Here is a 114,259-nt window from a genome sequence, read left to right on the forward strand (position 1 = left end):
AGTAAACACGGCGGGCCTCCACCACCGTATTCGTTCCACGTCAGTGTCCGTGCTGATGCACTACGGCGAGTAGGTCTACATCCACACCAGCGCAACGGATTTGCCATCGCCGAGCTCCACGGTAGTCGGCCATGGCATTGCGGCCACCGGGAATGGGACCGAATCGAGATGAGTACGGCCAGGTGGCTGTGGCGGGGTATCGAGCAGATGTCTTGGGGGATCGCTACCGATGGGAGATCGCCGACCCGCCCCGATCGGGTTGGTGCCCAACAGTTCTTGATGGCGAATCGATGAAATGGGCCATCGACGCCACTGTCCTGTAATGCCGCGAGTCGCGCTGACCGAACCGGCCAGCGCGGCGCAGCGGAAGATCAACGGGCAGGGGTCATCTGAGCCCGCCGGCCGAACGTCGCCAGTGCACAGTAGCCGAACGAAGATGAGGGGGCGGGCCGACTGCTACCGAAGCCGAAGGGGCACACTGACCCCGACATAGTTGCCATTTTCCTCGTACTCGGGCTGATGTACGGGAATACGATCGTAGCAAAGGTGGTACGCCGTGACCGTCATGGTCGCTCATCATGGGCATCCAGGAAATACGGATGAAGTGCGAGCTCAGGAAGCCCGGTCCGACCTTGCCATGCGCGTAAGTTCCCTCGAAGATATGCCGGATTCTATCGGCCTGACGTTCGAGGCAGCCCTCCGGGCGATGTATTTGAGCTTCTGGACGGATCGGGATGCCGAATATTTTGCGACGTGCGCGTCGGCTGCAATAGCTTTGCAGGTGGGCTCGGCGATTTTTGAAGTAACCGGCGATAATGGCGATGCGATTGAGTTATTCATTCTGGATCAGACTAGAACGCTGCCAATGATCAGCGCACGGACATTCGCTGGTGCTTCGAATTGGCTAAGCGCTTTCTATCTCGCTGTTATCTGCAGAGATCAAGCTAGAATGACCATGCTATGCAAAATCCCGGTCGACAGGCTTCGAGCGGCTAGTCGGGAAGATGAGTTCGTCTATCTTTGGGTAGATGTTCTGCAAACGTTTTGGCTTCGAGGTGACGGCTTGGCGTCTCGTCTCCAGAGAGCAATGGAGGCGTCATATCCTGAGGCAGTTCGTTTCGTTTCGGAAGGTTACCTTCAAACGATTCTTTATCCGCCTGTGCATCTCTTCTATTCTTTGATCTTCAAAGGCGAAAGTCCCTTCAATGAAGCACTGAAAGATGCATTAGAATTTCACAATGTCTACTGGACATCGGATATTGAGCGCTTTGACGACGCCACGGGAGCAATTGCCCTGGCCCCACTTGCTATAGCCTGCATTGGATACGACATGGAAGTTGCAATCGAGGTCGAATCAGACTACATCCCCAGGCATATGCTAAAAGGCGACTGGCTCGAAGGATTTCGATACTAGTCTCTTGAAGTGTAGATGTTCGACTATTCTATGAGCTTCTGATGCACGCAAGAAGATCTCGATAAAGTATCCAGGAAAGAATATCGAAGCCATCTCAATGCAGCTGCGCGATGGAGCATTCGACACCCGACCTAACCTGCAGATCAACCGCGGCGGAGGAATGTATAGACTTTCCTTTTATGGTGACATAAAGGCCGATAGCAGCAATCTCGTCCTTACCACTGTCAAGGAATGGTTCATGCAGGCGCGATAGATGCAAGGGATCGAATGTTCGGGTTTGAATTGACTTACCATGACGATATCACCGATATCTACTGTCACGCCGGGTGGCCCGAGTCCCGCTGTGGGGCTCGGCCGAGCCCCCTCTACCAGTAGCTATACACGCGCTGCCCCACTTCTTCCCAGGCGCCCTACACGTTGAAGCGGAACTCGACTACATCCCCGTCGTGCATGACGTAGTCCTTACCTTCCATCCGCACCTTGCCGGCGGCCTTGGCGGCGGCCATGGAGCCGGCTTCGACCAGGTCGTCGTAGGCGACGATTTCGGCCTTGATGAAGCCGCGTTCGAAGTCGGTGTGGATGACGCCGGCTGCCTTGGGGGCGGTGTCGCCCTGATGGATCGTCCAGGCGCGGGCTTCTTTCGGGCCGGCGGTGAGGTAGGTCTGGAGACCGAGGGTGTGGAAGCCGGCCCGGGCCAGGGCGTGGAGGCCGGGTTCGGTTTGGCCGATGGATTCCAGCAGCTCGAGGGCGGACTCCGCGTCCAGCTCCAGGAGTTCGGCTTCCACCTTGGCGTCGAGGAAGACCGAATCCGCCGGGGCGACTGCGGCTTTCAGCTCGGCGACGCGCGCTTCGTCGGTCAGGACCGACTCGTCGGCGTTGAAGACGTAGAGGAACGGCTTGGTGGTCAGCAGCGAGAGTTCGCGCAGGAGGTCGGCGTCGAGCTTGTCGCGGACCGCGTACAGGGTCTTGCCCTCGTTGAGGAATTCCTGCGCCTGCTTGGCGGCGTCGGCGACCGGCTTGCGGTCCTTCTTGACCTTGGCTTCCTTGTCGAGGCGGACGACCGCCTTCTCCAGGGTCTGCAGGTCGGCGAGGATGAGCTCGGTCTCGATGACCTCGATATCGCTGAGCGGGTCGACCTTGCCGTCAACGTGGACCACATCGTCGTCGGCGAAGACGCGCACGACCTGGCAGATGGCGTCGGCTTCGCGGATGTTGGCGAGGAACTTGTTGCCCAGGCCCGCGCCCTCGGAGGCGCCCTTGACGATGCCGGCGATGTCGACGAACGACACCGTCGCTGGGACGATGCGCTCGGAGCCGAAGATCTCTGCGAGCTTGTCCAGCCTCGGGTCGGGCAGCGGCACCACGCCGACGTTCGGCTCGATGGTGGCGAAGGGGTAGTTCGCCGCGAGCACGTCGTTGCGGGTCAGCGCGTTGAACAGCGTCGACTTTCCGACGTTGGGCAGGCCGACGATACCGAGGGTGAGACTCACGAGTGCAAGAGTCTACGCGGCGCACGTTCGGCGACCGAATCTGCCCAGGTCGCGACCACTGGACGGAGTACCGCGGCCCGCCCGCCCGAGCGAATGCCTCGCGGGACGGCGAAGCCGCGGCCACCACGCCCGCGCGCGCCTCGTGGTCCGCCCCGGACGATCTGCCACCTGTGCGCGACCACCGCTCACAGAATGGCGGGCAGCGCGAGCGCACTGTCTATCGCCGCATCCAGAAACGCGAGAGTGTCACGGCGGCGTGCGAGCGGATTGCGGTAGGAGCGGCACCCCTCGGCACCGTCGGTGCGGAGGTGGAGGCTCTCGGCGATGATCGGCTGCCAATGCGGGTCGAACGTCTGCAGCGCGTGACGCCCGGCACCGCACTTGGAGGCCATCGTTCCGGTTGCGAGCACATGGTGAAGGCGGCTCACCCCGAGCACTGCCCATACCGGGAACCACGGGGTCAGCCCCACGGCGAGCGAGCGCGGATGCGCTCTCCGCGAGCGTTCCCACCACGACCGCCAGTAGCTGTGCAGATTGTCCACGGTGAAGTCACGCAAAGCCGTTCGGTCGGCCCACACCTCGGTATCGCCCGGTTGCGGGCCGCGAACCGTGATCCCATGCCAGGCCAGCTCGCAGAACGTCACCGGGTTGATGCCTGAGCGACCGCAGGCGGTGAACCGGCTTTCCTGGGCGCAGGGAACATCGGGGCACTCGAGCGGCCCTGCTGCGAGATCCATCCAGTTCAGAACGGCGCCATCGAAATTCGGCCGCGGTGCGGCGCGAACCGTGCGGCCGTGAGCCTCGGCCAAGGCTGCCATCTCCGGTGAGTCCGGCTCGACGCGCTGATCGGTCACCGCGACGAAGTCGATATCGCTCGCTGTGGTGAGCCGCCCTCGCCCGGCACCGCGGGCATGGAAATCGTCCAACGCGACGGAACCGACCAGATAGAAGCCGGTGATCAAACCCGGCGACAATTCGTCGACGGCCGTGAGGAACAGCCCCACACTGCGCGCGACCTCGGCCGGAAGATCGTCGATGGGCATGCCGTCAACCTACCTGTCGACAGCCATCGACCGCAGGAACCGAGCCGGCCTACTCACAGTGCCCGATGAATTGCCCCCTACAAGCCTCGCACAGATATGCTCTGCCGCAAGCGATTCGACGATCCACACCGTAGTGCGCACGCGGTGGCGGCACCCGGCTAAGGTCGTCCCATGGCGCAGATCCCTCGACTTCCCGGATTGGGCTTGGCGGATGCCGATTGGCTGGTGACCGCCGCGCTGGCGGTGGCCTCCGAACGTCGATTTCCGCCGCTGGCGGTGGCGGTTACCGATGTGAGCGGTGAGGCCATCGCGCTGCGCCGGGCGGACGGGGGGATGCCGATGACCAGTCGCCTCGCGGTGGCCAAGGCGCGCACCGCACTGTCGACACTGCATCCGTCGGGACAGCTGCCCTTGCCGGGTGAGATCGTCGACAGCATTCAGCATCTCTACGACGGTGATTACATTCCGTTCGCAGGAGGCGTGCTCGTCACCGAGAACGGTGTGATTCTCGGAGCGGCCGGCGCTTCGGGCGCTCATGCGACACAGGACGAAGAGGCCGTGCAGGTCGCCGTGCAGCGTTGGCACGAATTCCGTTCGCACACAGCCTGATCGAGACACCTGCACATGTTCTGGTAGTCGTCGGCGTTCCGCTACACCGCGTCCGGGGTCGGCCGGGCAAGAGCCAGCCCGAACTCGGCGCATTCGTCGTCCTGCTCGGGCCGACCGCCACTCACCGCGACCGCACCCACCACGACACCGTCGCGACGGATCAGCCGAGAGCCCGCGCCCACCACGATCGGCGTCGGCGACAGCTGATCGACTCGGTCGAACAGTGCGGGCCACGCCGCCTGGAGTCGCTGCAGTTCAGCGCCGTCGCGATGGAACAGGGCGACCCCGGCCGCCTTCGCGGGAGCGATCCGGGCCGACAGCGGTGGCGCACCGTCCATCCGGTCCAGCACTCGCACGTGTCCACCCTCGTCCACGACGGCCACCGTCACCCGCGCACCCAATTCCCCAGCGCGAGAGCGTATCCGAGTGCTGAGGGCGTGCGCTTCATCCAGCGTGAGCAACATCTTCTCCACCTTCGATAATCGTTGGACCTACCAACGGTTTACCCAGACGACGCTACCCCACATTCGTTGGCTCGTCCAACGAATCCGCTAGACTTCACGCATGGACGACACGCCCGCACGCCTGCGCGGCAAACCGAGCTGGCTGGTCAGCAAGACCGCCGCACTCGCCCAGCGGCATATCGGAGAAGCCATGTCGGCGGTCGGCGCCCGCGGCTACCATTTCGCGATTCTGGCCGCACTCGACGAGTTCGGGCCCGCCAGCCAAGTGGCGATCGGCCGGCGGTGCCGGATCGACCGCAGCGATACGCACGCCATGCTGACCGAGCTGGAGGCGCGGAAATACGTTGCGCGGGAGCCGGATCCGGACGACCGCCGGCGCAATCTCATCACCCTCACCGCGGCAGGCGAGCGACGACTACACGAACTGGACGCCATGTTGACCACCGCCCAGGACGAGATATTCGGCGAGCTGACGACGCCGGAGCGCGAACGCCTGGTCAAGCTGCTGACCCGCGTGCTGGACCAGCAGGGGAACGAATAGCAGCCTTCCGCAACCCTTCCGGCGACTATGAACGGGTTTCGCGCCGACCAGCATGCGGCGGCACGAAACCCGTTCTCACGCAGAACAACCGGCAGAATCAGGCGCGCGGGTCGCGGCCGAGGTAGCGCAGCAGGGTGTCGACGGCGGTGTCGCCGGGCTCGGCATCGAGCACGGCAGCGTAGGCGCCCCACTGGCGCAGCGGTTCGATCAGATCGGTTGCGGCAGTGAGGAGATGGGTGGCCAGAGTGTCGGTCAGCGGGGACGGCCGGCCGGTGGCGATCGCGATGTCCCAGGCGTGGACGGCGGCATCCAGCGCGGCCATGACGGCGGCGACGGGGGTCGGGAGGGCGCCGTGCGGGAGCGGGGTGGGAACGGTTTCGGTGTCGTCGCTGACGGTGGCCCAAGCGGTGGCGGTCTGGTCGAGGGCGGCGGAGATCAGCTCCGCGCCGCTGCCGTCGAGCGAGCCGGAGGGGGCGAAGGGGTCGTAGCCGGGACCGGCGCCCACCCCGAGAGCGGCGGCGAAGGCGAGCTGATCACCGGCGGCGTGCTGGACCACCTGGGTGACGGTCCACTGCGAGCACGGGGTGGGCAGGTCCCACTGGGCGGCGCCGATTCCGGCGACCGCGTCGGCGAGAGCACTGTAGGAGTCGGCGACGACGTCCCGCCAGACCGGGGCGAGAGCGGCGGCGGGAGCAACGGAGGTGGCGTTCATCGGGGAGCCTTTCGTTCTTGGTTTTCGGCGTTGACCTCAGACTATGCGGCTATTAGGCTCGTTTTCTTCCTAATAATTCGCCGCCCGAAAAGGCTTCGATGTGACCTCCACCACAACCCGGGTGCTGCGCCTGCTGTCGCTGTTGCAGGACCGCACCTATACCGGTCGAGAGCTGGCGCAACGGCTCGGTGTGAGCGATCGGACCCTGCGGCAGGACATCGCACGGCTGCGGGAACTGGGCTATCCGGTCCATGCCGAACGCGGCGCGGTCGGCGGCTATCGGATCGGTCAGGGCAAGACGATGCCGCCGCTGCTGCTCGACGACGACGAGGCGGTCGCGGTGGCGGTGGCGATCGGCCTCGCGGAGGACGGGTCCACCGGGATCGCGGATATCGACGAGAACGTGGCGCGGGCGCTGGCCAAGTTGGAGCGGATCCTGCCGGTTCGGTTGCAGCGCAAGGTGACAGCGCTGCGTACGGCCACCGAGATCGGACCCGCGACGACCGGCTCGCGCGAACCCGATGCGCCCGTGCCGGCGCAGACTCTCGCCACTATCGCGTCGGCGATTCGCGGTACCCGAGTCCTGGACACCGACGGCGGGCGCCTGGAGCCGTATCGGCTGATCAATTGGCAACGCCGGTGGTATCTCGTCGCATACGATCTCGAAACCCATTGCTGGCGAGCGCTTCCCGTAGCGGCCGTCCGCAACGTCGCGACCGGATCCCACCACTTCGCGGCCCGCGCGCTGCCCGATGACGATCTGGTGGCCTTCGTCATGCGGGAAATCGCCACGGCCGGTTGGCGAGTCCACGCCCGGGTCACGGTCCTGGCTCCGGCCGATACCGTGATCGCGCGCATCAATCCGGCCGTCGGTGTGGTGGAACCCGTCGACGCGCGATCGTGTGTGTTGTACACCGGCGCGGACACTTTGGAGACGATCGCGATCTACCTGAGCATGCTCATGATGGACTTCCGCGTCGACGAACCGCCGGAACTCGTGGACCACATCCGAACCCTGGGCCGTCGTTATTCATCGGCCGTCCCGCCCGACTAGCACTGTCGGTGCCCCCGAGGAAGGCCCGAGGGCAGCCATGTGAGGTGCCGATGCGGCGCTGACAGCGTTCGAACAGACGAACGAAGGCGCCCTCCTCGGCCGAAACTTCTCGGCCGCGATCCAGGCAACCGCCTACCAGCACCTCGAAGCCGAAGCCTTGGTGCCCGCGGAGGGTGTACTCGACCACGGCACCGGATCGAGCGAGGCGGGGAAGGTGCTGACCGGCCAACTGTGCAGCCTGCTCCGCACTGAACACCTCGCCTGCCGGCGGAAGAATCGCGACACCCAGAGTGCGGCCACCTGCGGTTCAGTCCCGGACGCCGGGGATCCGGTCCGGTGAACAGTTCCTGAACGGGGTGCGGATACCAGGGAGGGCTCGCCCGATTCGGCGGGATTCCGCTACCTTGAGTCAGTTCCACCTGATGTCCGGCCGGGAGTTCGTTGCCGATCGGACCTAGACCAGCACGGGAGAGTAGCTCGCATGGCGACCATCGAATACCTCCGAACCGAGCCGGAGCTGCCTCCCGTAGGGATCATCGACCGCCGGCCGATCACGCCCGCCAAGAAGGCGATCTTCGCGGCCGTCGCCGTCTTCGGTGCGGTCGCCTGGGCGATTCTCGCCGTCGCCCGCGGCGAGAACGTCAACGCGGTATGGATCGTCGTCGCGGCGGTATGCACCTACATCATCGCCTACCAGTTCTACGCCCGGCTGATCGAATGGAAGATCACCAAGCCGCGCGACGACACCGCCACTCCGGCAGAGGAACTGGAGAACGGCACCGACTACCTGCCGATGGACCGGCGGGTCCTGTTCGGCCACCACTTCGCCGCCATCGCCGGCGCCGGGCCGCTGGTCGGGCCGGTTCTCGCGGCGCAGATGGGGTATCTGCCGGGCACGCTGTGGATCGTGATCGGCGTCGTGCTCGCCGGGGCCGTCCAGGACTATCTGGTGCTGTGGGCGTCGGTGAAGCGCCGCGGCCGCAGTCTCGGGCAGATGGCCCGCGACGAACTCGGCGTGGTGGGCGGTGTCGCGGCGCTGATCGCGGTGCTGGTGATCATGGTGATTCTGCTGGCCGTCCTGGGCATCGTGGTGGTCAACGCGCTCGCGGCGACGAAGGGGGCCGACGGGCAGCTGCACGGCGGCAGCCCGTGGGGTGTGTTCTCGATTTCGATGACGATTCCGATCGCGCTGCTGATGGGCCTGTACCTGCGCTATGTGCGGCCGGGCAAGGTCGGTGAGATCTCGATCGTCGGCTTCGTGCTGTTGCTGCTGGCCATCGTCTCCGGGCGCTGGGTGTCGGAATCCGGTTGGGGCCGTGACCTGTTCACCCTTTCGGGCACCACCATCGCGTGGATGCTGATCATCTACGGCTTCATCGCGTCGGTGTTGCCGGTGTGGCTGCTGCTGGCGCCGCGCGACTATCTGTCGACGTTCATGAAGGTCGGCACCATCGTGCTGCTGGCGCTGGGCGTGGTGATCACCATGCCGGTGCTGCACGCGCCCGCGGTCTCCCAGTTCGCCGGGAACTCCAAGGGTCCCGCGTTCGCCGGCAGCCTGTTCCCCTTCCTGTTCATCACCATCGCCTGCGGTGCGCTCTCCGGATTCCACGCGCTGGTCTCCTCGGGCACCACGCCGAAACTGCTCGAAAAGCAGTCGCAGGCACGGATGATCGGCTACGGCGGCATGCTGATGGAGTCGTTCGTCGCGGTGATGGCGATCATCGCCGCCAGCATCCTCGACCAGCATCTGTACTTCGCCATGAACACCGGCGGCCTCACCAGCGCACAGGCCGCCGCCGACAAGGTGAACGCCCTCGGGCTCGGCGGGACACCGATCACACCGAACGAGCTGAACCAGGCCGCTCACGACGTGGGCGAACAGGCGATCTACTCCCGCACCGGCGGCGCGCCCACCCTGGCCGTCGGGATGGCCGAGGTGATGCACAACTTCATCGGCGGCGCCGCGATGAAGTCGTTCTGGTACCACTTCGCGATCATGTTCGAGGCGCTGTTCATCCTGACCACCATCGATGCCGGCACCCGCGTCGCGCGCTTCATGCTGTCGGACACACTCGGCAACCTCGGCGGTCCGGCGCGCAAATTCAAGGATCCCTCCTGGCGCCCCGGGGCCTGGCTGTGCACGTTCGTCGTGGTCGCGGCCTGGGGTTCGGTGCTGCTGATGGGCGTGACCGATCCGCTCGGCGGTATCTACACGTTGTATCCGCTGTTCGGTATCGCCAATCAGCTGCTGGCCGCGGTCGCGCTGACGGTGGTTCTGGTGATCGTGATGAAGAAGAGGCTGTGGAAGTGGGCCTGGATTCCGGCGCTGCCGCTGATCTGGGATCTCATCGTCACCATGACGGCCTCGTGGCAGAAGATCTTCTCCGGCGACAAGAACATCGGCTACTGGACCCAGCACCGCATCTACAGCGACGCTCGTGACGCCGGGAAGGTGCTCGCGCCGGCCAAGAGCATGGCCGATATGGACAAGGTCGTGCGGAACACGTTCATCCAGGGCTCACTGTCGATCATTTTCGCGGTGCTGGTGTTGATCGTGGCGGCGGTCGGAGTGATCGTGTGCCTTCGAGCGGTGCGCCGCGGTGGTGGAGCCACCACCGAGACTCCGGAGGTGCCGTCGAAGATCTTCGGGCCGTCGGGTTTCCTGACGACGAAGGCCGAGAAGGAGGTGCAGCGCGAATGGGCGGAACACGAGCGCGCGGGCGCGGCGAAGGTCCCCGGCACGACGACCGCATCGACGCCGGAACCGGCTTCTTAGCAAGCGAATTCGAGGATTTCGGCGTGGCAGCGGCGGCCGCGCCGAGTCCGTCCGCCGCCACGGCGAAGACGCACCGCCGGACCGGCGCTGTACTGCGGGCGCCGCTGCGTGCGGTCCGGGCGGGAGCCCGCTATATGAACGCGGTGCTCGGCGGGCAGGACTACCCGCGATATGTGGAACATCTGCGGCGCCGGCATCCCGATCGGCCGATTCCGACCGAGAGTGAATACTGGCGCGAGCGGCACGCGGCGGCCGATCGCAACCCCGGAACCCGGTGCTGCTGAGCTCGCCCAGCAGTCCACCCCTCACCTCCCCGCTCCAGCCGGCCCGAATTCCTTGCGACGCTGCGGAATAGGCCGTTTGCGGCGGTTATATCCGGTTGCTCTCACCGAGCGGATAACCGATAGCAGATAGCTATGTCGCTGAAACGTTGGCTATCCGGGGTAGTTGTCTGATTCCCGCTAGCGCGGGCGGCCTCGGGCTGACAAGGTGGACTGCGTGAGTGTGAACGGTCTGGACTTCGAGCGCTGTTATCGACCGGTGGCCACCCGCGATGCCCGTTTCGACGGGCAATTCGTCACGGCGGTGCGCACCACCGGAATCTACTGTCGGCCATCGTGTCCTGCTATCACTCCGAAGCGTACGAATGTCACGTTCCTCCCCACCGCGGCCGCCGCGCAGCAGAACGGCTTTCGCGCCTGCCGCCGGTGCCTGCCCGATGCCGCGCCCGGCTCACCACTGTGGAACACCCGCGCCGATCTGGCCGCGCGGGCGATGCGACTGATCGCCGACGGAGTGATCGAACGCAGCGGCGTCCCCGGCCTGGCCGACAAGCTCGGCTATTCGCAGCGGCAGCTGACCCGGGTACTCACCGCCGAACTCGGCGCCGGTCCGCTCGCCCTGGCTCGCGCCCATCGCGCTCACACCGCCCGGCTGCTCATTCAGACCACGCGAATGCCCATGTCCGACATCGCCTTCGCGGCCGGCTTCGCCAGCATCCGGCAGTTCAACGACACCGTGCGCGAGGTGTTCGTGGTGAGTCCGACCGTGTTGCGCGAGGAGGCGCGGCGGTTGCGCGGCGACACCCTGCCCGCCACCAACGGCGCCCTCACCCTGCGCCTGCCCTATCGCGAACCGCTCGATGCGAGCTGGCTCGAATGGTTCCTCTCCGCGCATGCGGTCCCCGGGCTGGAGAGCTGGGAGGACGGCGTGTACACGCGCAGCCTGCGTACCCCGCACGGACATGCCACGGTGCGCGCGAGTATTCACCCCGGCCATGTGCGGGCGAGCCTGGCGCTGCACGATATGCGCGATCTGGCGCCGACCGTCGCGCGGATCCGGCACCTGCTCGACCTGGACGCCGATCCGGTCGGGATCGATGCCGCACTCACCGAGGGCTTCGGGCCCGGTGCGCCGGCGATCGGCGCGGGCATCCGGGTACCGGGCTGCCTGGACGGCTCGGAGTTGTTGCTGCGCACCATGATCGGACAGCAGATCTCGGTGTCGGCGGCGACCACGCACACCGCCCGCCTGGTCGACGCGCTGGGCGAGAACGTCAACGGCCCGATGCCGCGACTCTTCCCCACCGCCGAAGCCATCGCCGAACGGGGCGCCGACGTCCTGACCGGACCGGCCCGGCGGACCGCCTCGATCGTGGGCGCCGCCCGTGCCCTCGCCTCCGGTGACCTGCGACTGCACGCAGGGCGGACCGCCGCCGACGTACGCCGTGATCTGCTCGCCCTCGACGGGGTCGGCCCGTGGACGGCCGACTACGTGACGATGCGGCTGCTCGCCGACCCGGACATCCTGCTGCATACCGATCTCGTGGTCCGGCAGGGCGCGGCCCAGTACGGCATCGATCTCACCGACACGTCGCGATGGGCGCCGTGGCGGTCGTATCTGTCGATGCATCTGTGGAAGCGCGCGCTCTCCGAACGCACCGCGGTGGCCGGCGCCGCGACCACGCGGGCGGCATTGGGACGCACCGGCGGATACCCCGCCGGCCGCGACGACACCACCCGGCCCGCCCCCGCACGGGCCACGCTCGACCGCCGTGGCGACGCCGCGCGCACCGGGCTCGCCGCCGAGGCCGGCCGGCGCACCGCGTATCTGGGCGCGCGGCGATGAGCACCGCCGACTACGCGACCGTCCCCACCCCGATCGGACCGTTCACGGTCATCTCCGATCCGGACGGCGCGGTGCTGGCCTCCGGCTGGACCGCCGACGCGGAGGGGCTGCGCGGTCTCATCCATCCGCGGTTGCGGCCGGACGCGCTGCGCCGCTACGACGCCCTCGACGAGCTCACCGACACCGTCGAGCGGTATCACCAGGGCGAGCTGGATGCCATCGACGGGGTGGTGGTCCGGCAGGTGTCCGGGCCGTTCCTCGAACACGCCTGGTCGGTCCTGCGAGCGGTACCGGCCGGCGCGCCGATCACCTATACCGCCTTCGCTCTTCGGTCCGGCCGCCCGGAGGCCATTCGCGCCGCCGCCAACGCCTGCGCGCGCAATGCCGCCGCCCTCTTCGTGCCGTGCCATCGGATTCTGCGGACGGACGGCTCGCTCGGCGGCTTCCGCTGGGGGCTGGGCTGTAAACGCTGGCTGCTCGCCCACGAGCGGGCGGCGGAGGACAGCGCCCGTCTCGCCCGCTGAGCGCCCACCTCTCCGGATCCGGCGCCCGAACTGGTGTCGAACCACCGGTTCGACGGGCAGAATGCGGAACGACGAAGGAGTTCTGCATGGATACGATCGTGTCGGTCACCGGTGGCAAGGTCCGGGGCACCACCGAGAACGCGGTGAGCACATTCCTCGGCATTCCCTACGCGGCGGCGCCCGTCGGCCCGGCCCGGTTCGACCTGCCCCGGCCGGTTCCCGAATGGGACGGCGTGCGCGATGCGCTGACCTACGGGGCGACCTGTGCGCAGTCGCAGTATCCCGCGCCGATCCACGCCCTGATCGGCAGCGACGGATTGCCCGGGGACGAGTATCTGAACCTCAACGTGTGGACGCCCGAGGTCGGCGGCTCCGGTCTGCCGGTGATGGTCTGGATTCACGGCGGGGCCTTCACCCGCGGCTCGAACGCCCGGACCATGTACGACGGAAGTACCTTCGCCCGCGACGGGGTCGTGGTGGTGTCGATCAACTATCGGCTCGGGATCTCCGGCTTCGCCGCCGTGCCCGGCGCCCCGCTCAACCGCGGGCTGCACGACCAGATCTTCGCGTTGCGCTGGGTGCGAGACAATATCGCGGCGTTCGGCGGTGACCCCGACAATGTGACCGTCTTCGGCGAATCGGCGGGCGGAATGAGTGTGGTCGATCTGCTGACCACCGCGCCGGCGCGCGGCCTGTTCCGCCGCGCGATCGTGCAGAGCGGCAACGGATCCGCCGTCGCCGCGGCCGACGACGCGGTCAAGGTCGCCGAAAACCTCGCTCGCACACTGGGAATCGAGCCGACTGCGGCGGCCTTCGGCGAGCTCGGACCGGACCGGCTGCGGACCGCGCAGGACGCGGTGGCGCTGGAGTTGATCACGAATCCCGATCCGAATCGGTGGGGCCGCACGATCATCGACAACGGTCTCGGGCTTCTGAGCTTCTTCCCGGTGATCGACGGTGACCTCATCGAGGACCGGCCGATCGATGTGCTGGACGGCTCCACCGCCCATGCGATGCCGTTGCTCATCGGCTGGACGGCCGAGGAATTCCGGTTCTTCACCTTTCCGACCGGCATCGCGGCCACGCTCACCGATCAGACGCTGGGTCCGGTGCTGTCCCGCTACGGTGTCGATCCCGCCGTGGTGCAGGTGTACGCCGAGCATCGACCGCAGGCCACACCCGCCGACCTGTTCGCGGCGGTGATCACCGACGTGGTCTTCCGCGACGATTCGATGCGCATCGCGGCGGCCAACGCCGCCGCCGGCGCGCCGACGTATGTGTACGAATTCGGCTGGCGCAGTGGGGTTCCCGATCTCGGCGCCTGTCACGTGCTGGAGATCCCGTTCGTCTTCGACAAACTCTCCGAGGCGCATCCGCTGACCGGGCCGAATCCGCCGCAACCACTGGCCGACGAAATCCACCGGGCCTGGGTCGGTTTCGCGACCGACGGCGATCCGGGGTGGGCGCCCTTCGGAACGAACCGGCAGGTGCGGATGTTCGACTTCCCGAGCTCGGCCACCGTGCCCGACCCGCACGCCGCGGAACTACTGGCGCTGCGCGAATCGGGGAGCCGCTTGCGCCGCGGGTGATCAGGCGACGATCGTCCGCAGCCGGGAGCCGGTCGGTTCCCGGATCACATGGAGCCGGCTGGGGATGCGCTGTCGCATCTCGTCGACGTGGCTGACCACGCCGACAACCCGTCCACCCGAACGCAATTCGTCCAGCACACCCATCACGGCGTCGAGGGTGTCGGCGTCGAGGCTGCCGAACCCCTCGTCGATGAACAGGGTGTCCAGGACCAGGCCGCCGGATTCCGCCGCGACCACATCGGCGAGGCCGAGCGCCAGAGACAGCGAGGCCATGAAGGTTTCCCCACCGGACAGGGTTTTCGCCGGACGGACCGCGCCGGTGTAGTCGTCGCGGATATCCAGGCCCAGACCGCCGCGGCGGCCGCGCGGACCGGCCGCGTCGGAATGGACGAATTCGTACCGGCCACCGGACATCCGCCGCAGTCGTGCCGAGCCGGCGATCGCGACTTCCTCCAGCCGCGCGGCGAGCACATAGGAACGCAGCGACATGCGGCGGTTGTTGGCGCCGCGGCCCGCCACCACGTCGGCGAGACCCTCGAGTTCGGTGTGCGCCTCCTGCAGGGGGGCGATGCGGTCGGCCGCGGCCCACAGCTGGCTGCCGAGTTCCTCGAGTTGGGCGACGCGGCGGGTGCTTTCGGCGTGCGCGGCGACCGCGGCGTCCAGTGCGCGGCGGGCCTCGGCCACGGCCGCCTCGACCTCGGTGAGGTCCACCGCCTCGGCGTCGGCCGCGGCCCGAACCTCTGGTTCGGCCAGAACCGCTTCGGCGTGGGCGCGACAGCGGTCGGCGGCGACGAGCTCGGCCTCCATCTCGGCCTGCTGCTGCGGTGTCCGGGTCGCGTCCGCGACGACTTTCGCGTAGGCCGCGAGCACGGCGTGGTCGGGCGCGTCGGACGCGGCGCGGGCAGGGTACAGCTCGGCGGAGACCTGCAGGTCGGCGGTGCGGGCGGTCTGTTCGACGCGGCGGGCGAGGTCGGCGAACTGATCACCGGCGACGGAGGCGTCGGTGCGGGCGGTCAGCAGATCCGTCGCGTCGGCGATGAGCGCTTCCAGGCGGGCGCGGCGGCGCTCCACCGTGCCGTCGGCCCCGGCGGCGACCCGGACTCGCTCGGCGAGTTCGGCCAGCCGTCGATCGGCGGCCAGGATGCGTTCCTGTACGGCGCTGCCCCGGCTTTCGAGTTCCCGCAGGCGCGTGTGCAGGTCGGTTTCGGCGGTGCGCAGCCGCTCCACCTCGGCGGTGTGATCGGCGGCGGCGCTCGCCTTCTGCTGAGCCGACCGGAACCGCTCGGTCGCCGCGTTCACGGCGGCGGCCAATTCCGCGTGGTCGCCGTCGCCGCCGCGTTCGGCGAGCAGTTCGATCCGGCGTTCCAGTTCCGTGCGGCGGGTGAGTGCGCGGTCGCGCCGCTGTTCGGCGTCACGTTCGGCCTGCACCGCCGCGTCCTCGTCGGACTTCGCGACGGTGACGGCGGTGGGGCGGGCGGGGGCGGGATGCTCGCCGGAACCGCATACGCTGCACGGTTGCCCCGGGACGAGTGCGCCCGCCAGCTCGGCCGCCATCCCGGCGAGACGACGTTCGCGAATATCGAGCGTGCGCTCACGCGCATCCGCATGAGCGGCGCGGGCACGCTCGAATTCCTCGGTGGCCGTGGACAATTCCTTCCGCGCACTCATCAGTTCGACCGCCGCCTCCGCCGCGGCGCGCGTGCGCTCACAGTCGCGTTCCAGGCCCGGCAGCGCGGCCCGTGCCTCCGCCGCCTCCCGCAACGCCACCTCGGCCGAGCGAATGGCCTGCGGCAACTGCTCCCTGCGCTGCGCCAGCTGTTCCAGCTCGCGCGCGGCGGCGGCGTATTCCGTTCGTAGCCCGGCCAATTCGGTGGTCAGGCGCACGGCGTTCTCCGCGTCGGCGCGGACCTCTTCCAGAGAGCCGATATGTGCCGACCACCGTTGTACGGCGGCGTCGAGACCGCGCGGAGTTGTGGTGTGCACAGTGTCATCCGCTGGACGCGGGTTGTCGCCCGCCGAGCGCGGACCGTCGTCGGCCGAGCTCAGGCCGTCGCCCGCCGAGCTCAGACCGACGCCCGCCGAGCTCGGGTTGTTGTTTACCGAGCTCGGGTTCGAGCGGGCGGCCGTCGCACCGGTCGAAGCATCAGGCGTCCCGGCCTCGGCTGCGACAGCAGGTCCGGCCGGCGCGGTGTGCGAGTCGTCGGCCGGGGCATCATCGACCGCCTCGGGAATCTTCTGCTCGCCCGACGGGCCGGGCTCGGTCTGCGGGCGGGCGCCGGAGCGAGTCCTGGTACCGCGCGACGCCGCCGTTGCGGGCCGGACGAGGTCGATGGAGAACAACTCCAATTCGACCGGCTCGTCCACCGCATCGTGCTGCTCCGGTGGAGGTACAGAGAGTGCGAACAGCGTTGCGTCGTGGGTTGTTTCGGGTGCTTCGGCGTCGCCGTGGTCGGTCGCCACCGTGCCCGGCGGTACCCGAAGCCTGTCTTCTGCCCCCTCGGGCTCGCAGGCACGCGCTCCACCGGAGCAGCTCGGTTCGACACCCTGTGCGTCATCGGCCGACGCCGCGGCGCCGTCTCCCGCGACGTGTCCGTGGTCGGCGGCCGTGCCGGTCGGAACCGATTCCGCAGCGGATTTGTTGCCCTCGCTCGAATCCACCGAGTCCAGACCGTGGCGGCCCTCGCCTGCGGCACCCTCTTCGTCGGCGTCGGCGCGGACGATCTCCGGAATGGCCGACAGTTCCTCGGCCAACTCGCTGTCCGTCAATTCGGCTGCCGCGAGATCGCTTGCGGCCCAGACTGTTCCGGGAAGCTCAGCGGATTCGGGTTCGAGCAGGCGGACGGCGAGGCGTTCGGCCAGGTCGCGAGCGTCGTCGGTGCGGCGGCGCAGGGTTACCGCGGCGGTGCGGGCGTCGGCGAGTGCGGCTGCCACCGGTTCGACGCGGCGGGCGCGCTCCAGATCGGCCTGGACGCGATCGCGGTGAGGCGCGCCGACAGTGTACTCGTCGAGTTGGCGGCGGGCGATGGCGGCGCGTTCGCGACGCTCCTGGACCCGGCGGTGTTCCTCGGCAGCGGCGTGCCTTTGCGTCGAATCCTCCTGGCGGCGAGCCAATTCCGTGGCGGAACGCTCGGCCTCGGTGCGAGCCTGCGCGAGGAGCTGCTGTGACCATTCCACGGCCTCGAGCGGCCCGACGGCTTCGGTGGCACCCAGGCCGGCGGTGATCGCGACCTGGGCGATCAGGCGATCGACACTCTGACGGTGATTGTCCAGTTGCGCGGCGCTTTCGCGCCGCCGCTGGGCCAGCCACTGTTCGGCCGTGCCGAAGCGTTCGGTGTCGAACAGCCGCTCGAGCAGTTTCTCGCGATCTTCGTTGTCCGAGCGCAGGAACCGCGCGAAATCGCCCTGCGGAAGCAGCACCACCTGGAAGAACTGATCGGCACTCATCCCCAGCAGCCGGCTCACCTCGTCGCCGATATCGGGGATGCGGGACAGATGCTGTCCGCGCCCGTCGAGCCACTCCAATGTCGCCGCGGCCTGTTCGGTCCGCATACCGGTGCCGCGCTTCTTCGGCCGCTCGAACTCCGGCGACCTGGTCAGGCGCAATCGGCGGCCGCCGAGCGTCGCCTCCAGCACCACCCGCGGCGCGGTCTGCGGATCGGCGTGGTCGGAATGCAGGCGTTTGCTCTCGCCGCGGGCCCCCGGCACTCGGCCGTACAGCGCGAAGGCGATCGCGTCGAGCACCGTCGTCTTCCCGGCGCCGGTATGACCGTGCAGCAGGAACAGCCCGTCGGCGCCCAGCTCGTCGAAGTCGACCCGCGCCGTCTCGGCGAACGGCCCGAAGGCCGTGAGCTCCAGCCGATGCAGTCTCATGCGCCACCCGCCCGGGCGCCGGTCATGCCGACAACTCCGCCGAGGCCGCCGCCACTTCGGCGACGGGTTCGCGCCGAGCCGCGGACAGTGCCTGCTCGATCAGTGCCATCTCCCCCGCCGTCGGTTCACCGCGCACATCGCTGAGGAAGCTGTGCGCGATCTCGCTGTCGCGGCGGCCGTGCACCCGCTCGCGATACCGCAACTGCGAATTGGCCTCCGGGCGGGTCCATTCCACATGCACCGCGTGCGGGAACCGCTCGCGTAGCCGGCGCAGCGCATCGACCGGGCGCGCGTGATCGGTGAGCACCGCCGAGACGTAATCGCCCTCGGCATCGGCATATTCGGCGGCGGACAGCAGCTCGTCCAGCACGCCGGTCAGCTGACGCAGCCCCCGCACCACCGGAAGATCGTGCCGCTGCACCGATACCAGCCCGGCAGCGTCGAGGTCGACGATCCATACCGCCTTGCGATGCGAACGCTCCGCGAACGAATAGGGCAGCGGCGAGCCGGAATAGCGCACCGACTCCGACAACGTCTGCGGCGAATGCAGATGACCCAGCGCCACGTAGTCGATGCCCTCGAACGCGCTCAGTGGCACGGTCTCCACCCCGCCCACCGCGATCGAACGTTCCGAACCGGTCGCCTCGGCACCGACCACGAAAGCGTGTGCCAGCACCACGGTTCGCGGATCACCGCGGCGTTGCCGGTCCGCGCGGATACGGGCCAGCGCGGCGTCCAGGATCTCGGCGTGCGAACGCGCCTGTGGCACATCCAGTTCCGTGCGGGTGATTTCGGGTTCCAGATATGGAATGCCGTAGCAGGCGATCGGTCCGTGCTCGTCGGCGAGCATCACCGGCCGGTCCACGTCCGCCACCGACGTCCGCAGATGCAGTCCGCCGGCCGCGGCGAAGCTGCCCAGGGCGCCCAGCCGCGTCGGCGAATCGTGATTACCCGAGGTCGCGACGATCGTCGCCCCCGCGGCGCGGATGGCCTCGAAGCCTTTGTTGCACACCGCGATCGCGTCCGCGCTCGGAATCGACCGGTCGTAGACGTCCCCCGGCACCACGACCACGTCGACCTGCTGCGCGGCCACCAGCTCCGCCACCGCCTCCAGCGCACGCGCCTGATCGGCCAGCAGGTCGACACCGTGAAAGGTGCGCCCGATGTGCCAGTCCGAGGTATGCAGCATCCGCATGTGGCAAGAGGCTAAGCCATCGCACCGACAAGGTTGAATCGCTTCCGCGTGTCGAGGAGGTGATGCTGGAGAATTGCCGGGATTCGCGAACTTGTCGGTGGGATAGGGCACTATCGGGCTCATGACCGCATCGATGCTGTTCGCGTTGTTGTTGGTGTTCTGTGCGGGGGCCGGCCTCGGGTGGCTCGGGCATGCCGCCCGGTCGGGGCAGCGGGCTGCCGCGGCCGAAGCTCAGCTCGCGGCGCTGCGGGAGAACGAACAGCTGCTGCGGCACTCGCTCGGCGCCGCGAGTGCCGATGCGGCACGGCACAATTCGCAGGCGATCGGCACCCTGGTCGAACCACTGCGCGAGGCGCTGGGCAATCTGAACCAGCACATCCAGCAGGTCGAGCACAATCGCATCAACGCCTACTCCGGGCTGCGCGAACAGGTCGCGGGGATGCAGCGGATCTCGCAGCAGCTGTCCACGCAGACCGGTGAGCTGGTGTCGGCACTGCGGGCGCCGCAGGTGCGCGGGCGCTGGGGTGAGATCCAGCTCGAGCGGGTCGTGGAACTGGCGGGGATGGCCAAACACTGCGACTTCGACACGCAGGTCACCGCGAGCGGCCGCGACGGCCTGATCCGTCCCGATCTGGTGGTGCGGCTGGCCGGTGACCGCCAACTGGTGGTCGACGCCAAGGTGCCGCTGACGGCCTATCTGGACGCCACCGGGGAGACCGATCCGCGCCGGCGCGCCGACCATCTGGCCCGGCACGCCAAACACCTGCGCGCACATGTCGACCAGCTGGCCGGCAAGGCGTATTGGGAGGCCTTCGACCCCAGCCCGGAATTCGTGGTCCTGTTCATCCCCGGCGACCCGTTCCTCGACGCCGCGCTGACCGCCGATTCCGGCCTTCTCGAATACGCCTTCGGCCGCAACGTGATTCTTGCTACACCGACGACCTTGATCGCATTACTGCGCACGGTCGCGTTCGGCTGGCGGCAGGAAGCACTGTCCCGAGACATGGCAACCGTTCAGCAACTGGGCCGGGAGCTGTATACCCGGCTGGCCACCACGGGCACCCATCTCGACAAGCTGGGCAGCCAACTCGGTAAGGCCGTAGACGCTTTCAACCACACAGTGGCCTCGATCGAGTCCCGCGTGATGGTCACCGCGCGCCGGCTGCACGAACTCGATATCGGCGATCGCGCCGTACCGGCAATTGCTCCCGTCCAGTCGTGGCCGCGCGCGGTAGGCTTCTCGGACACCAACGAGTAACTCCGGCAGCAGCCCGGCCTCGACACACGTTCCGGCCGCGGCAGATAGTGTGCTTTACGTGGCAGCTACCCAACGCGAGCGATCCGATGTACCCGCCTCGCACCTCTCGATCGTCCCGTCGGTGCCCGGCATCCCCGCCGGCGCCGCGGTGTTGATCGCGGTGGCGTGCACTTTCATCGGATTCTTCATCGACTCCGGAAACAGCGGCAAGGAGCTGACCCATGTGTTCGCCGCGTTCTACATCATCGGATGTGTGATCGCGGCATGCGTGGTGCGCTATCGCGGTCTGTTCACCACCATGGTGACGCCGCCGCTACTGCTGTTCATCGCCGTCCCCCTGGCCTATCAGCAGCTGACCGGGCACAGCTCGACCTCGGTGAAGGACATTCTGCTGAATCTGGCTATTCCGTTGGTGAACAGATTCCCGACCATGGCACTGGCGACGGTCCTGGTGCTGGGCGTGGGCGCCCTGCGGGTATGGCTGTACCGCAATGCCGACACCACCGCGCGGCCCGGCCGGGAACGCGTGCGCGGCAGCGACAGCTGGAATCCGCGCTCGGCCGCCGGACGTGCGCGTCGCACGCGGAGCGAAGCCGGCGCCGGGGACAGCCTGCGGCGTAGCTCGCGCGGCCAGAAACGTGGTGCGGAGGCCACCAAGGCCGCCAAGACTTCCAAACGTGGCGATTCGGCCGCTCGCGGGTCCGGGACGGCCAAGCGGTCCGCGGAGCCGGAACCTGCCCGCGCGGCACGCCGCACGGGCGGCAAGGTGGCCGAACGCCCGCCTCGCGTGTCCGCCGCCGCGGCCTACCCCCGCACGGGTGAGCGCACTCGGACCGCGGAACGCACGCGCGTCGCCGAGCCGCCGCCCCGCCGCGGCCGGCCGCAGCCGACGAGTGATGTGCCCCCGCATCCGCGGCCGAACGTGCGCTACCGCGACCGCTGAGCCGAACGTCGCGGGCGCCGAACCGTTAGGGCCGCGCCCGCGAAGGTCATCCCCGAAATCCCCACGCCCACTCATCGTCTCGCGTCGGCGAGCCGTTACCGTTGTCCCCCAAGCGTTCCCGCTACCGCGCGGAAACGCGGACTCTCAGCGGCGGCCGGTGGTGCGCAGTTCGCGCGGGAGGGCGAAGACCAGGGTCTCGTTCGCGGTGGTGACGGGCTGGACCTCGCCGTAGCCGTGTTCGGCGAGAAGGTCGAGTACGCCGCGCACCAGGATCTCGGGGACCGAGGCACCGGAGGTGACGCCGACGGTGGTCACGCCCTCGAACCAGGCCGGGTCGACCTCCCGGGCGAAGTCGACCAGGTAGGACGCGCGGGCGCCCGCGTTCAGGGCGACCTCCACCAGCCGCTTGGAGTTGGAGGAGTTACGGGAACCCACGACGATCACCAGATCGCATTCGGGCGCCATCGCCTTCACCGCGACCTGACGGTTCTGGGTGGCGTAGCAGATGTCGTCGCTGGGCGGGTCCTGCAGATTCGGGAAGCGCTTCCGCAGCCGCTGCACCGTCTCCATGGTCTCGTCCACCGAGAGCGTGGTCTGCGACAGCCAGATCACCTTGTTCTCGTCGCGCACCTCGACGCCGTCGACCGCGTCGGGGCCGTCGACCAGCTGAACGTGGTCGGGCGCCTCACCGGCGGTGCCCTCGACCTCCTCGTGGCCCTCGTGGCCGATGAGCAGGATGTCGAAGTCGTCGCGGGCGAAGCGCTTGGCCTCCTGGTGCACCTTCGTCACCAGCGGGCAGGTGGCGTCGATGGTGTGCAGATTGCGGGCGGCCGCGGACTCGTGCACCGCCGGCGACACGCCGTGCGCCGAGAAAACCACCACCGAGCCCTCGGGCACCTCGTCGGTCTCGTCGACGAAGACCACGCCGCGCTCGCGCAGGGTCTCCACCACGTGGCGGTTGTGCACGATCTCCTTGCGCACGTAGATCGGCGCACCGTGCTTCTCGAGGGTGCGCTCCACGGTTTCCACCGCCCGGTCCACACCCGCGCAGTAGCCGCGTGGTTCGGCGAGCAGCACCCGCTTGCCCGCGCCGGCGCCGGCCGCATCGGCCGACCGGGCGATTCCGACATTCAGGGGGATAGCCGAGGACATGTCCACAGCTTACGTGCGCCGGCCGACGGGGACAGTCCCGCCCGCGGACAGCGGGTGCGTCGGTGTGACGGGACGCGCGACAATGGAACACGTGAACTCTGTTCTTTGCATCATCGGCCGTTTCGGGCAGGCTAGGGACATGTTCCGACCTCCCTACCTGGCCCGGGTCGCCGCTGGGGCCGCCGTCTACGCCCTCGAGGAAACTCGCCGGTTACCCTCTGTGGCAATCCATCTGCCGATCACCGCGATCAGCCAGTTGCTGCAGACCTCGATGCATCTGCAGCAGTTCGTGACCAGTCTCGCACTCAAGGGTGACGAGGTCTTCGACCGGCTGGCCAATCGCCCGGTGGAGCAGCCGGAATGGGCCACCTTCGATGAGGATCTCGACGACGAGCAACCGTTCGGCAGCGGCGATTTCGGGGCGCGGAGCGACAGCGATTTCGCCGCGCGGCTCAGCCGCTTCGATCTGTTCGCCGAATCCGACCCGGCCGCGGGCGTCCCGGAACCGACGACGTCGATCACCCCCTCGACGACAAACGGGTATGCCGCATCTCACACTGCGGAATCGGACACTACGGAAGCGACCACCGCCGAAACGGACACGGCGGAGACCACCGCCGCCGATGCCGTCGAACCGGGGACGAACTCCACCGAAACGACCGGCGAGGACACGGACAACCCCGGTACGAGCAATCCCGGTACCGCGGCGCCCGCGCCGGCGGAACCGCGCGGGGTGGTCGAGCCCGAGGTGGTCGGCCGGTACGACTACCCGAACATGACGCTGGCTCAGCTGCGGGCCCGGCTGCGCATGCTCAGCGTCGAGGAGCTGGCCGAACTGCTGGCCTACGAGCAGCAGACCCTCGACCGGGCGCCGTTCGTGACCATGCTGACGAATCGGATCGCCACCGTGCAGGCCAAGTGACCGACTCACACGCCGACGCGCCGGCCGCCGGGGCCCGAGCCTCCGGGGAACCGGCGCGTTCTGCTGCCCGCCCCGCCAACTCGGCCGAACAGCCGTGGCCGGTGCGCACCATCGCGATGAAGGTCGCGCAGTGGATCGACCGGCTCGGCAGCGTCTGGGTGGAGGGACAGATCACGCAGATCAATCTGCGTCCCGGCACCCGCACCGCATTCCTGGTGCTGCGCGATACCGCCGCCGACATGTCGCTGTCGATCACCTGCGATCCGCAACTGCTGCGCGCCTCGGCCGTCCCGCTGCAGGAGGGCAGCCGGGTGGTGGTCTACGGCAAACTGTCCTACTTCACCGGCCGGGGCACGATCTCCTTGCGCGTGACCGAGATTCGCCCCGTCGGCATCGGCGAACTGCTGGCTCGCATCGAGCGGCTGAAGGCGCTGCTGGCGGCCGAGGGTTTGTTCGATCCGCGGCTGAAGCGGCCGATGCCGTTCCTGCCCAGGGTGATCGGCCTGATCACCGGTCGCGCCAGTGCCGCCGAACACGATGTGGTGACCGTGGCCCAGCAGCGCTGGCCCGCCGTGCGTTTCGAGATCCGCAACACCGCCGTACAGGGCCCCACCGCGGTGCCGCAGATACTCGACGCGCTGGCCGAGCTGAACGATCACCCGGAGGTCGAAGTGATCGTCTTGGCGCGCGGCGGTGGCAGTGTCGAGGATCTGCTGCCGTTCTCCGACGAAACCCTGTGCCGTGCCATCGTTTCCGCGACCACCCCGATCGTCAGTGCGATCGGGCACGAGCCGGACAATCCGCTCTCCGACTACGTCGCCGATCTGCGCGCGGCCACCCCGACCGATGCGGCCAAACGCCTGGTCCCCGACGCCGCGGCCGAACTCGCGGGCGTCCGGGACCTGCGCGCCCGCTCGGCCGCTGCCTTGCGCGGCTGGGTCGATCGCGAGGCGCGCGCGCTGCAGCAGCTGCGGTCGCGCCCGGTGCTGGCCGATCCGCTGCGGATCCTCGACCAGCGCCACGACGAGGTCGAGCGGCTGCGCACCGCGGCCCACCGCGCGGTCGAGCACTGCCTCACCACCCAGGCCACCACCACGCGGCATCTGCGCGACAAGCTCACCGCGGTGGGACCGGCCGCCACAATGGCGCGCGGTTACGCTGTCGTCCAACGGGTTACCGGTGCCGAACGCCATGTCGTGCGAACCGTCGCCGACTCCCCGCCGGGCACGCAGTTGCGGATCCGGGTCGCCGACGGCGCGATCAGCGCCGCGGCCCTGGGCAGTCAGGCCCTCGCCAATCCCCTACCGGCCCAGCGGGTTACGGACCGGCCGGCACCGACATCCGATCAGGAGGAGTCGTCATGACCGAGAGCGAAGTCGACGAAATCGCGACCTTCGGCTACGAACGCGCCCGCGACGAGCTGGTCAACGTCGTGAAGATGCTCGAACAGGGCGGAATGGACCTCGACGATTCGCTGGCGTTGTGGGAACGCGGCGAGGCGCTGGCCAACCGCTGCGAGGAGCATCTCGCCGGAGCCCGCCGCCGGGTGGAGGACGCCCTGTCGCGGCGCGGCACGGACCAGGACTGAGCACGGACCAGGACTGAGCATGAACATCCGTCGTGTCGTCCCGGATCTGCGGGTCGCCGATATGGAGCGGGCCCGCGCCTTCTACCGGGCGCTGGGGCTCGACGAGGTGATGGATCTCGGCTGGGCGGTCGGGCTGGCCTCACCGACCAATCCGACCGCGCAGATCCTGCTGATCGGCGCGAATGCCGTTGAGCCGCAGCCGGATATCAGCGTCGAGGTCGCCGACGTGGACGCCGCGCACGAGACGATGGTCGCCGCCGGAGCCGAAGTGGTCTACGCGCTGCGAGACGAGCCGTGGGGAGTGCGCCGCTTCTTCGTCCGTGATCCGGACGGCACGGTGGTCAACGTCGTGAGCCACCGCTGAACCGCGGCGGCACTCAGGGCTGCAGCGGGGCCGCCGCGTCGACGGCCTGCGCGAGCGTCAGATAGGCCGCCTCGTTCGCGGCGCCCTTGAGCAGCACCCGGCTCTGTCCGAAGTCGGAGATCCAGGCCGCCTCGCTGCCCTGCACGTGATACACGGTCCACTTCTGATTGCCCACCATCCGGGACCCCGAGGGGCTGCGGGTGTCGGCGACGTGGGCGGCCAGCGCGGTCTCGCTCGCATTGCTCTGGCTCAGCTGCAGGTAGGTGCCGTTGGAGGTGATGAAGCCGACCGTGCTGACGGTGCCGCCGCCGGCCCCGGTGACGGTGTCGCGGCTGCCGGAATTGGCCTTCCAGTCCGCCGGGACCGCGGGGTCGCGAATCGGGAAGGGCAGCGCCTTGGCGTCGTCGTGCAATGCCGACTGGACGTCGAAGTTGGGCACCTGACCGGGCGTGGGCCCGTGCGCGGAGAAGCTGCACTGACTGGCCACCGCGGCCAGCACCACGCAGATCAGTACCAGCGGGATCAGCGACCAGATCAGATCCCGGTAGTCGTTGAGGATGCGTGGTTTCTGCGACACGCCCCAAGTATCCACGCGCCGCCGAAGCCGCCGAGCCTCGCCCTCCGGCCACGAGGCCGACATCACAGCCGCCCTCACCGGGGCGGACGCTCCTCCCCCGAAGTGGAACAGCAGTACCTGAATGGCGGATCCGACCGTTCTGCGACAATTCAACCAGCAATACACAACTCGAGGAGGCACCGTCATGACGGCACCCACACCCGCAACCAGTCGCCGCCGCGAGGCCCCGGACCGCAACCTCGCATTGGAGTTGGTCCGGGTGACCGAGGCCGGTGCGATGGCCGCGGGCCGCTGGGTCGGTCGCGGTGACAAGGAGGGCGGCGACGGCGCGGCCGTCGACGCCATGCGGCAACTGGTGGCCACCGTCTCCATGCGGGGCACCGTGGTGATCGGCGAGGGCGAGAAGGACGAGGCCCCGATGCTCTACAACGGCGAGGCCGTGGGCGACGGGACCGGCCCCGAGGTCGACTTCGCGGTCGACCCGATCGACGGCACCACGCTGATGTCCAAGGGTTCGCCGGGCGCCATCTCGGTGCTGGCCGTTGCCGAACGCGGCGCCATGTTCGATCCGTCGGCGGTGTTCTACATGGAGAAGATCGCGGTCGGCCCGGAAGCGGCCGACGTCATCGATCTCTCCGCCCCGATCGCGGAGAACCTGCGCCGGGTGGCCAAGGCCAAGAATTCGGCGGTCTCCGACCTCACCGTCTGTGTGCTGGACCGGCCCCGCCACGCCCGCCACATCCAGGAGGTTCGCGACGCGGGTGCGCGCATCCGCCTGATCTCCGACGGCGACGTCGCCGGCGCCATCGCCTGCGCCCGTCCCGAATCGGGCACCGACATGCTGGTCGGCATCGGCGGCACCCCCGAGGGCATCATCGCCGCGGCCGCACTGCGCTGTATGGGCGGTGCGCTGCAGGGCAAGCTCGCCCCCACCGACGACGCCGAGAAGCAGAAGGCGCTCGACGCCGGCCACGACCTCGACCGCATCCTGACCACCGAGGACCTGGTCTCGGGCGAGAACGTCTTCTTCTCCGCCACCGGCGTCACCGACGGCGACCTGCTGCGCGGTGTGCGCTACTACAGCGGCGGCGCCTCCACCCAGTCGATCGTGATGCGCTCCAAGTCCGGCACCGTACGCATCATCGACGCCTACCACCGCCTCACCAAGCTGCACGAGTACGCCTCGGTCGACTTCGTCGGCGACGAGGACGCGATCCCGCCGCTGCCGTAATTTCTGCCTCCGCTTCGCTCCGGCGGGGTTTCGGCCCGCCTCGATTTTTCACTCCTCCGGTCAGTCGCTGCGCTCCCTCCCTCCGTCGCTCCACAATCGAGGCGGGCCGAAACCCGTTGACAAGTAACGACCTCGATGAGGCGCTCCGGGGAGGGAGCGCCGGGCAGCACACCGTTTTGCCCGAATGCCACTGATACAGCACGGACGGACGGCCGCCGGTATTCCGCCGATTCCTGTGCGAAAAGCCTCAGGCGTGGCAGCCCACTCCCTCCGCCAACCGGCTTAGTGTCGAGTTATGACCGACGACCAGACGCAGTACCGCATCGAACACGACACCATGGGCGAGGTCCGCGTTCCGGTGAACGCGCTGTGGCGGGCGCAGACGCAGCGGGCGGTGGAGAACTTCCCGATCAGCGGCCGCGGCCTCGAACGCGCTCAGATCCGCGCCCTCGGCCTGCTCAAGGCCGCGTGTGCGGCGGTGAACCGGGATCTGGGGCTGCTCGACGGCGTGAAGGCCGAGGCGATCATCGCCGCCGCGAACGAGATCGCCGAGGGTCGCCACGACGACCAGTTCCCCATCGACGTCTTCCAGACCGGCTCCGGCACCAGCTCGAATATGAACGCCAACGAGGTGATCGCGAGCCTGGCCGCCGCCCGCGGCGTCACCGTGCACCCGAACGACGACGTGAACATGTCCCAGTCGTCCAACGACACCTTTCCCACCGCGACGCATCTGGCCGCCACCGAGGGCGTGGTGAAGGAACTGCTGCCGGCGCTGGATCATCTGCGACTGCGGCTGCTGGACAAGGCCACCGAATGGCGGACGGTCGTGAAGTCCGGCCGCACCCACCTGATGGATGCCGTCCCGGTGACGCTCGGCCAGGAGTTCAGCGGCTACACCCGCCAGGTCGAAGCCGGTACCGAACGCCTGGTCGCCGCGCTGCCGCGTCTCGGTGAGCTGCCCATCGGCGGCACCGCCGTCGGCACCGGACTCAACGCGCCCGCCGGCTTCGGCGCGAAAGTCGTTGCGGAACTGCGCAAGACGACCGGACTGGACGAACTGTCCGAGGCCCGCAACCACTTCGAGGCCCAGGCCGCCCGCGACGGTCTGGTCGAGATCTCCGGTTCGCTGCGGACCATCGCCATCAGTCTCACCAAGATCGCCAACGACATTCGCTGGATGGGATCCGGACCGCTCACCGGGCTCGCGGAGATCCAGCTGCCGGATCTGCAGCCGGGCTCCTCGATCATGCCCGGCAAGGTGAATCCCGTTCTGCCGGAGGCCGTGACGCAGGTCGCCGCCCAGGTGATCGGCAACGATGCCGCGGTGGCGTGGGGCGGCGGCAACGGCGCCTTCGAACTGAACGTCTACATCCCGATGATGGCCCGCAACGTGCTGGAGTCGATTCGGTTGCTGGGCAATGTGTCTCGTCTCTTCGCCGACAAGTGCGTCGCCGGCCTCACCGCCGATACCGAACGGCTGCGCCGGCTCGCGGAGTCCTCGCCGTCCATCGTCACCCCGCTGAACTCGGCCATCGGCTACGAGGAAGCGGCCGCCGTGGCGAAACAGGCGCTGCGCGAGAACAAGACGATCCGGGAGACGGTCGTCGACCGCGGTTTGATCGGCGAGAAGCTGTCGGAGGAGGAGCTCGATCGCCGGCTGGACGTGCTCTCGATGGCGAAGGTCGAGGAACAGGACTGATCGCACGGTCTCCGGATCCGGCCGCCGCGACGCGCTCGCGCCGAGAGGTCGGATCCGGACTTGCGGCTCAGGCCGCCACCAACGCCGGATAGTCGCGCAGTTCGATGTCGTTGGCGGCATTGTCGCTGTATTTCAGCATCAGGTCGAACATCCGCGAGCCGAGGAACCAGTTGCGCATCCGGATACCGCGGGCGGTGCGCGGCGCGAGGAAGCGGCCGGCGTTGCTGTTGCCCGCGATCTTGGCGTAACGCTTCATCAGTTCGTCGTAGCGGGCGAAGGCTGCCGTGTGGTCGCCGTCGGCCAGCGCCAGCTCCCCCGCCAGCACGTAGGCGCCGACCACGGCCAGCCCGGTTCCGAAGCCGCCCAAGGTATTTCCGTAGGCGGAGTCACCGACCAGCGCGACCCTGCCCTTGGTGTAGCCCTTCTTCATTCCCACCTGGCCCAGCGAATCCAGGTAGAAGGAGTCGAGTCCGGAGAGCTCGGCCATCATGGCGGGAACCGGCCCACGGGCGCCGGCGAAGGCCTCGGCCAGCACGCGACGCTGTGCCGCCTCGTCGTGCCGGTCGTAGGCGAGCGGTTCGGCGGCGAACATGTACATGTGCGCGGCCTTGTTGCCGCCGCGGACCGCGAGCCGTCCGGGTTCGTTGTAGGCGAGGGATCGGTTGCGCTGCCGCGGCCCGTTCGGGTCGTGTCCCCATCCGGCCGCACCCGCCGTGCAGTAGTAGTAGCCCAGGTGTTTGACGTAGTCGGCCTCGGGGCCGAAGGCCAGCGCGCGCACCCGGGAGTGGATACCGTCGCAACCGACCACCAGATCGAAGGTCCGTGCCGGAGCATTCTCGAACTCCACCTCGACGCCGGCAGCGGTCTCCCGCAGCGCGGTGACGGAGTCGCCGAACACGTATTCACAGCTGCGCGCGGTGCGCTCGTAGAAGATCTCGGCCAGGTCGCCGCGCAGGATCTCCACATCGCCGCCGGTGAAATCGCCTGACATGACGGCCAATTCGCGACCCTCGGCGTCGGTGAGGACCATATCGGTCTTGCCCGTCTGCCGACGGTGGATCTCCTCCCACACGCCCATCCGCTCGAGCACGGTGCGGTGGGTCGCGCCCTTGAAGTCGACGGCCTGACCACCGGCCCGCAATTCGGGCGCCCGCTCGACCACGGTGACGGCGAAGCCGTAGCGCTGCAGCCAGTAGGCCAGCGCCGGGCCGGCGATGCTCGCGCCGGAGATGAGAACTGTCGTGTTCCGCATGATGACCCCTCGATCAGTAACTGTGTCTGTCGGACGCTAATTAGCGTATGTTGGACGCAGTTTCCCGTCAAGCCGGAATTCGGAGAGGATGGCGTCATGACCGGACCGACTGCCCATGAACTGCTGTGGGGTACTTCGCAGCGCCCCCGGCGCGGCCCCAAGCCGTCGCTGTCGCTGGAACGCATCGTGACCGAGGCCGTGGCGCTGGCCGATGCCGAGGGGATGGCCGCGGTATCGATGCAGCGGCTGGCCGAGCGACTGGGCTGCGCCAAGATGGCGCTCTACCGCTACGTGCCGGGAAAAGCCGAGCTCACCGCCCTGATGCTGGACTACGGGATGGGGCAGCCGCCGCAGGTCACGGTCGCCGAATCGGATCCCGAACCGTGGCGTGAGGCACTACGGCAGTGGGCAGGCACGATGTACGAGCGCTACCGGGCGCATCCGTGGACCATCGAACTCACCGCCGGCGCGCGACCGCTCGGCCCGAACGAACTCGGCTGGATGGAAGCAGCGCTCGCCCCGCTGGCCGGCACCGGATTACGCGGTTCCGAACGCCTCGACACCGTGGTATTGCTGAACGGCCATGTCCGCAGCCTCGTCCAACAGACCGCCTCGACCGGCCCCGAGCAGGCCGAAAGCGAGATGGCCAAGCAGGTCGGCGAGGTCCTTGCGGCCCACGCCGACCGCTATCCCGAGGTGGTGGCCGCCTTCGCCGACACGTCCGCGGACGGTCGCAACGCGGCGCTGAACTACGGCATCGAACGCATCCTCGACGGTGTGGCCGCGCTGATCGCCCGGCGACGCGGCTGAACCGCGCCGAACGCCCGGCGACGAGCCGAAACGACCGCGATCATCCCCCGTCCGCGCCTCCGCGCGCCTACAGTCGGACTATGGCCGAATTACCGGAGCTACAACAGAACGCCGTGACCACGGTGCGCGAGTTCTTCGCCGCGATGGAAATGAGCGCGGTGAACGAGGCGCTGGATCTGCTGGATCCCGACATCGTCTGGAAGAACACGTCGCTGCCCGACATCCGGGGCATCCATCGAGTCGGCGCGGTCCTGCGCGGGCTCAGTCGCGATGCGTTCGGTTTCCGCGCCGATATGCACCACATCGCGGCGGAAACCGACGGCGCGCCCGCGGTCGAGGGCGAGACGGTTCTGACCGAACGCACCGACTACCTGCGCATGGGCCCGCTGGAAATCGGTTTCTGGGTCTGCGGCACATTCGAACTCGTCGACGGCCGCATCACCCTGTGGCACGACCACTTCAGCTGGGAGAACTTCCTGCGCGGCACCGCGGCGGGGATCTGGAACCTGATCCGCCGCCGCTGAGCACGCGCAGCGGGGCAGCACCCGGCGCGGATCACCGTGGACCGGCCGGTGCTCCCGGTCGTGGTGCGCACACCGGCACACCACGACCGTCGCGACATCAGCCGCGCAGGTGGGCGATCTCCGCCCGTGCCGCCTCGCCGCCGGTGCCGAAGTCGGTGCGCGAGAAGATGTTCCAGCGCTCCAGCAGGGGCGCGAAAACCAGCTTCCCGGCGCGCTCGGGTTCGTAGATGCCGGCGTCGGCCAGCACGTCGGTACTGTTGCGGCCGTCGGGCAGGGTGAGTTCGGGAACCCGGAAGTCGGCGATCCGATCGGCGATCGCCCGCATGGTTTGATCCGGCACCAGCTCCAGGGCCGCGGCGACCAGATTGCCGAAGAACGCCGACTGCAACTCGTCGTCGAGCGCGATCCGGTCCGCGATGGCGGTCGCCATCGAATTCTCCTGCAACGCGGCGATATTGCGATGCCGCACCGCCGAGGCGGACTCCTCGAAGGCACACAGCGCCAGCACATCGAGCAGATGCAGCGGCGGCCGGCGGAAGCCGGTGGTCATGTGCTCCATCCGCGCGCGCTCGAGTTCGACCGGATCCACCGCCCGCGTCACCATCAGATAGTTGCGGATGAGGATCTCGTGGCGGTTCTCCTCGGCCGTCCACCGGCCGACCCAGCGCCACCACGGCCCGGTGCGCAAGTACTTGCCGAGCTCGCGATGGTACGACGGCAAATTGTCGGCGATCAGCACGCTCACGGTGAGCGCAACCGTGGCAACCTCACCCAGGGTGGCCTGTTGCGGATCCCAGTCGACACCACCGAGGAAGCCGAAATTGCGTCCGTCACTGAAGGGCACGTACTCGTGTGGCTGCCAGATCTGCGCCAGCTCGGTGTGGCGCCGGAGATTGTCTTCCACCGCGTGCGCGAGCGATTCCAGCAGCTCGCGATCGGTCAACTGAGTTTGCACCCCGACAAGGTACCGGCTGTTCGGGCCGAGCGGGTGAATTACGCGCTGACCCCGTGGGATACACAGCGGCGCGGCAGCGAGACCGTGAGGATGTCTCGCTGCCGCGCCACGCGCGTCGTCTACTTGGTGGTTACCGTGGTCTGGCGGTCGGCGGAGTTCCAGGTGATCGTGCCGCCGGTGAAGTCGCTCTCCTTACCGGTCGGATTGTCCTTCTCGTCGCTGGTCGGATAGCCGAGCTTGCCGTTCACGCCGCCGTTGTCCTCCCAGGCCGTGCGGATGTCGCCCCACACCACGTGGGCGTCGGTCTGCTCGCTCCAGCAGATCGCACCGCCGGTGAACTCCTGACAGGAACCACCGTTGGGGCCCTGGACCGAGGCGCCGGTGGGCTCGCCGAGGGGGCTCTGCACACCGCCCATGCCGGTGTACTTGGTGAGGATGTGACCGGAGACCGCGATCTCCTGGCCGTTCTGGGTCGCGATCTTGGTTTCCGTGGCCGCGGCACCCGGAGCCGTGGTGCCCGAAGCCATGGTGCCCGGAGTCGTCGTGCCCGGAGTGGTGGTGCCCGTAGCCATCGCGCCGGTGGTTTCGGTCATGCCGGCATGGGTGGTGGTCCCCGAGCTGCTGTTGCCGCTGTTGTCGTTGCTGCAGGCGGCGGTGAACAGCAGCGCCGTCCCGGCGAAGGCCATAACGACAGCGGCGGAACGTCGAGCGAAGTGGTGCATGTTCATCCTCTCGGAAGGTGAAGGCAGGCGGTGCCGCGCGGGCGATACCACCGACCCACAGGCCAGCGCTCGGCAATGGTCCGGCGAACCTGTCTGAAACACCGACAACCACGTCGAGCAGGGTTCTTGCGGAAATATACCCGGGACCGTGTGAGCTGAACCATATTCCGAATGTTTGCTGGGACACACCTTTTGCCGCCGAGGCGGTAGCGGACCATGTCCGCTACCGCCTCGGATTTCGCTCGACCGGCCGCCGTCAGGCGTTGGGCCCGTATTCCTCCAGCATCTCGGTGACCAGCGCGGCGATCGGCGAGCGCTCGCTGCGAGTCAGCGTGACGTGGGCGAAAAGCGGGTGGCCCTTGAGCTTTTCGATCACCGCCGCGACACCGTCGTGGCGGCCCACCCGCAGGTTGTCGCGCTGGGCGACGTCGTGAGTGAGCACGACCCGCGAGCCGCTGCCCAGCCGGCTGAGCACCGTGAGCAGCACATTGCGTTCCAGCGACTGCGCCTCGTCCACGATCACGAACGAATCGTGCAGCGACCGGCCCCGAATGTGGGTGAGCGGCAGAACCTCCAGCATGCCGCGCGAGAGCACCTCCTCCATCACCTCCGGGCTCGCCAGTCCGTCGAGGGTGTCGAAGACCGCCTGGGCCCACGGGCCCATCTTCTCGCTCTCGCTGCCCGGCAGATAGCCCAGCTCCTGGCCGCCCACCGCGTACAGCGGACGGAAGACCACCACCTTGCGCTGAGAACGCCGCTCCAGCACCGCTTCCAGGCCCGCGGTGAGCGCCAGGGCCGATTTGCCGGTGCCGGCCTTACCGCCCAGCGAGACGATGCCCACACTCTCGTCCAGCAGCAGATCGAGCGCGATGCGCTGTTCGGCCGAGCGGCCGTGCAGCCCGAAGGCCTCCCGGTCGCCACGCACCAGCTGCACCCGCTTGTCCGCGGTCACCCGCGCCAGGGCGCTGCCGTTGGTGCCGAGCAGCCGAATCCCGGTGTGGCAGGGCAGGTCCCGGGCCTCGTCGAGATCGATGACCGAATCGGCGTAGAGCCGGTCGACGCACTCCGCGCCGACCTCGAGCTCGGTCATCCCGGTCCAGCCGGAGATCACCACGTCCTGGGCGTGGTATTCCTCGGCGGGCAGGCCCACCGCGCCCGCCTTCACCCGCAGCGGAATGTCCTTGGACACCAGCACTACTCGCTGCCCTTCGGCGGCGAGATTGAGCGCACAGGCGAGGATGCGGGAATCGTTGGTGTCGGTGCGGAACCCGACCGGAAGCACCTCCGGGTCGGTGTGATTCAACTCCACCTGCAGCGTGCCGCCCTCGATGCCGATCGGGACCCGCAGGTCCAACCGGCCGAATTCCAAACGCAGATCGTCGAGATTGCGCAGGGCTTCGCGAGCGAACCAGCCGAGTTCGTGATGGTGCCGTTTGGCCTCCAGTTCGCTGATGACCACCAGCGGTAACACCACGTGATGTTCACCGAAACGCGTCATGGCCCAGGGGTCGGACAACAACACGGAGGTGTCGATCACGAAGGATTTGCGGGGCGAGGTGCCGGCTCCCTTTCCGGAGCCTCCGCTCTTGCCGGAGCGGGCTTTCGAGGGAGCGATGACGGAGCGTGCATCAGTCACGGTGGGCTCCTTTGTTGTCCGTGCCATACCCGCACGGACGTTCTCGCTGGGCCGGTCCGCCCTGGGGTCAAACGACCCGAGGGCCGGGTACCGGCCCCCTCGTACTGAGTTGCTCAGCCACGATCAGGACCTCCCGGACGAGCCACACCGACGCGGCTCGCACTTCGACGGTACTGCGATTTCGCGATTCCGGCTCCCGAGATGACAGGCGTGTCGATGAATAGGTAGTGAACGCCGACCGGTAGCTATCGGACAGCTACGGAGTTGCCCGGCCACCCGGCCGAACCCGCTAGAGTCGCTACATGAGCGATGTGGCAGAGCTGGAGAAGCTGTCGTCGAAGGAACTGCACGACCGCGCGGTCAAGCACGCCGTCCGGCACGGCGACGTCAAGTTCCTGTGGCGGCTGCTGGAGCAGATTCCGGCGGCGGAGGCCGCGACCGGGAACATCGGCGAGAGCGAGGCGGACATCAAGTACGTGCTGCCGATGCTCGACGACTATGTGCACGCCGGTGAGGGCGAGATCGCCGAGGCTCTGCGGCCCTTGTACATCGAATACCTGAGCACTCGCGACTGAGCGCCACGGGGCCGACCGGCGCCCGCCGCGACGGCTCGCCGTGCGCCGCCGGGATGCGAGAAGCCCTGGCGGACAAGGGGACTCACAGATCGACCCCGGCTGCCCGTCCGGCTGCCGGGGTCGATCGCGCTGCGGTACGGCTCAGCCGAGCAGCTTCCAGTCCTCCAGGCCGTCGTAGAGCGGGAAGTCCTGGGCCAGCTTGGACACTCGCGCGCGCAGAGCGGCGAGGTCGGCGTTGCCCGCCAGCGCGGTGGCGATGATGTCGGACACCTCGGCGAATTCGCTGTCGCCGAAGCCACGGGTGGCCAGTGCGGCAGTGCCGATGCGCAGGCCGGAGGTGACCATCGGCGGACGGGGGTCGAACGGAACGGCGTTGCGGTTCACCGTGATTCCGACCTCGTGCAGCAGATCCTCGCCCTGCTGGCCGTCCATCTGCGAGTTGCGCAGATCCACCAGCACCAGGTGCACATCGGTGCCGCCGGTCAGCACGGTGACGCCGTTACCGGCGACATCGGCGGCGGTCAGACGCTCGGCCAGGATCTTGGCGCCCGACAGGGTGCGCTCCTGACGCTGCTTGAACTCCTCGGTGCCGGCGATCTTGAAGGCGGCGGCCTTCGCGGCGATCACGTGCATGAGCGGACCGCCCTGCTGGCCCGGGAACACGGCGCTGTTGAGCTTCTTCGCGTACTCCTGCTTGGCCAGGATCAGACCCGAACGCGGACCACCCAGGGTCTTGTGCACGGTCGAGGACACCACATCGGCGTGCGGCACCGGGGAGGGGTGCAGACCGGCGGCGACCAGACCGGCGAAATGCGCCATATCGACCCAGAGGTAGGCGCCCACCTCGTCGGCGATCTCGCGGAACGCCGCGAAGTCGAGATGACGCGGGTAGGCAGACCAGCCGGCCACGATCACCTTCGGACGGACCTCACGCGCCTGTTTGCGCAGCTCGTCCATGTCGACGCGGTGATCTTCCTTGCTCACCCCGTAGGCGTGCACCTCGTAGAGCTTGCCGGAGAAGTTGAGCCGCATGCCGTGGGTGAGGTGACCACCGTGCGCCAGATCCAGGCCGAGCAGCTTCTCGCCCGGATTCATCAGCGACATCAGCACCGCGGCGTTGGCCTGTGCGCCCGAATGCGGCTGCACGTTGGCGAATTCGGCGCCGAACAACTCCTTGACCCGCTCGCGCGCGAGGTTCTCCACCACGTCGACGTGCTCACAACCGCCGTAGTAGCGGCGACCGGGGTAACCCTCGGCGTATTTGTTGGTCAGCACGCTGCCCTGCGCCTGCAGCACCGCGCGCGGCACGAAGTTCTCGGAGGCGATCATCTCGAGGGTGTCGCGCTCACGGGCGAGTTCGCCCGCCATCGCGGCGGCGAGCTCGGGATCGAGATCGGCGAGCGACTGGGTGTTGACAGAGGGGGCGGTCGTCTGGGTCACGCGCACAGTCTATGTGGTGGCCCCCGGCCGCTCCGTCGTGGCCCGCAACGGCACCGGACGCGGCGACTCCGATACCCGCCGAGACGTAATAGCCGCTGCACACCAGCGGTTGCACCCCCATAATCCGGGGCTGTCCGTTTCGTAAAAAAGGCGTAACATTCGCCGCGCTGTCGACGACTGTGACAGCGTCATCGACTCATTCGATTACATCAGGGGTTCACATGCTGTTTTTCACCGCGGGTACCGGTAACTCGATTCAGGACATGCTTTTCGCGATCCTGAAGTCGGCCTGCACCATCTCCTCCGGCGGCAACGCCGGTTGCGCGGGCTGGGGCGCGTAGTAGCGCCGATACCGTCGGCCGGATTCGCGAGTCGGGGCGCGGATCCGGCCGGTGCTCGAAAACCGAAATTCCGGCGAATTGAGCGATAGCCCCGAACCGAATAGTGCGATGGCAATCACTGTCGGTCCGGCGCGTGCTCACATCCTGCGCAGAGCCGCCGGCGTCAGCGGCTCGTCGAGCAGACGGCCGAAGCGCGCCACCCGGTCGTCGGCGTCGACCGCGCGATCCAGCCACCCGCCCAGCAGGCGATACCCCTCCACGTAGGTGCTGATGTAGGCCCGCCACAGCGGCGAGGACAGAAAGCGCAGGGACTGCCGCGCCCGCTCGGGCGTGGTCAGACTCCAGCGCTGCAGGAATTCCGCGACGTCGTCGGCACCGCGGCCACGATCGTGCAGCAACAGCGCCGCATCCTGGCGGACCGCCAGGAGTTTCGCCGACGCGGTCGAGAGTCGTTGTGCGCGTTCGCCGTCGAATCGCAGGCCGAGGTCGGCGTAGATCTCCTGCGCCCAGATTCCCCAGTCCGGCCCGATGATCGATTTCAGCGCCAGATCCGCCAGCCCCTCGGCCATCAGGCATTGCGGCGTGTTCACCACGAACAGCGTCTGTTCGTCCTGTCCGGCGGCGACCAGCCCGGCCTCCTTGCGGCAGTGTTCGGTGTGGTGCCCCGGATAGGCCTCGTGCGCGATCAGGGCCGGCAGCTGCGCCATATGTTGTTTGAGATCGGAATTGATCGCGACCCGGGACCGGAAATTGCCGAGGTAGTAATTGAATCCCGACCACGGTTTGTCACCGACGATCTCGTATTCCACCTGCTCGTGATCCGGCAGCGGATAGCGTTCGCGCACCAGCTCACGCAGTGCGCCGGAGAATGCCCGCACACATTCGGTGAGGCGGTGCGGCGGAATCTCGTCGGCGCGCCGATGCGCAGTCATCCGGTCCAGCAGCGGGCCGTCACCGGCCAGCACCTCGTCGAGTTGCCGGTGCGCGTCCCGATAGTCCTCGACGTCACCGAGGGCGATATCGACGTCGAAATAGGACCGTACCTCCTCGATGAAGGAGATGTCGTCGCCGGCGAACTTGCGTCCCGAGCATTCCAGCGCGCGCAGATGCGCCTCGAGGAATTCGGTGCGCTGCTCGCTCAGCCCGGCCTCGGGCAGTTCCTTGCGCAGGGCCGCCGCCCGGTCGGCCAGTTCGCGCGGCTGCGGCGCGGGCGCCGACTCCACGGCCCGGCGCAGCGCGGGATCGCCGGTGTAGGCGTCGACGAAGCCGGGTTCCAGTCGATCGAATGCCAGTCCCAGGCGCAGATATTCGGTGACGAGCGGATGCGCAGCCATGCCATCCGACGATAGCCGCTCCCCCGCTCCCGGCCCTGTCGGCGACCGAAACCCGGCGGTGGAGAGAGAAATGTCACCCAGGGTTACCGGCGAGTAATAACACCCCGCGTTCGGCGCGGTGCCCGCCCCGAGGAGAATTCGCCTATGCGAGGACTGTCGAGCGCATTTCACCGCGCCGGGCACGGCACGGGTTCATCGGTGACGTCGTTACGGGTGGTGGCGCGTCCGCCCGGCGGGAGGACTCCGGACCGGGAGTGTGCGTAGGTGGCCCGGATGAGCGAGCCGAGTCCGTATGTCGAATTCGATCGCAAACAATGGCGCACCCTGCGTAAATCGACTCCGCTGATTCTCACCGAGGAAGAACTGATCGGCCTGCGCGGTCTCGGCGAGCAGATCGATCTCGAAGAAGTCGCCGAGGTCTATCTGCCGCTGGCGCGATTGATCCATCTCCAGGTCGCCGCCCGGCAACGGCTGTTCGCCGCCACCGCGACCTTCCTCGGTGAAACCCATCCCGACCATCAGGTGCCGTTCGTCATCGGCATCGCCGGCAGCGTGGCGGTCGGTAAATCGACCACTGCCCGCGTCTTGCAGGCCCTGCTGGCGCGCTGGGATCACCATCCGCGCGTCGATCTGGTGACCACCGACGGATTCCTCTATCCCACCGCGGAGCTCACCCGGCGGGGCATCATGCATCGCAAGGGTTTTCCGGAAAGCTACGACCGGCGCAAGCTGCTGCGCTTCGTCACCGAGGTCAAATCCGGTGCGCCCGAGGTGTGCGCACCGATGTATTCGCATATCGCCTACGACATCCTGCCGGACCAATTCCACTGCGTGCGCCAGCCCGACATCCTCATCATGGAAGGACTCAACGTCCTGCAGACCGGGCCGCGGCTGATGGTTTCGGACCTGTTCGACTTCTCGATCTACGTCGATGCGCGCATCGAGAATATCGAGCGGTGGTACGTCGATCGCTTTCTCTCCCTTCGGAAAACGGCGTTCGCCGACCCGCAGTCGCATTTCCACCACTACGCGAAGTTCAGCGATTCCGAGGCGACCATCGCCGCCCAGGAGATCTGGAACGCCACGAACCGGCCGAACCTGGTGGAGAACATTCTGCCGACGCGGCCGCGCGCAACGCTGGTGCTGCGCAAGGATTCCGACCACAGCATCAACCGGATCCGGCTGCGCAAGCTCTGAATCAGGCCGGCCAGGCCGCGTCCAGCCGTGCGGCGACATCGATATCGCGGACGGCCGCGATATACGGTTTGCGAATCTCGTCGGCCACATAGCGGGCGACGAACCGGCGGATCTCGTGATCCACGCTGGCCAGCAGCCGCAGCAGTTGGCCGCGCCGGGTCGCGGTGGCCACATTGATCCGCACATCGCCGGCGCGCGGCTCGGCGATATCGACGACGATCCGCAGCGGTGCCGCGGTGCGCACGGTCAGGTGGACGTGCACGAAGCCCGTGACCTCGAAGCGATGGCGATCGACGGCCAGATCCAGCAGCAGATCGATATCGAGCGGGATGACGAGCTCGAAGGCGACCACCTCGCCGACGAAGCGCTCCAGCACCGGCTCACCGAGCCGCGCCCGCGCCGAGGCCTTCGCCAGATGCGCCGGGCCGACCCCGATCGGGCCGAAATCGAATGCGCTGCCCGCCAATTGGGCGAAGACAGCGGCGATCCGCTGTTCGGAGGCCGCGTAGGCCACGAATCGCCGGCCGAATTCGGCATAGGTGACGTAGGGCACCGGCGCTCCGGCCACCTGTGTCGCACCATCCGGCCCGCCGCGCATCTCGCTCATGTTCGCGACGCTACGCGTGCACTCGGTGCGGATCCGGGGATGATCATGCAATGCAACACATCCTGCGCCGGGCCGTTATCTGCGGCCCGCCCGCTCACACTCCGTAACGACGATGCCGCGCAGCGTAGTCGCGCAGTGCGCGCAGGAAGTCGACGCGGCGGAACTCCGGCCAGTAGGCCTCGGTGAACCAGATCTCGGAGTAGGCGCTCTGCCACAGCAGGAAGCCCGAGAGCCGCTGCTCGCCCGAGGTGCGGATGACCAGGTCCGGATCGGGCTGACCGGAGGTGTAGAGGTGCTGGCCGATGGCGTTGACCGTGATCGACTGCACCAGATCCTCACCGGTCTCCCCGGCCGCGATCTCCTGCCGGACCAGCGAGCGCACCGCGTCGGCGATCTCCTGCCGGCCGCCGTAGCCGATGGCCACGTTCACGTGCACACCGCCGCGACCGTGCGTTTCGTCGGCTGCCTTCTGCATGCGGCGCGCGACGTCCTCGGGCAGGCCCTTCAGCGACCCGACGATGCGCACACCCCAGTTGTTCTCCGGCGCGGACAGTTCCTCGACCACATCGGTGATCACCTCGAACAGCGTTTCCAGTTCGTCGGCGGAGCGGCTGAGGTTCTCGGTCGAGAGCAGATACACCGTCACCATCTCGATGCCCTCGGCCTGGCACCAGCCGACCAGTTCGGCGATCTTCAGCGCACCGACCCGGTGGCCGTGGGTGACGTCGGTGAAGCCGTTCTCCCGCGCCCAGCGGCGATTTCCGTCACAGACCACCGCGACGTGACGCGGATGCTGTTTGCCTGCCAGCTGTTTCGACAGCTGCGCCTCGTAGATGCGATAGGGCAGGTTGCGCACCTTACCGCTGAGCACCCGACTAGCAAGCTTCACGGCTGCCAACCTTATCCACCTCTCGCGTGCCGCCCGAGTTCTCCGCCAATTTCTGCTGCGCAGGAATGGCAGCGGACACCACGAATCAGTTCCCCGGTTCCGATCGACCCTATCGCGGCGGCATCCGGCACGCGGAGCCTACTGCCGGTACAGTGACTGGAGAACTAACCTACGCAACCGTAGGTTACTCAGGAGGTAACCAGTGACCGAACGGGTGAGCTCGGCAAATCCGGTCCCCGGGGAAGTGTCCTCGCTCGAGCATCTGGCCAAGGAGGGTCTGCGCACCCTGGCCGTCAAGCCGCGATTGCGCGGCTGGATCCATACCTACGCGGTCGCCGTCGCGGCCGTCGCCGTGACGGTGCTGGTCGCGGTGTCGGCTACGGTGTCCGCCACCGCGGGCTGGTCGACCCTGGTTTACGGCGTGACCGTCTGCGGCATCTTCGGCATCAGCGCGATCTACCACCGGGTGACCTGGCAGTCCCCGCGCACCCGGATCCGGATGAAGCGCGCCGATCATTCGATGATCTTCCTGTTCATCGCGGGCAGCTACACACCGTTCGCCCTGCTGGGACTGCCCGGCCGCACCGGCATCACCCTGCTCGGCGTCGTCTGGGCCGGCGCCGTGGCCGGGGTGGCGCTGAAAGTGCTGTGGCCGGCGGCGCCGCGCTGGGTCGGGGTGCCGCTGTATCTGCTGCTGGGCTGGGCCATCGTGCCGGTCGCGGCGACGCTGACCCACAACGTGGGCGTCACACCGATGGTGCTGCTGCTGATCGGCGGCATCGCCTACAGCGTCGGGGCGATCCTGTACGCCGCGAAATGGCCGAATCCGTGGCCGGAGGTCTTCGGGCATCACGAATTCTTCCATGCGGCAACGGTTCTCGCGGCCCTGTGCCATTACATCGCGATCTGGCTGGTCGTATTCTCGTAGGGCAAGATCACCGGTAACCTGCCGCGGCCGTGCGGGCGGGTTCTATGCTCGTTCGTGCTATACGTCCGAAACCGGTAATACCGAACCAGACCACTGCCAGGGGCTATGACCAGTCGACTCGTGCTCTGGGCCCTGCGTGCGCGCTGGGGCCTTTCGTCGGTGGTGATGGTCTGCAACCTGGGCGGCCTCGCGGTCATCGTCGTCGAATTGTGGCTGAGCGGATTTCTCGGCAACCTCGGCGAGGACTGGCTCAGCGCCGTCGCCCAGACCGCGATCTATCCGGTGATCGGCGCAGTGGCCGGCATCGTGCTGGCGGTGCGCGACCGGGTGTACTACTTCAGCTGGATCGATCAGACCCGCCGGCCCACCCGGCCCGAGGCCGAGCGACTGCTGAAACTGCCCATCGCCATCACCGTCCGGGCGCTGGCCATCTGGATACCCGGCGTCGCCATCGCCACGGCGCTGTTCGCCCAGGTGGTGCCCACCCGGGCACTGTGGGCGATCGGGGCGATGTTCTTCCTGGGCGGACTGGAGTCGGCGGGATTCACCTTCCTGGTGGTGGACCGGCTCATCCGGCCGACGATTCCGGTGATCGCGCGGGTGCTCGGCGGTACCTCGCACTGGAGTGCCACGGTGCTCAACCGGCTGGTCATCTCCTGGGCGGTGGCCGGGGCGATGCCGCTGCTGATGTTGATCACCGTCCTCGGCGATCCGGTGGCCGACGCCTCCGATCGGGTGCGGACCGCGCTGTACATGTCGCTGGTCGGCCTGCTGGTCGGGGCGCTGACCACCGCCACGCTGGCCCGTTCGGTGGCGGCGCCGCTGGGGACGTTGCGGCGCGCGCTGGACCGGATCGCGCGCGGCGAACTCTCCGCGCGGGTGCCGATCACCAGCGCCAGTGAGATCGGGCGCCTGGAACTGTCGGTGAACGAGCTGGCCGAGAATCTGTCCGAACGCGAACGCATGCGCGACGTGTTCGGCCGCCACGTCGGCAACGAGGTGGCCGAACGCGCGCTGGCCGGTGGCGTCGACCTGACCGGCGATGTGCGGGTGGTGACCGCGCTGTTCGTGGATGTGACCGGCTCGGTGGAGATGTCGACCGAACTGGCGCCGCGCGAGTTCGTCGACCAGCTGAACCGGCTGCTGGCCGTGGTCGTCTCGGCGACCGAGGACAACGGCGGGCTGGTCAACAAATTCGAGGGCGATGCGGCGCTGTGCATCTTCGGCGCGCCGATCGCCCTGGGCGACAACGCGACTCCCGCTCTGCGCGCCGCACGGCGTATCCGCGACGAGGTCGCCCTCGGCGGTGAATTCGATATCGGCATCGGGCTGGCGCGCGGCAGCGTCTTCGCCGGCGACGTGGGGACCGACACCCGGCTGGAATTCACCGTGATCGGCGACGCCGTCAACGAGGCCTCCCGGCTCACCACCGAGGCCAAGGAGGTTCCCCGCCGAATCCTGGCCAGCCAGGCCGTGATCGACGCGGCGACCGAATCCGAACGGTCCCGCTGGGTGCTCTACGACAAGATCCAGCTGCGCGGCCGGCGCGAACCGACGGCGTGCTGGACCGATCGCAAACCGGTGGGGCTGGGGGCGAACGCTCCGGTCGAGGAGTGAGGCCGGCTGCGGCCCGTCGACATCCGATCCCGTCGCCGACGCGCGGCTCTCGGCAGCACTACCGCCGCGGCGTCAGGACCCTACGAGCGCGGCGCGCACCTCTTGCGGTTCCGTTACCGGTAGGTCGCACACGGTGCCGCGGCAGACGTAGGCCGCGGGGGCGCCGGCCCGGGCGGGTCGGTCCGTGAGCAGTGGGACCGAATCGGATTGCCCCGCAACGACCACCGCACCCCCGGGGGCGAAACGGCGTGCGGTGCGCAGCAATTCGGCCGTCGCCGCGGTGTCGGGCGATTGCGCGATGGCGATCTGAATCGGCCCGGCCAGTGCCGCCTCGGCGACGCTGAGCCACTGCCCGCCGGAGCGGGGCGCGCGGGCCAGCACGATGGCGCCGGCGTTCAGGGTGGCATCGGCCAGGGCGCGGTAGCGGGCCGCGCGGTCCGGGGCGCTCAAGGCGGAGGCGGTGAGCAGGGTTTCGGCGAAGGTGGAGGCCCCGGCGGGGGTCGCCCCGTCGAGCGGATCGCGCGGCCGGGCGACGAGTTCCTCGGCATCGGCGGCCGTGTCGAACCAACTGCCGGGTTGCGCCGGATCCTCGAAAAGGGTTGCGGCGGTGTCGATCAGCTGTTGCGCCCGGTCGAGCCAGGACAGTTCGCCGGTGGCCTGGTGCAGGGCCAGCAGTCCGGTCGCCAGCCACGCGTAGTCCTCGAGCACACCGGGCGCGGTACCGGTCGCACCGCCCAGTGAGGCACGCACCAACCGGCCGTCGACGAGATGCCGGTCCAGCAGGTACCGCGCGCACCGGGCGGCGGCGTCGACCCATTCCGGCCGGTCGTGGGCAGCACCGGCCTCGGCGAGGGCGGTGATCGCGATGCCGTTCCAGGCGGTGACCACCTTGTCGTCGCGCTCGGGTTGCGGCCGCCGGTCCCGCACCGCACGCAGCCGCTGCCGGATGTCGTCGAAGCGGCGGGCATCGGCGGGGTCCTCCCGCCGACCGGTGCCGGGATCGGTGTACCGGGTGAGCACGGACGTGCCGTGTTCGAACGTGCCCTCGGCCGTCACACCGAATTTCGCCGCGGCCCAAGGGCCGTCCTCGGGGCCGAGCGCGTCGGTGAGCTGCTGCGGCGTCCACACGTAGGTGGCGCCTTCGATTCCGGGCGCGCCCGGTTCCAGGTGGGTGTCGGCGTCGAAGGCCGAGGCGAACCCGCCCTCGGCGGTCAGCAGATCGGTGAGCAGGAAGGCCGCGGTCTCCTCGGTGATCCGTTGCGGCAGTGGGTCACCCGCACCCGGAGCACCGCTCGCCTCCAGCCGCGCCAGATGCGCGTAGGCACGCAGCAGTTGCGCATTGTCGTAGAGCATCTTCTCGAAATGCGGAACCACCCACGCGGCATCGACCGAGTAGCGGGCGAACCCGCCGCGCAGCTGATCGTAGATACCGCCGCGGGCCATGGCCGCGCAGGTCAGCGAAACCGCCTGTCGCGCAGCATCTTCCCCGGTGCGTTCGTAATGGCGCAGCAGCCCCTCCAGCAGCGCCGAGGGCGGGAACTTCGGCGCTCCGCCGAATCCGGCGTAGCGCTCGTCGACATCGCGCAACACCGCCGCGACCGCATGCGCGAGCAGCTCCGGCGTGACGGTCAACTCGCTCGCGGGCAGTCCGGCCCCCTGATCCCGCAGCGCCTGCGCCACCTGCCCGGCGGCCTGGTCGACCTCGTCGCGGCGATGGGTCCAGGTATCGGCGACCGCGGTCAGCAACTGGGTGAACGACGGCATACCGCCGCGCGGCACCTTCGGATAGTAGGTGCCGCAGTAGAACGGCTCCCCGGCCGGCGTGAGGAAACACGTCATCGGCCAGCCCCCCTGCCCGGTCATCGCGACGGTCGCGGACATGTACACCGCGTCGATATCCGGACGTTCCTCGCGATCGACCTTCACACAGACGAAATTCGCGTTCATCAGCTCGGCGGTCGCCGGATCGGAGAACGATTCATGCGCCATCACATGACACCAGTGACAGGAGGCGTAACCGACCGACAGCAGGATCGGGATATCCCGCGCTCGTGCCTCGGCCAGCGCCTCGGCACTCCATTCCCGCCAGTCGACCGGGTTGTCGGCGTGCTGGCGCAGGTAGGGCGATGTCGCGTCGGCCAAGCGGTTCATGGCTCCACCCTCCCACAGGACCGATACACAGCAACACCCGCTGACCGGGCAGCCCAGCCGCACGACCGTGTGCGATATCCCCCTCGACGCGATGCAGGAGGCACTCACCCACCTACGTGCCACGGCCATCCCACTCGACGCGCAGACCGCTTGCCCGATCCGCTGGTCAGCGGCTCGAGGCGGTCCGTGAAGCGAGGACACGGAGCAGGGAGAACTCGGATTCGACCGGGTGGCTGCGCACCGATGTCGTCCGGGCTCTATGGGGCCGTCCCACTGTCCACTGTCTGTCGCGCGGCCTCGATTTCGGGGGACAGCTGCGCAATTCGGTTGCGCATACCCTTGATCAGCCGCAGCGTGATCTCCGGATGGGCGGACAACCAGTCGTCACGCAGTAGGGCATCCGCTATGACGCGAGGGTGTGTCGGCCGTTCATCCGGCGCAACGCTTGTGAGCGCTACTCCGGTGGGGGCAGTAATGGCCCGAGGGGGCCGAGGTCGATGTTGAGGTCTTCGGGGGTGAGGCCGAAGTGTTCGCGCAGTTCGGCCATGCGTTGTTCGAGCAGCATCAGTGTGGTGCCTATGCGTTCGACCTGGGCGTCGGTGAGGTCGCCGGCGTCCACGCGGCGCAGCGCCTGGCGCTCCATCAGCTGGCGCAGTAGCTCCACCAGGGTGAGCACGAGGGTGACCAGTCCGCGCTCCACGGATTCCGGATCGGTGTCGATTCGCGGTGGGATACCGCCGAATTCAGTCATCGCCGTGCTGGTCGGGCGACGCGGACGGGGCCGGCGGAAACAGGGTGCTGATCGAGGAGATGAGGGCGCGCAGCGAGATCTGCACCAGATCCACATCGGCGATGGCGAGCCGGATGTCGCCGGTGATGATCACACCACCGGTCAGTACCCGGTCCAGGAGATCGACCAGCGCGATCCGTCGTTCGGTGTCGACGGCGCGATCGGGCGGTGTCGGGCCGGCCCGCGTCATGTCGGCCCGGGTCATGTCGGCTCACGTTGCACGCCCGCGAACGAATACGGCGGCCACGGGCCGGTGAGTTCGAGCCGGATACCGGGAAATTCGGCGCCCAACGCGTTCACGGTCGCCGTGAAGTCCTCGGTCCGGTCGTCGTCGACGAGGTAGGTCCCGTTGAGCACCATCCAGTCCCGGCGGCCGCTCACCGCCGGGTCGGTCAGCGGCTGACATCTCCCGGCCGCGGCCCGGCGCAGCAACCGCTCGTGCACCTGCGCCGCCCGCTCGGCCGCGTCGCGTTCGACGGTCTCCTGCGCGGACAATTGCGCACGCCGGCGGGCGAGATACGCCGCGCCCGGCGTCATCGTGCCGGCTTCGGCCTTGGCCTCGGCGATGGCGGCGGTGAGGACAGCGCGGTCACCGTACGCCCGCACTCCCCACTCGGTGCGCCCACTCACCAATTCCAGCGCCGCTGCGAAATCCGCTCGCCGTTCGTCGAGCAACTCGCGCACCCGTTCGTCGTCACGGAAGACCGTGGCCAGCCGCAACGGAACGGCCGGTCCTCGGCGCACCACGGCCGAGACGACCGCGTCGTGTGCCCGCGCCGTCACCTCCAGCCAGTCCAGATCCTCGAAGTTCCGGCGCAGCGGCTCCTCTCCGAACACGTCCAGCGGCACCGAGCCCACGACCGCGGTGAGATCGCCCGACACCACAGTGCGCACCGGCTCTCCCGCGACTCCGGCCGTTCCGTCGGGCGCCACCGCGTCGTCGCGAGACGCCGCCACGGCGTACAACCAGACCGCCCGATCATCGGTCACGGCGGGTCCTTCGCGGCTCGCGGGCACGTTCGATGGGCTCCGGGCTTTCCTTCGCAGCCTCCAGTTGGGCGATCCGCTCGCGGAGTTTCCGATTCTCGAGTTCCAGGTCGTTGTCCTGCCTCTCCAGCGTGTGTGCCTTGCTGTTGAGCCAGGGATCGGTCTCCCACCAGTCGATGCCCACCGACTTGGCCGTCTCCAGCGAGGCGATCACCAACCGCAGCTTGATGGTGAGCAGTTCGATGTCGAGAAGATTGACCTGGATATCGCCCGCGATCACCAAACCCTTGTCGAGGACACGTTCCAGGATGTCGGCGAGGTTGGTCGAGTGCCCGCCTCCACCCCCGCCCCCGAAGGGCTGCGGCTGATACGACTCACCTCCGACTACCGTCATCACCGCCCCCTCGGACCGATGTCGGTGCTACCGCGGTGGTAGCGCCCTGTTCTGCGGTATGCCAGCAGATTCTCGTCGAAATCGATCTCCACCTGATAGGTCGCCATGATGTCCGCCGACGAGGGGATGCGGCGATCCTCGAGCACCTCGATCTCCACCAGCCAGCCGTCGTCGGTCGGCTCCACGCTCGTGACACCCTGGAGGGGCTTCGTCGTCAGTTCCGCGAGGCATTCGACCGCGACCCCGGCGGCCTGCGCCGCGGTCAGGGGCGGTTGTTCGTCCGATGTCTGGGCATCGTCGGGGATGGTGTCGCGGGCCACGGGAGTCACTTCTTCCGGTCGGTCGGACCTACCTCGGACCGGTCATCCGATTCAGGATCTCTTGTTGCGCTTGCGCGGCCTCCTCCGCGGATATCTCGCCCGCGGCGGCGGCGCGGTCGATGTTCTCGAGTTCGCGCCGCAACCGCACGGGATCGTGCATTTGCTGTTCGACCTGCTCCTGGATCAATTCACTCAGCCAGATCACGCCACGCACCGGCGCGGCGGGGAGCAGAAGTATCGAAGAGATCAGACCCATGTCTCACCCCTCCGGTGCTCGCTTCGTCACGAAGTCGTAGGCCGCCATCGGTCCGAGCAGACTCAACTCCACCCGGCCGTCCCACTCCGACATGAGCCGGCGCAACAACTCCTCCAGTTCGTCCTGCCGCGACGTTTCGACCAGTGCCGCGAGGTGGACGGCATCCTCTTCGTGGGTGGGGTCGCGCAGATTGACCATCGCGTCGAGCTTCTCGAGTTCGGACGCCACCTTGCGGGTGTCCTCGGCTCGCTTCGTCTCGATGGCCTGATTGATCATCTCGCCCAGCATGATTCGCTCGTTGCGGGTGGCGTCCTCCGATTTCCCGCGGATCTCGTCTCGGAGGCGGGCGGCGTCGGAATTCTCGTCGAGCAGTTCGCGCAGGATCGCGTCCTCGACGTAACGCCCTCTGATGACGAACTGCACCCGTCCTTCGAGTTCCACCAGAGCCGCGTGGAATTCGTCTTCGTTCGCCTCGAGCAGTTCCTTTTCCACCGCATCGGCGTCGGTCATGACCGCGCCGAACCGCAGCGGCAGCACGGGAGCCACCGCCGCGGACCCGTCGAGAAGTTTCTCGTGAGCGGTGAGGTCCTGGGGTGTGCCCAGCGGCCGATCGGAGGAGAGCGTACTGACCAGCGCGGCGATGTCGCCGTGCCGCACGACCGTCACTTCACCCGGTGGATCGCCGACTCCCGTGGCGTGGGGCTCCGGCTCGACGTCGGCGGGCACGATGCCGTAGACATAGACGGCTGTGGTATCGGCGGCCATCACCGCTCCTCCCGCTTGGAGGGCCGGTGCACCGTCTGCCGCTTCTCCTGCACATCGCCGAGGAAGTCGGCGACCTTCTTGCCGGCCGCGTCGAGTGCGCCCTTCGTCTTGTGCTCGGCCGCGCCTTCGGTGACTTCGCCGACGATGTCGGTGATCCCCTTCGGCTCGCTGGTGGAAATCTCCAGCCGGTTCACCGCTTCGGCGAAGCGTAGATAGGTGTCGACGCTGGCCACGACAACGCGCGCGTCGATGGTCACCAATTCGATGCCGACCAGCGACACTCTCGCGAACGCGTCGATGACCAGACCCTTGTCGAGAATGGTGTCGATCACGTCGGCCAGGCTGGACGAATTCGGCCGCGCCATTGTGCCGGCTCCGCCGCCGCCTCCGCCTCCGCCTCCTGCGGGTTCGATTGTCATCTTCCTACTCCTCCGCTCACACGTGGGCGGCGAGTGACCGAGCTCTTGCGGGCGGCCGTTCGGCGGCGAGGTGGCTCCGGTTCTTCCTCCTCGTCGGAATCGCGCTGATCCTCGTCGTGCTCGTCGTCCTCGTCTTCTGTCTCATCCGGTTCTTCGTCGTCGAAGGCTTCCTCGTCGGCGCTGTCCTCCTCGGCGTTGCCCTCTTCGTGGTCCTCCTCGGCGTTCTCTTCCTCTTCGCGCTGTCGCGCCGTCTCGTCGTCTTCCACGACCTTGCCGTCGCGGATCTCGCCGTGCCAGCCGACGATGTCGTCGCCGTGCAGGACCGCATCGGTCATGACGTGGCGCTGAAAGTGCTTGAGCTCCAACCGGCATCGGCGCCCGGCGGCACGCCACAGATTGCCGGTCTTCTCGATCACTCCCTGGGGGTGGTACTCGAGCACCACCAGGATGCGTGTGAGGTTCGGAGTGAGCTCGTAGAAGCCGACGGCACCGTCGATATAGCCCTTGGCGCCCTTGGAACGCCAAATGATTCGCTCGAACGGAACCTGTTCGATGATCGTGGACTCCCAGGTTCGCCTCGACCAGAACACCTTGCCGGTCCAGCTGAGTTTCTCGTCGGAGACCTGCTCGACCTGTTCGAGCTTCTTCGTGAATTTCGGGAAGTCCGCGAATTGCGTCCACTGGTCGTACGCCAGATCGATCGGCACGCCGACGTCGATCTCCTCGACGATATTGGTCAGCTTGAGCTTCTTCCCGCCGCCGCCTTTGCCACGACCCCCGGTCAGCGAATTCTTGAGCGATTCGAACGTCTGCCCGGCCGAGTGCTTGAGCTTGCTCATACCTCCGCTCATGACGGCCTGCAGTGGGGAACCGCCGCCGGCCAGTTTGTCGATGCCGGTCACCGCCGCGATCAGATTTCCTTCACCACCCGCATAGTCGTTCAACCGGCCGGCGGTCTTCGAGACCCGGTTCGAAAGCCCTTCCACCGCGCGTTCGGCCAATGTCCCCGCGAGGTTCTGCACCGATTGCTGGAGCGGGCCGACTGGTTGAGCCGTTTTCGCCATCGCTGTCACCTCCTCCTGCGGCGCACGGGCGGTTCGTCGGAATCGGAGCGGCTACGGCGCCGGCTGACCGAAACAGGTTTGCGTTCCGCGGATTTGCGAGCCGAAGTCCGAGAAGTCGTCTTCCGCGCGCGCGAGGCTGCGGGTTTGCGTGCCCGCGGGGCGGCCGGCTCCCGGTCTTCTTCCTCCTCGCCGGATACCTCGTCGCCGGAATCGACTTCCCCGAGATCTTCGTCGGAGGACTCCACGTCCACGACCTCGTGCTCGTCCTCGTCGTCCGGCTCGGATGCCGGTGCTCGGTCGCTGTCCTCGCCCGACAACAAGTCGCCCGACAACAGGGACGAGCCCTGCTGCAATCGGGTGTTGAGTGCGTCGAGCTGGTTGCTCGCGGCGGTCACCGCGGCGGATCGGGCCGCACCCAGCAACTCGTCGCGCACGGTATCGGTGAGCTGCGTCAGGTCCGCCGACGATTTGAGCAGCGACGTCCCCCGTTCCAGCAACTCACCGGGAATGTCGGACGAACGTTTCGCCATCATCGCCCCCGCCACCCCCAGCGCGAAGCGCATCTTCCGCGTGCGCCCCAGCAGATAACCTATGCCCACCCCTACGGCAATACTTGTGCCACCTTTCATGGCCTTCTCCTCGTTTGCTCGACGCGCCTGCACGGCCGCACTGCCGCGGGATGGGTCGAGCGATGAGACCCCGATGTTTGGAGTAAGCCACATCACAGAATGGCCTTACATCAGCGTATACCCAGCTATCCCCGCTGTCGGCCATTAGCCGGAGGGACTTCCGGCATATCGATCAACGCAGTCGGCGGGTGCGCCGGCGCGGGCGCAGCACTCGCACCGCCCGCCGCCAGCCGCGCGGTGTGGCGACGAAGCGCACCGGCCCGTCGAATCGGTCCGTCGGGTCGACTCCGGACGCGGAGATACCGGCCCGGCGGGCGGCCTCGTAGCGAGCCAGACCCTCGCGGAACGCGGCCGGGTCGCCGCCGACGTCGGGGTGCTGGGTGCGCACGAACCGGCGGTAGGCCGCGCGGTCGGCGGCCGACCATCCGGCGCGTGCCGTCGGCGTCCGCGCTTCCCGGATCGGTTCGGGATCTCTGCTCGCCATCCCCTCCAGTATCACCACGCCCATCGCGCCGAAACCGTGACCGTACGCAGTGTCCGAAATGGGTACTCCACGGCCATGGACGACAGCGTGCAGATTCGACCGGTACCGATGCGGCGGCGGCCTTGGTTCGCGGATCTGGAAGAAGCCGAACGACGTGGCGCCCACGGCAATGCCGGGCTCGGCTATTTCGATTGCGATTGCGAAATCTGCCACCGGCGGTTCCGGCCCGCCGCTGTCTGAAAACGGTATTCCCGCAACAGATTTCACGCAGCCTATACGGGCCGCACAACGTTTTGCCTGGTCAACGCACCAATCGCGGTCGATGGTACGTTAGCCGGGTGCGTGATAACCTCCCCGAAATTCCGGGTGGCCCTTACCTTCCCGCACTGCTGCTGGTGGGTACGGAAGCAGCGGGGCTCGATCGCACGGCAGAGGCCTACCGAGCCATCAAGCGTCAGATCATCGATCTGACGCTGCCGCCCGGCAGTCGCTTCACCGAATCGTCTCTCGCACAACAGTGGAACATCAGCAAGACACCGGTCCGGGAGGCGCTCGCACGGTTACGGCGGGACGGACTGGTTACGGCGCTACCGCGGGCCGGCTATGTCGTCAGCCCGATCACGATCGTGGATACCGATGATCTCTGTGCCCTGCGGACCGTGCTGTCGAGCGAGGCCGCGGCCCTCGCCGCGCGGCGAGGCATAGACGCATCGGTACTGGAGCGTCTCGGGCAGTTGTCGACAGTCCCCGGCGCACTGGCCGCGGGCGACGCGGATCAGGACGAAGCAATGCGGGCGGCGATGGAATTCGAAGCTCTCATCGCCAACGCGAGCGGCAACAACCGTCTCGCGAAAGTGGTCGTCGAGGTGCTCGACGAGTTGGAGAGAGTCTTGCGGATGGCCGCGCTGATCGCTCCCGAGGCCGCGAGTCCGCCCGGTGAGCTGCAGTCCATCTACGAGCCCCTTCGCGCCCGCGATGCAGGTGGCGCCCGCAGAGCGGTGCGGAACCGCTGCGAACGGGTACATCGCGATGTGGTCCGCGTCCTGACCAGGAGCGCTTCGGTCAGCGGCGCGCACATCGAAATACCACGGCCTCGCGACGACAACGTGCCCTCCTGAACCGAGGCCGGCTACCGCCGAGATCTCACCTCATCCACCGGGGGCCAGTCCGCACATCGCACGACGTCGAATCCCCGGCTCGGAAAAACCGTGTTCATGAAGAAGTCGTGCATCGCCGGATCCCCGTCGGCACACCCGTCCCGCAGCACTGTGATGCGATATCCACGATCCGAGGCGTCGTAGCAGGTCGCAGCCACCATCGCACTGGTCGCAACTCCGGCGATCGCGACCGCGTCGACGCCCGATGCGCGGAGCACGAGATCGAGATCCGTACCGGCGAACGCGCTGGCGCGCCGTTTCAGCACGACGACGTCGTCACCCGAGACCGGAAGCGCGATCTCGGTGCCGGCGGAACCCTCGTGGAAGTCGTCCCCCGCCGCGAGAAATTCCGCGAACAGCGCGTTGCCCGGCGGCAGATCGGCCCCGTTCCTCCGAACAGCGAAATGCACGAACACGACCAGAACGCCGGCCGCCCGGGCGCGCGGAAGCAGCTCGGTGAGTGACGGCACGACCTCCCTGGCGAACGGGTAGTTCCTGGTGATCCCCCGCTGAACGTCCCCGATGACAAGCGCAGTCGCCACGAGATGATTCTCCTTCGCAGAGGGTGACCCTGAGATCACAGTAGGCAAGATCTGAGATATCAACAAGCGGTTGTGCGCCCTCCAAAAGCGAAGATCGCGGCAGCCCGCCGGCGGAGTCAGGGGTGAGACGCCAGACCATCAGGGTCGTTCCGCCGAGAGTTGAGGGTGTTTCCGGATGGTGGCGAAGTTGTCGATGCAACAGTGTTTCGGGAATGAACGAATCGCGCGGTAGCTCTGACGCTGCCCCTTCCGGTGCCAGGCCGAAGCGCAGGCGATGGCCGGTGATCCTCGTGAGCGTCGCCTCGGCCGTCGTGATCTTCGGGGCCGGAACACTGACACTGAAGATCTCTCACGTGGCGAGCAGTCGGGCCCGCTCGAGTGCCGAAGTCGTTGTCCCGCAACTCGACTCGGCGGCGCTGCAGGCGGCGATATCCAGCGCGCCCGATCGAACGACATCGGTTCTCGCGCAGGTGAGCGGGCCCGCAGGGCACTGGTCCGGGACGTTCGGCGTCGCCGACACGGCCACCGAGGCGCCGGTGCCCGCGGACGGTCGGTTCCGTCTGGGCAGCGTCACCAAAACGTTCATCGCGACAGTCGTGCTGCAGCTGGTCGCGGAGAACCGGGTGGACCTCGCCCAGCCCGTTCAGCATTACCTGCCCGGTGTCCTACCCGCCGACTACCCGCCGATTCCCGTACGCACGCTGCTCGACTTCACCAGCAGCCTCCCCGAACTGACAGGCGATGACTTACCGACGTCTCCGGAGGGAGTGGTGGACCACCGCTTCGATGATCATCCACTTCCGGAGTTGGTCGCGATGGCGGTACGCCATCCCCGCCCTTTCGACAATCCCGGCAGCGTGCAGGTCTACGGCGCCACGGGCTACTACGTCGCCGCGATGATCATCGAGAAGATCACCGGCAGAAGCTACCAGCAGGAAATCACCGATCGGATCCTTCGTCCCCTGCGTTTGCCCGATACCACTGCCCCGCAGGTCGATACGACGATGCCCGGCCCGCACTCACACGGTTACATAGCAGTTCCGGCCCCCGGTGGAGGTAGCCGGCTCGTAGACATCACCGAGCAGAACCCCGGTGCCGGCGGCATGATCTCCACGGCGGCCGATCTCGACCGGTTTCTGGTATCTCTCTTCTCGGGCCGCCTTCTCCCACCCCCGCAGATGCACGAGTTGTTCACTGTTCCCGACGTGCCATACCTCGGTGGCGCTACCAGCGACAGCGGCCGAAACCGCGCCTACTACAGCGCCGGACTCATGCGTGTCACACTGGCGAACGGCGTGACCGTCTGGGGGAAGACCGGCAGTACCTACGGCTATACGGACGGGATGTTCACCACCCGAGACCTAGGTCGTCGGCTCGTCTACTCCTTCACCCCGGTCACTGGTGGCGGCAACGATCCGGCGCTCGTGAACCGGTTGATCTCGGCGGCGTTCGCCCCCGCCGCAGGGAGCCGATGACAACGGAAACGAGCGATCCGCGGGTCCGCCGGCTCGTTCAGGCGCCGATACCACCGGACAGCACGGGCCAGGAATCGTGCAGATCCGCCTCGAACAGTCCCCAGGTGTGGGAGCCCTCGGGACGGTCCACGTACACCGCCGGGACGCCGAGCTGACCGAGCCGACCGGCGAAAGCGCCGGTACACGCACTCGCGACGGCCTCCACCGGTGGGAAGGGCAATCCCCGGTCGATACCGCCCGGGATGCCGGACGCCGCCGACAGATAGATCGCCTTACCGGCCAGTGCACCGGCCCGCGCGAACGCGTCGTGCGCGGGCCATGCCCCGGTGCCCGGCAGGCCCCACATATTGCCCGGATTGCCGCCGCCCCGGACGACCTGCGCACTCACCATCGCGATTCCGGACGGATCGTTCGACCAGGGGCACCCGCTGTAGGAGGCCACCGCACCGAAGCGCTCCGGCGCCTGGATCGCGAGGTCCACCGCCGACGCCGCACTCATCGACACCCCGGCGATCGCATTGCGGCCGGTGGTGCCCAGCTGGGCGTCGACGACGTCGGGCAGTTCCCGGGTGAGGTAGCTCTGCCAGCGATTGCGGCCCATCACCGGGTCGTCGGCGATCCAATCGGTGTACATACTGTTGGGCCCGCCGACCGGCATCACCACATTGACATGCTTGTCGGCGAAGAACGCCCGCACATCGGTGTCGTCCCACCAGGAGATGTTGTCGACACCGCCGCCGATGCCGGTGAGCAGATACAGCGTGGGCGCCGGTCCACCGCCGGCCGCGCGGATCACCCGGTTCGTGATCACCCGGTCCATCGATGGCGAATAGACATCCATCTCGACCGCCGCCGGACCCAGCGGATGTTCGCCCACCACATGCGCCGCCGGGGCCGCCGCGGCCGAACCCGCCGCGAAAGCACCCCCGGCAACGACCGCACACACCATTACGAGTAGTCGCGTGATTACCGTCACGACACAGGGACTACCCCGCCATGATCATCACAATGCCGCCAGCCCGTGACCGGCCGGTGGGCGGCCGGTCACGGGCGTCGACATCAGCCGAGACGCGCCTCGATGGCCTCGATGATGCGCGGCCGCAGTTCGCGGGCGCTGATCACCGCGTCGACCGAGCCGACCTCGACGGCGCGGTGGATGTTGTGCACCCGGTCGAATTCGGCGGCGACCTCACCCAGCTTCTCGGCGCGCACCTGCGAGCGGACCTCGTCGAGTTCGGCGGACAGCTCCGCGCGTTCGGTACCCGACGCGTTCGCGACCCGCGACTCCAGTTCGCGCACCCGCGGATCGGAGGCGGTGCGGGTGTTGACGTCCCCGGCGAACACCACGGCCGCCGCCGGGGCGCCACCGAGCACCGAGGCGAACGAACCCTCCAGCGCGAGCACGGTCATATTCGGGTTCAGCGCCTTCGAGAACACCACGAACGCACCGCCGTGGTAGCGCGAGATCACGCAGAACACGATGGGCCCGCGGAAGTTCACGATGGCGCGGCCGATTTCGGCACCGTATTCGAGTTGCAGCTTGCGCATCGACTCCGGTGATCCGTCGAAGCCGGACAGATTGGCCAGCACCACCAGCGGCCGGTTGCCGCTGGCCGCGTTGATCGCGCGGGCCGCCTTCTTCGACGACCGCGGGAACAGCGTGCCCGCGGTGTAGGTGTCGGGTCCGTCGGTGGACGGGAAGCCGCGCCGCGGCACACCCCGCGATTCGATACCCAGCAGGCAGACCGGGATACCGCCCAGATGCGCGTCCTGGACGACGGCGGTCTCCGCGTCGGCCATACCCGCCCAGCGCTCCAGCACGGCGTGGTCCTGGTCGGCCAGCGCCCGCATCACGGTGCGAATATCGAAGGGCTTCTTGCGATCCGGGTTCGCGGTCGCGGAGAAGATTTCGCCGACGGTCGTGAAATCGCTGTCGGGCACGGTGTGCGGGAACGTGCACACGTCGCGGTCGATCGGGTCGGTGGTCTGCGCGCGACGCGGACCCTGCTCACCGGGCGCGATGTAGGTGTGGTCGTAGTGCGACATCAGCACATCGCGAGCCCCGGCCAGATTCGGCGCCCAGTACTGCGCCTGTCCGTTGGGGCCCATCACGCGGTCGTAGCCGCCGATGCCGAAGTTGTCCTCGGCCGACACACCGCCGGAGAAGTCCAGCGCCTGCTTACCGGTCAGCACCATCGCCGAATCCGGGGTCATCACGAGAATGCCCTTGGTGTGCATGAGCATCGTCGCCTCGGCGTTCCAGTACGGCTGCGCGCCGACGTTGATGCCGGAGACCACGATGTTGATCTCACCGCCGTCCTGGGTGAATTCGACGATGCGCTTGAGCGCGGCCGCCACCCAGTCCATGTTCTCCGTACCGGACTTCATCGAGATCCGGGCGCCGGAGGACAGCGCGTACCACTCCAGCGGCACCTGCATCTGCTCGGCCAGATCCAGCGCCGCGATCACCCGGCGGCATTCCGGCTCCGACAGCGCGCCCAGAGACTTGGTCGGATCGCCGAGCAGCACCACGCGGGTGATGCCCTGCGGATGCCGGTCGGTCGGCGTGGACACCACACCGGCGACCATCGCCGCGGTGTTGCGTCCCTTGGGCCGGTCGACCGGGACGAGAGTGTGCTCGGCGTCCAGGTCGTATTCGGTGAAAGTGCCGAGCAGACCGGTCAATTCGTACGGGTACACCGTGCCGCGGCTGGCGGCCCGCAGCACCTTCTGGCGGTACTCGTCGAGCGGTTCGACCGGATCGTCGGTGCGCTCGCCGACGGTGACCTCGGTGCCGCCGGTGGCATCGAACCGGATGCGCACGACGATCTTGACCAGCTCACCGGTCTGCGCGTCGGGCTGGCGGGCGATGAGCAGGATCTCCTCCAGCCCGGCGCCCGCGGTGGCCGGTTCGACGCGGCCGACGATGGTGTCCAGCTCGGCGCGGGTCACATCCAGCGGCGGCCAGATGTAGAGCACGATCCGGTTGGTGTGGAAGCGCTTGGCCGACGGCCGCCGCGACTGCGCCCGGCGAATCGAGTCGACGCAGGTCGCGACCGTGCTCTCGGCGGTCGGCAGGGACAGCAGCCGGCCCTCGTGATCGCGCAGCGCGGTCAGGTCGCGCACCTGCGCGAAGGCGATCAACCGCTCGTCGGCGGGGTTCTCCTTCGCGACGCCCCGGAAGAGGTAGACCTCCTCGTCGGAGGACGGCAGCCGGGTGAGATCGAATTTGCGCAGGCGGCGCATCTGCATCCGCTCGGCGATGTAGGGGTGCAGGCCGCGGATCAACCGCTCCTCGGCCAGACCGGTCGCCGACGGGCGGAAGGTGAAGTGGTGGTGCATCACCGCGCCGTTGCTGCCCGCGACGGTGGCCGTGATCCGGTTCACCTGGTTGGGCAGCGACCGGGCGCCGAGCACTTCCTGCAGGGCGGCGGCCATCGCGTCGAAGTCCTCCGGCTGGTTCTCCCAGCCGAGGTAGATGTCGGCCTCGATGGAGGCGGCGCCGCCGGCCAATTCGGTGAGCCCGCTCAGCACCGTGTCGAGCGAGTCGAAGCTGACCGCCGCGGAGACCAGATTCACACCACGGCGTTCGGCGACCACGAAGGTGCAGCCGTCGACGTCCTGGGTGCGCACATCGGTCAGGCCCTTGTTGCCGTAGTACCGCCGGGTCAGCACCTCGAGCATGACCGTGTTGTCCGGGTTGCCGCGCACCAGCCGCTGGGCCAGCAACCGCACCAGCGGTTCGGTGCTGCGCACCATCTCGGCGATGCGATCGGTGCGGTCGGCGGCATCCGGATGCGCGTCCAGATGGCTCAGATGCTTGCGGACGTTGGTGTAGACGCGGGCGCGGTTGCGGCGCAGCAGCGGCTGGCCGTACCAGGCGTAGACCACTCCGCGGGTGATGTCGGCGATCACCGGGAAACGCACCTGGGTCGCGGCCACCAGCCGCTCCAGCGCCAAGCCCACCGGTTCCCGCAGCACCCGATCCGGCACCGGCTCGCCCAGCCATTCGCGCAGCAGCGTGGTGACGACGGTGACCGTGTCGGACGGGCGCTGCTGGGCGAGGAAGATCCGGAAGACCGCGGCCTCGAGTTCCGGGGTGCGTTCCAGGTCGGTGACGCCGTAGTGCGCGAGCGCCTTCGACAGCTTGGCCCGGTAGGACTCCGGCAGCCCGGCCCGCTCGACGTCCAGGCTCTGCAGATAGGTGTGGAAATACTCGCGGGCACTGTGGACGTGGCCATGGCCGGCGTCCTCACCCCAGAATTGGCTCAGCTCCGCGAGATCGGTGAAGACCTCGATCAGTTCCAGTTCCTCGGCGAGCGGGCGGCGGTTGTCCGCGATCGCCGCTCGGCGCGCGGCCAGGTAGTCCGTCAGAACACGTCCACCGTCGTGCGGGTCGACGTCGAAACCGAGCAGCAGGCCGCGCAGATCCTCCTGGCCGCGGGCGGTGCGCTCGTCCGCCAGCACCTCGGTGGGCGCCGCCGGCAGATCCAGTTCGACCGACTCGACCGCGGCGGCCTCGCCGGCCTGATCGTCGTCGGCGATCGGTTCCAGGCGCAGCAGCGGCGCGCCGGCCTCGACCTGCGAGCCGACCGAGACGCCGCACTCCTTGAGGCGCGCCTTGAACGGCGCCCGCAGTACGGTCTCCATCTTCATCGACTCGAGGACCAGCACGGGCGCGCCCGCCTCGACCTCGTCGCCGACCTCGAGCGGCTTGGCGACGACCAGCGCGGGCGCGGGCGAGCGCACGACACCGCCTTCGTCACGGCTCACCCGATGCGTCACGCCGTCGACATCCACCACGTGGGTGGGGCCGTGCGTGCCGGTGACCAGGCGATACCGGGTGCCGTTGACCACGATCTGACCGGTGTGGCGGTCGAAGCGTTCGAGATCGACGTCCGCGGTGGCGATCTCGCCGGCCGCCTCGATGCCGATCCGGAATCGGTGCGCGCCGACCCGCGCGACCCGCAGGCGGTAGCTCGCGCCACGCAGCTTCAGATCCAGCGGGCGGCCGCTCTCGTGCTGCACCTGCGGACGGCCACCGGCGGCGGTGGACAGCAGCCGGTACCGCTCGGCCCGCTCCTCTTCCTCGTAGGCGTCGATGGCGGCGGCGGCCAGGGCGACCGCGGTGTGCCGCTGAGCTACCAGCCGGCCCTCGCCGCGCACCCGATCGATCCAGCCGGTGTCGGCACTGGCGTCGATGACCTCGGGCTGATCGAGCAGATCCAGGACGAAACTCTTGTTGGTCGCGCCGCCCTCGATGATCACACGGGTCTCGCCGACCGCGCGGCGCAGCCGGCCCAGGGCCTCCTCGCGATCGCGGCCGTAGGCGATGATCTTGGCGATCATCGAATCGAAGTCGGCGGGGATGGTGTCGCCCTCGCTGACGCCGGTGTCGACGCGGATACCCGGACCGGCGGGCAGATCCAGCAGGGCGATGCGGCCCGGCGCCGGAGCGAAGTCGCGGTCGGGGTCCTCGGCGTTGAGGCGGGCCTCGATGGCGTGGCCGCGTTCGGCCGGCGGCTCACCCTCGAGCCGTCCGCCGGAGGCCACGTGCAGCTGGGCCCGAACCAGATCGAATCCGGTGGTGTACTCGGTGATCGGGTGCTCGACCTGCAGGCGGGTGTTGACCTCCAGGAAGGCGAACAGCTCGTCGCCCGGGTGGTAGAGGAATTCGACGGTGGCCGCGCCGCGGTAGCCCACCGCCACCGCGAGCCGCTCGGCCGAGGCCTTCAGATCGGCGACCTGCTCGGGCCGCAGCACCGGCGAGGCGGACTCCTCGATGACCTTCTGATTGCGCCGCTGCACCGAGCAGTCGCGCACGCCCAGCGCCCACGCGGTGCCCTGACCGTCGGCGATCACCTGAACCTCGACGTGGCGGGCGCCGGTGACCAGCCGCTCCAGGAAGACGACACCGCTACCGAACGCACGGGCCGCTTCCTGGCTGGTCCGCTCGTAGGCGTCGACGAGTTCGGCTTCGTTGGTGATGACACGGATACCGCGACCACCACCACCGGCGGTCGCCTTCAGCATCAGCGGATAGCCGATCTCCTGGGCGGCCGCGACGGCGGCGTCCAGCGTCTCGACCGCACCGCGGCTCCAGGGCGCCACCGGCACCCCGACCTCCTCGGCGATCAGCTTCGCGCCGATCTTGTCGCCGAGTTTGCGCATGGCGTCCGGGCTCGGACCGATGAACGTGATGCCGATGTGCTCGCACAGTTCCGCGAAGGCGGGGTCCTCGGCGACGAAACCCCAGCCGACCCAGGCGGCGTCGGCCTTGGTCGCCACCAGCGCCTTTTCCAGCGCCTTCAGATCCAGGTAGGGGCGAGCCGAGGCCGGACCGAGGTCGTAGGCGATATCGGCCTCGCGCACGAACGTCGCGGTACGGTCGACATCGGTGTACAGAGCGACGGTTTCGATCTGTCGCGCGGTCGCCGCGGCCAAATCTCGGACGGCGTGGATGAGGCGCATTGCGGCCTCACCCCGGTTCACGATGGCGATGCGGCTGAACACTCGCCGACTCCTTTCCACAGCGTAGGCCCGGTGCATGGGCAGAATTCGAGGTATCGCGGCTCCGCGTAGTGTGCACCTTTATTCCACGAATGTGTACGCCGTGCAGGGGTTACCCGCACGTATCGTGTGGGATCCCATAGGAGTCGTCCGGCCGATTCCCGCCGAAGCGCGGTATCGAGACATGCGCGAGCGACCGCCGGGTCGTATGACCCGGACAACATCGAAGCAGATCAGAGCATCAATCGAGGTCGCGGCCCGAGGCCGTCGCCGGCGCCGAATTACGATCGGGCGGCGAATCGGCGACGGCGCGGCGAATCAGCGGGTCTCAGGAGGCCTTGCCGGAGGCCGGTGGAGGTGTGGACGGACCCGAATCGCCGCGGCCGGACCCGTTGGCGGCGCCGTCGTGCGGCTGCTCCGCCGGATCGCCGCCTGCCGCATCGTCACCGTCGCCGGCCACACCGTGTTCGGTGCCCTCGTCGGCCGCCTGGTCCGGTTCCGGATGTTCGCGGGAGAAATCGGCGGGCAGCTTCTTGATGTGCTTGTTCATCGAGCGGATCAACAGCACCGTGCCGGCCAGCAGCACCAGAACGATCACCAGACCCAGCGGCGATGCCTTGCCGAATTCCGGACCGGTCGGGTTCGTGGTGGTGTTCTGAGCCAGCAGCGTGGCGTGCGCGTACAACGTCGACATCATCGAACCGTGCCCTCGACAGCCCGGTCGGCGACCATCTCGCGGGCGTCCGCATCATCGGCGTCCCGGATTCCGGCGAACAGGTCGGTCTCCGGAATAGCGGTGCGCACCCGGGTCCTGGCCAGTTCGAATTCCTCCGTCGGCCACAACCGCTGCTGCATCTCCAGCGGAATCGCGAAGAACATGCCGTTGGGGTCGATCTGCGTGGCGTGCGCGCGCAGCGCCTCGTCACGCTGCGGGAAGTATTTGCCGCAGTCGATCTGCGTGGTGACCCGAGACATCACATCGCCGTGTTCCTGGGCGGCCTTGCGGATGCGTTCCATCCAGTCGCGCATCGGGAACGGCTCACCGATCCGGTCGTATTCGTCGGCGAAGATCTCCAGCCGTTGCAGGCTGAAACCGTGGTTGTAGTAGAGCTTCAGCGGGGTCCACGGTTCGCCCGCGTCGGGGAAGCGCTCGGGGTCGCCGGCCGCCTCGAAGGCCGCCATCGACACCTTGTGGCACATGATGTGGTCCGGATGGGGATAGCCACCGTTCTCGTCGTAGGTGGTCATCACGTGCGGCCGGAATTCGCGCACCACCCGCACCAGGGCCTCGGTGGCCTCCTCGAGGGGCACCAGCGCGAAACTGCCCTCGGGCAGCGGCGGCAGCGGATCTCCTTCGGGCAGACCGGAATCCACGAATCCGAGCCAGCGGTGCTGTACGCCCAGCGCCTTCGCCGCGGCCGCCATCTCCTCGCGGCGGACATCGTCGATGCGGTCGAGAATGCCCGGCACATCCATCGCCGGATTGAGGATCGAGCCGCGCTCACCCCCGGTCAGGCTCACGACCAGCACGTCGTCACCCTCCGCGGCGTATTTCGCGGTGGTGGCGGCGCCCTTGCTCGACTCGTCGTCGGGGTGGGCGTGCACCGCCATGAGGCGCAGCGGCCGATCGAAGCTGCCGCTCACTTCTCGTTCACCTCGTTGCTCACCGTTTCACCTCATAGCCGTCCGCCGTGCCCGAGCGGCACGCGGGTGTCCGAACTGCATTCCCTATAGTTCCATCCGACGGTCTTTTGTTCCGACCTACCCCCTGATCGACCACGGGAGCAACCACATCATGAGCGAGGCGGCACCGCAGTCCGACCGGACCGATCCGGACGGGCGCACCGCCGACGCCGCCACCGGGGCGACCGGAGCGGGCAACGATCGGGTGTCGAATCGTTACGGAACCGGTCCCGCGCGCAACCGCCGCTGGATTCCGATCGCGCTCGGCATCGTCGTGGTGATACTCGGGCTGATCGTCGCCTACGTGGGTTATCGACAGTACGGTCCCAAGGATATCGAGCCCGACCAACTCGGTTACGACGTCGTCGACGATTCCACGGTCACCGTGCACTTCAAACTGACCCGCAAGCATCCGGAGCAGCCGGTGGTGTGCCTGGTCCGGGGTATGGACACCGAGGGCAGCGAGATCGGCCGCCGCGAGGTGCTGATCCCCGGCTCGGACAGCGGAACCGTCGAACTCACCACGAAGGTCCGGACCACCGCCCGGCCCGCCAACGGCAATATCTACGGGTGCAGCGATCAGGTACCGCCCTACCTGAAGGCCGGCTGACACCCCCACATTCAAGCCTTCTACCTGCACATATCCAATTCGTGCTAGAATGGCGCGAACACGGTTCCGAACGCTCGGAGCCGTGTTTGCTGCATTGACGGCCAGCGCTGCCGGTTCCCGGGCACACAATGCCCGCGCACCGTCGGGGTTCGAGGAACATCCCCCCGGATCGCTCTAGCCGTCGACTGTTGCTGTGCGCGGACACGTGCTCGCGCATGCGCGACGGGTATCACGGACCCCGGCACGCCGGGAACAACTACTAGGGAGTGATCGAGATGACTGAGACGCAAGTGACCTGGCTCACACCGGAGTCGCATGAGAGGCTCAAGAGCGAACTCGACGCGCTCATTGCCAACCGTCCGGTCATCGCGGCCGAGATCAACGAACGCCGCGAAGAAGGCGACCTGAAGGAGAACGGCGGCTACCACGCCGCGCGCGAGGAGCAGGGCCAGCAGGAGGCCCGCATCCGTCAGCTGCAGGAGCTGCTGAACAACGCCAAGGTCGGCGTCGCGCCGACCAAATCCGGTGTGGCACTTCCCGGCTCGGTGGTCAAGGTCTACTACGACGGCGACGAAACCGATACCGAGACCTTCCTGATCGCGACCCGCGAAGAGGGCCTGGGCCGATCGGACCTGGAGACCTACTCGCCGAGCTCCCCGCTCGGCGGCGCCCTGATCGACGCGAAGGTCGGCGAGACGCGCGAATACCGCCTGCCCAACGGCAACATGATGAAGGTGACCCTGGTCAGCGCGGAGCCGTACCACAGCTGACGAGAAGGTGTCGCCGATGGAGGCGAGCAGCAGCGGTGATACCGCCGCGACTGCGCTGCGCGCGCTCCTCGGCAGATTCGGCCGGGTCGGCAGCAGCCCGGCCGGACACCTGACATAGCTCTACCGACACGAACGGCCGCACCGATTCCGGTGCGGCCGTTCGTTGTTGTCGAGCGTGTTTCGCCGGGTCAGCTCAGAGCCCGCTCCACATCGGCGAGCAGATCGCTGATGTCCTCGATACCGACCGACAGGCGCACCAGGTCCGCGGGCACCTCCAGTTCGGAGCCCTCGGTCGAGGCGTGGGTCATCGCACCGGGATGTTCGATCAGCGATTCCACCCCACCGAGCGATTCGGCGAGGGTGAAGATCTTCGTCCGCGCGCAGAAGTCGTGCGCGGCCTGTTTACCGCCGCGCAGCCGCACCGAGATCATGCCGCCGAAACGGCGCATCTGCTTCTGCGCCACCGGATTTCCGGGATGTTCCGGCAGACCGGGATAGATCACCTGCGAAATCGCCGAGTGCTCGGCGAGGAATCCGGCGAGAGTCTCCGCGTTGTCGCAGTGCCGATCCATCCGCAGCGCGAGGGTTTTGATGCCGCGCATGGTGAGGAAGGCGTCGGTGGGACCGGGGACCGCGCCGGCGCCGTTCTGCAGGAAGGCGAAGGCGGCGTCGAGCTCGGCGTCGTCGGTGATCAGCGCGCCGCCGACCACATCCGAGTGACCGCCCAGATATTTGGTGGTCGAATGCAGCACGATATCGGCGCCGAGCAGCAGCGGCTGCTGCAGGTACGGCGAGGCGAAGGTGTTGTCCACCACCAGTTTCGCGCCGCCGCCGTGCGCGACGTCGGCCAGTGCCGAGATGTCGCCGACATTGAGCAGCGGATTGGTCGGCGTCTCCAGCCACACCAGTTTGGTGTTGGGACGCACCGCGTTCGCGACCGCGTCCGGGTCCGACACCGGGGCCACGGAGTATTCGATGCCCCATTGGGTGAACACCTTGTCGATGAGCCGGAACGTCCCGCCGTAGGCGTCGTTCGGGATCACCAGGTGATCACCCGGGCGCAGCGTCGCCCGCAGCACACAGTCGGTGGCCGCCATCCCCGAGGAGAATGCCCGCCCGTAACTCCCGGATTCCAGCGCGGCCAGATTCGCTTCCAGCGCGGCGCGGGTCGGGTTGCCGGTGCGGGCGTACTCGTAGCCGCCACGCAGCCCGCCCACGCCGTCCTGGGCGAAGGTCGAGCTCGCGTAGATCGGCACATTCACCGCACCGGTCTGCGGGTCGGGATCGAACCCGGCATGCACGGCTCGTGTGGAGAACCCCAGCTGATCGTCGGTCATGCCGACCAGCCTAGATCCGCGCCGTCGCGGCGCTCGAGCCGGGAACCCCCGGACGTGGATCGATGTGAGGGGCGTCATGCCCGCCCGGCAACGGTCGCCCCGGGTCAGTACGCCGAGTTGACGTTGTCCATCGAGCCGTAGCGGTGCGCTGCGTAGTTGCAGGCGGCCACGATGTTGGCGACCGGATCCCAGATGTCCCAGGAGGTGCCGTCGACGTGGTAGGCCGCGAAGGTCGGGTCGATGACCTGCAGCAGGCCCTTGGACGGGATGCCCATGGCGGCGTTCGAGTCGTACAGATTGATGGCCTGGGTGTTGCCGGAGGACTCCCGCATGATGTTGCGGTAGATGCCGTCGTAGCTGCCCGGGATGCCGTGCTCGGCCATGATGTCGAGAGCGTTGTGGATCCAGCCGTCCAGGTTGTCCGGGTAGACCGGAGCCGGCGGGGGCGGCGGCGGGGCCGGCGCGGGGGCAGGAGCGGGCGCGGGAGCGGGAGCCGGCATCGGGGCCGGGATGGCGGCGGCGGGCGCGGCCGGGGCCGGGGCGGCCGCGGCGATGGGCTCGGCGGCAGCGGTGGGCTGGGTCTTCTCGGCGGCGGCGAGCAGCGTGGACGCCAACGCGACCGGCTTCACATCGTCGGTCTTGTGGCCACCGGCGGAGGTGATGGCAGCGAAGGCGGCGAGGGCCAGGGTGGCCGATCCGGCGGTACGCGCGACCGCCTTGGCTCTACTGCTTGTCGTGGTCTTCGACATTCGGTGTTCTTCCCTACTCTGTGTCGGCCTCGGTGGCCTGCGGCAGGCAGCACTGGACCAGGGCGGGCCCCGGCGGGACTCACCTCGCGTGCTGCATGCTTTTTTCGGATGACGATCCGGCTACTGACTCAGACTCGACGTCTGACAACCAACGAGGTCACAGGATGGTTGCGGTAGTTGAACGTAAACTGAACTCAAAGTGAACAAACGGTGCCGCTACTCGAAGTTCGCATCGATTGCCCCGCGCTATACAGCGCTGACCTGCGGATCTGCGCCCCGGTGGAGCGTGCTGCGCATCACAGAAAAATAACGCGTGTCGTTGCGTTTAAGGGTGTTTTGTCTGATTTTTCCCGCGTTCGGCAACCGTTCGGTAACGATCGGTAACGCTCCGTAACCCCGGTCCGGATGCGCTCGATAGTCAGGGTTTGCGCACCGATCGGTTGTCCTGGGGACGCCGTTCGCGCGGCCGCACGGTAACGGCCGGCAGATCCGCCGCGGCGGTGCCGGGCACGCCGAAACGCGATCACCCGGCACGCGTGGGCGGCCGGGTGATCGGGGGCGAAATCTGCTGTTGTGCGCCGGGCGGGATCAGTGCGGGGGCAGACTCGACCCGCTGAGGAAACCGAGCAGATCGTGGCGAGTGATGACGCCGATCGGCTTGCCGTCCTCGACGACCATCAGCGCGTCGGTGGATTCCAGCGCCTTGGTCGCCGCCGACACCGGCTCGCCGGACCCGATCAGCGGGAACGACGGGCTCATATGCTTCGACACCGGATCGGTCAGATGCGCCCGGCCCTCGAACACCGCCGACAGCAGATCGCGCTCGGTGACGCTGCCGGCCACCTCACCGGCCATGACCGGCGGTTCGGCGCCGACGACCGGCATCTGGGAGACGCCGTATTCGCGCAGGATCTCGATGGCATCGCGCAGCGTCTCCTGCGGATGGGTGTGCACCAGATCCGGCAGCGCGCCGGACTTGCCCCGCAGGACGTCGCCAACCGTCGGTTCGGCGGTGCTGCCGTCGAGCCGGGTCTGCAGGAAGCCGTAGGAGCTCATCCAGTTGTCGTTGAAGATCTTCGACAGGTAACCGCGGCCGCCGTCGGGCAGCAGCACCACCACGACCGCCTCCGGATGGCGCTCGGCCACCTGCAGCGCCGCGACCACCGCCATACCGCAGGAACCGCCCACCAGCAGCCCCTCCTCGCGCGCGAGGCGGCGGGTCATCTCGAAGCTGTCGGCATCGGAGACGGCGATGATCTCGTCGGGCACCGACGGGTCGTAGGCCGAGGGCCAGAAGTCTTCGCCGACACCCTCGACCAGATACGGCCGGCCCGTGCCGCCGGAATAGACCGAACCCTCCGGATCGGCGCCGACGACCTTGACCTTGCCGCCGGACACCTCCTTCAGATACCGGCCGGCGCCCGTGATCGTGCCGCCGGTGCCCACACCGGCCACGAAATGGGTGACCGTGCCCTCGGTGTCGCGCCAGATCTCGGGACCGGTGGTCTCGTAGTGGCTGGCCGGGCCGCCCGGGTTGGAGTACTGGTCGGGCTTCCACGCACCCGGGATCTCACGGGTGAGGCGGTCCGAGACGCTGTAGTAGCTGTCCGGATGCTCCGGGGGCACCGCGGTCGGGCAGACGACCACCTCGGCACCGTAGGCGCGCAACACGTTGCGCTTGTCCTCGCTGACCTTGTCCGGGCAGACGAAGACGCATTTGTACCCGCGCTGCTGGGCGACCAGGGCGAGACCCACGCCGGTGTTGCCGGAGGTCGGTTCCACGATGGTCCCGCCCGGCTTCAGCAATCCCTGCTCTTCGGCGGCGTCGATCATCTTCACCGCGATGCGGTCCTTGGCGCTGCCACCCGGGTTGAGATATTCGATCTTCGCGGCCACCACCCCGGAGTTCGGGCCCACCACAGAGTTCAACCGAACGAGCGGGGTATTTCCGATCAGGTCGACGACGTGGTTCGCGATACGCATAGCTACATCGTCGCAGAGCCGGGCGGGCGGCTTGCGCTTGGTACGGCGAGCGTCGCGTTCGATCCGGCCGCGTTCGACCCAGCGAGGCAGGAGCGGTCCGGTTAGTATGCGGGGCGTGAGGATGCCGAAGACAGCTCGCGCCGCCGCCGTCGCGGCCGCGACCGTCGGGGCCGTGACCACCATCGCGTCCGCCTCGGCCAGCGCACAGACCGTCGAGTTCCCGCAAACGCCGAGTGTCTTCTACGGCGGATTGTGCGGGGGCAATATCCGGACCTGGGTCGATACGAGCCCCGACTGGCCGGGTCGGGCGGTGTTCAACGTCCAGGCCCTGGCGATTCAGGGGGTGGGCCCGGGACAGTATCCGCTGGCCCCGCTGTGCAACGTCGACACCACCGTCGCGTGGCGCAACACCACCACCGGCGCGGCCGGCGAGTACCGCCTCAACGTCGTCTCCGGCATCTACGGCAGCATCCAGTACGCCGAGTTCCAGAACACCGGACCGGGTCATATCGAGGTGACGGTCACCACCAACAACCTCAACATTCCCGCGCACGGCGCATTCGACGTTTCCTGACACGCACCGGCCTCGTCCCTGGTCGGCGCATCGCACGCACCGCATAATCGGTAGGACCGGACCGGAAGCGCCCCCTCGTGGCCGCACCGGATTCGCACCCCCGCGGGGCCCCGGGCCCCGCCGCGGGAGGTCCGGTCGGTGGCAGCGTCGGAGTGAGACGGGAGGTTGGCGCGTGGCTTCCAGGACATGGCGAACGGTCGCGGCGAGCGCGGCCGCCGCGGTGGCGGTCGGTTCCGGCGCGGGCACCGCGGGCTGGGCGACCTACCGCCTGCTGATGTCGCAGGCCCGCGCGGCGCGCACCGTGATCGGCCGCGACACCTCCAAGCCACCGGAGGCCGACGGTGTGTACACCCGCGAGTGCGCGGCCCCGGAACCGTGGCGCGCGGGCGTGCCGTTCGACCTGCATCTGATGATCTTCGGCGATTCGACCGCCGCCGGAGTCGGTTGCGCCGACGCCGAACAGGTGCCCGGCGTTCTGGTGGCCCGCGGTCTGGCCGATGCCACCGGATGGCGAATTCGCTTGAGTACCAAGGCGATATCGGGCGCGACCTCCAAAGGGCTGGCCGGTCAGGTCGACGCCATGTTCATCGCCGGCCCGCCGCCGGACGCCGCGGTGATCCTGGTCGGCGGCAACGACGTCACCAAGAAACACTCGATCCGGCGTTCCGCGCAGCGGCTCCGGCACGCGGTCGGGCGCCTGCACGAGGCGGGCGCCGTCGTGGTCGTCGGCACCTGCCCGGACCTCGGCACCGTGGCCGCGATCCCGCAACCGTTGAGCACGGTCGTGCACCGCTGGAGCGCGCAGCTGGCCCGGGCCCAGGTCGGTGCGGTCCGTGCGGCCGGCGGCACCCCCGTCGCGATGGGCGATCTGCTCGGCCACGACTTCCGCAGCACCCCGGAGGTTCTCTTCTCCGCCGACGGGTTCCATCCGTCGCCCGCCGGATACGCGTTGGCGGCCCGGCACCTGCTCCCGGCACTGCTGCGTGAGCTCGATGAACGGGATCAGTCCCGACCGGGTGTTCCGAGCCACACCGCGGCGACGTAGATTCGGGGTTGAATTGTCGTACCCCTGTACCGAAACGGTCGGCTGACCGATTCGGCGACCCCGATATAAGGAGTCCTCATGCCAGAGGCCGTCATCGTTTCGTTCGCCCGCTCTCCCATCGGCCGCGCAGGCAAGGGTTCGCTGGTGTCCATGCGGCCCGACGACCTCGCCACCCAGATGGTCCGCGCCGCCCTGGACAAGGTTCCGGCGCTGAACCCCGCCGACATCGACGATCTGATGCTCGGCTGCGGACAGCCCGGCGGCGAGGCCGGATTCAACATGGCCAAGGTGGTCGCCACCCAGCTCGGCTACGACTTCCTGCCCGGCGTGACCCTGAACCGGTACTGCTCGTCGTCGCTGCAGACCACCCGGATGGCGCTGCACGCCATCAAGGCCGGCGAGGGCGACGTGTTCATCTCCGCCGGTGTCGAGACCGTGTCGCGGTTCCCGAAGGGCACCTCCGACGGCTGGCCGGAGACCCACAACGAGAAGTTCGCCGAGGCCGAGGCACGCACCGCCAAGCGCGCCGAGGGCGGCTCCGACGGCTGGGCCGATCCGCGCGAGGCCGGCGATCTGCCCGACATCTACATCGCGATGGGCCAGACGGCCGAGAACGTCGCCCAGTTCACCGGCATCTCGCGCGAGGAGCAGGACCACTGGGGCGTGCGGTCGCAGAACCGCGCCGAGGAGGCCATCAAGGCCGGCTTCTTCGAGCGTGAGATCACCCCGGTGACGCTGCCCGACGGCACCGTCGTCTCCACCGACGACGGCCCGCGCCCCGGCACCACCTACGAGAAGATCTCGCAGCTCAAGCCGGTCTTCCGTCCCGACGGCACCATCACCGCCGGTAACGCCTGCCCGCTCAACGACGGCGCGGCCGCGCTGGTCATCATGAGCGACACCAAGGCCAAGGAGCTGGGCCTGACCCCGCTGGCGCGCATCGTGTCCACCGGTGTGTCCGGTCTGTCGCCGGAGATCATGGGCCTGGGCCCGATCGAGGCCGTCCGCAAGGCGCTGAAGATCGCCGGCAAGACCATCGACGACATCGACCTCTACGAGATCAACGAGGCCTTCGCCGTGCAGGTGCTGGGCTCGGCTCGTGAGCTGAAGATGGACCTGGACAAGCTGAACGTCTCCGGCGGCGCCATCGCCCTCGGCCACCCCTTCGGCATGACCGGCGCCCGCATCACCGCCACCCTGATCAACAACCTGCAGACCCACGACAAGCAGTTCGGTCTGGAGACCATGTGCGTCGGCGGTGGCCAGGGCATGGCCATGGTCATCGAGCGCCTGAGCTAGGAGTACCGCAGTCGGCCGGTTCCGCACCGAGAGGTGGGAAACCGGCCGATTGTCGTTTCGGGTCGGCGGATCGAGTGAGGCGTTACCCAGCAGGTAATCGACTCGGCTACCTCGACGCGGGAATATCAATGGCGTCAACACAACTCGGTTCGAGGAGTTCGAGATGCCTGCCTACGCCATTGCGCACCTGCACGATGTGGACGTCAATGCCGAGATCGTGGAGTATCTGCGCCGGATCGATGGCACGCTGGCGCCGTTCGGCGGAAAGTTCATCGTCCACGGCGGGCGGCAGATGGTGGCGGAAGGGCCCGCCGACGGGGTCATGATCGTGATCGAATTCCCGGATTACGATGCGGTCCAAGCCTGGTACGCGTCGCCGGAGTATCAGCGGATCCTGCCGTTGCGGCTGGACAACGCCTCGGGCGTCGCGATTCTGGCCGAACACTGCGGCGACGACCACGTCGCCACCGACGTGCTCCCTGCCGAACTGCTCGCGTGAGCACCGCGGCGGCGGAGCGACTCGCTGTCCGACTGACGGTGCACCCGAACCCCTGCGCGGCCGCCCGAGCCCCGACCGGCAGAACGAGAACGGGTGGCTGCCGAGACGGCAGCCACCCGTGTTTCGGATCGCGGAGATCAATCGTTCTGCAGATAACTCAGCAGTCGCAGGATCTCCAGGTACAGCCAGACCAGGGTGACGGTCAGGCCCAGGGCGACGCCCCACGCGGCCTTCTCCGGCGCACCGGCGCGGATCAGCTGGTCGGCGGCGTCGAAGTCGAGCAGGAAGCTGAAGGCCGCGATCGCGATGCAGACCAGGCTGAAGATGATCGCCACGGTGCCGCCGTCGCGCAGGCCGAAGCCGCCGGGGGTGAAGAAGGCGGCGATCAGGTTGCCCAGCATGAGCACGATCACGCCGATCATGGCGCCGACGAGCATGCGGGTGAAGCGCGGGGTGACTCGGATGGCACCGGTCTTGTAGACCACGAGCATGCCGAAGAACACACCGAAGGTGCCCAGGACCGCCTGCGCGATCAGGCCACCACCGCCGACGCCACCGAATTCCACATTGGTGAACATGAACGACAGCGCGCCCAGGAAGAAGCCCTCGGCGGCCGCGTAACTCAGCACGATGGCCTTGTTGTCCTGCTTGCGGCCGAACGTGGCGACCATGACCAGCACGAAGCCGACCAGACCACCGACGATCACGAACAGCGGGGCCAGCGCGTGGTTGGCCGCGGTCGCACCGTAGGCGATGATCGCGGCGAGGGTGACCACGCCGAGGGTGATGCCGGTCTTGGTGACGACATCGTCGATCGTCATCGGCCGGGTGGCCGGCGCCTGCTGATACGGCTGCTGGACACCGTAGGGGCTCTGCTGTCCGTACTGCGCGAACTGCCCGGCGCCCGCTGCCGCCGAACCGAATCCCGCGTATCCACCGCCCTGTTGTTGCGGCAAATTTTTGAAGATCGGGTTACTTGTGGTGCGCAAGGTCCCGTGCCTTTCCGAAGTAGCGGTCCACGTCCGTCGTGTCCGTCTGAGTATCCAACGATCTGCTCCGGGAGCAAGTTCCCGAACCGGACATCAAATCGGACATATCAGACTGCACTGCCCGTAATCTACCCCCGCTGGGCGGTGTGCAGGCCACACACGGACCGAGTCACGGTGAATTTGCGATTACGACCGACCACGTCGGTCTTGCCGACCAAGCGGTCCATGACGCCGCGATAGTTGAGATGGCTGTTGTATACGGTCCACAGCTCCCCGCCCGGGCGCAGTACCCGCCCGGTTTCGGCGAACATCTTGATCGCCGACCCGGTGTGCACCGCGGCTCCGACGTGGAAAGGGGGGTTGCACAGCACCAGATCGGTGCTGTGGTCGCCCACCGCCGCCATCGCGTCGTCGCGCACCACGGTCACCCGGTCGCCGACCCCGTTCGCGGCGGCGGTGGCCCGGGCCGAGGCGACCGCGGCGGCGGACTGGTCGGTCCCGACCACGGTGATGTGCGGTCGCGCCTTGGCCAGGGCGGTGGCGAGTATGCCCGTGCCGCAACCGAGGTCGATCGCCTCGCGCGCGTCGGGCTTCATCCGATCGAGGTGTTCGAGCAGGAAGCGGGTGCCGATATCCAGGCGCGGCCCGGAGAAGGCCGCTCCGTGCGCCACCACCTGCAGAGCGAGTTCGTCCAGTTGCTCCCGCAGCGGAAACTGCGGCGCTCCCGGCGTTTTCGGCCCGGTGGCCGTGATCGTCCGCGACTTCTGCCGGCCCCGGCTGGCCCGCACAGTCGAAAAGTATTCCGCCAGAACATCGTTCATCGCCGGCGTCAGATACTTGTCACGGCCGCCGGCGATCACGGTGACCTGCGGGTCGGCGTAGCGCGCGACCGCCTCGGCGATCTCGGCGAGACCGGACAGCACGCGGGGTAATCGCAGCAGCACGACCCAGGCCCCGTCGAGCAGTTCCGGGCCGAGATCGTGCGAGGTGTAGCGGTCGGCCAGATCGATGGCACGGGCATTGTTGGCCAGTGCCTGTTCACCGGTCAGCAGATCCTGGTGAACGCGGATGTCACGCAGGTCGTGAGCGGCGGCCGCGCCGAGAGTCAGTGCGCCGTAACAATCGTCGATCACCGCGACCCGCCCCGGCCCGGCCGCCGCGAGCACATCGGCGGCCGTGTCCAGAATCAGCCGGTCCGCCGCATCGACGGCGTAGAGGTTCACCGCTTCCACATCCGGATAGCGCCGCAATCGGCTCAGTATGTCGTCGACCTCCAGCATTCCTACAGTGTGCTAGACCGTTGCCGTGTCGTCACCACGACCCCTGGCGCCCGACGGCATACCATCAGCCCCATGCGTAACAGGCTGGCATGGACGATGGTCGCCGGGCTCGTACTGCTGGCAGGTTGCTCGGACGGCGACTCGAATCCGGCCGGTCGAACGCCGATGCCGCCCGCGACCGGGGCCGTCACGACGACCACGGAACCGAACCAGGCGCCGCCCTCGGACACCTCACCGCAGCAGGCCACCCCGGCCACCGACACCCGGCTCACCGTGACCGATGTGCGCATCGGCCACCACGACGGTTACGACCGGGTGGTGTACCAGTTCGGCGGCACCGGCGGTGCGCCCGGCTGGACCGTCCGGTACACCGATCGCGCGGTGCAGAACGGCAGCGGCCGGGAGTTGCAGATCGCCGGTACCTCCATCCTCGAGGTGCAGATCCTGGGCACGGCCTATCCCTGGGACAGCGGGGTGACGCCCTACAGCGGTCCGGACCCGGCCACCGATCCGAGCGCGCCGGGTATCGCCGGGGTCTACGGCGCCCAGAATTACGAGGGCACCACGCAATCGTTCATCGGCGTGAACGCGGACCGGCCGCCGTTCTCGGTGACCACGCTGGACCGGCCGGTGCGACTGGTGGTCGACATCGCGACCGGGTGATGGCCGCCACCCATACCGCCCGGGGGTAACGTGCGTAGACTGGGGTCCGTGCTCGCAGTGGGTCGCCTCCGTCGTGTGCCCGGATTCGTCCGGGTGCTCGGTGTGCTGACCCTGCTGATCGGCGTCGCCGTCATGCACACGGTGGTCTTCTCCGCCGGTCACGCGATGGGTGCCGCGGCCGAGGGGGCCGTATCGTCGCCTGCCGCCGTGACACCCGGGGCGGACGGGCCCGTATCACCATCGAGCGACGCGAGCCGAGCGGCGAATGCGCTTGCCGCCGGAGTCATCTCGCAGGACCGTCATGGCCGCCACGCGATGGCTGACGCCGTGGCGGCCCCGAACGAGCGAACCCCGGTCGCGGATCGATCGTCGGCCGCGCCCATACCGAGCCCCCGTGCGCTGGCCGAGGGTTCCGACTGTGACGGCTGCACCACCCACGCCGGTATGCACGCCTGCGTCTTCGTTCTGGTGTCCCTCGCACTGGCCCTCGGTCTGGCGGTGATCGCCTGGCTCGGCGCCGATCGGATTCTCGGCGCCGGGCACCTCGCGCGCTTCGGGCTGCGCCGGCGCACACGACCGCCTCCGTGGACCGTGCTCTCCCTGGCCGAATTGGCGATTCTGCGGATCTGACCGGCCCGCCGGATCGGCGTGCGCCCGCGCGCGGATACCGGCCCGCCAGGTCCTCGCATCTCTCGATTCCCCAGGAGCACCATCATGTTCACTTCTCGTATCCGCATGCTGTCGACCGCCGCCCTCGCCGCGGCCGCCCTGATCGTCGCCGGTTGCGGCAGCGACGACTCCGGCAGCTCGAACACCCCGGCCTCGGCCACGTCGTCGCATTCGTCGATGGCCGATATGCCCGGGATGAATCACACCGGCGCACCGTCCACCGCGACCCGCACCGACTACAACGACGCCGACGTCAGCTTCCTGACGATGATGTATCCACACCACGCGCAGGCGGTGGAGATGGCCAAGCTGGTGCCCGGCCGGTCGCAGAATCAGGAACTGATCACCCTGGCGGCGAATGTGGAGAAAGCACAGGCCCCGGAGATGGAGCAGTTCGCCGCGCTGCTGCACAGTTTCGGCAAGCCCGCTCCGCAGGCGACCATGAACCATCCGATGAACGGCGTCATGACGCCCGAGCAGATGACACAGTTGCGCGACGCCTCCGGCGGCGATTTCGACCGGATGTGGCTGCAGATGATGATCGCGCATCACCAGGGTGCGGTGGATATGGCGAATACCGAGATCGCCGACGGCACGAACGCCGACGCGAAAGCGCTGGCGCACAACATCCTCACCACGCAGCAGGCCGAGATTCAGCAGATGCGCGGGATGCTCGGGCAGAACTGATCGCCCGCGGTCGCGTCGTTCGGCTCATCGGCCGATCGGCTCCCGCGGGGTCGACGGTGGCTCGTGAAGGAGCCCGGAAACCACACGCATGCGGGTGTGCCGGCTGTCCGGCACGCCCGCGCGGGTGGGTCGATCAGCTCCCGATGACGGCGTTCATGATGGTGCCCGCACTGGTCGCGACACCACCGCCGATCATCGCGCCCGCCACCATCTTCGGCGACTCCAGACCACCGCCGTTCCACTTCTCCCAGGCGAAGCGGCCGCCGCCGTAGGTGATGGCGGTGACGCCGGACAGCAGCACGAACCAGGTGAAGTAGCGGACCAGCTTCAGCAGTTTGTCCGCGGCCGGCGGAGTTTCCGGCGTGGGGTTGCCGACCTGAGCCAGCACGGTGGTGTACATATCGTGTACGGCGAGAACCATGCTCACGTTCGTTGTCCTCTCGGATGCTGAGGTGATGCCGGTACTGAGGTGATGCCGGTTGGAGCGCAGAGCATGCAGTGACAACTCGTCAAACAGATCCAATTGAACCGCACCGGCCGCCTCGCCGCAGCCGGACACACCGCATTGGCGAAAGCGGCCGCTACCTGCGGTTCCAGGTCAACTGACCGGTCTGGCGACGATCATGCTCCCGACCGGCCGCTCCCCGCGATCGAGGCGCGGCGGGAGCCGGCCGCGCCGACCTCCAGACCGCCGGCCGCGTCGTTCCGCGCCGCACCCCGGATCGGACGCCCGGTCAGCAGCCGCACGCTCAGCGCGGCAAGACGCCGGTGCCCCGCCAGCGCGCGCCGGGTTCCCGCCACCGACCAGACCGTGCGCGTCCCGGGAGTCGTCGGCCGTCCGGCGAACCGGTCGGCGAGCCAGTCGACCATCACCGGGATGGCCAGGAACTCCAGCGGCAGATGGGCGCTGAGCCGATCGCGCAGATAGCCGATATCCGCCCCGGACGCTTCGTAACGCCGCACGAGGGCGTCGACGTCGTCGACGGCGATCACCTCGTCGTGGACACCCTGCACGACCAGCATGGGCATGCGCGGCGCCCGGCGGCCGGGGAGGATGTCGGCGAGCACCGTGCGCAGGGCCGCGGTATCCAGCAGGCCGGGTAGCCCGCCCGCGGCGTAGCGCCCGACGTCGCGGCGGGCGAGCCGGGCCAGCAACGGAAAGGTCGCCGACACTTCGGCTTCGGCCAGCATCGCCAGATAGCGAGGCTGCAGCGCCGCCCGCAGTGCGGTATCCAGATCCGGATAGCCGCGGCGCAGCCCCGCGGTGAAGACCATGGCGAATCCGGCGAAGACCGTGCCGTTCAAGCGCTCGAACGCCGCCCCGGGATCACCTACCGGCGAGCCCGCCACAGCGCCCACGATATTCAGTTCGGGCGCATGGGTTTCCGCGAGCTCGGCCGCCCAGGCGGTGGCCAGGCCGCCGCCGGAGTATCCCCACAGGGCGATCGGCGTGCGCGAATGCAAGCCCAGCGGAACGAAATTCAGCGCCGCTCGGATGCCGTCGAGCGCGCGGTGTCCCGGTTCGCGCGCCACCCCGAATCGGCCTTCGCTGCCGCCGTGGTCGGGCACCGATACCACCCAGCCCCGATCCAGCGCCGCCGCGATCAAGGGCAGTTCGAGTTGCGGAACGGCACCGATCGCCCGGGCGCCACGCCGCAGCGCGTAGGACGGAAAGCACTGCGGTGCAACGGCATCGATCGCGCAATGGAAGGAGACCAGCGGTGCTCCGGGCGCACGGTCGCGGGGCAGCAGCACCGTGGTCACCGCCGCCTCGGCCGTCCCGTTCAGATCGCTGGTGCGATAGAGCAGCTGCCAAGCCGGAATCCGCAGCGGGACGACACCGAACGCGGCCAGCTCGACCACCCGGCTGCGCAGGATGGCGCCCGCCGGCTGTGCGTCGAAACCCTCCGGCGCTCGATGGAACGGGTCGGCGTCCGGTCGCGGTGGCACGGACCGCCGGCGGCTCACAAGCCACCCCCGCCGCCGACCAGCCACGGGTTGAAGCCGCAGCTCAGCGTCGGATACCGCTGTGGGTCGAGCGCGTGCAGCGCGATCGAGAGCGCCCGTGGGGAATACATCATCGTCAGGTGATCGGACAGGTCTTGGTCACAACCGTCCTGCAGGGTGATGTCGTCGACCGCGGCATCCGCACCGGCCCGCAGCAGGGCCAACTCCACCGGATTCATCACCTCGTCGTAGCGGGAGGCCACCACGGTGTACGCCACACCGGGCACGGTGTCGCCGGCGGCGTTGAGCTGGTTCAGGAACGGAGAGCCGACGGCCTGCTGAATATTCGCCGGGCCGATCAGCGGACGGTAGAAACCGAGGATATCGATACCCAGATTCGTGATGATGCGCCCCAGCGTGGCCATGCCCAGCAATGTTGTTCCGTGATGGGTGCCACCGAAACTGACCAGCTGTCCGACCTTTTCGGCGCCGCCGTCGAATTTCAGATATTGATCGGCTACCGGCGCCCCCTGGGAATGCGCCACGATGTCGACGCGATCGGAATGTGTGGTAGCCCGCACCCGGTCGATGAAGGCCGCCAGTTGCCGCGCCGAATCCTCGATCGGCCCGACCGCATAACGGCCGGGAAGTACCGCGCCGAGGCCACCGCCGTCGAGCAGACCGGACCGTCCGTAATTGAAAGCGAAAACACAAAAGCCCGCCCGCGCGAGTTTCGGTGCCATATAGGCGAAACTGTCGTAAGCGTTGAGCCAGGTGCCGTGCACCAGCACGATCGGTTTCGGATGATCGGCGCCCGGCACACAATCCCAGCGATTCGCGCCCGGTGGGGCGGCGTCCGGATGGGTCAGGCCGTACCCGAAGGCGGCCAGGTAGGAGGTCATTTCGGGGCCCTCCCCCACCGCGTCGCTGGCGTGGCTGGCGGCCCGGCCGCCGGAACCGGAACTGCTGCCGGTGTCCAGAATCGGCTGCGGCACATCACCGTTCGCGGCGGTATGCAGACCGGCGGCGATCAGATCGGCCAGCTGAGTTTCCGGGGCATCCGGCGGCGCCGCGGTCGCGGTTCCGGAGCCGATGACGGCCACGCAGATCAGCGCGGCGAGCGCCGGGATTCGATGTCGAAGCTTCATTGCTACCTTCCCTGCCGGCACACCGGAAATCGTTTTCGGCGGCCTGTATTCAGCGTCAGCGGCAGCGGCGGGAAAGTCACTGCACTCGCATACACAGATCCGGTAGCGGGATTTGTCGCCGGAAACGATTTCCTGTCGCGGCGCCGTGACCTCTTGCCGATACCCATGTGGCCCGCGACAATCGGCGCATGCCGGTTGCCGTGAATTCCGCACCCTCGAGTCTCGCCGCGCGCATTCTCGATCGCCTGCCGCAGTTCGCCGAACGCGTCCTGGCCTCCGGTCTGGGCATCTCCGCATCGGCCGTCGATCTGCCCGCGGACCATTTCGTCGAGGTGCTTCCGGCCATTTACGGCTGCGCGCACGCCTTCCTGCACGCCATGGCGCAGCAGCGGGAATTCACCCGCGACGAGGTCGCCACCTTCGTGCAACCGGTGATCGAGCGACATGCGGAGGACCGGCTGCCGCTGCCGTTGCTGATGGAGGCGGTCCACCGTTCCGCCCAGCAGGTGCTGCAGGAGGCCGTGGCGGTCAGCGGGCCGGCGGAGGTCGACCAGCTGATCGAGTTCGGTTCGCGCACACTCGAATTGCTCATGCACATCAACCTGATCACGGTCGAGGGTTATGCGGCGATCGAACACTCGATCTACCATCCGGAACGGGAGGCCAGGCGCGCCCTGTGCGCGGCGCTCGTGGGCGGACAGTCCGCCGAGGAGCAGGCGGCGCGCGCCGATACCGCTCTGGCCGAACACTATTCGGTCCTCGCCGTCCAGGTGCGCACCGATCCGCAACCCGCCGCCGCCGCGAATCTCGTCGTCCGCCGCCGCATCCGCATTCTGCAGCGCGTCCTGGACCGTGTCTCGGGGCCGACCGCACTGCACACTTTCGACGGGGAGACCGCGGTCGTGCTGCTCCCCGGCGTTCGCGGGTGGCCGGAGACTGGCGCGGAGTTGGCCACCGAGCTCGCCGAACAGTTCGGCGCCGATGTCGTTGTCGCCGAAACGCCCGGCACCAGGCGCGAATCCGTACCGGAAGCCGCCCATCAGGCCGCCGAGGTGGCCCAGCTGGCACGCATGTCGGGGCGGCCGACGGGGGTGTATCGGCTCGACGATCTACTGCTGGAGTATCAGCTCACGCGGCCCGGGGTGGCTCGTGACCGGCTGGCCGAGCGGATCGAACCGCTGCACCGGGCACCGCATCTCATGGAGACGCTCGACGCTCATCTGCGCCACGGCTCCGACCGCAAGGCCGCCGCCGCCGAAATCCACGTCCACCCCAACACTTTCAGCTATCGGCTGCGCCGCATCGGCGAACTCACCGGCGCCGACCCGAGCGATCCCAACGGATCGCGATTGCTGTCCGCGGCGCTGGTCGCCCATCGATTGAGCCCGGCGCCCGCCCGGCCGGTCACCACCTGAGCAATGAGAAGGTAGTACGACGATGAACGCCCGCCCCCGCCACGACGTCCGGGTGCTCTCCCGCCAACTGGTCGGCCATTTCGCCGAACATGTGGCACCGTGCTCCACCCTGCCCGGCGACGCCCTGCACGGCGACATCACCGCGGTGACCAGGGTCTGCCTGGAACTGACCGTCGACATCCTCGAGGGCCGCGAACCGGACGAGAAGGTCCGGCGCCTGCAGCGCGCGGCCGCGAACTGGGCCCGCGAGGGCATCCCGATCGATACCGTCCACCACGCGGTGCACGAGGGCTTCCGGCTGGCCTTCGATCTGCTGCTCACCCAGACCGATCCGCAGCAGCGGCCCGAGAATCCGGCGCAGCTGCTGTTGCGGATCCTCGACACCATCACCCCCGCGGTCGCGCTCGCCTATGTGCGCGAACATCAGGCCGCGGTCACCGAACACCACACCGCGGTGCACACGCTGGTCTCGGCGCTGCTGGCCGGGCACCCCACCTCGACCATGGCCCGGGCGAGCGGGATCGAGATCGAACCCGCGTATGTCGTGGTAGCGATGAGCATCCCGCCGCACCCCGACGAATCCCATCCGAACGTGGACGGCAAAGTGGTGGCGCGTCGCAAACTGCGCCGGTTGCAGACCGCGCTGGCCAATCGCGGTGGCGGCCGGATCCTGTCGTTGCTCAGCGTGGACGGCGGCACGATCCTCGTTCCGGAGGCGCTGTTCCGCGAGAACGAACTCGACGAGCTGATCGCCGAACTGTCCGAGGCGGCGCAGGTCGGGCTCACCGCCACCGCGCTCGCGACGCCCACCGAGGAGATCTCCGCGGCCGCCGACCGCGTGCACGAACTGCTCGACACCGTGCTGCGACTGGCCGGCCCGCCCGGGCTGTACCGGTTCGCGGATCTGGCGATGGAATACCAATTGACCCGTCCCGGTCCGGGTTTGGACCGGCTGGGCACCCTGCTGGATCCGCTCGACGACCACCCGGATCTGCTGGAGACCCTGCGCCGGCACATGGCCACCGGACTCTCCCGCCGCCGCACCGCCCGGCAGTTGCAGGTGCACACCAATACCGTCGACTATCGGCTCAAACGGATCGGTCAGCTCACCGGACTGGATCCCTCGCAGCCGAGCGGTCTCTGGTATCTGCGCGCCGCACTGGTCGCGCGCACGTATCGGGACGCCGAGGGACCGCCGGTGGCCGATGGCGCGGATCCTTCGCCGGACGGTATGGGCAAAACGTTTGCTAGGAGGTAGCCTCTGTCGCGATGGCTACCACTGCGCAATTGCGGGCCGCGCTGGCGGTACTGCACGCCGATACCGACGAAGCCGCCGAGCAGGCCCGTATTTCGGAAATGTCCGGAACCGACTCGCCCGGGGTCGAACACGCCCTGCTCGCCGGTTTGCTGTACCGCATGATGGGCGATGATCTGCGCCACTCGCTGACCGGCGCTCCCGATCTCACCGCCCTCGAGGAGCGGGCCCGAGCCGCCGGGCCGGGTACCGCGACCTACGCCACCGACGATCGCGAACTACGCGAAGAGCATTGCGCCCAAGCGCATTTCGAGGCGTACTGGCTCGCCCATCGGATCGCCGGACTGCACTTCACCACCGTGCCGTCGGCCCCCGCGCTGCAGGCGGCCGCGCATACCGCCGAGGCCACCCGCACGCTGCTGCGTATCCATCGCGATCTGCTGGACGCGCCGGATGCCGGGCACCCGGCCTGGGAGGTGGTGATCGACCAGCTCGATCGAGCCCGCGCCCTGGCCCTGGCGGCGTATGCGGGTGCCCGGCCCCGGGATGCCCAGCCCTCGGATACTCAGCCTTCGGACGCGTGGCCCTCGGACGCCGGCGCGGGAGTGCCGGCCACCGGTGTCGACCGCAGCACCGAATGCCGCACGCTGTAGGTGAAGTACACGACCAAGCCGATCGCCATCCAGATCACGAAACGCAGCCAGGTCTCCACCGACAGATTCAGCATCAACCACAGGCACGCCAGGACGGCGAGGATCGGAATCAGCGGCACCAGCGGCACCCGGAATCCGCGCGGCAGTTCGGGACGGGTGCGGCGCAGGATGATCACACCGACCGACACCAGCACGAATGCGAACAGCGTGCCGATGTTCACCATTTCCGCGAGTGTGCCGAACTGCACGAATCCGGCCAGTACGGCACAGACCGTGCCGACGCCGACGGTGAGCGTGGCCGGCGTGCCGAAGCGACCGGTCCGGGCCAGGCGACGCGGGAGCAGGCCATCGCGCGACATCGCGAACAACACGCGGGTCTGGCCCAGATACAGCACCATCACCACGGTGGTCAGACCGGCCAGCGCGCCGACGGAGATGAGGTCCTTGGCCCAGGTGACCCCGTGCAGTTTGAACGCGGTGGCGAGGGTGGCGTCGTTGCCGGAGAGGTCGGTGTAGGGCACCATGCCGGTCAGCACCAGCGTCACGGCCACATACAGGATGGTGCAGATCAACAGCGAGCCCAGGATTCCGCGCGGCACATTGCGCTGTGGATTCTTCGTCTCCTCGGCGGTGGTGGCCACGACATCGAATCCGATGAACGCGAAGAACACCAGGCTGGCCGCGGCCAGCAGTCCGTACCACCCGAAGGTGCTGTCACCGGCGCCGGTCAGCCATTGGAACAGCGTCTGGTGCAGGCCCTCCCCGGTCTTGCCGGGCTGCGACGGCGGAATGTAGGGCTTCAGATTCGACGGCTTGAAATAGGCCAGCCCCACCACGATCACCACGGCGATCACCGACAGTTTGATCGCGACCGCGATCGCCGACACCCGCGAGGACACCTTGGTGCCGATCACGAGCAGCACCATCAGGATGACGATCAACAGGGCCGCGCCCCAATCGAATTCGACCGACCCGAAATGCACGGTCGGCGAACGCGATCCCATCACCTCGCCCAGGTACTGCGACCAGCCCTTGGCGACAACCGATGCGGCGAGGGCGAATTCGAGGATCAGGTCCCAGCCGATGATCCACGCCACCAACTCGCCGAAGGTGGCGTAGGAGAAGGTATAGGCGCTGCCGGCGACCGGAACGGTGGAGGCGAATTCGGCGTAGCAGAGCGCGGTCAGACCACAGGCGATCGCGGCGAAGACGAACGACAGCGATACCGAGGGCCCGGCCACAGTGCCGGCCGTGCGCGCGGTCAGGGTGAAGATGCCCGCGCCGACCACCACGGCGACACCGAAGACGGTGAGATCCCAGGCGGTCAGATCCTTGCGGAGTTTGGAATCGGGTTCATCGGTATCTCGGATCGATTGTTCGACCGATTTGGTTCGCAGCAGTCCACCCCACCGGGGGTTCGCCACCGATTCGGCCGTGTTCTGCGTTGGCGTCGGCTCAGCCACACCCGTCTCCTCCGTTGTCACCGATCCCCCGTGACCCGCAGACAGCAACCTAACAGCACTCGGCACTCAGTCGTCGCAACATGGTCGTGAAGGCCTTGCCCTCGGCCGATGCGGCCCAAACCGAGCGACCGAGAAAGTAGTTACGGTAGGCGATCCGGGCATTGCGCACCTGCCGACGAGGCGGAATCGTAAGAAAGTAATCGATTTCGGACAATTCGTAGACGATGTGCACGAGCGGGAAGAGGTCCGGCAGGACCTCGCGCTCCATCGGGTGCAGCGGCCGGATCTCTCCGTAACCCCGCAGGAAAGCGGCCAGTTGCCCGGTCTGCACGTGGGCCGGGCCGTCCGCCGCAATCGAGAGCCAGTCGATCGCGAAGCGTTCGATCGCGGTGGCGAGGTCGAAGACGGCCACGGTCCGGTTCGCGAGACCGAAATCCAGGACCGTGGCGATCCGGCCGTCCGACCAGAGCAGATTCGTGCCGTGCCAATCGTTGTGCGTCCACAGCGGCGGCAGGGTCGCGACCGCGGCGGCGAGTTCGGATCGGGAAGCGGGGCCATCCGTCGCGCGCGGTCGCCCCGGCGGCGGTCCGGCCGTCGACCGCGCGGCGTCTTGGTCTCGCTCCGCGGCCAGGAAGCGGCCGACCTCCGGACGGGCGGCGACGTAGCGGTCGACGGCGGCGGCCGGATCGGTGCACAGCCCGGCCAGCAGCGGATGCGGCGGGCGCTCCGGTGCGTCGAATCCCACCGCGGCCAGATGCAGACGCGCGAGCATCGCCCCCGCCGCGGCCGCATCGGCCACCGAGTGATAGGGACTCCACGAGAAGTCGTCGCGGTACCGGTCCTCGCCCGCCCCGAGTTCCTGGATTTCGTAGGTGAACTCGCCGTGCTCTGCCGTACGCACCCGCGGGATCGAGATACCTTGTGCGCGAAGGTGATTCATGAAGGCGTGCTCGGGCGCGAGCGTCGCGGGGTCACGCAGGGCCGACGGCATCCGCTTCACCACGACACGCGTTCCGTCACCCAGCCGTACCCGGGCCGTGGACGACAGCGGACGCCGGCTGCGCCATTCGATCACGGGTGGCGCGCCCGACTCCGCGAACAGGTCCCCCAGTTCGCCGGGAGTCAGCGGGGAGAAAGCCGGTGCGGCCAGCCCGCTTTCACCCATCGCGAAGACCCGATCCGCCGCGGAGTCGTCTCCCGCCCTGGTCAGGGCGTTCGCTCCGGCTCGGCCCGGGCGGGCATACGCTCCAGACGGGCCAGCACACCCGTACACGCGGCCGCGGCCAGGAACGAGTACAGCGACGCGGAGGACCACCAGCCGGGGTGCACCCCGACGAGGTCCTGCACCCGCAGCCAGATCCGCGCCCACCAGTCCACCGACCCCGGATTGAGCACCTGGTACACCACGAACCCCAGCAACCACGGCACCAGCAGCAGCGGACGGGCGGGAGCGTTCTCCGACAGATCCCACCCGCGGCGGCCGCGACCGAGGAAGAAGTCCACCACCAGCACCGCGCACAGCGGGACGAACACCGATCCGATCAACAGCAGGAAATTGGAGAATCCGGTGAAGTCGTGCACGCCCAGCGCCAGCACGGTCGCGAGCGCGCCCACCGCCGCTGCCAGGACGCGGCGGTCCACGCGCGGCAGCAGATTCTGCAGCGACATCGCGGTGGAGTACACGTTGGCGAACGACTGATCCGATTCCCGCAGCACGAGCACCGCGAAGAACAGCCAGCCGGCCGCGACGCCGAGGAAGGTGTCGAAGATCCGGTCCGGATCGCCGCCGGCCTGCAGAAGCGCGACGATGCCGAGCAGATAACACCAGGTCTGCGCGATCGAATAGCCGACCATCGTGGCCCCGGTGGCGGCGCGAACGCCGCGGGCGTGGCGGGTGTAGTCGGCGGCCAGCGGGACGAACGACACCGCCACCGCCAGCGCGGTGTCCACGCCGGGGAAGAATCCGCTCCACGAGGTACCCGTCACCGGCGGCAGCGGTTGGCGCAGGAACTGAATCGTGAACCAGCCCATGGCCACAGCCACCGCGACCGTCACGTACTTGCGCAGAATACGCAGCACGTTCAACGGCCAGACGGCCATCGCGGTACACAACGCGCCGGCCCCGACGATCACCGCGCCGTGCGGCAGATGCCCGTGGGTGAGAGCCGCGACACCGCCCGCGATCACGGTCAGCTCGAATACACCCCACCCGATGCACTGCACGATGTTGGCGACGGTCGGCACATACGACAGCCGGGTGCCGAACAGTCCGCGGAAGTTCGCCATCGCCGGCGCGCCGGTGCGTGCGCCCACCGCGCCGGCGGCCGCGACCATCGCGGTGCCCAGCACGGTGCCGACGGCGGTGGCGAGCACGGCCGCCGCGACCGGCAGCTGGGGATGGCCGGCCGGCTGCAGCACGTAGAAGGCCCCGGTGAAGCCGATCAGGCTCACGCCGAGGTTGGCCCAGAACGCGGCCTGATCGCCGAAGGACAGGATGCGCGGCGGCGCGGTAGTCAGCAGCAGCGGGGCCTCGGCCGAGCGGTCTCCCGGCTGCTCGGGCAGAGTCGTCATAGCGCCATTCATGCTAACGGGCGTGTCCGGTGGAAATTCGCCCCCAGCTTCGCTCCGGCGCCCGCAGTCGGTAACCTCGTCCCGGATGGTTAGCGTCTCCACATCCGCCCGGCCGCTGTCGGGACCTCGCATGCCGGGAGCCCACCGCATCGGTCGGCTCGTCTGGCTGGTTCCGGTACTGCTGGTCGCCCTGAGTGTGTTCTGGCTGTTGCGACCCAGCTGGCCGCTGCAGCCGATCAAGCGCGAATTCATCGACCTCCAGGTGTATCGCCTGGGCGTGCAGGCGATGTGGGACGGCGCCGATATGTACGGCAGTCTTCCGAAAACCACGCTCGGGATCAGTCTGCCGTTCATCTACCCGCCCTTCGCCGCGGTGGCGCTGGGCCCGTTCGCACTGCTGCCGTGGAACGCCGCGGCGATCAGCTTCTTCGTGGTTTCCACGCTGGCACTGGCGATCACGCTCTATCTGGTGGCCCGCCGGGTCTGGGGCAGCGGCGGCACCGAGGTGGTGCTGTGGGCGAGCGCCTGCGCGATTCCGCTGGGCATGCTGCTGGAACCGGTGCATTCGACACTGGATTTCGGACAGGTCAATCTACTGCTGATGGTGCTGGTCGCCGCGGACTGCCTGCCCGCACGCACCCGCTGGCCGCGCGGCGTCCTGGTCGGCATCGCCGCGGCGATCAAACTGACACCGGCCGCCTTCGTCCTCTATTTCCTGGTTCGCCGCGACTATCGCTCCGCGCTCACCGCGGCGATCACCGGCGCCGTCGCCACCGGCATCGCGTTCGCCCTGATGCCGCACGAATCGGTGAAGTACTGGTTCGGCGGGATGGGCAATGTCTCCGGGCTCAGCGGCTCGGCCTTCCGGACCAATCAATCGATTCAGGGCGTGCTGTCGCGCTTCCAGGTTCCCGAACCGGCGTTCACCGCCCTGTGGGCGCTGCTGAGTCTGGCGCTGCTGGTCCTGGTCGTGGCGGCGATGCGGCGCGCGGTCGCCGATCCGGCGCTCGCCTTGGCGTTCAACGCCGTCTTCACGCTGCTGGTGTCGCCGATTTCGTGGTCGCACCACTGGGTCTGGATCGCGCCGGGCCTGCTGGCCGCCGTCGGCGTCGCGACTCGGCTACCTCGCCGGCCGGCGATGATCTGGTACGCGATCATCATCGCGACCGCGGTCGTGTTCACCATCGGCCCGCAGAACTGGGAACCCGGCGACAACAACCGCGAACTGGCCTGGACGCCGTGGCAGCATCTGGTCGGCGACACCTACGTGTGGCTGAGCGTGCTGCTCGTCGCCCTGTACGTCGTCACCGGACCGCGGCCCACGACGCAGGAACCGCTGCTGCCCGCGTCGTTGCGTTCGCTGCGCACCAAGGTGTCCACGGAGTCCTGAGCCGACACGCCAGGCGCAATCGATCGGTAAATCGCTGGGGCACCCTCCGCCAGCTGCCACCGGGCGTCGGCGACACACCACCGGCGATCTCTGAACACCCCGGTCATCCTGCCCTTCCGTCGTACCGTAGATAAATATGGACGACAACACGCCGACCGCGGAAGGTGATCCCACCCGCCCCGATCGGCAGCTGATCCAGCGGCGAGAGCAAGCCTGGAGCAACTACCAGCGGGCTTGCGCCGATCTCGCCGGCACCCGGATCCGCGCCAATCTCGACGGATGGAAACGCTGGCTGCGCATTCTGCCCGGGGCGGCGGTCGATCAGGCCGAACGGCGCCGCGACGAGATCCGGGCCGAATTGGCGCGACATTGCGTCGGGGCCGACGACCATCGGTGGGGCGTGCTGTCGGGCGGCGACACCGGAACCTTCGGCGGCTGTTTCGGACTCGAGCACACCATCGGTCAGCTCGCCGAGCGCTACGGCAAGACCGATCCGCACTGGGTGCGCGGCCTGCGCGAAACAGCGCGCAGGACCACCGATATCCGTCCGCTCGCCGCCGACGGTGACCGCACGGCCGTCACCGATCTCACCGATCGCGTGGTGCAGGCGGTCCGCATGGCGCCCGACGACGAGGCGCGGCGCCGGCTCGTCGTGCACCTGCCCGGCGAGGTGCGCCCGGTGCCGGCGGATCCGGCGACGATGGCCGGAGATCAGGGTCCGGTCGCGGTTCAGTTCGACATCTATGCCAGCACTGTCAAACTCGATCACATCGATGTGATTCCGCCGCTGCGCCGGATGGGCCTGGGCACCGCGACGCTGCGCCACCTGTGCCGCACCGCCGACGCGCACGGCATGCATATCGTCGCGCAGCTGGTCCCCACGTTCCGCGACGACGATTCGGCGGTTCCGATCCTGGCGCGCTGGTTCCGCGAACAGGGTTTCGAGGTGACCGAACGACTGGGCGGGCGGGTCGTACGGGCCCCCGCCAGCATCCCCTAGCCGGCCGTCACGCCGATCACCGTGTGCGCGTGAGGAATTCACCGATCGCCGGGGCCAGTTCGGCGGCGACCGGGTCGTTGCTCACACCGGGCAGCTCCCGCAATTCGGCGTTCGGGAGCACCTCGGCCATCTTCTTGGCTCCCTTGGTGAGCGCCGGCGCGGAACGATCGCCGATCAGCAGCAGCGTCGGCGCGGTCAGCGCGGCCCAGTCCTCCGGCTGGATGGTCTCACCGCGCGAAAACGGTTTCAGCACAGCGAAATCGTGGGCCGTCGAATCGGCGGTGGCGGCCAGCTTCTTCCACACCGACGACATCCGCATCACCGCGACGACCAGTCCCGGTACGCCCATCACCTTGGTCATGTAGTACCGGACCGCACCGCTGCGCTTGCCCGCCGCGATGCGCTCGCGCAGTTTCTCCTCCGCGTCCTTGGGCGGCACGTGATCCTTCGGGTCGACCACGAACGGCGGTTCGAACGCGACCACGTCGGTGATCCCCGTGATCGCGCCCGAGCGCGCGGCCAGCAGCGCCAGGATCGCGCCCGAGCCCCAGCCGAACAGGGCGGCCGATCCGCCCTCGGCCTCGACCAGCGCGCGGATGTCGGCGATCTCGTTGGCGGCGTCGTAGACGCCCGGCGAGTCCGCGCTGTCGCCCCGGCCGCGCCGGTCGTAGTTGAGCACGCGCAGGCCGTAGTTCTCGGCCAGCGCCTGCGCCAGCTCGACGGTGTTGGGCACCTGCCGATAACCGAATGCGCCGCTGATCAGCACGACGGTTCCCGCACTGCCGGAACCGATCCGGTCGAAGGCGATGGTGGTGCCGTCCTGCGACGTCACGGTCTGCATGTCCTACTCCTTCGCGGGCCGGGGTTCGGTTCGAAAGTACGCGATGGGTTCGCGAGCACCGGCGGGGCAGGTCGGTAGGCTCGCACGGACAGTATTCACGGGCGAGGGGGTGCAGTGGTGACGATGGTCGCCGGACCGCACGGACTGCCGCGCGTCAGCGGATTTCCGAGTTCGGATTTCGATCCCGGCTCGGACAAATGGTCGGGTGTCGCGATCGGCGAGGATCGCATCCGGGCGCTGGCGATCGGTGCGTACTACGGCCGCAGCTGGAGCTCCTACAACGACACCGTCGCCTTCCAGCCCGAACACCCCGGAAGTTCGGAGACCCGGCGCGAATCCACCATCGAGGGCCTGCACGAATCGTGGGGTGTCGACAACGCCGAGGACGCGCGCGACACCATCGGCCGACTGCTGAGCGGGATGCACGCACCGCTGTTCGCGATGGTGCATCCGCTGGCCACCGCCGCCGCCCAGGACACCACCCGCGTCGACCGCACCGGCCTCGCCGACAGCCACCGCGAATTCCTGCACACCGTGTCCGAGGTGCGCGGCTACCGCGGTGTCAACGGCATCGACCGCGACTACGACGCCTGGTTGCAGGCCATCAAATTCGGCATCGTCGACCGGCTGCCGCAACCGCTGAACACCGACGCCACCGCCTGGGATCTCTCGCGCATCGTCTTCATCGCCCGGGCCGCGCACACCGCCGGATATCTGGACGAGGACGAGGCGTGGACGCTGCTGGGCCGCGCGCTCGCCAAAGCCCAGCAGCACTACCGCAATTGGCGGCAGTTCGCGGCCGGTTTCCTCACCGGCGCCATCTTCTGGGCGGCCACTCAGGATCTCGCCGCGGCCAAGGAACAGGTCGACGAGCGCCGCTGGATGATCCGCGGCCTGCTGATGCGCCCGTCGAGTCCGTGGCGGCGCGTGGCGCTGCATCCGGGCGCGCCGGTGTTCGGCCTCTCCCCGTTCCACTGACGGCGGCTATTGCGGCATCGCGCGCAGAATGCCGACGCCCTCCCATTTGAACTGCTCGGTGTCGACCATGCCGAGTTTGCGCCGCTCCACCAGTAACTGCCATTCGCCGAACAGATCCAGCGACGACGGGCGCGCCATCACGATGGAACCGTCGACATGTTCGATCTCGCAGGCCAGCCGCACGGCACCGTCGACGCGCAGCAGATCCTCGGCCTCGGTGGAGACGAATTCCAAATCCGTGTTGCCGTCCGAAATGCGCAGTGTCGCCACCGATCCGGGCGGCGCGGCCACATCGCTGCGATCCAGCGCGGCCACCGGGAATTCGTAAGTGGCCCCGGCCGATACGAACAGCAGCCGCAGGGTGGTGATCACGACCAGCCCCGGCGCCCCGCGATGACCGCACGGTGCGCATTCGAGGACGTATTCGTCCGGGCGGGCGTAGGCGTGCAGTGCCGCCAGCTCCCGCGGGCACATCTCCGGGGTGCGCATCCGGGCGGCCGCGCGCGACACGTCGGGGCGGATCGGGCCGTACTGCCCCGGAACCGGCCGGGGCGGGGTCAGATTCGGGCGCTGCCGCACGATGCGTCGCATCTCGAGCAGATCGTCGCCGATCGCGCGGACCAGTGTGGCGGCCTGGGTGAACACCTCGGGTTCGAGAAAGATCGTCGCCGGATTGCGCCGGGTGGCAACGCCTTTGATCACATAGTCCGGCGCCCGGAAATACAGCAGGATCAGCAGGTCACCGCTGTCGGCCTCGGCGAGGCAGGCGTCGCGCAGATCGCAGACCCGCACATCGAGGGCGACATCGTCGTCGACGCCCAGTGGAGTGGTGGTGATACGCCCGTCGGCATATCTGACCGCGGTCCGACGCCCCCACACCTCCAGCACTGCCGCATCCTCCCCATCCGACCCGGTGAGACCTCATCGGGGACGGATTCTACCGAGAGACCCCCACCGTTCCGGGTATCCGGCGAACGCCGATCAGAGGTTGCCGGCGAACATGCTCGCGAGTCCGGTGGCGGTCGCCACGGCGGCGCTGCCCGTGCTGAGTGCGGCGATGAGAAGTGCGATGATCACGGTCCCGACCTTTCGATATGACGCATACGGTCGAAACGTACTGCGGCGCAACGAGCTTCACCAGCACGCCGGCGAAATTCCCGGCAACCTCGACGCCGATCGACAGCACATTGCCAGGAATGCCGGCGCGGCCGGTGCGCTGTCTGCCGCCACAAGGGCAGCCGACACGCCAACCGGATGATCGTGTCCGGCCCGTGAATGTGAATGGCACACTTGCCGAATGCTCGGTGTACATCCGGAGACCACCGAAATCGCGGAGCCGACCGTTTCCCGGCGGTTGATCCGCTACGCCGTGCGGCTCACCTATCTGGCGGCACTGGCCGCGGCCTTGATCACCCGAGCCTTACCAGGGGACCGTGTCCAGGAGGCCGCGTGGATGATCGGCGGCGTTCTCGCCTTCACCATCGACCGGCCCTGGCGTCAGCACATCCGGGTACTGACCGACTGGCTGCCGCTGATCGCCGCGCTCATGGTCTACGACTACACCCGCGACCTCGCCGACAAACTCGGCATGCCGCTGCGCATGCACGAACTCGTCGACATCGACCGATGGATGTTCGGCGGCACCGTGCCGACGATCTGGTTGCAGGACCATCTGGCCGGCGGCGGCCGGCCCTGGTGGACACCGATCATCGGCGTTGTCTACACGACCCATTTCATCCTGCCGTGGGCCGTCGCGGCGATCTTCTACGTGTACTCGCGGCCGCTGTGGGTCCGGTACATGCGCCGGATTCTGTTGCTGTCGTATCTGGCGCTGGTCACCTATGTGCTGGTGCCCGCGGCGCCGCCCTGGTACGCGGGCCGCGAAGGAGCCATCCCGGAACACGTGCGCCGCATCTCCGGTTTCGGGCTCGGCGTGGTCGATCCCAACGTGAGTGCGCAATGGCTCGAGGACCACGGCAATTTCGTCGCCGCCGTGCCCTCGCTCCACACGGCGTTCTCGGTACTGGTGGCCGCGACACTGTGGCCGCTGACGCGACAGTGGTGGCTGCGCGCGATCCTGGTGATCTATCCGTGCGCGATGGGCTTCACCCTCGTCTACGGCGGCGAGCACTGGGTTTTCGATGTGCTGCTCGGCGGCGTCTACACGGCGTTCACCATCCTCATCACGCGCGTGTGGGAGAACTGGCGGGCGGGCCGGGCCCTGCTCGGTCCGCTGCCCGCGGCCGACCGGAGTGACGAGCCGGAGGCGGCCCGGCCCGTGACGCCGCAGGCGGAGGGGGCCGAGCTCGACCCGGTGTGACGAGCGTCTCTCCAGTTCGCACTGTCCGGAACAGCCGCAGGTGGGCAGCTGTTTCTCGCGGCTATCGCTGCACTTCGGAGCGGAAAATCGGGTGCTCGCACGTCCGATTCACCGGAATACTTGCGCGGCACCGATGAGTTGAGTGGGTCACGGTCGTCAGGTCTGGTGTGGCGTTCGAGACACAGAGGGGTGACTCGGCGTCGGTCAGACATTCTGCGTTCGCAACACCCGGAGGTACACATGCCCGCCGAACCAGTCCATCGCCCGGCCGGACGGCGAACCCCCGCGGTGATCCGACTGCTGGTCCTCGCGACCTTCGTGGTGATCCTCAACGAGACCATCATGATCAACGCGATCCCCCGCCTGATGACCGATCTGCACGTCACCGAGCGATCCGCGCAGTGGGTGTCGACCGCGTTCATGCTCACCATGGCCGCCGTCATCCCCGTCACCGGATGGTTCCTGCAGCGCGTCACCACCCGCCGCGCCTACGCGCTCGCGATGGGCGTCTTCCTCGCCGGCACCCTGCTGTCGGCCGCGGCGCCGTCGTTCGCCGTGCTGCTCGTCGGTCGCGTCGTACAGGCCGGCGGCACCGCGGTGATGATGCCGCTGCTCATGACCACCCTGATGACCGTCGTGCCCGAACACGATCGCGGCCGGGTCATGGGTAACGTCACCCTCGCCATCTCGGTCGCTCCGGCCATGGGTCCCGTCATCTCCGGCCTGGTACTCCAGATCGGTTCCTGGCGTTGGCTTTTCCTGCTGGTGCTGCCCATCGCCGGTGTTGTGACCTTCTTCGGCCTGCGGAAACTCGAGAACGTCGGCGAACCCGAGAGCGGCGCGATCGATTGGGCCAGTGTCGTTCTCGCGGCTCTGGGCTTCGGCAGCCTGGTCTTCGGCCTCAGCCGGTTCGAGGTGGGCAATATCGTGATCCCGGCACTGATCGTCGCGGCCGGCGTGGCCTTGATCGCCGTGTTCGCCGCCCGCCAGATTCGCCTGCAGCGCACCGGATCTCCCCTGATGGATCTGCGAATCCTGTTGTCCGGCACCTACACCAAGGCGCTCGTGCTCATGGCGGTGGCGTTCCTGGCAATGATGGGCTCGATGATCCTGCTGCCGCTGTACCTGCAGAACCTGCGGTCGCTGTCACCGCTGGAAACCGGTCTGCTGGTGATGCCGGGCGGGTTGGCGATGGGTCTGCTGGGGCCGACGATCGGGCGGCTGTTCGACCGCTTCGGCGGGCGCATGCTGGTGATTCCCGGCGCGATCGGCATCACCGCGGCGCTGGCCGGTTTCACCCGCATCTCGCTGACCATGCCGTACTGGCAGCTGCTGGCGCTGCACATCCTGCTGATGGTGTCGCTGGCCGCGGCCTTCACGCCGGTCTTCACCCTCGGCCTGGGCGCGCTGCCGCAGCATCTGTACTCGCACGGCAGCTCGATGCTCGGCACCCTGCAGCAGGTGGCCGCGGCCTTCGGCACCGCCCTGGTGGTCACGGTGATGACCGCTCGCGCCACCACCCTCACCGATCGCGGGATCGCCCCGCTGGTCGCCCACCTGTCGGGTATGCGGCTGGCCTTCGCGATATCCGCCGGCCTGGCGCTGATCGTGATCGTGATGGCGGTGCTGCTGCCCAACCGTGCGGCCTCCTCTGAGGCGGTCGTCCTCGACTCCGAGGACGCCGAGGACACGGAGATGGTCCGCAGCTGACCACGGACCGACGACGCCCGCGAGATCACCGGTCTCGCGGGCGTCGTCGTGTTCAGCCGCGATCAGCTCCGGGATGAACCGGCACCGACAGCGGGCCCACGGTGAAGAACGAAGGCGTATAAGGAATTTCGGCGGGATCCACGGCGAGTGTCAGGTCCGGGAACCGCCGGTACAGGCTCGCCAGTCCGAGCCGCCCCTCCAGCCGGGCCAGCGGTGCGCCGATGCAGTAGCGCGGTCCGTGCCCGAATCCGAGATGCGGTCGCGGCGGGCGGGTGATGTCGAATTCGTCGGCGGTGTCCCCGTGGTATGCGGTGTCCACTCCGGTGGCCTGGTAGACGACGCCGACCGCGTTCCCCTTCGGAATCGGGACACCGTCGATCGTCACGTCCTGCAGCGTGAACCGGAAACTCGTCATCATCACCGAGTGCCGATAGCGATCCTCGCCGGCGACAACAAGACCTTCGCCCGCGATCACGCGGGGGATGAGACCTGTTGCCCGCGAGATCATCCCAAAGGTCCGGCGCGGCCGGAGCCGGTCGAGCACCAGCCGTGGGGAGAGTCGATTTCGCCGGCTCGGGTCGTATGGACACCTCCGCGACGACGACGCGGCAACCGTTCCGAACTAGAACGTGTTCTATATTCGAGGTGACCGTTCCGGCGATACTCGGGAGTTGACGACATGTACAAGTGGTCCGACGAAGATCTGATGCTTCGCGACGCCGTGCGCGGCTTCATCAAGAAGGAGATCGAACCGCATGTCGACCGGCTCGAGAGCGGAGCGCTGCCGCCGTTCGACATCATCCGCAAGCTGTATGCCACCTTCGGCCTCGACGAGATGGCCCGCGAGGGCCTGGCGAAATCGCTGGCCCGCGAGGAAGCCGGAACGCCGGGGAAGTCCGGCGGTTTCAGCGGTTCCGGCAGTATGGGCGTCATCCTCAACAGCGAGCTGGCCGGAGTGAGCCTGGGCCTGGTGGCATCGATGGGCGTGAGTCTCGGCCTGGCCGTCGGCACCATTCGCAGCCGCGGCACCCTCGCGCAGAAGAAGCGCTGGCTGCCGGAGCTGGTGACCTTCGAAAAGGTCGGGGCCTGGGCGATCACCGAACCCGATTCCGGCTCCGACGCGTTCGGCGGCATGAAGTCCTACGTCCGCCGCGACGGCGAGGACTACATCCTCAACGGCCGCAAGACCTTCATCACCAACGGCCCGTACGCCGACGTGACCGTCGTCTACGCCAAACTCGACGAGGAGGACGGCACCGATCGCCGCGACCGTAAGGTGCTGACCTTCGTCCTCGACAAGGGCATGCCCGGTTTCGTGCAGAGCGCGCCGTTCAAGAAGATGGGCATGAATTCCTCGCCCACCGGCGAGCTGGTCTTCGACAACGTCCGCCTGACGCCCGATCGACTGCTCGGCGAAACCGAGAATCCCGCCAAGGGCGACGGCAAGGACAGCGCCAAGGAATCCTTCGCCGCCGAACGCATCGGCATCGCCTCCCTGGCGCTGGGCATCATCAACGAATGTCACCGGCTCTGTGTCGATTACGCGAAATCGCGGACGCTGTGGGGTAAGGAGATCGGCCACTTCCAGCTCATCCAGCTCAAGCTCGCCGAAATGGAAATCGCCCGGATCAACGTGCAGAACATGGTCTTCAACGCCATCGAACGCACCGCCGCCGGCGAATCCGTCTCCCTCGCCGAAGCGTCCGCCATGAAGCTCTACTCCTCCCGCGCCGCCACCGAGGTCGCTATGGAGGCCGTCCAGCTGTTCGGCGGCAACGGATACATGGCCGAGTACAAGGTGGAACAGCTTGCCCGCGACGCGAAGTCGCTGATGATCTACGCGGGCAGCAACGAAATCCAGGTGACGCACATCGCGAAGGGCTTGCTGAACGGATAGTCCGCGGGCCCCTGCTCATCCGGGCAGGGGCTCTGGTTCATCACAGGGCCACCGATCCCCTCCATGTCAGATGCGCTGGTCGGCGAGCTGCAACACCACACAGGCGACGGCCAGGGGCAGGAACACCCCCACGGCCAGGTAGAAGGTCTGCGCATAGTCGGCGACGCGGATGTGGGTATAGGCCGCGCAGACGAAGTAGAGCACCAGGCCGATCGCGGCGGCCGTACCCACGTACGGCACCCCGAGCACCCCCAGCAGCAGCCCGGCCGCACCGGCAAGTTTCAGGGTTCCGATCGGGAAGGTGAGCCACGACTGCGGGATTCCGGCGGTCTCCATCGCCGGCGCCAACGTAGCCATGACCAGAGTGGATTCGTACCGCCGCCCTGACCCCCGGCCTCAGCCTGGAGAAACCGCCCTGGGGCATCGGCCGCCCCCAACCGCTCCTCACCGCCTTGGAACGCGCCGGCCGGATCACCGGCGACGTTCTCGACGTCGGGTGCGGCCCCGGAGACACCGCCATCCACCTGGCAGAACTCGGCTACCGCGTGACAGGTCTCGACATCGCCCCCACCCCGTTCACCTGCTGGAGGCGCAGCGCGTGTGATCGATCCTGCTCGACGATGAATCCGGACTGGACTGGAACCGCGCTGTCGTCCATCGCGGAATCCAGAACTTGACCTCGAGCGCTGTCGAGGTTTCAGACTGGTGGCCATGACTGCAACAACATCCGGACGGCCAGCTGTCGAAGACACGACAACCGACCACGCTGCCGACGTCGCCGCGATCGAACAGCTGATAGCCGATGTCGAGACCGGCTACAACACCAACGATGCCGAACTGATGGTAAGCGGTTTCACCGCGAATGCGTCGGCGGGCAACGCAGTGGGCATGGTGATCACCGGGTATGACTCTCTGCTCGAGGCCGCCGAACGTGGTCTCGCGGGATTCCTGAAGAACGAGTACGTGCGCTACGACGTGGGCGACATCGGCTTCCTGCGTCCAGACGTCGCAGTCGTCCACAAAGTCGCCCGTGCGACCACCGCCGAGGGAGAACTCATCGACAAGGATCCCGCGATGGTCGCCCTCTATGTTCTGGTCAAGGAAAACCACCGCTGGTGGGTCGCCGCCCGCCATAACACCCCGGTACCGAAGGCTTGACCGGTCCCTACCGAATGCGCTCCGGCTAATGCTGCAACGCACTTTGCGTACGGATTACTGTGTCGCAGAATGAGTTTCACAAGGAGACGGCGGATCTCGGGTAGCGTGAGAGGGCGGCGCGGCTTCGAAACCACACTGCCTGACGATCACCGCGGATACCAGCGGACTCGCTGCACGAACGAGCAACTGGCCGTAGCGTGGTAACCATGGGTGTGGGGAAGAAATACGACGACAGCGGTATCCCGCCGAACGACCTCGGCCGCCGCCTGCGCGAAATCCGCGCCTGGCGCGGACTGAGCCTCGAAGCCGCCGCCGGACTAGCCGGAATCTCCTACGGATACCTGGGAAAACTCGAGCGAGGCGAGAAGTCGCTCGAGAACCGTCGCACCCTCGAAGCGATCGCGGCCGCACTACGCGTGGCACCGAGCGAGTTCACCGGACGACCATGGGAGGTCACCGAGGGACCCAGCGCGGAAGCGTACGGAGGAATTGCTGATGCGGAGCAGGCGCTCGACGCGTGCGAGCTGGGAGAAGATCCCGGCGTAGCGACTCGGCAATGGCCCGCCGTTGCCGCTGATCTCGCAAAGCTCGAGGAGCGGCGAGGTGCTGGTGACTATCAGAGCATCGCACGAATGGCGCCCCCACTGCTGCTCGAATTGCACGCCTTGTATGTGCGGCGCCCCGAGTACCGCGAACCGATACTGTGCGGCATCATCGGCGCTTTGTTCGCGGTGATGGTGATGACGAAGCGCTTCGGTGCCCGCGGCCTGCCGCTGCTTGCCGGGAAAGCAGCGCAAGCTACCGCAGATGAACTGGATCTGCCCGAGTGGCGCGGCGCGGCTATGTGGATGCGTAACAACGTGTCCGGCTCGCTGTCCCGGCCTCAGCATTACGCCCGTGCGGTCGCGACCGCCGACCAACTGACATCGTCACTGAACGACGAGACCGTCTTGCAATCCTATGGAATGCTGCACCTTTCGGCAGCGCTGGCGGCGGCTGTGCAATCGGACCGGACGACTGCGGCGACCCATCTCGACGAGGCGGCCGCAGTAGCCGAACGGATGGATTCCGATGTCGGCAGCTTCGGACGTATGTGGTTCGGCCGCACCAATGTTGCGGTCTGGCGTGCCTCGGTCGGGATGGAGCTCGGCGACGGCCCGAAGGCGCTCGAGGCCATCTCGGGCATCGGTATCGAGGCGATTCCCGATCGCGCCCGCCTCGCCGGTTTCTACTCGGAGGCCGGGCGGGTCATGCTCGCAGAAGCGAAAACACGTGACTCCGGCGTCGCAACACTGCTGAAAGCAGAACAGCTTGCGCCACAACGTATCCGCAGTGACCTGTTCGTGCGGGAGGCGATAGCCGACCAACTCCGCGCCGCCCGCCGCGATGCAGGCGGCCGCGAACTACGCGGCCTGGCATGGCGAATCGGCATCGCCCCGGACTCCGGCGAGACCCGCCGCTAACCGTACGGCTGGACTCACACGGCGAGTCCGCACGCTGTCCCTGCACAGCGGATCCGAGCGTCGATGGGGTGAACAGATCGCGCAAACCTCCGCACGAATGCGAGAAAACCGCAGAATCAAGGCCGGTTGCACGAATAATTCACCACTCCACGCGATCCCGTTGGGACCGGCCAACCGGAGCCATGGTGTAACGGCGCGCGGCTTCGAAACCACCGCCTCACAATCACCGCGCGCCCAACCCGAGCACCGAGCCGGAGCGCAGCCCCGCGCGCCAGGTCCGAGCGTCGAGTCCGAGCGTCGAGTCCGCACCTCGAGTTCGAGCGCCGACTCTTTGTCCCGCAAGTGTCGAGGCCAGAGTCTGCACACCGACCCACGCGCTGAGCCCGCACGCCTGGTCCCGAGCCTCCGAGCCCGAGCACTGCCCGCGAGTGCCGATCCCGCAGGCATTCCGCTGTCACGCTTGTCCTTTCAGGACAGACGACGCGTGACTCGTCTCATACCTTGAGCTACGGCCCCATCGCCGAGTCCGTAGCCGGCCGAACCCCCGGCTCCTCGGCGGTGGGCGCCTTACCGACCGAGGGGATGGAGGGGTGCGTTATGAAAGGCTGTGACTGGATCTTGTTGCTGCTCATCGCAGCACTGCTCGGACTGACCTTCGCCTTAGCGCGTCTACCCCTGCGAGGTGAACGCCGCCGCAAGGACTCCCAGCGGTGACGCCCACCCACCCGATCGCGCTCGGCTGGGTCCATCCCGAATCCACCGCCCCGGACTGGGACACCGCCCAAGTACGCCGCCTGGCCGCCCGCCTCGGCTACCGCCTGGTCTGGCCCCCGGAATCCAGCCGCATCCCCCTACCCGACCAGGTCCGCGCCACCGGCGCCGAAGCCGTAATAGCCCCGTCCACTGAGCATTTCGACTTTCTCACCCTGAACGCGCTGATGATGATCGCCGACGTAGAAACCGTCCATCCCCGGCTCTCCTTCGCCCGCTGGGCCACCAGACGGTAGGCGAGAGCCTCTGTCCCGCAGCAATTCTCGGGCGTGACGGTCGAAGGTCCAGCACGGAACATCGCCGCCACCACGCTCCACGCAACCAGCTCCGTTGTGCGTACTCGCCTCGGGCCGACACTGCCCGAGCTCAACTTTCCAAGGAGGACGAGAACATTGAACGCCGAACTTCCTGCCTGGCGAATGGACCTCGCCGGCAAGGCGGCCGGCCTGTGGGACCCCTGTACCGGCATACCCGACGAAGCGTTGCACGCATCGAACGTCGACACCGCGAGTAGGGAATCCGGCATCGCCGGCATCGAGCAGAGCGGCTGGAAGATCGGCGGGTGGCGCGGGCCAGAGTATGCGATCACCGTGTACTCGACCGCACGCACGGTCGATCAGTTCGAAAACAAGCCCGGCAATGTCGACTTCGCTGACGTGACGATCACCGGCCGCAGCGGTCGGCGGTTCAGAGTCGCTGGCGCGTCGAAGCATCTGAACTGCAACATCGTGTTCCCTGCCCAGCAGGGTGTCATCCAGCTGCAGGTCCTGGTCCGGGCAGCATTGGACAATCCGCCGGATCCGTGTGAGATACTGGCGCGAATCGGCGAGAACCTCGTTCCATGGTTTCCCGAATAGCAAGGGCTACAGGGGATCCCGGTCCGAAAGGCTCGACCCGGCTACTTCTTCGGCGCGGGGTTCTGGTCGATGATCCCGCTCAGCGTGGTCGAGTTCGTATAGTCCTGACCGGTCAGCCGAGCCAGCGAAATCGCCATGACCTCCCGCATATTTTTCACGGTCTCGAGGTGGTCCGCGATGATCTTGTCTATGGAGTTGTCATCGCCGGTGGCCTGAAGTTTGAACTGTCCCTCGAGCATGTGACCCATATCGAAATCGCCGAAGCCGGAAACCGCCTTGACCTGCCCGACTAGTAGGTTCATGTTCTCCAGCTCTTCGATGCGCTTATTGCACGCCGCCAAGCACTCCCGGGCTACTTGCTCGTCGTCAAGATAGAGCTCCCCCGCACGAGCCGCCGCCGCCTGTTGTTGCCAAGCATCAAGGTCACTCCCCGCCATCGCCATTGTCCCCCTTATCTATTGCGGAATCGACGGTACGATCGCGTCACCGATCTTGGCGAGCGTCGGGCACGGGGCGATCGGCACGTCGTCGGATAACCGCCCGACCACCTGTATTTGCACCGAGCTGTGCGCGGTTTGGAACACGACATCGCAGTTTCGGTCCGCCCCTTGCTCTCCGAATTGAGTGCCCTGGCGCCCCGCCATCGTGACCGACTGCTGGTTGATGTTGCCGCCCTTGTTCGCGATTTCTGCGGGCGAATGTTTGGCGGTGGAGTAGACGGAGATCGAGTACTTCGCGCCCTTCCACGCGCAGATCTCCCAACCCGACTGATGGACGCCCGCGATCCCGGACTGCTTCGTGCTGGGATCAACCTGAGCCGCGGTCAACGCCGAATCAGGAATTCCCGTGCACGGATCCCACAGCGCCGCAGCAGCATCGCTGGTTGTCGCGGTAGCCGCACCGTCTGTAGTCGAGCTACACCCAGCTGTCATCACCGCCAGCACCGCCCCGATAGCGACCGCCACCCCTGCTACTCGTCGCTGCACCCGACGTCCTCCCGCTCGACAGACAACTTCGCTACGGACTATAGGACGCAGCGACGCACGACGGGGTTCCATATCCGGCCACATGGCCCTGACCAGGGCAACCTGCGGGTCCACCGGGCACCTTTTCGGTGCCCCCGGTCGGACTCGAACCGACACTGTGCGGATTTTAAGTCCGCTGCCTCTGCCAATTGGGCTACGGGGGCGGCTGGGATAGCGTACCTAAGTCGTACGTCCGTCTCGGAATTGTCCGGGGATTTGCTCAGTGCACGCCTTCCATCAAGCGGCTGACCTGCGGGGCTAGGAAGTAAACGATGATTCCCACTGCGATCGCGACCAGGCCGGTGATGCCGAAGTAGGCGACTTCGTGGCTGGTGTCGTAGAACCCGGACAGGACGCCGGACATCGAGGTGCCGATGCCGACGGAGAAGAAGTAAAGCGCCATCATCTGAGCTCGGAAGGCCTCGGGAGCGAGCTGAGTGGTAACCGCGAGGCCGATCGGGGACAGCAGCAGTTCGGAGATGGCGAAGCCGGCCAGGATGACGAAGACGAGCAGGGCGGGAACGGTTTTGTCGTCGAAGGCGGCCAGGGGGACGAACAGGAGGAACGACGCGCCCATCCCCATCACGCCGTAGGCGAACTTTCGGGGCGTGGTGGGGGCTCGGGTGCCCAGACGGGTCCACATGAGCGCGAACAAGGGCGACAGCACGATGACCCAGATCGGTTCCTCCGAGCCGATCCAGCTCGCCGGCGCGGTCCAGCCGAACAGCGTCCAGTTCATCCGCTCGTCGGAGTAGACGGCCAGCACCGTGAAGATCTGCTGGAACAGTGACCAGAACACGGCGTTGGCGATGAACAGCGGTATGAAGGCCCGCACTCGGACTCGTTCCACCGCAACCACTTTCGGACTGGTCAACATCAATCCGAAATAGAGTATCGATACCGCCGCGATCACGCCGGTGGTTACCCACGACAGATTCGACAACCGGACCAGTCCGGTCCACATCGCGAGGGCGACCACCACCGCGATCACCAGCACGAAGGCGATCACCTTGCCGATCTGGCTGCGCGGCAACGGGTTCGGCACTTCCCGCCCGTGGGTACCCAGATTGCGCCGGAAGATCACGTACTGGGTGAGTCCGAGCGCCATGCCGACGGCCGCCGCCCCGAATCCGTAGTGGAACCCGAGGTGGGTCTGCAGCAGCCCGGTGATCAACGGGCCGACGAAAGCGCCCAGATTCACGCCGAGATAGAACAGCGTGAAACCGCCGTCGGCGCGCGGGTCACCCTTCTCGTAGAGCGTGCCCAGCAGTGAGGACGCGTTGGCCTTCAACGCGCCGGAACCGAGCGCGACGAGCAGCAGCCCCACGCCGACACCGCTCAGGCCCGGCAGCACCGCCAGCGCGATATGCCCGGCCATCACCACCACGCCGCCGTAGAAGACGGTCCGCTCCATCCCGAGCACCCGGTCGGCCAGCCAGCCGCCGAGCACGGTCGACAGATACACCAGCCCGCCGTAGGCGCCGACGATGCCCGTCGCGGTGGATTTCTCCAGTCCCAGCCCGCCGTCGGTCAGCGAGTAGTACAGGTAGTACCCGAGGATGGTGAGCATGCCGTAGAACGAAAACCGTTCCCACAGCTCCACTCCGAACAAGTTGACCAGCCCGATGGGATGGCCGAATATCGTGCGCGTCTCCGGCGACGCCTGCTCTCCCGGGACGGGTTCCACCCTGCTCATGAGACGCAATTGTCCAGCAACGAGGTACGTCGATCGGGGGAATCGCCGATCACGCGGGGTGTCGGGGCACCCCTCCGGCCCGCCCCCCTCAGGCGGTGCCGGTTCGCGCCTGAGGGTCCGGACCTGCGTGGTAACGCTGCGCTGCCGCCTCCGGCCCGCCCCCTCAGGCGATCGACAGCGCGATACCGTCGAGAATGTCGTGCTCGCTCACGATCAACTCGGAGATCCCCGCCCGGCGCGCCAATTCATCTGCCAGCACCTCGGTGATCACCGCACCGCCGCCGATCACGTCGACCCGCCCCGGATGCATGGGGCCGAGGGCCGCGCGCTCGTCGTGGTTCATCCCGATGAGGCGGTGACAGACCTCGCGGAGCCGATCGAACGTGAGACGGGTCAGATGCACCCGATCCGAATCGTATTCGGGCAGGTCCAGCGCGACGGCGGCGATCGTGGTCATGGTGCCGGCCACGCCGACCCAGGTGCGGGCGCGCTCGACCGGAACCACGCCGAAGGCCTGAGCCAGTTGCTGCGAGGCGAAGAACCGCGCGGACGCGACCTCCTCACCGGTCGGCGGATTGCCGTGCAGACAGCGTTCGGTGATCCGCACACAGCCGATATCCGCCGAGTAGGCCTCCTGCACGCCGGAACTGTCGCCGAGCACCACCTCGGTGGACCCGCCACCGAGATCGACGACGACGAACGGCCCTTCGGCACTGGACAATTCGCCGACCGCGCCCGCGAACGAGAGCCGCGCCTCCTCGTCACCGGTGATCACCTCGGCCTGGGCGCCCGGCACGACGCGGCCCAGCTCCACCCCGGTCATGGTGAAGAAATCGTCGCGATTGCGCGCGTCGCGGGTGGCGCTGGTGGCGACCATGCGCACCCGGCTCACCCCCGCGTCGACCATGCGGTCGACGTAATCGTGCAGGGCGACCCGGGTGCGTTCGATCGCCTCCGGATTCAGCTCCCCCGTGGCGTCGACACCCTTGCCGAGTCGCACGATCCGCATTTCGCGGTGCACGTCGGTGAGGTGGCCGTCCGCGCCGACATCGGCGATCAGGAGCCGGATGGAATTGGTGCCGCAGTCGACGGCGGCAACCCGGTCACTCATCGCTGTCTCCCGCATCGGTATTCGGTTGATACTGCTCGTATTTCGGCCAATCCTGCGGAATCGCCGTGCCGCGCAGTCCGGTATCGGCCGCGAGCGCGACCGCCTCGTCACCGAGCGGATTCAGCCCCGGGCCCTTGGCCAGCGAATGCGCGATCAGCACGTGCAGGCATTTGACCCGCTCCGGCATCCCGCCGCCGCTGAAATCCGTTCCCAGCGATTCGATTTCGTCGCGCTCGGCCAGGTAGCTCTCGTGCGCGGCGCGGTAGGCGGCGGCCAGTTCCGGGTCGGCGGCCAGGCGCTCGGTCATCCCGCGCATCAGCCCGGCGGCCTCCTGCCTGCTCGCCTCGGCGGTCAGGCGCGGATCGGTGAGGTAGTAGAGCGTGGGGAACGGGGTGCCGTCGGGCAGGCGCGGCGCGGTCTTCACGACCGCCGGTTGGCCGTCGGGCGTGCGATAGGCGATCGCGAGCACCCCGCGTGGCTCACGGCCGAGCTGGCGGGCCACGATCTCGAGATCAGCCTCCGCGGGCGCACCCTGCTCGGCACCCGCCTCGCCGGACGAAGGCTCGGGCGTAGCGGGGTCGGTCACCGGGGTTCTCCTTCAGGATGGGGCGGGGGTGGTGGAGGGGGCGGCGGGGGCGCCGGCGTGGTGGGGGTGGTGGGCTGCGGCTCGGACATACTGCGCCACAGCTGGGTGTACCAGGGATCGGGGCGGCGGGCCTGACTCGTCGGCACCGGCACCGCGGGCTGCTCGATACCGGGCACCTGCACGATGTAGGCGGTGTCGCCGGGCATTACGAGCCGCAGCCGGTCGCGCGCCTCGGAGCGGATGTAGGCGGGATCTTCCTGTTGTGCACGGCGGTCGCGCAACCGGGTCAGATCGTTTTCCAGATCGCGGCGCTGTTCGGCCAGTTGCACCGCTTCCGAACGTTGACTGAAATAGGTGCGCATCGGCACGGCGAGGGTCAGCGCGAGCGCGCACAGCACCGCGGCCAGGATGACCGCGCGCCCGGTGGACAGCCCCAGAATCCGGTGATCGTGGCGATCCTCGGACTTCTTCGACCTCGCGCGCGTGGTGCGCGGTTCGGACTTCGCGCCGGCCGAACGTCGTTGCGCGGCCCGTTTACCCGCGGACGTGCGCGTGGAGCCGTTCGCGGCCCGTTCGGGCCGGGGCGAGCGCGTCGAGCGGCGGTCACCGCGTCCTGCCGGACTGGTGCCGCGCGCCCGTCGCTCCGTCATCCCCACACCTCGAAATCGCCTGCCTCCATAGCGGCGCTGCGATTCGACCGCACAGCGCAACGGTTTCGCGCGGTGACCGGCCGCGGTATCGACCGGCCCCGCACGCCACACCCGTTGACGAGGCTACTACCCCCCGAAGACGAACCGGGGGAATGCGACGTCACCGGCGTAGCGAGCCGAATCACCGAGCGCGTCCTCGATGCGCAGCAGCTGGTTGTACTTGGCGACGCGTTCGCTGCGGGCGGGGGCGCCGGTCTTGATCTGACCGCTGCCGACCGCGACCGCCAGATCGGCGATGGTGGTGTCCTCGGTCTCGCCCGAGCGGTGGCTCATCATGGTCTTGTAGCCGTTGCGGTGGGCCAGCTCGACCGCGTCCAGCGTCTCGGTCAGGGTGCCGATCTGGTTGACCTTCACCAACAGCGCGTTGGCGGCGCCCTTGGCGATGCCGTCCTCGAGCCGCTCCGGGTTGGTGACGAACAGGTCGTCGCCGACCAGCTGGATCTTGTCGCCGATCAGATCGGTCAGCGCGACCCAGCCGTCCCAGTCGTCCTCCGACAGCGGGTCCTCGATCGAGACCAGCGGGTACGCGCCCAGCAGGTCGTTGTAGAACTCGGCCATCTGCTCGGCGGTGCGCTCGGTGCCCTCGAACTTGTAGCCCGTTCCGGCGGTGTAGAACTCGGTCGCGGCCACATCGAGAGCCAGCGCGACATCGCTGCCGAGGTTGTAGCCGGCCTTGCCGATCGCCGAGGCGATCAGATCCAGCGCCTCGCGGGTGCCGCCGGCCAGATCCGGGGCGAAACCGCCCTCGTCGCCGAGACCGGTCGACAGGCCCTTGGACTTCAGCTCGGCCTTGAGGGCGTGGTAGACCTCCGCACCCCAGCGCAGCGCCTCGCGGAAGGTGGGCGCGCCGATCGGGGCGATCATGAATTCCTGCACGTCGACACTGGTGTCGGCGTGGGCGCCACCGTTGAGGATGTTCATCATGGGCACCGGCAGCACATGGGCGTTCGGCCCGCCCAGGTAGCGGAACAGTTCCAGGCCCGAGGATTCGGCGGCCGCGCGGGCCACCGCCAGCGATACACCCAGCAGGGCGTTGGCGCCCAGGCGGGACTTGTCCGGGGTGCCGTCCAGATCCAGCAGCACCTGGTCGACGGTGCGCTGCTCGACGGCGTCCAGGCCGATCACGGCCGGTGCGATCTCGTCCAGCACGCCCTCGACCGCCTTGCGGACACCCTTGCCGCCGTAGCGGTCGCCGCCGTCGCGCAGCTCCACGGCCTCGTGCTCGCCGGTGGAGGCGCCGGACGGCACCGCCGCGCGGGTCAGCGTGCCGTCGTCGAGAGCGATCTCGACCTCGACGGTGGGGTTACCGCGTGAATCCAGGATCTCGCGAGCTCCGACCTGTTCGATGATGGCCACGAAACGACACTCCTTCGGCTGCTGGCAATCAATTCGGGGGCCCTGCCCACCGCCGTCCATGAGCAGGTCGCACGGCGGGCCCGTGCGCTTGCGAGCCTAATGGGTACGACCCGGGCCGCACGACACAGGTGGGCACGCGGTCCCGGTCGTTCGCGCATGCAAGCAGTAGCTGCCGGTTCGAACGTCCGCACCAGCGGTTGGCCGGCGCGCGGAGCTCAGGCCCGGCGTCCGACGCTGTATGCCGCCGCCTTCGTGCGGACCGTCGCCATATAGGTCGTGGACTGGTTGTAGGTCAGCACCGCTTTCTGCCAGCCTTCCGGGGTGCGCAGATCGCCGCCGCTGGCGCACAGGTAGCGCGCGGCGGTCAGCGAGGCGTCGTCGATGCTGTCCGGATCCGCGCGGCCGTCCCCGTTGGCGTCCACACCCCAGTGCTGCCAGGTTTCGGGCAGGAATTGGAACGGCCCCTCGGCGCGCGCGTAGACCGGATTGCCGGTGCGTGCGGTGGCCTCGTCGTCGAGAATCCTTGCGACACCGGGTGATCCGTCCAAGGGGATGCCGCGGATCGGCGGGCGGACCTCACCGTCGGCATCCAGGTCGGAACCGCCGTGGCGGCCGTGTTTGCTCTCCACCCGCGCGATGCCCGCGATCGTGGTCCAGCCGATTCCGCAGTCGGGACGCGAACGGGCCATGACCTCGGCCGCGTATCCGTAGGCCTCGAGCGCGACCGTGGGGATGCCGAGCGCATCCGACTGCGCTTGCGCCCAGCCACGCAACTGTTCGGCACTGCGACCGGGCGCATCGAGGTCGATCGGGGGAACCGGTGACCCCGCACCGGGCGGGATACCGTCCGGGATCGGGGGCAGGTTGTCGGTTCCCGCACATCCGGACAGCAGCGCGACCGCCGCGACAGCGGCGAAGGCGAGGGGCCGGAATCCGGGGATGGTCGAACGCACGTTTCCATCATCCAGATTCGCGCGCGGATGGCACGCACCGTGACAACGCACTCGACTCCGGCGGCATACGATCAGCTACCTCTCCCCGCAACTGTTCCATACCGAAACGCTATGGCCAACGGCGTACTTTAGGTAAGCCTTGCTTAAGATCAACAGAGCGACTAACTTCGCAGTCCGAGTCTTCACCACCTGCTTCATCCCCATTGCGAGGAAGGGAACTCCTGGTGAAAAACGTTCTCCGCGAACGTAAGACACCCCAGCACGAAGAACCCGAACCGATCGACCGCCGCACGCTCGCACCCGAGGCCGCGGCGGCCGTGTTCTGTTCGGCCGAAGAGATCGCGATCACACTCGACCACTCACCCGGTGGCTCCGCGCCGATCCGGCGCACCCTCTCCGATCCGGCGCTGATCCGGCTCGTCGACGCCTACGCCGCCGACCTTCCCGCCGCGGTGCGAACCGCGTTGCGACCGCCCGACACCCCGGCCGGCGCGGCGATCATCGGCCGCCTGCCGGTGCGCGACGACGAACTCGGCCCGACACCGCCCGACTGGTCCCATGCCGCCGAACCGGCGTGCCCGGCGTCGTTTCGCCTGGATATCGCCCTGTTGCTGCTCGCCCGGTGCGCCGGCGAACCGTTCGGCTGGCAGGGCCAGCAGGGTGGGCGGCTGGTCAACAACATCCTCCCCACGCCCGGGCACGAACACGAACAGTCGGGCGCCAGCAGCACCACCCTGCTGAGCCCGCACACCGAGGACGCCTTCCATCCCGAACGCGCGCATCTGCTGCTGCTCGGCTGTCTGCGCAATCCCGATCGGGTGGGTACCACCATTTCCTCGGTCCGTCAGGTGAACCTGGACGCGGACGGGCGCAGGCTGCTCACCGAACCGACCCTGCCGATCCTGCCCGACGTCTCCTACGGCGAGGATTTCAGCGAGCACCGCCCCGCCCCGGTGGCCACCGTGACCGCCGGCGACGGCGGGCCGACCCTGCGCTACGACCCCGCCTATACCCCGCTCGACGATGCCGTCCCCGAATATCGTTGCGCCTACGCCCATCTCGGCACGGAATTGGAGCGCGTGTGTCACCGCGCGGTGTTGGAGCCGGGCGAATTGCTGCTGATGGACAATGATGTCGTCGTGCACGGCCGGGTTCCGTTCACGCCCCGATACGACGGGACCGACCGCTGGCTCAAACGGGTCAACATCCGGCTGGCACGCCGCCGCGCGCCGGCCGAGGCCGGCGAAAGCGGATACGGACAGCGGACGGTGCGGCCGTTCGCGCCGAATCCAGCTGCGGCACCGACTATCTCGCCCCGATGGACCGACCAGTGAACCGAGGAACGCAGTGAGCAGCCGCCCCACCCCGTTGCGCGTACTCAGCCGCAGCGATCTCGCCGATGTCCCGATCGCGCCCAACGAGGTGGTGCGCGCCGTCGAGGACGCCTATCTTGCCCTGGCACAGGGAGATTCGGACAACCCCCGCAAGCTCGGCGTGGCGCATCCGGACGGCTGGTCGGTCGCGTACGCGATGCTCGGGCGCGACGGCCGCCGCCGGGTGGTCGCCATGAAGACCTCGTACAAATTCGATCCGAGCCACGACCGCAGCACCAAGCGCTACTACACCACCATCACCCTCTACGACGACGCGACCGGCACCCCGATCGCGATGATGGACTGCGCGCGGGTGGGCGCGCTGCGCACACCCGCGGTGTCGGCGCTGCTGGTGCGCGAGACGGTGCGGCCGGGCGCGCGCAGCGTGCTGCTGATCGGGACCGGCACCCAGGGCCGAAACGCGCTGCCGCACTTGCTCGCCGCGAATCCGCAGTTGAACCGGCTGATGGTGTACGGCACCCATCCCGAGGGTCTGGAAGCGGTGGGCACCCACCTGCGCGCGCACGCCCCGCACCTGGAACTCGACGTGGTCGACGATCCGCGCGCCGCGGCGGCGACGGCCGATGTGGTGCTCGCGACCGCCGGGCCCGGCACGCAGGTCGCCCTCGAATCCGACGATCTGGCACCGGGTTCGGTGGCCGTGCTGGTCGGTTACGGACTCGCGCCCTCGACGCTCACCGATGCCGATCGCGTGGTGGCCACCAGCGCCGAGCAGATGGCGTTGACCGGCACCGATATGGCGGGGCCGGACGGTCGGCTACGTTCGGTCGACGCCGAACTGCCGGCGATTCTGGGCCGCCGCGCGACCGCGCGCACCCGTGCCGACGAACGCCTGTTCGTCTACAACAGCGGCCTGGTCCTCACCGATATCGCCGTCGCACACGCGCTGGCCGAGCGCGCCATCGCCGAGGGCCGGGGCACGGAGGTGCCGCTGTGGGATTGACCGGGGCGCACTTTCCCGGCGTCGCGCGATCGGAGACGACGCTGTGACCGCGAGCCGGACTACACGAGCGCCCGATGATGCGCGGAACTCCGCCTCGATCACGGCACCGCCCCTCCCGGCACACCGGGACGAATGGGAGCGCCGGTTGCTGGCCGACGCCCATCTGCTCGACGACATCGCCTACGCGGTCGGCGGCCCGTTCCACGTGCTGTATCCGGAGCGGGTGGGAGTGAATATCGACGGCTTCCGCGAGCAGTTCCGGCGCCACGGCGTGGACGGCGTGATCTACTACGGCAAGAAAGCCAACAAGTCCGCAGCCGTGGTGCGGATGTGCGCCGAACACGGCGCCGGCGCCGATGTCGCCAGCGTCGGCGAGCTGAGTTCGGCTCTGGCACACGGCATCCGGGGCCACGATCTGGTGGTGACCGGACCGGCCAAATCCGATGAGCTGCTGTGGCTGGCCACCCGGCACGGCGCCCTGATCGCCGTCGACGACCCCGGCGAACTCGCCCGGCTGACCGGCCTCGGCGCCACCGCCCGCGTGCTGCTGCGGGTACTCCCCCCGAATTCGACCAGCCGATTCGGCATGACCGACATCGAACTCGACACCGTGCTGCACCGCACCGATCCGGCGCCGATCCGGGTGGAGGGATTCAGCTTTCACCTCTCCGGCTACGACCCGATCGCCCGGTCGGAATTGGCGGCCGCGGTGGTCGACCGCTGCGGGCACGCCCGCGCCCTCGGACATCCGGTCACCACCATTTCCATCGGCGGCGGATTCGGCGTGGAGTACCTGCCGGACACGGCCTGGCGCGCCTTCACGCAGGAGCGCGGCCCGCACTGGTTCCACGCGGACAAGACATTCGATTCGTACTATCCCTACCACCAGCGCCCGGCCGGACCAGCCGCGCTGGCCGCCATCCTCGACCACGGCGATCTGGCAAAAGTTCTACGAGCCCATGCCATCCGGCTCGCGATCGAGCCGGGGCGCGCGCTGCTGGACCGCGCGGGAAGTACCGTGTTCCGCGTCCAAGGTGTGAAAACCCGTGAGGCACAATCACTTCCCTATCAGGTGCTCACCGTCGACGGCTCCAGCCTCAGTCTGTCCGAGCAGTGGTTCGACAGCGAATATCTGCCCGATCCGGTGCTGTGGCCGACGCGTCCGGGCGAGGTGACCCCCGCCTGCGTCGGCGCCGCGACCTGCCTGGAATCGGACATGCTGAGCTGGCGGCGCATTCCCCTGCCCCGCCCGGCCGTGGTCGGCGATCTGCTCGTCTATCCCAATACCGCCGGGTATCAGATGGATTCGAACGAATCCTCGTTCCACGATCTCCCCATCCCGCCGAAGGTGCTGCTGTCGAGCGGCCCCGACGCGGATCCGGCCCAGCCGCCGCGGCTGCGCTGGGCGCTCGAACGATAACTCCCCTTCCCACCACACTCCCCTTCCCACCACACTCCGAGGAGACTCGCATGCCGATCGTCACGCGCGTGACGGACCTGATCGGAAACACTCCCCTGTTCGAACTGGCCGTCACCGACGGCGGCACCCGGCTGCTACTCAAACTCGAACAGTTCAATCCGACCGGCGCGGCGAAGATCCGGATGGCCCGCGAAATGGTGCTCGAAGCCGAACGCCGAGGTTTGCTGAGAGATGGCGGACATATTATCGAGTCCACATCCGGGAATACCGGGCTGGGACTGGCGGTGGTCGCGGCCGAATGCGGCTATCGATTCACCGCGGTCGTGGATCACCACGCCTGTAAGGACAAACTGCGCGCGATGCGAGCCATGGGTGCCGACCTCGTCTATGTCGCCGCCGAGGGCGACGACAGCCTGGCCACCTCCGCCCGGGAGGACCTGGCCGAGGCGATGGCGGCCGCGCGCCCGGACGCCTACTTCACCGAACAGCACAACAACGAGGCCAATCCGGTCGGCTACTACGCGGTCGCGGAGGAGTTGCTGGCCGATCTCGGACATGTCGACATCCTGGTGTCCGCGGTCGGCACCGGCGGATCGCTGTTCGGCACCGCGCGGCGGCTGCGCGACCTGGGTCATCCGGCACGGGTGATCGGGGTGGAACCGGTCGGATCGATCGCGTTCGGCGGGCCGGGCGGACCGTACTGGCAGTCCGGCACCGGCACCCCGCCCGGCGCGACCGTGGGTACGGCCGTGGACTATTCGCTGCTGGACGAGGGGGTCACCGTCTCGGACGTGGACGCCTTCGCCACCGCCCGCGCGGTCGCGCAGCGTTGCGGCCTGCTGATCGGCGGATCGGCGGGCGGCTCGGTGTATGTGGCGCTGCAGCGACTCGACGAATTCGAACCGGGCTCGACGATCGTCACCATCGTCTGCGACGGCGGCGAGAAGTACCTCGACACCGTCTTCGACGACGAATGGATGAGCGATCGCGATCTGCTCGATCGCACCGCCGAGCACGCGGTCACCGACCTGCTGGACCGCTATGCCCCGGTAGCTCCGGCCGCGTCCGAGGCGCGAAATCTCGTGGGGGCGCGATGAATCCGCCCGTCGCCGGGGAGGTCCGGGCATGACCGCCGCCGCACCCCGCGGCGACGGGCGCCGGCTGGCGGCGCTCGCGACGCCCATCGCGCTGACCCAGCTGGCCCAGGTCGCGATCTCCACCACCAATATCGCGTTGATGGGCAGCCTCGGCGTCGACCAGGTGGCGGCCGGCGGGCTGGCACTGGTGTTGTTCAACCAGATCCGCACCATGTGTGTCGGGCTGATCACCGCCAGTGGCAACCAGGTGGCAACCGTGGTGAGCCGGGCCGAGAAGCAGCGCCGCAGCCCCGAGCCCGAGATCCGCGACGTGGTCCGCTCGAGTTTTCTCATCGCGACGGCGGCGGGGATGCTCGGCGGCCTGATCCTGGTCGGCCTG

The 114,259-nt window shown here is 68.0% G+C and carries 110 protein-coding genes and 1 tRNA gene (1 of these 111 cut by a window edge); 54 read left to right on the forward strand and 57 right to left on the reverse strand.

What is annotated here, in order from left to right; translation table 11 throughout:
- The first annotated feature begins 565 nt into the window (after positions 1–565).
- Entirely contained in the window at positions 566–1,414 is an 849-nt protein-coding gene (locus tag NA3_RS36055) for an immunity 49 family protein (protein ID WP_227995622.1), read from the forward strand.
- Positions 1,415–1,824: 410 nt separating this feature from the next.
- Here NA3_RS36055 and ychF read toward each other — a convergent pair whose 3' ends face one another.
- Together ychF and NA3_RS17145 are read right to left on the reverse strand one after the other, a co-directional pair.
- Positions 1,825–2,904: a redox-regulated ATPase YchF gene (gene ychF / locus NA3_RS17140; RefSeq protein ID WP_062964662.1), complete on the reverse strand. Its 1,080-nt coding sequence runs from the start codon at positions 2,902–2,904 to the stop codon at positions 1,825–1,827.
- A 185-nt stretch (positions 2,905–3,089) separates the two neighbouring features.
- Positions 3,090–3,947, reverse strand: a complete 858-nt coding sequence (locus NA3_RS17145; RefSeq protein WP_062964663.1) for a hypothetical protein — start codon at positions 3,945–3,947, stop codon at positions 3,090–3,092.
- Between the two features lie 171 nt (positions 3,948–4,118).
- Between NA3_RS17145 and NA3_RS17150 the strand changes: the two genes are divergently transcribed.
- On the forward strand, positions 4,119–4,556 hold the full coding sequence (locus tag NA3_RS17150; RefSeq protein WP_174561088.1) for a GlcG/HbpS family heme-binding protein: 438 nt from the start codon (positions 4,119–4,121) through the stop codon (positions 4,554–4,556).
- Positions 4,557–4,597: 41 nt separating this feature from the next.
- Here NA3_RS17150 and NA3_RS17155 read toward each other — a convergent pair whose 3' ends face one another.
- Entirely contained in the window at positions 4,598–5,020 is a 423-nt protein-coding gene (locus NA3_RS17155) for a GlcG/HbpS family heme-binding protein (protein ID WP_128145565.1), read from the reverse strand.
- Positions 5,021–5,120: 100 nt separating this feature from the next.
- Here NA3_RS17155 and NA3_RS17160 point away from each other — a divergent pair, with 100 nt between their 5' ends.
- Entirely contained in the window at positions 5,121–5,561 is a 441-nt protein-coding gene (locus tag NA3_RS17160; protein WP_062964666.1) for a MarR family winged helix-turn-helix transcriptional regulator, read from the forward strand.
- Between the two features lie 97 nt (positions 5,562–5,658).
- On the opposite strand, the gene NA3_RS17165 is transcribed toward NA3_RS17160, so the two are convergent.
- The gene (locus NA3_RS17165) at positions 5,659–6,273 is read right to left on the reverse strand and encodes a TIGR03086 family metal-binding protein (protein ID WP_062964667.1); all 615 of its coding nucleotides are present in this window, start codon (positions 6,271–6,273) and stop codon (positions 5,659–5,661) included.
- Between the two features lie 100 nt (positions 6,274–6,373).
- Here NA3_RS17165 and NA3_RS17170 point away from each other — a divergent pair, with 100 nt between their 5' ends.
- The 6 genes from NA3_RS17170 to NA3_RS17200 all read left to right on the forward strand — a co-directional run bounded on the left by NA3_RS17170 (position 6,374) and on the right by NA3_RS17200 (position 14,343).
- A complete protein-coding gene (locus NA3_RS17170) occupies positions 6,374–7,327 on the forward strand; it encodes a helix-turn-helix transcriptional regulator (RefSeq protein ID WP_062964668.1) in 954 nt (317 codons plus the stop codon).
- Between the two features lie 481 nt (positions 7,328–7,808).
- Complete coding sequence (locus NA3_RS17180; RefSeq protein WP_062964670.1) at positions 7,809–10,103, forward strand: carbon starvation CstA family protein; 2,295 nt, start codon at positions 7,809–7,811, stop codon at positions 10,101–10,103.
- A 23-nt stretch (positions 10,104–10,126) separates the two neighbouring features.
- Positions 10,127–10,387, forward strand: coding sequence for a YbdD/YjiX family protein (locus tag NA3_RS38650; protein WP_308189588.1), 261 nt, complete (start codon positions 10,127–10,129; stop codon positions 10,385–10,387).
- 205 nt (positions 10,388–10,592) lie between these two features.
- Complete coding sequence (locus tag NA3_RS17190) at positions 10,593–12,230, forward strand: AlkA N-terminal domain-containing protein (protein WP_084491635.1); 1,638 nt, start codon at positions 10,593–10,595, stop codon at positions 12,228–12,230.
- On the forward strand, positions 12,227–12,754 hold the full coding sequence (locus NA3_RS17195) for a methylated-DNA--[protein]-cysteine S-methyltransferase (protein ID WP_062964671.1): 528 nt from the start codon (positions 12,227–12,229) through the stop codon (positions 12,752–12,754). The genes NA3_RS17190 and NA3_RS17195 overlap by 4 nt, the downstream gene beginning before the upstream one ends.
- An 86-nt stretch (positions 12,755–12,840) precedes the next feature.
- Positions 12,841–14,343, forward strand: coding sequence for a carboxylesterase/lipase family protein (locus tag NA3_RS17200; RefSeq protein WP_062964672.1), 1,503 nt, complete (start codon positions 12,841–12,843; stop codon positions 14,341–14,343).
- Here NA3_RS17200 and NA3_RS17205 read toward each other — a convergent pair whose 3' ends face one another.
- Together NA3_RS17205 and NA3_RS17210 are read right to left on the reverse strand one after the other, a co-directional pair.
- Positions 14,344–18,213: an AAA family ATPase gene (locus NA3_RS17205; RefSeq protein WP_062964673.1), complete on the reverse strand. Its 3,870-nt coding sequence runs from the start codon at positions 18,211–18,213 to the stop codon at positions 14,344–14,346.
- A 22-nt stretch (positions 18,214–18,235) separates the two neighbouring features.
- Positions 18,236–19,408 carry an exonuclease SbcCD subunit D gene (locus NA3_RS17210; protein ID WP_062964674.1) on the reverse strand — a complete coding sequence of 391 codons (1,173 nt, stop codon included), beginning with the start codon at positions 19,406–19,408 and terminating at the stop codon, positions 18,236–18,238.
- 121 nt (positions 19,409–19,529) lie between these two features.
- On the opposite strand from NA3_RS17210, the gene NA3_RS17215 reads away from it, so the two are divergent.
- Positions 19,530–20,666, forward strand: a complete 1,137-nt coding sequence (locus NA3_RS17215) for a DNA recombination protein RmuC (protein WP_062964675.1) — start codon at positions 19,530–19,532, stop codon at positions 20,664–20,666.
- Positions 20,667–20,724: 58 nt separating this feature from the next.
- Positions 20,725–21,609, forward strand: a complete 885-nt coding sequence (locus tag NA3_RS17220; protein ID WP_062964676.1) for a DUF6542 domain-containing protein — start codon at positions 20,725–20,727, stop codon at positions 21,607–21,609.
- Positions 21,610–21,753: 144 nt separating this feature from the next.
- Here the strand turns inward: NA3_RS17220 and NA3_RS17225 are convergent, their stop codons facing one another.
- A complete protein-coding gene (locus tag NA3_RS17225) occupies positions 21,754–22,761 on the reverse strand; it encodes a 4-hydroxy-3-methylbut-2-enyl diphosphate reductase (RefSeq protein WP_062964677.1) in 1,008 nt (335 codons plus the stop codon).
- A 139-nt stretch (positions 22,762–22,900) separates the two neighbouring features.
- Here NA3_RS17225 and NA3_RS17230 point away from each other — a divergent pair, with 139 nt between their 5' ends.
- The 4 genes from NA3_RS17230 to NA3_RS17245 all read left to right on the forward strand — a co-directional run bounded on the left by NA3_RS17230 (position 22,901) and on the right by NA3_RS17245 (position 25,635).
- On the forward strand, positions 22,901–23,683 hold the full coding sequence (locus NA3_RS17230; RefSeq protein ID WP_062964678.1) for a lipid droplet-associated protein: 783 nt from the start codon (positions 22,901–22,903) through the stop codon (positions 23,681–23,683).
- Between the two features lie 116 nt (positions 23,684–23,799).
- Entirely contained in the window at positions 23,800–25,047 is a 1,248-nt protein-coding gene (gene xseA / locus NA3_RS17235) for an exodeoxyribonuclease VII large subunit (protein WP_218021849.1), read from the forward strand.
- The gene (locus NA3_RS17240) at positions 25,044–25,271 is read left to right on the forward strand and encodes an exodeoxyribonuclease VII small subunit (protein WP_062964679.1); all 228 of its coding nucleotides are present in this window, start codon (positions 25,044–25,046) and stop codon (positions 25,269–25,271) included. Before xseA ends, NA3_RS17240 begins: the two co-directional genes overlap by 4 nt.
- Positions 25,272–25,290: 19 nt before the next feature.
- Positions 25,291–25,635, forward strand: a complete 345-nt coding sequence (locus NA3_RS17245; RefSeq protein ID WP_062964680.1) for a VOC family protein — start codon at positions 25,291–25,293, stop codon at positions 25,633–25,635.
- 13 nt (positions 25,636–25,648) lie between these two features.
- Here NA3_RS17245 and NA3_RS17250 read toward each other — a convergent pair whose 3' ends face one another.
- On the reverse strand, positions 25,649–26,212 hold the full coding sequence (locus NA3_RS17250; protein ID WP_062964681.1) for a DUF4245 domain-containing protein: 564 nt from the start codon (positions 26,210–26,212) through the stop codon (positions 25,649–25,651).
- A 184-nt stretch (positions 26,213–26,396) separates the two neighbouring features.
- Between NA3_RS17250 and glpX the strand changes: the two genes are divergently transcribed.
- Both glpX and NA3_RS17260 read left to right on the forward strand, forming a co-directional pair.
- Positions 26,397–27,443, forward strand: coding sequence for a class II fructose-bisphosphatase (gene glpX, locus NA3_RS17255; protein WP_062964951.1), 1,047 nt, complete (start codon positions 26,397–26,399; stop codon positions 27,441–27,443).
- A 295-nt stretch (positions 27,444–27,738) separates the two neighbouring features.
- Complete coding sequence (locus tag NA3_RS17260) at positions 27,739–29,145, forward strand: class II fumarate hydratase (protein WP_062964682.1); 1,407 nt, start codon at positions 27,739–27,741, stop codon at positions 29,143–29,145.
- Positions 29,146–29,212: 67 nt separating this feature from the next.
- On the opposite strand, the gene NA3_RS17265 is transcribed toward NA3_RS17260, so the two are convergent.
- Positions 29,213–30,397, reverse strand: coding sequence for an FAD-dependent monooxygenase (locus NA3_RS17265; RefSeq protein WP_062964683.1), 1,185 nt, complete (start codon positions 30,395–30,397; stop codon positions 29,213–29,215).
- Between the two features lie 96 nt (positions 30,398–30,493).
- Here NA3_RS17265 and NA3_RS17270 point away from each other — a divergent pair, with 96 nt between their 5' ends.
- Positions 30,494–31,207, forward strand: coding sequence for a TetR/AcrR family transcriptional regulator (locus NA3_RS17270; RefSeq protein WP_062964684.1), 714 nt, complete (start codon positions 30,494–30,496; stop codon positions 31,205–31,207).
- Between the two features lie 80 nt (positions 31,208–31,287).
- Entirely contained in the window at positions 31,288–31,731 is a 444-nt protein-coding gene (locus NA3_RS17275; RefSeq protein ID WP_062964685.1) for a limonene-1,2-epoxide hydrolase family protein, read from the forward strand.
- Positions 31,732–31,828: 97 nt separating this feature from the next.
- On the opposite strand, the gene NA3_RS17280 is transcribed toward NA3_RS17275, so the two are convergent.
- From NA3_RS17280 to phoH2, 3 genes are all read right to left on the reverse strand, one after another.
- Positions 31,829–32,686, reverse strand: coding sequence for an acyl-ACP desaturase (locus tag NA3_RS17280; protein ID WP_062964686.1), 858 nt, complete (start codon positions 32,684–32,686; stop codon positions 31,829–31,831).
- Positions 32,687–32,805: 119 nt separating this feature from the next.
- Positions 32,806–33,408: an LGFP repeat-containing protein gene (locus tag NA3_RS17285; protein WP_063917576.1), complete on the reverse strand. Its 603-nt coding sequence runs from the start codon at positions 33,406–33,408 to the stop codon at positions 32,806–32,808.
- A gap of 256 nt (positions 33,409–33,664) precedes the next feature.
- Positions 33,665–35,044, reverse strand: a complete 1,380-nt coding sequence (gene phoH2, locus NA3_RS17290; protein ID WP_084491638.1) for an RNA 5'-3' helicase PhoH2 — start codon at positions 35,042–35,044, stop codon at positions 33,665–33,667.
- A 302-nt stretch (positions 35,045–35,346) separates the two neighbouring features.
- On the opposite strand from phoH2, the gene NA3_RS17295 reads away from it, so the two are divergent.
- The gene (locus NA3_RS17295) at positions 35,347–35,619 is read left to right on the forward strand and encodes a hypothetical protein (protein WP_062964689.1); all 273 of its coding nucleotides are present in this window, start codon (positions 35,347–35,349) and stop codon (positions 35,617–35,619) included.
- A gap of 141 nt (positions 35,620–35,760) precedes the next feature.
- On the opposite strand, the gene glyA is transcribed toward NA3_RS17295, so the two are convergent.
- Positions 35,761–37,059, reverse strand: coding sequence for a serine hydroxymethyltransferase (gene glyA / locus NA3_RS17300; RefSeq protein WP_062964952.1), 1,299 nt, complete (start codon positions 37,057–37,059; stop codon positions 35,761–35,763).
- A gap of 478 nt (positions 37,060–37,537) precedes the next feature.
- Positions 37,538–38,734, reverse strand: a complete 1,197-nt coding sequence (locus NA3_RS17305) for a hypothetical protein (protein WP_062964690.1) — start codon at positions 38,732–38,734, stop codon at positions 37,538–37,540.
- A 264-nt stretch (positions 38,735–38,998) separates the two neighbouring features.
- Between NA3_RS17305 and coaA the strand changes: the two genes are divergently transcribed.
- Complete coding sequence (coaA, locus tag NA3_RS17310) at positions 38,999–39,931, forward strand: type I pantothenate kinase (RefSeq protein ID WP_062964691.1); 933 nt, start codon at positions 38,999–39,001, stop codon at positions 39,929–39,931.
- A gap of 1 nt (position 39,932) precedes the next feature.
- Here coaA and NA3_RS17315 read toward each other — a convergent pair whose 3' ends face one another.
- Positions 39,933–40,538 carry a hypothetical protein gene (locus NA3_RS17315; RefSeq protein WP_062964692.1) on the reverse strand — a complete coding sequence of 202 codons (606 nt, stop codon included), beginning with the start codon at positions 40,536–40,538 and terminating at the stop codon, positions 39,933–39,935.
- Positions 40,539–40,632: 94 nt separating this feature from the next.
- On the reverse strand, positions 40,633–41,427 hold the full coding sequence (locus NA3_RS17320) for an isoprenyl transferase (protein ID WP_062964693.1): 795 nt from the start codon (positions 41,425–41,427) through the stop codon (positions 40,633–40,635).
- Between the two features lie 262 nt (positions 41,428–41,689).
- Here NA3_RS17320 and trhA point away from each other — a divergent pair, with 262 nt between their 5' ends.
- Complete coding sequence (trhA, locus tag NA3_RS17325) at positions 41,690–42,355, forward strand: PAQR family membrane homeostasis protein TrhA (protein ID WP_062964953.1); 666 nt, start codon at positions 41,690–41,692, stop codon at positions 42,353–42,355.
- A 105-nt stretch (positions 42,356–42,460) separates the two neighbouring features.
- The gene (locus NA3_RS17330) at positions 42,461–43,972 is read left to right on the forward strand and encodes an adenylate/guanylate cyclase domain-containing protein (protein WP_062964694.1); all 1,512 of its coding nucleotides are present in this window, start codon (positions 42,461–42,463) and stop codon (positions 43,970–43,972) included.
- Positions 43,973–44,044: 72 nt separating this feature from the next.
- Here NA3_RS17330 and NA3_RS17335 read toward each other — a convergent pair whose 3' ends face one another.
- From NA3_RS17335 to NA3_RS38655, 12 genes are all read right to left on the reverse strand, one after another.
- Entirely contained in the window at positions 44,045–46,123 is a 2,079-nt protein-coding gene (locus NA3_RS17335) for a thioredoxin domain-containing protein (protein ID WP_062964695.1), read from the reverse strand.
- Positions 46,124–46,577: 454 nt separating this feature from the next.
- Positions 46,578–46,874 (reverse strand): gas vesicle protein K, encoded by a 297-nt coding sequence (locus NA3_RS17340; RefSeq protein WP_062964696.1) that lies wholly within the window; start codon positions 46,872–46,874, stop codon positions 46,578–46,580.
- Entirely contained in the window at positions 46,867–47,118 is a 252-nt protein-coding gene (locus tag NA3_RS17345; protein WP_128145569.1) for a gas vesicle protein, read from the reverse strand. The genes NA3_RS17340 and NA3_RS17345 overlap by 8 nt, the downstream gene beginning before the upstream one ends.
- Positions 47,115–47,903 (reverse strand): GvpL/GvpF family gas vesicle protein, encoded by a 789-nt coding sequence (locus NA3_RS17350; protein WP_062964955.1) that lies wholly within the window; start codon positions 47,901–47,903, stop codon positions 47,115–47,117. Before NA3_RS17350 ends, NA3_RS17345 begins: the two co-directional genes overlap by 4 nt.
- Positions 47,893–48,294, reverse strand: coding sequence for a gas vesicle protein (locus NA3_RS17355; protein WP_062964697.1), 402 nt, complete (start codon positions 48,292–48,294; stop codon positions 47,893–47,895). The genes NA3_RS17350 and NA3_RS17355 overlap by 11 nt, the downstream gene beginning before the upstream one ends.
- Positions 48,294–48,614, reverse strand: a complete 321-nt coding sequence (locus NA3_RS17360; protein ID WP_227995556.1) for a gas vesicle protein GvpO — start codon at positions 48,612–48,614, stop codon at positions 48,294–48,296. Before NA3_RS17360 ends, NA3_RS17355 begins: the two co-directional genes overlap by 1 nt.
- 28 nt (positions 48,615–48,642) lie before the next feature.
- Positions 48,643–48,870 carry a gas vesicle protein GvpG gene (locus NA3_RS17365; RefSeq protein ID WP_062964698.1) on the reverse strand — a complete coding sequence of 76 codons (228 nt, stop codon included), beginning with the start codon at positions 48,868–48,870 and terminating at the stop codon, positions 48,643–48,645.
- 3 nt (positions 48,871–48,873) lie between these two features.
- The gene (locus NA3_RS17370; protein ID WP_062964699.1) at positions 48,874–49,635 is read right to left on the reverse strand and encodes a GvpL/GvpF family gas vesicle protein; all 762 of its coding nucleotides are present in this window, start codon (positions 49,633–49,635) and stop codon (positions 48,874–48,876) included.
- A complete protein-coding gene (gene gvpJ, locus NA3_RS17375) occupies positions 49,635–50,054 on the reverse strand; it encodes a gas vesicle protein GvpJ (RefSeq protein ID WP_036505066.1) in 420 nt (139 codons plus the stop codon). Before gvpJ ends, NA3_RS17370 begins: the two co-directional genes overlap by 1 nt.
- Positions 50,051–51,118, reverse strand: a complete 1,068-nt coding sequence (locus tag NA3_RS17380) for an SRPBCC family protein (protein WP_084491669.1) — start codon at positions 51,116–51,118, stop codon at positions 50,051–50,053. Before NA3_RS17380 ends, gvpJ begins: the two co-directional genes overlap by 4 nt.
- Positions 51,119–51,123: 5 nt before the next feature.
- Complete coding sequence (locus NA3_RS17385; protein ID WP_063917559.1) at positions 51,124–51,747, reverse strand: hypothetical protein; 624 nt, start codon at positions 51,745–51,747, stop codon at positions 51,124–51,126.
- 172 nt (positions 51,748–51,919) lie between these two features.
- Entirely contained in the window at positions 51,920–52,231 is a 312-nt protein-coding gene (locus NA3_RS38655; RefSeq protein WP_227995557.1) for a hypothetical protein, read from the reverse strand.
- Between the two features lie 75 nt (positions 52,232–52,306).
- Here NA3_RS38655 and NA3_RS38660 point away from each other — a divergent pair, with 75 nt between their 5' ends.
- On the forward strand, positions 52,307–52,471 hold the full coding sequence (locus tag NA3_RS38660; RefSeq protein ID WP_157126571.1) for a hypothetical protein: 165 nt from the start codon (positions 52,307–52,309) through the stop codon (positions 52,469–52,471).
- Positions 52,472–52,569: 98 nt separating this feature from the next.
- Complete coding sequence (locus NA3_RS38665) at positions 52,570–53,349, forward strand: GntR family transcriptional regulator (protein ID WP_062964704.1); 780 nt, start codon at positions 52,570–52,572, stop codon at positions 53,347–53,349.
- An 11-nt stretch (positions 53,350–53,360) separates the two neighbouring features.
- Here NA3_RS38665 and NA3_RS17400 read toward each other — a convergent pair whose 3' ends face one another.
- On the reverse strand, positions 53,361–53,930 hold the full coding sequence (locus NA3_RS17400) for a cysteine hydrolase family protein (protein ID WP_062964705.1): 570 nt from the start codon (positions 53,928–53,930) through the stop codon (positions 53,361–53,363).
- A gap of 281 nt (positions 53,931–54,211) precedes the next feature.
- Between NA3_RS17400 and NA3_RS17405 the strand changes: the two genes are divergently transcribed.
- Positions 54,212–55,405: a serine hydrolase domain-containing protein gene (locus tag NA3_RS17405; protein WP_062964706.1), complete on the forward strand. Its 1,194-nt coding sequence runs from the start codon at positions 54,212–54,214 to the stop codon at positions 55,403–55,405.
- A 37-nt stretch (positions 55,406–55,442) separates the two neighbouring features.
- Here the strand turns inward: NA3_RS17405 and NA3_RS17410 are convergent, their stop codons facing one another.
- The 4 genes from NA3_RS17410 to mca all read right to left on the reverse strand — a co-directional run bounded on the left by NA3_RS17410 (position 55,443) and on the right by mca (position 63,526).
- Positions 55,443–56,354 (reverse strand): alpha/beta hydrolase, encoded by a 912-nt coding sequence (locus NA3_RS17410; RefSeq protein ID WP_084491641.1) that lies wholly within the window; start codon positions 56,352–56,354, stop codon positions 55,443–55,445.
- Between the two features lie 110 nt (positions 56,355–56,464).
- Positions 56,465–61,918: an ATP-binding protein gene (locus NA3_RS17415; protein ID WP_062964708.1), complete on the reverse strand. Its 5,454-nt coding sequence runs from the start codon at positions 61,916–61,918 to the stop codon at positions 56,465–56,467.
- 325 nt (positions 61,919–62,243) lie between these two features.
- Complete coding sequence (locus NA3_RS17420; protein ID WP_084491642.1) at positions 62,244–62,612, reverse strand: hypothetical protein; 369 nt, start codon at positions 62,610–62,612, stop codon at positions 62,244–62,246.
- On the reverse strand, positions 62,609–63,526 hold the full coding sequence (gene mca / locus NA3_RS17425; protein ID WP_062964710.1) for a mycothiol conjugate amidase Mca: 918 nt from the start codon (positions 63,524–63,526) through the stop codon (positions 62,609–62,611). Before mca ends, NA3_RS17420 begins: the two co-directional genes overlap by 4 nt.
- Positions 63,527–63,710: 184 nt before the next feature.
- Between mca and NA3_RS17430 the strand changes: the two genes are divergently transcribed.
- Together NA3_RS17430 and greA are read left to right on the forward strand one after the other, a co-directional pair.
- Positions 63,711–64,208, forward strand: coding sequence for a DUF4307 domain-containing protein (locus NA3_RS17430; protein WP_084491643.1), 498 nt, complete (start codon positions 63,711–63,713; stop codon positions 64,206–64,208).
- A 275-nt stretch (positions 64,209–64,483) separates the two neighbouring features.
- Positions 64,484–64,978 carry a transcription elongation factor GreA gene (gene greA / locus NA3_RS17435; protein WP_030518168.1) on the forward strand — a complete coding sequence of 165 codons (495 nt, stop codon included), beginning with the start codon at positions 64,484–64,486 and terminating at the stop codon, positions 64,976–64,978.
- Positions 64,979–65,166: 188 nt separating this feature from the next.
- On the opposite strand, the gene NA3_RS17440 is transcribed toward greA, so the two are convergent.
- The 3 genes from NA3_RS17440 to NA3_RS17450 form a co-directional block, all read right to left on the reverse strand.
- Positions 65,167–66,315, reverse strand: a complete 1,149-nt coding sequence (locus tag NA3_RS17440; protein ID WP_062964711.1) for a cystathionine gamma-synthase — start codon at positions 66,313–66,315, stop codon at positions 65,167–65,169.
- A gap of 104 nt (positions 66,316–66,419) precedes the next feature.
- Complete coding sequence (locus tag NA3_RS17445; protein ID WP_062964712.1) at positions 66,420–67,064, reverse strand: transglycosylase SLT domain-containing protein; 645 nt, start codon at positions 67,062–67,064, stop codon at positions 66,420–66,422.
- A gap of 588 nt (positions 67,065–67,652) precedes the next feature.
- Positions 67,653–69,047 carry a cystathionine beta-synthase gene (locus tag NA3_RS17450; protein ID WP_062964958.1) on the reverse strand — a complete coding sequence of 465 codons (1,395 nt, stop codon included), beginning with the start codon at positions 69,045–69,047 and terminating at the stop codon, positions 67,653–67,655.
- Between the two features lie 121 nt (positions 69,048–69,168).
- Here NA3_RS17450 and NA3_RS17455 point away from each other — a divergent pair, with 121 nt between their 5' ends.
- The 4 genes from NA3_RS17455 to NA3_RS17470 all read left to right on the forward strand — a co-directional run bounded on the left by NA3_RS17455 (position 69,169) and on the right by NA3_RS17470 (position 72,464).
- On the forward strand, positions 69,169–69,621 hold the full coding sequence (locus NA3_RS17455) for a hypothetical protein (RefSeq protein WP_227995625.1): 453 nt from the start codon (positions 69,169–69,171) through the stop codon (positions 69,619–69,621).
- A gap of 172 nt (positions 69,622–69,793) precedes the next feature.
- Positions 69,794–70,666, forward strand: a complete 873-nt coding sequence (locus NA3_RS17460; RefSeq protein ID WP_062964713.1) for an SGNH/GDSL hydrolase family protein — start codon at positions 69,794–69,796, stop codon at positions 70,664–70,666.
- Positions 70,667–70,744: 78 nt separating this feature from the next.
- The gene (locus tag NA3_RS17465; protein ID WP_062964714.1) at positions 70,745–71,965 is read left to right on the forward strand and encodes an acetyl-CoA C-acetyltransferase; all 1,221 of its coding nucleotides are present in this window, start codon (positions 70,745–70,747) and stop codon (positions 71,963–71,965) included.
- A gap of 163 nt (positions 71,966–72,128) precedes the next feature.
- Positions 72,129–72,464: a DUF1330 domain-containing protein gene (locus tag NA3_RS17470; protein WP_062964715.1), complete on the forward strand. Its 336-nt coding sequence runs from the start codon at positions 72,129–72,131 to the stop codon at positions 72,462–72,464.
- A 137-nt stretch (positions 72,465–72,601) separates the two neighbouring features.
- Here NA3_RS17470 and NA3_RS17475 read toward each other — a convergent pair whose 3' ends face one another.
- Positions 72,602–73,453, reverse strand: coding sequence for a Bax inhibitor-1/YccA family protein (locus NA3_RS17475; protein ID WP_039780633.1), 852 nt, complete (start codon positions 73,451–73,453; stop codon positions 72,602–72,604).
- Positions 73,454–73,581: 128 nt separating this feature from the next.
- Positions 73,582–74,733 carry a class I SAM-dependent methyltransferase gene (locus NA3_RS17480; RefSeq protein ID WP_062964716.1) on the reverse strand — a complete coding sequence of 384 codons (1,152 nt, stop codon included), beginning with the start codon at positions 74,731–74,733 and terminating at the stop codon, positions 73,582–73,584.
- Positions 74,734–74,805: 72 nt separating this feature from the next.
- Here NA3_RS17480 and NA3_RS17485 point away from each other — a divergent pair, with 72 nt between their 5' ends.
- The 3 genes from NA3_RS17485 (at position 74,806) to NA3_RS17495 (ending at position 76,752) form a co-directional block, all read left to right on the forward strand.
- The gene (locus tag NA3_RS17485; RefSeq protein ID WP_062964717.1) at positions 74,806–75,396 is read left to right on the forward strand and encodes an AMIN-like domain-containing (lipo)protein; all 591 of its coding nucleotides are present in this window, start codon (positions 74,806–74,808) and stop codon (positions 75,394–75,396) included.
- A gap of 48 nt (positions 75,397–75,444) precedes the next feature.
- On the forward strand, positions 75,445–76,026 hold the full coding sequence (locus NA3_RS17490) for a DUF6153 family protein (RefSeq protein ID WP_128145571.1): 582 nt from the start codon (positions 75,445–75,447) through the stop codon (positions 76,024–76,026).
- A gap of 84 nt (positions 76,027–76,110) precedes the next feature.
- Positions 76,111–76,752 carry a DUF305 domain-containing protein gene (locus NA3_RS17495; protein ID WP_062964719.1) on the forward strand — a complete coding sequence of 214 codons (642 nt, stop codon included), beginning with the start codon at positions 76,111–76,113 and terminating at the stop codon, positions 76,750–76,752.
- Between the two features lie 133 nt (positions 76,753–76,885).
- Here NA3_RS17495 and NA3_RS17500 read toward each other — a convergent pair whose 3' ends face one another.
- The 3 genes from NA3_RS17500 to NA3_RS17510 form a co-directional block, all read right to left on the reverse strand.
- A complete protein-coding gene (locus tag NA3_RS17500) occupies positions 76,886–77,173 on the reverse strand; it encodes a hypothetical protein (protein WP_030518181.1) in 288 nt (95 codons plus the stop codon).
- 200 nt (positions 77,174–77,373) lie between these two features.
- Positions 77,374–78,702 (reverse strand): lipase family protein, encoded by a 1,329-nt coding sequence (locus tag NA3_RS17505; RefSeq protein ID WP_227995558.1) that lies wholly within the window; start codon positions 78,700–78,702, stop codon positions 77,374–77,376.
- A 14-nt stretch (positions 78,703–78,716) separates the two neighbouring features.
- Complete coding sequence (locus NA3_RS17510; RefSeq protein WP_062964720.1) at positions 78,717–79,847, reverse strand: esterase/lipase family protein; 1,131 nt, start codon at positions 79,845–79,847, stop codon at positions 78,717–78,719.
- Between the two features lie 188 nt (positions 79,848–80,035).
- On the opposite strand from NA3_RS17510, the gene NA3_RS17515 reads away from it, so the two are divergent.
- Genes NA3_RS17515 through NA3_RS17525 form a run of 3 tightly spaced genes read left to right on the forward strand, consistent with a single transcriptional unit; the run spans position 80,036 to position 83,170 of the window.
- Positions 80,036–81,262, forward strand: a complete 1,227-nt coding sequence (locus NA3_RS17515; protein ID WP_062964960.1) for a PucR family transcriptional regulator — start codon at positions 80,036–80,038, stop codon at positions 81,260–81,262.
- Positions 81,263–81,284: 22 nt separating this feature from the next.
- Positions 81,285–82,520, forward strand: coding sequence for a PucR family transcriptional regulator (locus tag NA3_RS17520; RefSeq protein WP_084491645.1), 1,236 nt, complete (start codon positions 81,285–81,287; stop codon positions 82,518–82,520).
- A gap of 11 nt (positions 82,521–82,531) precedes the next feature.
- Positions 82,532–83,170 (forward strand): hypothetical protein, encoded by a 639-nt coding sequence (locus NA3_RS17525; RefSeq protein WP_062964721.1) that lies wholly within the window; start codon positions 82,532–82,534, stop codon positions 83,168–83,170.
- Here the strand turns inward: NA3_RS17525 and NA3_RS17530 are convergent.
- From NA3_RS17530 to NA3_RS17540, 3 genes are all read right to left on the reverse strand, one after another.
- Positions 83,083–84,594 (reverse strand): amino acid permease, encoded by a 1,512-nt coding sequence (locus NA3_RS17530; RefSeq protein ID WP_062964961.1) that lies wholly within the window; start codon positions 84,592–84,594, stop codon positions 83,083–83,085. The two genes, NA3_RS17525 and NA3_RS17530, sit on opposite strands and share 88 nt — an antisense overlap.
- A gap of 88 nt (positions 84,595–84,682) precedes the next feature.
- Positions 84,683–85,798, reverse strand: a complete 1,116-nt coding sequence (locus tag NA3_RS17535; protein WP_062964722.1) for a phosphotransferase enzyme family protein — start codon at positions 85,796–85,798, stop codon at positions 84,683–84,685.
- 41 nt (positions 85,799–85,839) lie between these two features.
- Positions 85,840–87,204 carry a purine-cytosine permease family protein gene (locus NA3_RS17540; protein WP_062964723.1) on the reverse strand — a complete coding sequence of 455 codons (1,365 nt, stop codon included), beginning with the start codon at positions 87,202–87,204 and terminating at the stop codon, positions 85,840–85,842.
- Positions 87,205–87,289: 85 nt separating this feature from the next.
- Here NA3_RS17540 and NA3_RS17545 point away from each other — a divergent pair, with 85 nt between their 5' ends.
- Together NA3_RS17545 and NA3_RS17550 are read left to right on the forward strand one after the other, a co-directional pair.
- A complete protein-coding gene (locus NA3_RS17545) occupies positions 87,290–88,594 on the forward strand; it encodes a glycosyltransferase 87 family protein (protein ID WP_084491647.1) in 1,305 nt (434 codons plus the stop codon).
- A gap of 136 nt (positions 88,595–88,730) precedes the next feature.
- Positions 88,731–89,594, forward strand: coding sequence for an N-acetyltransferase (locus tag NA3_RS17550; protein WP_062964725.1), 864 nt, complete (start codon positions 88,731–88,733; stop codon positions 89,592–89,594).
- 16 nt (positions 89,595–89,610) lie between these two features.
- On the opposite strand, the gene NA3_RS17555 is transcribed toward NA3_RS17550, so the two are convergent.
- A complete protein-coding gene (locus tag NA3_RS17555) occupies positions 89,611–90,435 on the reverse strand; it encodes an alpha/beta fold hydrolase (protein WP_062964726.1) in 825 nt (274 codons plus the stop codon).
- A 123-nt stretch (positions 90,436–90,558) separates the two neighbouring features.
- Between NA3_RS17555 and NA3_RS17560 the strand changes: the two genes are divergently transcribed.
- Positions 90,559–91,413: a DUF1266 domain-containing protein gene (locus NA3_RS17560; RefSeq protein ID WP_063910627.1), complete on the forward strand. Its 855-nt coding sequence runs from the start codon at positions 90,559–90,561 to the stop codon at positions 91,411–91,413.
- Positions 91,414–91,419: 6 nt separating this feature from the next.
- Here the strand turns inward: NA3_RS17560 and NA3_RS17565 are convergent, their stop codons facing one another.
- Entirely contained in the window at positions 91,420–92,301 is an 882-nt protein-coding gene (locus NA3_RS17565; RefSeq protein ID WP_062964728.1) for a hypothetical protein, read from the reverse strand.
- 409 nt (positions 92,302–92,710) lie between these two features.
- Between NA3_RS17565 and NA3_RS17570 the strand changes: the two genes are divergently transcribed.
- Positions 92,711–93,733, forward strand: a complete 1,023-nt coding sequence (locus NA3_RS17570; protein ID WP_063917563.1) for a phosphatase PAP2 family protein — start codon at positions 92,711–92,713, stop codon at positions 93,731–93,733.
- A gap of 240 nt (positions 93,734–93,973) precedes the next feature.
- A complete protein-coding gene (locus tag NA3_RS17575) occupies positions 93,974–95,443 on the forward strand; it encodes an MDR family MFS transporter (protein ID WP_062964729.1) in 1,470 nt (489 codons plus the stop codon).
- 52 nt (positions 95,444–95,495) lie between these two features.
- Here the strand turns inward: NA3_RS17575 and NA3_RS17580 are convergent, their stop codons facing one another.
- The gene (locus tag NA3_RS17580; protein ID WP_167355006.1) at positions 95,496–95,918 is read right to left on the reverse strand and encodes a cytochrome P450; all 423 of its coding nucleotides are present in this window, start codon (positions 95,916–95,918) and stop codon (positions 95,496–95,498) included.
- A 204-nt stretch (positions 95,919–96,122) separates the two neighbouring features.
- Between NA3_RS17580 and NA3_RS17585 the strand changes: the two genes are divergently transcribed.
- Positions 96,123–97,340 carry an acyl-CoA dehydrogenase family protein gene (locus tag NA3_RS17585; RefSeq protein WP_062964731.1) on the forward strand — a complete coding sequence of 406 codons (1,218 nt, stop codon included), beginning with the start codon at positions 96,123–96,125 and terminating at the stop codon, positions 97,338–97,340.
- Between the two features lie 66 nt (positions 97,341–97,406).
- Here NA3_RS17585 and NA3_RS17590 read toward each other — a convergent pair whose 3' ends face one another.
- Positions 97,407–97,697, reverse strand: coding sequence for a DoxX family protein (locus NA3_RS17590; RefSeq protein ID WP_084491648.1), 291 nt, complete (start codon positions 97,695–97,697; stop codon positions 97,407–97,409).
- Positions 97,698–97,792: 95 nt separating this feature from the next.
- On the opposite strand from NA3_RS17590, the gene NA3_RS17595 reads away from it, so the two are divergent.
- The 5 genes from NA3_RS17595 to NA3_RS17615 all read left to right on the forward strand — a co-directional run bounded on the left by NA3_RS17595 (position 97,793) and on the right by NA3_RS17615 (position 101,589).
- The gene (locus NA3_RS17595; protein ID WP_062964732.1) at positions 97,793–98,017 is read left to right on the forward strand and encodes a class I SAM-dependent methyltransferase; all 225 of its coding nucleotides are present in this window, start codon (positions 97,793–97,795) and stop codon (positions 98,015–98,017) included.
- A 34-nt stretch (positions 98,018–98,051) separates the two neighbouring features.
- On the forward strand, positions 98,052–98,498 hold the full coding sequence (locus tag NA3_RS17600) for an SgcJ/EcaC family oxidoreductase (RefSeq protein WP_062964733.1): 447 nt from the start codon (positions 98,052–98,054) through the stop codon (positions 98,496–98,498).
- 206 nt (positions 98,499–98,704) lie between these two features.
- A complete protein-coding gene (locus NA3_RS17605; RefSeq protein ID WP_062964734.1) occupies positions 98,705–99,961 on the forward strand; it encodes a helix-turn-helix domain-containing protein in 1,257 nt (418 codons plus the stop codon).
- Between the two features lie 710 nt (positions 99,962–100,671).
- Positions 100,672–100,968 (forward strand): hypothetical protein, encoded by a 297-nt coding sequence (locus tag NA3_RS17610; protein WP_062964735.1) that lies wholly within the window; start codon positions 100,672–100,674, stop codon positions 100,966–100,968.
- A gap of 33 nt (positions 100,969–101,001) precedes the next feature.
- Positions 101,002–101,589, forward strand: a complete 588-nt coding sequence (locus tag NA3_RS17615; RefSeq protein ID WP_157126572.1) for a DUF3558 domain-containing protein — start codon at positions 101,002–101,004, stop codon at positions 101,587–101,589.
- 41 nt (positions 101,590–101,630) lie between these two features.
- Here NA3_RS17615 and NA3_RS17620 read toward each other — a convergent pair whose 3' ends face one another.
- The 9 genes from NA3_RS17620 to NA3_RS17660 form a co-directional block, all read right to left on the reverse strand.
- Entirely contained in the window at positions 101,631–102,032 is a 402-nt protein-coding gene (locus NA3_RS17620) for a hypothetical protein (protein WP_062964737.1), read from the reverse strand.
- Positions 102,033–102,044: 12 nt separating this feature from the next.
- Entirely contained in the window at positions 102,045–102,554 is a 510-nt protein-coding gene (locus tag NA3_RS36060) for a DUF3558 family protein (protein ID WP_167355007.1), read from the reverse strand.
- A gap of 150 nt (positions 102,555–102,704) precedes the next feature.
- Positions 102,705–102,778, reverse strand: a tRNA-Leu gene (locus NA3_RS17630).
- A gap of 56 nt (positions 102,779–102,834) precedes the next feature.
- Positions 102,835–104,310, reverse strand: a complete 1,476-nt coding sequence (locus NA3_RS17635; RefSeq protein ID WP_062964739.1) for a peptide MFS transporter — start codon at positions 104,308–104,310, stop codon at positions 102,835–102,837.
- Between the two features lie 163 nt (positions 104,311–104,473).
- On the reverse strand, positions 104,474–105,421 hold the full coding sequence (locus tag NA3_RS17640; protein ID WP_062964740.1) for a Ppx/GppA phosphatase family protein: 948 nt from the start codon (positions 105,419–105,421) through the stop codon (positions 104,474–104,476).
- Positions 105,414–106,007 (reverse strand): DUF501 domain-containing protein, encoded by a 594-nt coding sequence (locus NA3_RS17645; protein WP_062964741.1) that lies wholly within the window; start codon positions 106,005–106,007, stop codon positions 105,414–105,416. The genes NA3_RS17640 and NA3_RS17645 overlap by 8 nt, the downstream gene beginning before the upstream one ends.
- Positions 106,004–106,657, reverse strand: coding sequence for an FtsB family cell division protein (locus NA3_RS17650; RefSeq protein ID WP_062964742.1), 654 nt, complete (start codon positions 106,655–106,657; stop codon positions 106,004–106,006). Before NA3_RS17650 ends, NA3_RS17645 begins: the two co-directional genes overlap by 4 nt.
- A 126-nt stretch (positions 106,658–106,783) precedes the next feature.
- Complete coding sequence (eno, locus tag NA3_RS17655) at positions 106,784–108,073, reverse strand: phosphopyruvate hydratase (protein ID WP_062964743.1); 1,290 nt, start codon at positions 108,071–108,073, stop codon at positions 106,784–106,786.
- A gap of 215 nt (positions 108,074–108,288) precedes the next feature.
- Complete coding sequence (locus NA3_RS17660; protein WP_227995559.1) at positions 108,289–109,026, reverse strand: lytic transglycosylase domain-containing protein; 738 nt, start codon at positions 109,024–109,026, stop codon at positions 108,289–108,291.
- A gap of 224 nt (positions 109,027–109,250) precedes the next feature.
- Here NA3_RS17660 and NA3_RS17665 point away from each other — a divergent pair, with 224 nt between their 5' ends.
- From NA3_RS17665 to NA3_RS17685, 5 genes are all read left to right on the forward strand, one after another.
- Positions 109,251–110,360 (forward strand): TauD/TfdA family dioxygenase, encoded by a 1,110-nt coding sequence (locus NA3_RS17665; RefSeq protein ID WP_062964744.1) that lies wholly within the window; start codon positions 109,251–109,253, stop codon positions 110,358–110,360.
- A 13-nt stretch (positions 110,361–110,373) separates the two neighbouring features.
- Positions 110,374–111,363, forward strand: a complete 990-nt coding sequence (locus NA3_RS17670) for an ornithine cyclodeaminase family protein (protein WP_174561089.1) — start codon at positions 110,374–110,376, stop codon at positions 111,361–111,363.
- Positions 111,364–111,508: 145 nt separating this feature from the next.
- Positions 111,509–112,783 carry a type III PLP-dependent enzyme domain-containing protein gene (locus NA3_RS17675; protein WP_227995560.1) on the forward strand — a complete coding sequence of 425 codons (1,275 nt, stop codon included), beginning with the start codon at positions 111,509–111,511 and terminating at the stop codon, positions 112,781–112,783.
- Positions 112,784–112,833: 50 nt separating this feature from the next.
- Complete coding sequence (locus NA3_RS17680; RefSeq protein ID WP_062964745.1) at positions 112,834–113,880, forward strand: PLP-dependent cysteine synthase family protein; 1,047 nt, start codon at positions 112,834–112,836, stop codon at positions 113,878–113,880.
- A 28-nt stretch (positions 113,881–113,908) separates the two neighbouring features.
- Positions 113,909–114,259, forward strand: partial view of an MATE family efflux transporter gene (locus tag NA3_RS17685; protein ID WP_062964746.1) — the 5' end (the start) only. It continues 1,044 nt past the right edge of the window; only the first 351 of its 1,395 coding nucleotides appear in the window; it begins with the start codon at positions 113,909–113,911; the stop codon falls past the right edge of the window.

The sequence above is a fragment of the Nocardia africana NBRC 100379 genome, assembly GCF_001612635.1.
GTDB classification, from domain to species: Bacteria; Actinomycetota; Actinomycetes; order Mycobacteriales; family Mycobacteriaceae; genus Nocardia; species Nocardia africana.

What these genes read in the sequence shown, in the direction of transcription:
- NA3_RS17335 (WP_062964695.1), bottom strand. Translation starts at nt 46,123, where the DNA reads ATGAACCGCTTGGCCGACGCGACATCGCCCTACCTGCGCCAGCACGCC.
- NA3_RS38660 (WP_157126571.1), top strand. Translation starts at nt 52,307, where the DNA reads ATGGACGACAGCGTGCAGATTCGACCGGTACCGATGCGGCGGCGGCCT.
- xseA (WP_218021849.1), top strand. Translation starts at nt 23,800, where the DNA reads ATGAAGGTCGCGCAGTGGATCGACCGGCTCGGCAGCGTCTGGGTGGAG.
- NA3_RS17305 (WP_062964690.1), bottom strand. Translation starts at nt 38,734, where the DNA reads ATGGCTGCGCATCCGCTCGTCACCGAATATCTGCGCCTGGGACTGGCA.
- NA3_RS36055 (WP_227995622.1), top strand. Translation starts at nt 566, where the DNA reads ATGGTCGCTCATCATGGGCATCCAGGAAATACGGATGAAGTGCGAGCT.
- NA3_RS17195 (WP_062964671.1), top strand. Translation starts at nt 12,227, where the DNA reads ATGAGCACCGCCGACTACGCGACCGTCCCCACCCCGATCGGACCGTTC.
- NA3_RS17470 (WP_062964715.1), top strand. Translation starts at nt 72,129, where the DNA reads ATGCCTGCCTACGCCATTGCGCACCTGCACGATGTGGACGTCAATGCC.
- NA3_RS17295 (WP_062964689.1), top strand. Translation starts at nt 35,347, where the DNA reads ATGAGCGATGTGGCAGAGCTGGAGAAGCTGTCGTCGAAGGAACTGCAC.
- NA3_RS17385 (WP_063917559.1), bottom strand. Translation starts at nt 51,747, where the DNA reads ATGAAAGGTGGCACAAGTATTGCCGTAGGGGTGGGCATAGGTTATCTG.
- NA3_RS17570 (WP_063917563.1), top strand. Translation starts at nt 92,711, where the DNA reads ATGCTCGGTGTACATCCGGAGACCACCGAAATCGCGGAGCCGACCGTT.
- NA3_RS17585 (WP_062964731.1), top strand. Translation starts at nt 96,123, where the DNA reads ATGTACAAGTGGTCCGACGAAGATCTGATGCTTCGCGACGCCGTGCGC.
- NA3_RS17590 (WP_084491648.1), bottom strand. Translation starts at nt 97,697, where the DNA reads ATGGCTACGTTGGCGCCGGCGATGGAGACCGCCGGAATCCCGCAGTCG.
- NA3_RS17560 (WP_063910627.1), top strand. Translation starts at nt 90,559, where the DNA reads ATGGTCGCCGGACCGCACGGACTGCCGCGCGTCAGCGGATTTCCGAGT.
- NA3_RS17545 (WP_084491647.1), top strand. Translation starts at nt 87,290, where the DNA reads ATGGTTAGCGTCTCCACATCCGCCCGGCCGCTGTCGGGACCTCGCATG.
- NA3_RS17640 (WP_062964740.1), bottom strand. Translation starts at nt 105,421, where the DNA reads ATGAGTGACCGGGTTGCCGCCGTCGACTGCGGCACCAATTCCATCCGG.
- NA3_RS17230 (WP_062964678.1), top strand. Translation starts at nt 22,901, where the DNA reads ATGTTCCGACCTCCCTACCTGGCCCGGGTCGCCGCTGGGGCCGCCGTC.
- NA3_RS17265 (WP_062964683.1), bottom strand. Translation starts at nt 30,397, where the DNA reads ATGCGGAACACGACAGTTCTCATCTCCGGCGCGAGCATCGCCGGCCCG.
- NA3_RS17340 (WP_062964696.1), bottom strand. Translation starts at nt 46,874, where the DNA reads ATGACTGAATTCGGCGGTATCCCACCGCGAATCGACACCGATCCGGAA.
- NA3_RS17500 (WP_030518181.1), bottom strand. Translation starts at nt 77,173, where the DNA reads ATGGTTCTCGCCGTACACGATATGTACACCACCGTGCTGGCTCAGGTC.
- NA3_RS17270 (WP_062964684.1), top strand. Translation starts at nt 30,494, where the DNA reads ATGACCGGACCGACTGCCCATGAACTGCTGTGGGGTACTTCGCAGCGC.
- NA3_RS17215 (WP_062964675.1), top strand. Translation starts at nt 19,530, where the DNA reads ATGACCGCATCGATGCTGTTCGCGTTGTTGTTGGTGTTCTGTGCGGGG.
- NA3_RS17635 (WP_062964739.1), bottom strand. Translation starts at nt 104,310, where the DNA reads ATGAGCAGGGTGGAACCCGTCCCGGGAGAGCAGGCGTCGCCGGAGACG.
- NA3_RS17485 (WP_062964717.1), top strand. Translation starts at nt 74,806, where the DNA reads ATGCGTAACAGGCTGGCATGGACGATGGTCGCCGGGCTCGTACTGCTG.
- NA3_RS17525 (WP_062964721.1), top strand. Translation starts at nt 82,532, where the DNA reads ATGGCTACCACTGCGCAATTGCGGGCCGCGCTGGCGGTACTGCACGCC.
- NA3_RS17605 (WP_062964734.1), top strand. Translation starts at nt 98,705, where the DNA reads ATGGGTGTGGGGAAGAAATACGACGACAGCGGTATCCCGCCGAACGAC.
- NA3_RS17680 (WP_062964745.1), top strand. Translation starts at nt 112,834, where the DNA reads ATGCCGATCGTCACGCGCGTGACGGACCTGATCGGAAACACTCCCCTG.
- NA3_RS17275 (WP_062964685.1), top strand. Translation starts at nt 31,288, where the DNA reads ATGGCCGAATTACCGGAGCTACAACAGAACGCCGTGACCACGGTGCGC.
- NA3_RS17285 (WP_063917576.1), bottom strand. Translation starts at nt 33,408, where the DNA reads ATGCACCACTTCGCTCGACGTTCCGCCGCTGTCGTTATGGCCTTCGCC.
- NA3_RS17445 (WP_062964712.1), bottom strand. Translation starts at nt 67,064, where the DNA reads ATGTCGAAGACCACGACAAGCAGTAGAGCCAAGGCGGTCGCGCGTACC.
- NA3_RS17210 (WP_062964674.1), bottom strand. Translation starts at nt 19,408, where the DNA reads ATGCGGATGCTGCATACCTCGGACTGGCACATCGGGCGCACCTTTCAC.
- NA3_RS17225 (WP_062964677.1), bottom strand. Translation starts at nt 22,761, where the DNA reads ATGTCCTCGGCTATCCCCCTGAATGTCGGAATCGCCCGGTCGGCCGAT.
- NA3_RS17150 (WP_174561088.1), top strand. Translation starts at nt 4,119, where the DNA reads ATGGCGCAGATCCCTCGACTTCCCGGATTGGGCTTGGCGGATGCCGAT.
- NA3_RS17365 (WP_062964698.1), bottom strand. Translation starts at nt 48,870, where the DNA reads ATGGGTCTGATCTCTTCGATACTTCTGCTCCCCGCCGCGCCGGTGCGT.
- NA3_RS17410 (WP_084491641.1), bottom strand. Translation starts at nt 56,354, where the DNA reads ATGGTGTGTGCGGTCGTTGCCGGGGGTGCTTTCGCGGCGGGTTCGGCC.
- NA3_RS17480 (WP_062964716.1), bottom strand. Translation starts at nt 74,733, where the DNA reads ATGCTGGAGGTCGACGACATACTGAGCCGATTGCGGCGCTATCCGGAT.
- NA3_RS17180 (WP_062964670.1), top strand. Translation starts at nt 7,809, where the DNA reads ATGGCGACCATCGAATACCTCCGAACCGAGCCGGAGCTGCCTCCCGTA.
- NA3_RS17650 (WP_062964742.1), bottom strand. Translation starts at nt 106,657, where the DNA reads ATGACGGAGCGACGGGCGCGCGGCACCAGTCCGGCAGGACGCGGTGAC.
- NA3_RS17440 (WP_062964711.1), bottom strand. Translation starts at nt 66,315, where the DNA reads ATGACCGACGATCAGCTGGGGTTCTCCACACGAGCCGTGCATGCCGGG.
- NA3_RS17345 (WP_128145569.1), bottom strand. Translation starts at nt 47,118, where the DNA reads ATGACCCGGGCCGACATGACGCGGGCCGGCCCGACACCGCCCGATCGC.
- NA3_RS17450 (WP_062964958.1), bottom strand. Translation starts at nt 69,047, where the DNA reads ATGCGTATCGCGAACCACGTCGTCGACCTGATCGGAAATACCCCGCTC.
- mca (WP_062964710.1), bottom strand. Translation starts at nt 63,526, where the DNA reads ATGGCGGTGCACGCCCACCCCGACGACGAGTCGAGCAAGGGCGCCGCC.
- NA3_RS17245 (WP_062964680.1), top strand. Translation starts at nt 25,291, where the DNA reads ATGAACATCCGTCGTGTCGTCCCGGATCTGCGGGTCGCCGATATGGAG.
- NA3_RS17370 (WP_062964699.1), bottom strand. Translation starts at nt 49,635, where the DNA reads ATGGCCGCCGATACCACAGCCGTCTATGTCTACGGCATCGTGCCCGCC.
- NA3_RS17155 (WP_128145565.1), bottom strand. Translation starts at nt 5,020, where the DNA reads ATGTTGCTCACGCTGGATGAAGCGCACGCCCTCAGCACTCGGATACGC.
- NA3_RS17430 (WP_084491643.1), top strand. Translation starts at nt 63,711, where the DNA reads ATGAGCGAGGCGGCACCGCAGTCCGACCGGACCGATCCGGACGGGCGC.
- gvpJ (WP_036505066.1), bottom strand. Translation starts at nt 50,054, where the DNA reads ATGACAATCGAACCCGCAGGAGGCGGAGGCGGAGGCGGCGGCGGAGCC.
- NA3_RS17600 (WP_062964733.1), top strand. Translation starts at nt 98,052, where the DNA reads ATGACTGCAACAACATCCGGACGGCCAGCTGTCGAAGACACGACAACC.
- NA3_RS17455 (WP_227995625.1), top strand. Translation starts at nt 69,169, where the DNA reads ATGCCGAAGACAGCTCGCGCCGCCGCCGTCGCGGCCGCGACCGTCGGG.
- NA3_RS17520 (WP_084491645.1), top strand. Translation starts at nt 81,285, where the DNA reads ATGAACGCCCGCCCCCGCCACGACGTCCGGGTGCTCTCCCGCCAACTG.
- NA3_RS17200 (WP_062964672.1), top strand. Translation starts at nt 12,841, where the DNA reads ATGGATACGATCGTGTCGGTCACCGGTGGCAAGGTCCGGGGCACCACC.
- NA3_RS17465 (WP_062964714.1), top strand. Translation starts at nt 70,745, where the DNA reads ATGCCAGAGGCCGTCATCGTTTCGTTCGCCCGCTCTCCCATCGGCCGC.
- greA (WP_030518168.1), top strand. Translation starts at nt 64,484, where the DNA reads ATGACTGAGACGCAAGTGACCTGGCTCACACCGGAGTCGCATGAGAGG.
- NA3_RS17495 (WP_062964719.1), top strand. Translation starts at nt 76,111, where the DNA reads ATGTTCACTTCTCGTATCCGCATGCTGTCGACCGCCGCCCTCGCCGCG.
- glpX (WP_062964951.1), top strand. Translation starts at nt 26,397, where the DNA reads ATGACGGCACCCACACCCGCAACCAGTCGCCGCCGCGAGGCCCCGGAC.
- NA3_RS17260 (WP_062964682.1), top strand. Translation starts at nt 27,739, where the DNA reads ATGACCGACGACCAGACGCAGTACCGCATCGAACACGACACCATGGGC.
- NA3_RS17205 (WP_062964673.1), bottom strand. Translation starts at nt 18,213, where the DNA reads ATGAGACTGCATCGGCTGGAGCTCACGGCCTTCGGGCCGTTCGCCGAG.
- NA3_RS17330 (WP_062964694.1), top strand. Translation starts at nt 42,461, where the DNA reads ATGACCAGTCGACTCGTGCTCTGGGCCCTGCGTGCGCGCTGGGGCCTT.
- NA3_RS17575 (WP_062964729.1), top strand. Translation starts at nt 93,974, where the DNA reads ATGCCCGCCGAACCAGTCCATCGCCCGGCCGGACGGCGAACCCCCGCG.
- NA3_RS17315 (WP_062964692.1), bottom strand. Translation starts at nt 40,538, where the DNA reads ATGAGCGAGATGCGCGGCGGGCCGGATGGTGCGACACAGGTGGCCGGA.
- NA3_RS17380 (WP_084491669.1), bottom strand. Translation starts at nt 51,118, where the DNA reads ATGGCGAAAACGGCTCAACCAGTCGGCCCGCTCCAGCAATCGGTGCAG.
- NA3_RS17160 (WP_062964666.1), top strand. Translation starts at nt 5,121, where the DNA reads ATGGACGACACGCCCGCACGCCTGCGCGGCAAACCGAGCTGGCTGGTC.
- NA3_RS38655 (WP_227995557.1), bottom strand. Translation starts at nt 52,231, where the DNA reads ATGGCGAGCAGAGATCCCGAACCGATCCGGGAAGCGCGGACGCCGACG.
- NA3_RS17550 (WP_062964725.1), top strand. Translation starts at nt 88,731, where the DNA reads ATGGACGACAACACGCCGACCGCGGAAGGTGATCCCACCCGCCCCGAT.
- NA3_RS17145 (WP_062964663.1), bottom strand. Translation starts at nt 3,947, where the DNA reads ATGCCCATCGACGATCTTCCGGCCGAGGTCGCGCGCAGTGTGGGGCTG.
- NA3_RS17355 (WP_062964697.1), bottom strand. Translation starts at nt 48,294, where the DNA reads ATGACGGTAGTCGGAGGTGAGTCGTATCAGCCGCAGCCCTTCGGGGGC.
- NA3_RS17515 (WP_062964960.1), top strand. Translation starts at nt 80,036, where the DNA reads ATGCCGGTTGCCGTGAATTCCGCACCCTCGAGTCTCGCCGCGCGCATT.
- NA3_RS17510 (WP_062964720.1), bottom strand. Translation starts at nt 79,847, where the DNA reads ATGAAGCTTCGACATCGAATCCCGGCGCTCGCCGCGCTGATCTGCGTG.
- NA3_RS17535 (WP_062964722.1), bottom strand. Translation starts at nt 85,798, where the DNA reads ATGGGTGAAAGCGGGCTGGCCGCACCGGCTTTCTCCCCGCTGACTCCC.
- NA3_RS17620 (WP_062964737.1), bottom strand. Translation starts at nt 102,032, where the DNA reads ATGGCGATGGCGGGGAGTGACCTTGATGCTTGGCAACAACAGGCGGCG.
- NA3_RS17420 (WP_084491642.1), bottom strand. Translation starts at nt 62,612, where the DNA reads ATGATGTCGACGTTGTACGCGCACGCCACGCTGCTGGCTCAGAACACC.
- NA3_RS17540 (WP_062964723.1), bottom strand. Translation starts at nt 87,204, where the DNA reads ATGACGACTCTGCCCGAGCAGCCGGGAGACCGCTCGGCCGAGGCCCCG.
- NA3_RS17555 (WP_062964726.1), bottom strand. Translation starts at nt 90,435, where the DNA reads ATGCAGACCGTGACGTCGCAGGACGGCACCACCATCGCCTTCGACCGG.
- NA3_RS17240 (WP_062964679.1), top strand. Translation starts at nt 25,044, where the DNA reads ATGACCGAGAGCGAAGTCGACGAAATCGCGACCTTCGGCTACGAACGC.
- NA3_RS17165 (WP_062964667.1), bottom strand. Translation starts at nt 6,273, where the DNA reads ATGAACGCCACCTCCGTTGCTCCCGCCGCCGCTCTCGCCCCGGTCTGG.